We start from the raw sequence: 104,419 nt of genomic DNA, 5'->3' as shown, positions 1-104,419 counted from the left end.
GGAAATCCGTTGCAGTCCGCATCGGCTGTGGCGGTCACGTCTGCCGCCACGATCGCGATCCCGTAGGAGGCCGCGCGGTCGACAGCGAAATCCTGTTGCTCCGTTTCGGTTTCGCACTCCAGACTGACCGACATGCACCGCGCTGTTGCGAAAGCCACCTCATCCAGCGTGTTCTTGGTCCACACGATCCGGCTGCCCTCGATCGTGCCGAATACCAGCGTCAGGAATGCCGGCGCGAGCAGGGCGAACTCGATGGTCGACACCCCTCGCGCGTCGTCGCGAAGTCTTCGTATGAAGCTCATTGCAGCCGCACCGTGGCTTGCTGCGTCACCGATGTGTCGGACAGCAGGCCAGCTGGCAAGACGACGGGATTGAACCCTTGGTCCGCTTCGATCGTCAGATAATAGCCGGCTGTCGATCCCCCGGTAACATCAGGACCGGTGCAGATGTTGCCGCAGGCGGCTGCGACATAGGTTCCATCGGTTTTCAGGCACGCGCACGTGCGGTTCAGGTTCGTGCAGCTGTTGGCCACGCCGTTGCAGGACATGGCAACCGTTATGGCCTGGTTATCGGCAATACTGCGGACATAATTCGGCAGAACACCGAAGTTGACGTTGTCCGCTTCCTCGAAGGACGCAACGGCAGATGCCGCAACGGCTTCGTTGACCTTGCCACGCTCGATGAAGAACATTCCGAAATCAAGCGCCACCATGACGATCATGAAGAACCCGGTGACCCAGAGGGCGAACTCCACAGTGGCCACGCCATCTTCGTTGCGCCGTATGGTCGAAAGAGAGAAACTGCGCATGGGATCTATCCTATCAGCCTGACTCTTGTGTTGTTGCCGCCACCACCGAGGTCTTCCATCATCGTGCAGGCAGAGCCGGTCGCGGCGCCACCGTTGACGCGGATCGTGTTGGCAATGAGAGTCATGCACTTCGTTGTGCTGGTGCTGTTGCCACCAGCCATTTTGACCTGCGCATTGGGCAGATGCAGTGTTCCGGCGAACGAACTCAGGCTTCCGCCCGTCCAGTTTGCATCGTCATCGTTCTCGGTCGTCAGCAGCAGTTCCGAAATGAAACCGCCGGCCTGCGTGTAGTTCGCTGCTTCGAGCTTCGTCTTTGCCCCGCCAGCAAGCTTGATCGTGCCTGCCAGAACGAAGGTGACATTGATGCCCGCCATGTCGAAACCGGAGACGCTCTCGCCTTCGAGAACGCTACCGTAAGTTTCGCCCGTCAACCCCGAGGTGTAGGGCCAGGTGGTGCCCCCGGTGCCGTTTTCGAAATCGCCGTTGATTGTGTAGCGGCCTGCACCGAAAAGCACGGAACCCGCGATCTTCATATCGCCGTTGATGTAATGATTTGGCGTTCGGCCAAAAGCAAGGCGGCTGCCGCCCGCTGTATCGATATCGCCATTGGCGCTGAATTGCCCGTCGCCCATGAAGAACCGCGCGCTGCCGCTGAGAAAGATGGCGCGATTGCCGTTCCCGGGGCCCACGATGATGTCACCATCGCCAATGGCCAGTTCGCTGTTTCCGCTGATGCGGATGCCGTCGGCAACAACGAAATCACCTGCACCAAGGCGCGCAGTGCCGCCGCCCCCGATATCGAGTCCGCCGAAATAGTGGTTGCCGTCTCCGACGAGGAGGTGCTGGCCACCGCCCAGGCTGACGTCCGCATTGATCAGCACATCGCCATCACCCTTGCGGTTGGTGCCCTGGAAGCGGACCTGGCCACTTCCGATCCAGAGCGCACCGTTGCCAAATGTGACGCCGTTCGAACCGCTGTCGAAGCCGCCGTTCACATAGACATCGCTGTCGCCGAAATTGACATTCGAACCACCGCCAATGGAAACGCCCTGGCGCACCCGGATGATCGAGCCGTTCTCGAACGTCACGTTGATTCCGCCTGCGACCTCGAACTTCCTGATATTGTAGACCCCGGCAGGGACGATGTAATTGCCGCTGGTCCCCTGCCGGTAAGCTGAAACCGCGCTGCTGGGGTTCCAGGTGAACTTCCAGTCACTGCCGTTGGGGGTCGACGGGTCGCTCAGCGCCGGCGGGCTGCTGAAATTGCCGAGCAGTGCCATCGCGGCAACGCGATCGGGATTATTCGCCCAAGGGTCTGAAAGAGGGGTCGCCTCGTTGATCCAATCCTTTGGCGGAGGGACGGCGTTGTTCCAGCCCGGCTTGTTGAAACTGCCTGCAAACCGCAGGGTTGCTGCGTCGAGTTCGCCGTGGTTCACGTAGATGTCACTGCTGCCAGAGATGATATCGGCGCCGCGGATCAGCTGGCCCTTGTTCTCGATCTCGCCAATCGCCGCGATCGAGCAGTTCGGTGCGTCGATCGAGGCGCCGCCGGTTACCGAAATGGCCGCCTTTCCACCGTCGAGAGCGAGGTAGCAGGGTGCCGCAAAACTGGTGCCGCCCGAAAGGCTTGCCATGGATTCTGCAGCCACGTCGAAGGAACCCGACAGTCCGAGAACGCTCGCAAGGGTGTAAGGCACCAGTTCGTTTACGGTGACGCGCACGGATTGGTCGCCGGCGTTGGGCAAATCGTTGACGAGCGTTGCGACAACAGTCGCACCGACCAGACCATTTGCAACCGCTACATCGCGAGCCGTTGGGGTCAGGATCGCGGCATCGCTGGTGTTCTGGAAAGCAATCGCCGCGGCCAGCGCGCCCAGGTCAGCAGCACGCTGGTTGATGATGCGCTGCTGGTATCCGCGGTTCAGGTCGACGGCCAGTCCGGCGGACCCGATAAGAACGGGAAGAGCTAGAGTGGCAAGCGTCGTGACGCCGCCCTGCGTACAAGCGATGAGCTTGCCGAGGAACTGTCTGATCTTGTTACTCGCGCGCATTCTGACGCCTTTTCCCGCATGATAGCTAATGCCTTTTCGCCTAACGGCCCTAATAAATCGTTATCGCCTCGAATAAATCGTTATCGCCTCGGGGGTTCGGCTTGTGTGGGAAGGACCTCTGCGAGGATGAGTGTTAAGAATTTCTTCGAATTCTATCGCTAGGCCAGTGCCGCCCCCAGTCAGAGCAGTCGCGGCAGGAGATAGATCGTGAAAAGCAAGCCAACGCTCTTGATTGCCTGCCTTGTCCTCGCAGGCGTAGCGTTCATCTTCGAAGACACCGAGGACACCAGTCGACTGGAAGCTGCAACGCAGGATGTTATTGCAAGCAAATCCGGAGCCGATGAGAATTTCGGGGGTTCCGGGGGCGTCGAGCCAACACCGCGGGCCGCGCTCGCACACTCCAGCGAGGTTCACGACAATGCCAGCGCAGCAGATGCCTCGTGGTATGATGTCGCTGATGCAGATGTCGAACCCGATGAGGCCGAAAGCGTTATCGCTGAAGAGGCCGATGCCGGGAATGAGCCGCTGATCGAGGACTATGATCCCGAGGTCCAAGCACCGGTTGGATCAACCTCAGCCACAACATTTGTTCCGGCACCCACAGTGCGTCGACCCTCGGGGTTCTAGAAGCGGAGCTCCACAGAAGCTTCGCGATGGGGCGGAAACCCGCAGAACTACGTGGGTTTGGGTTATTTGAACACCACTGTGTAGACGAGATGCATTACTAGCTGCGCCAATCGTCCGAACACCAGCTTTCGCAAGCAGCCATGTCGCTTGTAGCGCGCGCGCCATCCCGTAAAGATGCGAGGATGGGGAAGGGAAAGATGCGGCCGCTGGAAATTGCCATTGTCGGTTGCGGGATATCGGGACTGGCTGCGGCGCTGCTGCTGCACCGGCAGGGGCACCAGATCACGCTTTACGAACGCTTCGAGGCGCCGCGACCCGTGGGGTCCGGTCTCATGATCCAGCCTATAGGGCTTGCCGTGCTCGAAGCGCTGGGTCTGGCGGAGCGGGCGGTGCAGAAGGGTGCGCCGGTCGATAAGCTGCTCGGCTTGAACACCGAAGGCGAGCCGGTGCTCGAGGCCGAGTACCGCCACCTTACGATGCCGGGCGCGTTCGGACTTGGTATTCACCGCGCCAGCCTGTTCGGAATCCTCTACGAAGCCGTTGGGTCAGCAGGAATTGCGGTCGCTACCGGGCACGACGTGGAGGGGAGCGCGCCGGATGGCGATAAGCGCCGTCTTGCCTTTGCCGATGGCACCACTTCCCCGCCGCACGATCTTGTGATCGACGCGGCCGGTCTGGGATCGCAGCTGGTGCCCAAACCGCCGCATTACCTGCCCTATGGCGCGCTGTGGGCAACGATTGATTGGCCCGCGACGGGCCCGTTTCGTCCTCGCCTGCTGGAGCAGCGCTATGCGCGGGCGGAGCAGATGGTCGGCCTGCTGTCGGTTGGCGAGGGGCGCGCCGCTTTCTTCTGGTCGCTGAAGGGTGAGCGTTTCGAGCAATGGCAGGATCGCGGCCTGGCCGCATGGCGGGACGAGGTCTGTGCCCTGTGGCCCGAATGCAAGCACCTTGTGGGCCAGTTCACCGATCCGGCGCAGCTTACCTTTGCCCGTTATGCGCACCGCACCACGAAAGAGCCTGTGGGCGAACGGATCGTCCACATCGGTGACGCCTGGCACGCTGCCAGCCCGCAACTGGGGCAGGGCGCCAACATGGCGCTGCTCGATGCCTACGGGCTGGCGATGGCCCTGGGGCAATCGGACGATGTCGCAATCGCCCTTTCCCGGTTTCTGAGCCTGCGTGCGGGCCACGTGAAGCTATACCAGTGGCTTACCCGGTGGTTCACGCCGCCGTTCCAGTCCGATTCGCCTTGGCCTGCGATTTTCCGCGATCATTTCATGGCACCCGGTTCGCGTATCGCTCCCGGTCCGCGGCTGAAGGCCATTACACTGGCCGGGCTGGCAGGGGCACCGCTGCAGAAGCTGGGCCTGGCAGCGCCGGATTACGATTCGCTGTCCGCACTCTCTTCCGACAGCGCATCGAGCACCTGGGCGCGGGCTTCTTCGGTGCCCCAGTCGTAGGCCCCGATCACGCGCCACAATTCGTTACCCTCGGCATCGTAGAGTACGGTCAACGGCAGCACCGGACCGCCCCCGAAGGTGAAAGCCAGTTCGTTGTCGGGATCCAGCCACTGCGGCAGGTTGGGCAGGTCACGCTCTGCAAAGAATGGTTCCACCACGTCCGCCCCGCGCATGTCCTCGCTTACCGTGACCACGCGTACCTGGCCTTCCAGGTCGGCGGCGAGTTCATCGAGCAGCGGCATCTCCACAACGCACGGCGCGCACCAGGTCGCCCAAAGGTTCAGCAGTACCGGTTCGCCCACATCGGACAGCAGCAGTTCCTCGCCAGCAGGGTTGACCACGGTAACCTCGGGAATGGTTTCGCCGGCAAAGCTGGTGTCCATCGAGCCGGTCAGTTCGATAGTTTCGCTTGGGACGGCAACGTCCACGTTTTCTTGCGCCTCATCCTCCGCACCGTTATCGCACGCGCCAAGAGACAGGGCCGCACCGGCGGCAAGGCAGATCAGGAACGGGCGCGAATTGGCCAAGGATACATCCTCCAATGCAATGTGGGGCGGCAGGTTTGCCGAGGGCCCCTCTGCCATAATGCGCGAGATCAATGCGTCGATCCCGTTCGACAAGGCTTTGTGGCGTCAGGATATAGCCGCAAGCAAGGCGCATGTCGCCATGCTGGCCGCCTGCGACATCGTGACTGACGAGGATGCCGAGACGATTATCGGTGGTCTGGAGAAGGTCGCCGCCGAGTACGAGGCCGATGGCGTGCCCGAAGACTGGGACCTCGAAGACATCCACATGACCACGGAATCGCGCCTGGCCGAACTGATCGGCCCGGTTGCCGGGCGTCTGCATACGGCGCGCAGCCGGAATGACCAGGTGGCGACCGATTTCCGCCTGTGGGTGCGCGAGGCGATGGAGGAGGCGATCGCGGGGCTGGAGGCGCTGCAACGCGCGCTGGTGACCCGTGCGGGTGAACATGCCGATTCGATCATGCCCGGCTTCACCCACCTGCAAACAGCGCAGCCGGTGACACTGGGCCATCACCTGATGGCCTATTACGAGATGGCCGCGCGCGATGTCAGCCGCTTCAGCGATGCGCGAGAGCGCCTCAACCAGTGCCCCTTGGGCAGCGCGGCGCTGGCCGGCACCGGCTTCCCGATCGACCGCGAGATGACCGCGCAGGCGCTGGGCTTCGCGGGGCCGACGACCAACAGCCTCGATGCCGTATCGGACCGGGATTTCGCGCTCGATTATCTGACGGCGGCCAGCCAGTGCGCGCTGCACCTGTCGCGGCTGGCGGAAGAATTCGTGATCTGGGCCAGCCAGCCGTTCGGCTTCGTACGCATGCCCGATACGCTTTCCACCGGCTCCTCCATCATGCCGCAGAAGAAGAATCCCGATGCGGCAGAACTGGTGCGCGGCCATGCCGGGCGCATCGTCGGCTGCCAGACGGCGCTGATGGTGACGATGAAGGGCCTGCCGCTTGCCTATTCGAAGGACATGCAGGACGACAAGCCGCCGGTGTTCGAAGCCGCCAGCCTGCTGCGCCTTTCCATCGCCGCCATGGTCGGCATGGTGGCCGATGCGACTTTCCGAACCGACCGTATGCGCCAAGCTGCCGAACTGGGCTATGCCACGGCCACGGACCTGGCAGACTGGCTGGTGCGCGAGGCGGACATTCCTTTCCGGGAGGCGCACCACATCACCGGCGCTGCTGTGAAACTGGCAGAGAGCCAGGGCAAGGCGCTGGACGAACTGACCATGGACGAACTCACTAACATCGACAGCCGCATCGACGAACGCGTGTACAAGGCGCTTTCGGTCGAAGCATCGGTGGCTGCACGCAAGTCTCATGGTGGCACCGCGCCCGACGAGGTTCGCAAACGCGTGGCGCAGGCCCGCGAAGCACTGGGGATGAATTCATGAAGCGCTTTTTGTTGCTGCTGCCGGCACTCGCACTGGGCGCCTGCGCCCAGACTGCCGATCTCGAGCCGGCGGCGGGCGAAACCCTGCCGCCTGCGCCCTATGGGGCTGCAGAACCGCTCGATGCAGAGGAGTTGCTAGAGCTCGATCCGCAGGCTGCGCCCGAACGCAGTGTGGAATTGCGGCGGGAGAGCGAGGAGCGCGAGGACGATCCCTTCGACCTCCCGCCGGAACGTTGATTGGACTGAATTCAAGTGGACCATTTCCAGCTCAGGAACGGCGAACTCCATGCGGAGGATGTGCCGCTGTCGCGCATTGCAGAGGACGTAGGCACGCCTGTCTACGTCTATTCCCGCGCCACGCTTGAACGCCATGCGCGCGTTTTCCGTGAAGGGCTGGAGCCGGTCGTAAAGGCATCGGGAAGGGAACCGCTGGTTGCCTTTGCCGTGAAATCGAACCCCAATGTCGCGGTTCTCAAAGTGCTGGGCCGCCAGGGTTTTGGCGCAGATGTGGTTTCCGGCGGAGAACTGGTGCGCGCGCTGACCGCGGGCATTCCGGCGGACAAGATCGTCTTTTCCGGTGTCGGCAAGACACGGGGCGAATTGCAACTGGGGCTGGAGAAGGCCATCGGCCAGTTCAACATCGAGTCCTCCGAAGAGGGGCGGGAACTTGCCGAACTGGCCGCGGACCAGGGTCTGGAGGCGCAGGCCACCTTGCGCATCAACCCCGATGTCGATGCCAAGACGCACGAGAAGATTTCCACCGGCCGGGCCGAGAACAAGTTCGGCATTCCGCTGGTCCGCGCTCGGGAAGTGTTCGGTGATCTGGCGAGGCTGCCTGGCCTGAACCTGCGCGGCGTGGCGGTACATATCGGCAGCCAGTTGCTTGATCTGGAACCGCTGGAGACCGCCTTTGCCAAGGTTGGCAAGCTGGTGAAGGACCTGCGCGCCGATGGCCATGCAATCACGCATGTCGATCTGGGCGGCGGGCTGGGCGTGCCCTACAAGGCCAGCGAAAAACCGCCCAGCCCCGCAGACTACGGCGCGATGGTCGCGCGCGCCACGGAGGGATGGGATGTTCACCTGACATTCGAGCCTGGGCGCGTGATTGCTGGCAATGCGGGGGTCCTGCTCACCCGCGTGGTGCGCGTGAAGCGTGGCGGCAACGGCCCGCCGTTCGTCATTGTCGATGCGGCGATGAACGATCTCGCCCGACCGGCGATGTACGGTGCCTGGCACGATTTCGACGCAGTATCGCCCACGCGCAACAGGATGGTTGCCAACATCGTCGGCCCGATCTGCGAAACCGGCGACACCTTCGCCACCGATCGCGAGATCGAAGCGCTGCAATCCGGCGAACTGGCCGTGTTCCGCACCGCCGGCGCCTATGGCGCAACCATGGCCAGCAGCTATAACTCGCGCGGTTTCGTGCCCGAGGTGCTTGTGGACGGCGAACAGTTCGCCGTAGTGGCCGACCGCATTCCCGCCGACGCCATCATGGACGCGGAGCGCGTGCCGGACTTTCTGCTCGACTGATGCGCTCGCTGCCTCTCTTCCACCGCATTGCCGGACAGCCGGTGATCGTGCTGGGGGAAGGGGCCATGGCAGAGCCCAAGCGGCGACTGGTCGAGCGGGCCGGTGGCCGCGTTGTGGCCGATATGCAGGTAGGTATCGACGAGGGCGCGCGCCTCGCCTTCATCGCCCACGACGATGAAAAGATGTGCGAGGGCGATGCCATTCGCCTGCGCTGCGCCGGGCTGCTGGTGAACGTGGTCGATCGCCCGGACCTGTGCGATTTCACCACACCCAGCCTGCTGGAACGCGATCCGGTGCTGATCGCTGTCGGCACCAGCGGGGCCTCTGCCGGGCTGGCCAAGCAATTGCGCTTGCGGCTGGAAAGATTGCTTCCTGCCGATCTGGGCGCGTTGGCAGAGAAGCTTTCTGCCATGCGCGCCGCGATCAAGACGCGGTTTCCCGACATGGGCGAACGCCGCCGGGCGCTGGACGAGGCCCTGGGGGAGGGCGGTCCGCTCGACCCGCTTGTCTCTGGCGGGGAGGGGCGCGTGCAGGCGTGGCTCGATGGCGCGGCAGACCAAGGTGCCGATGCGGTCTTCACCTTCACCCTTGCCAGCGACGATCCGGAAGACCTGACCATCCGCCAAGCCCGGCTGCTGGGCAGCGCGGATGCGGTGATAGCCGACCGCGCCGTGCCTGCCGCGATAGTTGATCGCGCACGGGCGGACGCGCAGCGCCTCATCCTCCCCCATTCCGGGCCGTCGCCGCATGGCCTGGTGGTAATTCTCCACCGCGAGTAGAAAGTCAAAACCGCGTTACGACAATCATTTAACTTAAGTCGCGGCGTTTGCACCGCCACACGTTCCTGCAACGAAACAGCGCGGTGCCGTTTCGTTGCAGGAGATGACTTCTCATGAAACTTCCCAGGATCGATCTGGCCAGCCGGCGGCTGGCCGACAACCGCACCTTCCTGGCTTACATGACCGCGCGCACCGCGACGTTCACTCGCAATTGCCGCCCGAAGCCTGTCGGTCTCTATCAACATCATGCACGCTAACGGGGCGCAGGGGTTGCTCGACCAGTACCGCTTCGATGTCGAGAAGGACGAGATCGCAGGCGTGATCAGCCCCGGCGGCAACGAAACTTTCATGCGCGTGGCTGTGGGCCTGGGATGCGAGGAGGCACGTGACCTGGCGCATACCTTCGCGCGCACGCATCCCAGCGACAGGATGCGCCTGGTGGCGCTGGAAGCGCAGGCCGCAATTCTCGACCCGGTAGAGCGCGACCAACTGTGGCGGTGCGCGGAAGACAGCGGCAGCCGGTTGGTCGCCCGCGAGGCGACGCGCAGGAGAATGGTGCTGGAGCGGATTTAGGTCACTCGGTCGAGGCCTGATAGGAACAGGCGACCGCTATCGGGCCGACCGCGAAAGAAGCAGGGTGGCCGAAACGGGGTGGTTTCCCGAAAGTCGGCTTTCAGATGGCAAATCGACAAACCGGACAATCCACCAATTACGTAGGCTGAACCGGTAGGAGACTGTCGGTTTCGCGTTCTAGTTATTCCAAAGCTGACCCTGGGTGGCTGGCCTTTGTCTTCGGAGCGATCTATGGTGCCCCTCGCAAAATCAAGAAATTAGCAGTCAGGGAAGACATGCGCGGAAGCACTGCGACAAAGGCACTTAGCGCGATGTTGCTCGGCAGTCTTTTCTCAACGTCTGCATTCGCACAAGAGGAAGGCACTGACGAGGCCGACAACCAGATCGTTGTTTATGGCCGCGCCCTTGAAGTGATCGGTGTGGCCCAATCCGGATCGCAAGGCACGGTCGGCTATGCCGATTTCGAGGACGTGCCGATCTCTCGCACCGGAGAGCTGGTGGAGAACGTCCCCGGCGTGATCGCCACGCAGCATTCGGGCAGCGGCAAGGCCAACCAGTATTTCCTGCGCGGTTTCAATCTCGACCACGGCACGGATTTCGCGGGCTTCGTCGATGGTGCGCCGATCAACATGCGTACGCATGGACACGGCCAAGGATATCTCGATTTCAACTTTGTTATTCCGGAAACGCTGGAGCGCATCGACTATCGCAAGGGGCCGTATTTTGCCGATGTCGGCGATTTCACCGCAGCGGGTACGGTCGCTTTCACGACGGCTGACGCACTCGATCCCTTTGCCAAGGTGGAAGCGGGGGCATTCGGCTTCCTGCGCGGCGTCGCAGGTGGAAGCACACGCGTTGGCTCCGGTGACCTGCTGATCGCGGCCGAAACACAGTTCTACGACGGTCCGTGGGTGCTGGACGAGGATCTGGAGCGGTTCGCAGGCCTGATCAAATACAGCACGCAAGGGCATGACAGCAGCTTCTCGGTCCAGCTCAACGCTTACGATTCCAAATGGAACTCAACCGACCAGGTGCCGCAACGCGCCATCGACAATGGGCTGATTGACCGCTTCGGCAATATCGACCCCGATCTGGGCGGCAAGACGACCAGGCTGGGCGCGGTGGTGAACGGGACCATTGGATCGACCACCTATAACGCCTTTGCGACATTCTACGATTTTCGGCTGGTCTCCAATTTTACCTACTTCCTCGAAGACCCGGTGGACGGCGACCAGTTCGTGCAGGTTGACCGGCGCTGGGTTCTGGGCGGGTCGGTCGATCACCAATTCGACTTGGGAGCATTTGACCTCACGCTGGGTGCGGACCTGCGGCATGATGCCATTTCCAAGGTCGGCCTGTTCAACAGCGTGGGCGGTGTGGCCACTACGCCCATTCGGACTGACAGCGTCGATGAAACTGGCCTCGGTCTCTATGCCAATGGCGAAGTTACGCTCGCTCCTGGCCTGCGCGCGATCCTTGGTTTGCGCTATGACCATATCTCCTATGATGTTTCCGCCGATCTCGCGGCTAATTCCGGCGATGGTAATGACGGCATCCTCGCTCCCAAGGCATCGCTGGCATGGCAGGTGACCGACGCACTCGAGCTCTATGCCAATTATGGGCAGAGCTTCCATTCCAACGACGTGCGCGGTGCGGCCATTACCATTGATCCGGTAAGTGGCGATCCGGCAGACCGGGTGCCGGTCTTCGCGCGGGCCGAAGGCGCGGAAATCGGCGCGCGCGTGCAGCAAGGCAGTTTCCACGCGTCCCTTGTCGGGTTCTGGCTGAAGCTGGATTCCGAACTTGTCTTCGTGGGCGATGGCGGAGCGACCGAGGCCAATGACGGTTCGCGCCGTTATGGCGTGGAAGCAAACCTGTTCTGGCGTCCGACCGACTGGCTGCTGCTCGATGCCAGCTATGCCCGTACCGATGCCCGTTATGTCGGCCCACCCGCAGGGATGCGCGACATTCCTGGTGCCGTGCCGGAAGTCTTTGCAGGCGGTGTAACGGTCAAGCCGGTGACAGACCTCACTTTGACTGCCCAGCTACGCCATTTCGGCAGCGCTCCGCTGATCGAGGATGGCTCAGTCAAGTCGGATCCGACAACCTTGGTGAACCTCGGCGGATATTGGGACTTCGGTCCGCTAACCTTGGGCGCGGAGGTGTTCAACGTGTTCGACGCCAAAGATGCCGACATTACCTATTTCTACGAATCCCGTCTGGCGGGAGAGGCAGCAGGAATGGAGGACTTGCACATCCATCCGGTGGAGCCTCGCCAGTTGCGGGTCAGCGCTCGCTATCGGTTTTGAGCAACCAGAGTCATTCCTTCACTGGAGCGAAGCTTCATTTCCGATGATGAAAGTCGGCTTTCGGGATGACCAGCGTAGGTTCGCATGGCTTAGTTGAGGCGCACTGTCCTACATAACCTGATGCTTCTTAAATGTCCGGTTTTCGAACCGACGCGACCGCATTGCTACGTCCGCAACGGGGTCGGCAGCCGACTGCCCGGTTTCGGCGTGGGATTCTGCGTTACCGGCCGGGGTTGCAGCCGTTCGCTCGCTAGAGAATTCCGCCCGCCAGGCGGTCTATCGCGCCTTGCAGAATGATCGCCGCTGCGTGGCTGTCGATACGTTCGGCGCGTTTACGGCGGCTGGTATCGGTCGCGATCATGTCTCGCTCGGCTGCCGTGGTTGACCAGCGTTCGTCCCACAGCAGTACCGGCAAGCCAAGGGGGCTTTGCTCACCGGCCAGGTTGCGGGCGAAAGCGCGGCTGGCCTGGGCGCGCGGGCCGGCGCTGCCATCCATGTTCAGCGGCAGGCCGAGAACGATCCCGGCGACGGAGCGCGCCTTGCATATTTCTTCCAGCGCTGCTGCGTCGCGCGTGAACTTTCCCTTGGGCAGGGTCTTGCCCGCCGTCGCGAAACTCCATCCGGCATCGCAAATGGCCGTGCCGATGGTCTTGGTGCCAAGGTCCAGCCCCAGAAGCACGCCGCCCAGCGGCAGCGCATTGCGAAACTCGGCCGCGTCTTCGGTTACGAGGGTCGTGCTTGCTGCCATGCGCGCACCCGGTTGACCACATCCTGTTGCAGGTTCCGCCAGAACAGCGGGATATCGTAGACGTGGTAGTTGTTGCCCGGCAGCACGTACTGCCCCAGGTCGGGCGGATCGCCGATCAGCAGGATGCCGGTATCGGGATCGCAGCGGGCGGGCACGGCACCTGCGATCAGTTCTCCGTTTGCCAGATCGCCATCGGGCACCAGCGTACCCAGGTTGCGTTCCGCGTCGGCGCTGCCGTTTAGGCTGCCGGTGAGCGGGTTGACGCACACGATAGGCGTATCGGTGCGGCTTTGCCCGTCGATACCGGGTGTTTCGTTGTAGAGGCGCAGGTACTGGCCCGGCTCTGCAGGCTCGGCAAAGCTGGCCCAGCTGGCGACGCATCCGGCCTGCTGGGCAGTTGCACAGGCGGGCAGGCCCAGCGCTGGCAGATCGGTTTCGATCGAGATCGGCATGCCGACCGGGTAGGCGACGGCAACCCGCTCCATCAGCGGTGTGCCCTTCAGCCTCTCGGTCAGCAGGCGCACGACGTGATAGCCGCCCTGGCTGTGCCCTGCCAGCACGATGGGCGTGTCCTCCGGAACGGAATCGATGAAGAAGTCGAAGGCCTGCTCGATATCGGCATAGGCGGCATCCAGCGCGCGCCCGGCTTCGGGGGCATCGGTCAGGAACGCGCCGTAGGTCGCCTGGCGATAGCGCGGAACCCAGATTTCGCTGGCCCTGTTGAATGCGCTGGCCATGCCGCGCACCATAAGGCGGGCGCGGTTCTGCGAATCCTCATGATCCAGCGGGGCATTCCACGCATCGTTATCGAGGAAGCTGGTCGGGTGGATGAAGAACACGGCGAAGCGCGGCGTGTCCTGCGCGTCCTCGGGTTCTTCAGGCGCGGCGCGGGTTGAGAGCTCTTCACTGAAGGCCGGTTGCCAGCGGGCCGGATCGTTCACACCCTTGCCCGGACGGCTGAACCACATGGCCGGATCCTGGTAGGCGTTGTCCGCAAGGGCATCCTGCTCGGTAAATTCGACATCGGGCACGAGAGCCATCTGCGTCAGTTCGTCCGCGTACAGGCGCAGGACAAGCAGCACGGCAATCGCCAGCACGATCAGGAAGGCGACAATATAGAGGAACTTACGCAGGGTCGTTCTCCAGGGTAGTGGCATGGCCCGCGGTTTGCCGCGCATTTTCATCCAGCATGGTCTCGTCCTCCGCGTCCTTTGCCCGGGCGCGTTCTTCCAGCGCAACCTTGATCATGGCCAGCATCGGGTCAGCCAGCAACAGGCCGAGGATGCCGAACAGGATACCCATGATCAACTGCATGGCCAGCACCAGCGCCGGAGCGAGGTCCACCGTCTTGCGGGCGATCATCGGGATCACGAAATAGCCGTCGATGTTCTGGACGGCGAGATAGACGACGATGGTGTAGATGCCCATCTGGGCCCCACCCGAAAAGCCTACCAGCACCATCAGGCCGCCCGAAATCAGCGCGCCGACATTGGGGATGAAGGCCAGCAGCCCGGTAAGGATTGCCAGCAGCGCGGCCATGGGGATCTGGTCCCCCGTCACCAGTCCGTAGCCCAGCAGGGCGATGTAGGTGAAGCACCCTTCGAACACCATGCCCACAAGCCTGCCGAACAACAGGCGGCGCATGGTGTAGCCCATCTGGCTGGCGGTGTGATAGAACTGGCCGCGACGCGCCTTCGGCAGCATCCAGGCAACCCCGCGCTCGTAAAGGCGCGGTTCTGCGGCAACATAGATGCCGATGATGACGATCAGCACAAGCGTGGTCAGCCCGCCCAGCAATCCGCCCAGAGCGCGGGTGACGGTGCCGAACCCGCTGGCCGCCTGGCTGGCCATCGACTGCACGGTGTCCATGCTGATCTGGAAACCCTGTTCGCGCATCCAGCCAAAGAGCGAACGGGTCTGTTCTTCCAGGATGGAAGGAAATTCGGCGGCCTGCTGCGAAATCTGCGACCCGGCGAACATCGAGAGCCAGACGAGGAAGGCAACCGTTGCAAGCAGCACCAGTCCGATGCGCCAGCCGCGCGCGATCGGCAGCCAGCGGCCGATCAGCCGCGAACCGCCATCCACCAGCGTCGCGAAGACCATAGCGCCGAAGATCACCAGCAGGCTTTGCGAGATGTAAACGGCCAGCACGACCAGGCCGACCACCAGGGTCCAGGTCAGGGCGCGCCATGCCTCGAACCGCAGTTCCGGCGAGGAGATGCGCGTGGGGCTCGCCCCCATCTTGCCGTCGTCGTTGGGTCCGGCAGGATTGCCCATGACGTTCACTCTCCCCTTATTTCAGGGCGCAAACTGGTCCAGGCGCGCCCGCCGCGCAAGGCCTGGAACCAGCTTATCGGATTCCACGTGGCCTGCCCATCGAGCGAGAAGGTTATGAACTCGGCCCGACCGCCCACGTCTTCCAGAGGGACCGGGCCACCAAGACCGCTGGCGTACACCGGCGCGCGGCTGTCTGCCGAATGGTCGCGGTTATCCCCCATCAGGAACACGTGACCATCGGGCACGGTGATTTCTGCCATATCGTCAAGCGCCTGGTCCATGTGGTCGATGATGAGATAACTCGCGCCGTTGGGAAGCGTTTCCCGATAGGTAGGCGGCTCGTAGACCTGCGTGCCGTCCTCCAGCGTGACGAGGTAGGGCGCGAAAACCGAAAGGCATTCGGTGCCGTAGCTACAGATATCGTCGTTCTCGGCAGGCAAACGCACCGGCGGCTCCACCTCCTGCACGATGGGTTCGCCATTGAGGATGATCTGCCCGTCCACCAGCGCGATGGTATCTCCCGGCAGGGCGACCACACGCTTGATGTAATCCTCTGCCTTGTGTGGCGGCACGGCGATCACGATGTCGCCGTATTCCGGAGTGCCGGGCGCAATGCGCCAGTCGGCGCGCGGGGCGAGGTGGAAGCTGGTGGAGACCCACGACCAGCCATAGGGGTACTTGGACACCACCAGCCGGTCCCCCACCAGCAGGTTTGGGACCATGCTGGCGCTGGGAATGTAGAACGGCTTTGCCACGAAGGTATGGAAGGCCAGCACGGCGAGCAGCATCAGGCCAAGGCCGCGCAGTTCCGCGAACCAGTCGATCGGCTTCTTCGGTTTTTTATCGCTCATGGCGGTGGGGATCAGGCTTTCGGATGGGCTTCGATGATCACGAAGGCCTGTGCCCATGGATGATCGTCAGTAAGAGTAAGATGAATGGAAACGGTATGGCCCGGCGGCGTCATTTCTTCCAGCCGAGCCTTCGCACCGCCGGTTAATGCCAGGGTTGGCGCACCGGACGGGGCGTTCACCACGCCGATATCCTTCATGTAGACACCGCGCTTGAACCCCGTGCCCACTGCCTTGCTGAACGCCTCCTTCGCCGCGAACCGCTTGGCATAGGTGCCTGCTTGCGTGTGCGGACGCCGCGCGGCCTTTGCGTTCTCCACGTCGGTAAAGCTGCGCTGCTTGAACCGCTCACCCCAGCGATCGAGGGAGTTCTGGATGCGCTCGATATTGCACAGGTCGGATCCGAGACCGATGATCATCGTGCCCACCTCATCGAGCATCATCCATCAGTTCGCGCATTTTCAGCACGGCAGGTTCCAGACCGCAGAAGATCGCCTCTCCGATCAGGTAGTGCCCGATATTGAGCTCGGCCAGGTGCGGGATGGCGGCAATCGGCTGCACGTTCTCGTAGGTGAGACCGTGCCCGGCGTGCGGCTCGATCCCGTTCTTGGCCGCCAGCGCGGCCATGTCGGCAACGCGCTTCAGCTCTTTTTCCAGCCGTGCAGAGTCGCCATCCAGCCTGGCGTGGGCATATTCGCCGGTATGGAATTCCACCACCGGCACACCAAGCTGCAGCGCGGCATCAAGCTGGCGTTCCGAAGCCTCGATGAACAGCGATACGCGGATGCCAGCGTCCAGCAGGCGCCCCACGATGGGCGCGATGTGATTGTGCAGGCCAGCAGCGTCGAGCCCGCCTTCCGTAGTGCGCTCCTCGCGCTTTTCCGGGACGATGCAGGCGGCATGCGGCTTGTGCGCAAGGGCGATAGCCAGCATTTCGTCGGTCGCGGCCATTTCCAGGTTCAGCGGCAGGTCGGTCGCGTCCTGGATCCGCCGCAAATCCTCGTCACGGATGTGGCGGCGATCCTCGCGCAGGTGCGCGGTAATCCCGTCACCGCCGCACCGCGCAACGATTTCTGCCGCGCGCACGGGATCGGGATGGTCGCCACCACGCGCGTTGCGGATGGTGGCAACGTGATCGATGTTCACGCCTAGGCGAAGAATATGGGTCATGCTGGCAGCGCCTCTAGTCGAACCTGCCACGCAATTCTAGCTGCAGGCCAATTCAGCCAGGGCATCGTGCATGGCGCCGCTGCCGGTCCAGATTTCCCCGAAGTCGAAATCCGCCTGGTCGGTCGCGAGCGCGATGGCCATGCCGCGATCGGGCAGCATGATGTTGCGCACCTGGTACCGGCCAATGGCCCCACGCCGCTCGACAATGCGCAAAGGCGCGTCACAGCTTGCCAGCGTAGCCTCGAACACCCATTGACCCAGGGCCATGGAACCCGATGACGGATCGCTGCGCCAGAGACGGGCCAGGGCATCCTCGCCCAGCAGCCGTCCGGTCATTAGCGCGCGGTCGAAAGCCAGGATGTCGTCCAGTGGCCCCACCAGCGCGCCCGCGGCTCCGTAGCCCGCGATACGGCCCGCGTCGTCTTCGCTGCGCGAGGCGAAATCGCGCTCGCTGTCGGACGTAAGGAAGCTGGTGTTGATCCAACCCGATTCGAGCCCGATCCCCTGCGCCAGCAGCAGGTCCAAGCTGCTGTCCGTCGATTCTTCAAGCACCGCGCCCAGCACGATGTAGTCGCAGTTGTTGTAGGCCCAGCCGCCATCCGCCGGGGCTTCACCCTGCCGGGTGCAATAGGCGAGGGCATCGCTTTCGTCGGAGTAGAATGCGGGAAAGCCGCTCTCATCGGGGGCCGTATCGTCGGGGTTAGGCAAATCGCTGCGATGGCGCAGCAGGTTTTCCACCGTCAGCCCGCGGCCGCGCAGGGCAGGGATCCAGTGGCCGACGTCGCTACCCAGCGAGATCCGGCCATCTTCCACCTCGCGCATCACCAGAACGGCAATCACCTGCTTCGTGACGGACGCCCACGGCCAGCCTTCGATCGTGCGTGTCGCGGCCCCGTCTGGCTCGGTAGCGCCGTAATAGATGGTGTCGGACTTTCCCGGACGCATGAACGCGGCATCGCCGGTAAAGCCATTGTCGACCAGTGTGGCATAGGCGCGCAGATCGGCGCCCTGCTCGTCAAAGGAGGAGCCGCCCGTCGACGCGCAGCCCGCCGTGATGGCGCAGGCGAGCGATGCGGCAGCAAGGCGCGCAGCAATGCTCACTTGCGACTGCCCGGCTTTGTCACCGGAATGGCGGCCAGTTCGGCAGGCAATTCGTCCTCGGCATAGGTGGGGAAGTCTATGTCGATAAGTGGGAAGAACGGGACTCCCAGATCGACAGAGCCGCTGGAGCGGTCGACCAGCGCCACCTCTGCCAGCACTTCGCCGCCCTCGCGGGCAACGGCGGCAATTGCCTCGCGGCTGGAAAGGCCGGTGGTCACCACGTCCTCCACCATCAGCACTTTCGCACCGGGCTTCAGCGCGAAGCCGCGGCGCAGGTGGAACTCGCCATCCGGGCGTTCGAGGAACATCGCATCGAGATTGAGCGCACGGCCCATCTCATGCCCGATGATGATGCCGCCCATCGCAGGGGAGACCACGGCATCGAGCGAATCGAGGATCTCGCCTGGCAGCTTTTCACCCAGTGCTTCGGCCAGCCGGGCTGCGCGATGGGGGTTCATCAACACGCGGGCGCATTGCAGGTAGTGTCCGCTGTGACGACCGCTGGACAGCTTGAAATGCCCTTCGAGCAGGGCACCGCTGGCGCGGAATTCATCGAGGACCTCGTCCTGTGTCATGGTGCTGGCCAGTCCTTTCGCTTCGGCAATCGCAAGTAATCGGGCACCCTTGGACCAAGGTCCGGATAGGCGTCTGGGAAAAAAGTCCCTAGTTGCGCTTGAGGCATGGGGCAAGCGCGCGTATAGGCGCGGCGTTGGCGGCCCCTGTCGGGGTCTGGGGGCATTCGTGCCCGGGACGAAAAATGGAAAGCATTGAAACCATGAATTTCGGCGCATTCGCCCGCAAGAAACTAAATTTCCTCGCACTTTTCGTGCTGGCAGCCCTTTCCCTGGGTGCCTTGCCCTACGGTGCGATGGCGCAGGAAGGCGCTGCTGACCCCGATGCCGTTGCGGTCGAGGAATCGGCTGCCGAGGCTCCGGCTTTCGACTATTACGGTCCCGAAATGATCAAGGGACAGCCCGTTGGCGCGGAAGAAGATTTTGTCGAATCGATGACCTTCCAGCCGCAGTTCACCGACAACGGCGACTATGCGCTGTGGATGCACGATGCGATCCTGATGCCGATCATCACCGTGATCAGCCTGTTCGTGCTGGGACTGCTGCTGTGGGTCGTGGTGCGCTATAACAAGCGGAGCAACAAGGTTGCCTCGCGCACCAGCCACAACACCCTTATCGAAGTGATCTGGACGGTAATCCCGGTTCTGATCCTGGTAGTCATCGCGGTGCCGTCGATCACGCTGCTGGCGCGCCAGTACCAGTCACCGCCGGAAGACGCGCTTACCATCAAGGCCAATGGCTACCAGTGGTACTGGGGTTACGAATACGTCGACAACGGCGGGTTCGAGGTGGTGTCCAACATGCTGAGCGAGGAAGCAGCGCTGGATGCTGGCGAGCCTCACCAGCTGGCCGTGGACAACCGCATGGTCGTGCCTGTCGGCGTGCCGATCCGCATCCAGACGTTCGGCGCGGACGTGATCCACTCGTTCGGCATTCCCTCGCTGTGGTTCAAGCTGGACGCCGTTCCGGGCCGCATCAACGAGAAGATGCTGACGATCACCGAGCCGGGCATCTATTACGGCCAGTGCATGGAGCTGTGCGGTGCCCGTCACGGGTACATGCCGATCGCCATCGAGGCGCGCCCGCTGGATGAATTCAACGCATGGGTGCAGAGCCAGCCGGGCGGCATGACGCGCGCGCAGATCGAGGCGCAAAACGCCGCGCCTGCTGTGCAGGATGCCGAATCCGCAGAGGATGCCGCCGAAGCCGGTGACACCGAAGCTGTCGAGGAAGCCGAAGCGGCCGAAGCTGCCGCCGAAGCAGCCTGATTGATTTAACTGACGATTATAGCAGACAAGGTTCCATAAAAATGGCCACCACCGCTGAAGGTTTCGACGCCCACCACGAAGACCACGCGCATGATCATGCCGATCACAAGCCGGGGTTCTTCGCTCGCTGGTTCATGTCGACCAACCACAAGGACATCGGCACGCTCTACCTGATCTTCGCGATTATCGCGGGTATCGTGGGTGGCGCGATCTCAGGTGCAATGCGCGTCGAGCTGGCGCAGCCCGGCCTGCAGTACCTCGGTACCTTCGTGGACATGCTGGGCGGCGATGGCACCAGCTTCGACCAGCAGGGCCATATGTGGAACGTGCTGATCACTGCGCACGGCCTGATCATGGTGTTCTTCATGGTCATGCCCGCCATGATCGGCGGTTTCGGCAACTGGTTCGTGCCGCTGATGATCGGCGCGCCGGACATGGCCTTCCCGCGCATGAACAACATCTCGTTCTGGTTGACCGTGGCTGGCTTCTGCTCGCTGCTGTTCTCGATGTTCGTGCCCGGCGGCACGGGCATGGGTGCCGGCGTTGGCTGGACGGTCTATGCGCCGCTCTCCACCTCGGGCTCGGTCGGTCCGGCGGTCGACTTCGCGATCTTTGCACTGCACCTTGCCGGTGCGGGCTCGATCCTTGGTGCCACCAACTTCATCACCACCATCTTCAACATGCGCGCGCCGGGCATGACCCTGCACAAAATGCCGCTGTTCGTGTGGTCGGTGCTGGTCACCGCATTCCTGCTGCTGCTGGCGCTGCCGGTGCTGGCTGCTGCCATCACCATGCTGCTGACGGACCGTAACTTCGGCACCACCTTCTTCGATCCTGCGGGCGGCGGCGATCCGGTGCTCTACCAGCACCTGTTCTGGTTCTTCGGCCACCCCGAAGTCTACATCATGATCCTGCCGGGCTTCGGCATGATCTCGCAGATCGTCGCGACCTTCTCCAAGAAGCCGGTATTCGGTTATCTCGGCATGGCCTACGCCATGGTTGCCATCGGTGTGGTCGGCTTCATCGTCTGGGCGCACCACATGTACACCGTGGGCCTCGACGTGAACACGAAGATGTACTTCACCGCGGCAACCATGGTCATCGCGGTTCCCACCGGCATCAAGATATTCAGCTGGATCGCCACGATGTGGGGCGGCTCGATCGAGTTCAAGTCGCCGATGGTCTGGGCCATGGGCTTCATCTTCCTGTTCACCGTTGGCGGCGTGACCGGCGTCGTGCTGGCCAATGGCGGCATCGACGACAACCTGCACGACACCTATTACGTGGTGGCGCACTTTCACTACGTGCTGTCGCTGGGTGCGGTTACCTCCATGTTCGCGGGCTGGTACTACTGGTTCCCGAAGATGTTCGGCCGTTGGCATTCCGAATTCTTGGCACACCTGCACTTCTGGGTGTTCTTCGTCGGCGTGAACGTGATCTTCTTCCCGATGCACTTCCTGGGTCTCCAGGGCATGGCGCGTCGCTATCCGGATTACACCCCTGCCTTCGCCTACTGGAACGAGATCGCCACCATCGGCTACATGATCATGGCCGTGTCGATCGTGATCTTCTTCGTGAACATCCTGTACGCGATCTTCTTCGGCAAGAAGCCGGAAGCCAACTACTGGGGCGAAGGCGCGACGACGCTGGAATGGAGCCTTTCCAGCCCGCCGCCGTTCCACCAGTTCGAAACGCTGCCGGTAATCGAGGAGCACCACTCGGCTGACGATCATATCAGCCCGAAACCGGCGAACGCCTGATCGGCGGCCCTCGCCTGAATGAAAACGGGAGGGGGCGCGCCGGAGACGGTGCGCCCCTTTCGCATAGAGATTGATAACGTGACCACAACCGCAGCCCCTATCGCGACACAGCTTCCCGCCGACTGGCGCGTTTTCTTCGCTCTGACCAAGCCCAAGGTCATGCGCCTCGTGGTGTTCACGGCGCTGTGCGGCCTGCTGGCCGCGCCGGGGGCAATCCACCCGGTCATCGGCTTCACCGCCATCCTGTGCATCGCGCTTGCTGCTGGCGGGGCCGGGGCGCTGAACCAATGGTGGGAAGCCGACATTGACGCCAAGATGAAGCGGACGGCGCGCCGCCCGCTGCCGTTGGGCAAGCTGCGGCGAGAGGATGCGCGCGATTTCGGCATGCTGCTGTCGGGCACCTCGATCGTGATCATGGGGCTGGCGGTCAACTGGCTTTCCGCCACCGTGCTGGCATTCAGCATTTTCTTCTACGTGGTGATCTATACCATGTGGCTGAAGCCCAACACGCCGCAGAACATTGTCATTGGCGGCGCTGCCGGCGCATTTCCGCCGCTGATCGGCTGGATTGCGGTGACCAATGAAATTACCGCCATGCCGCTGCTGCTGTTCGCCATCATCTTCATGTGGACCCCGCCGCATTTCTGGGCGCTCGCCCTGTGGGTGAAGATCGATTACGCCGAAGCCGGGATCCCGATGATGCCCGTGGCACGGGGAGAGACGACGACCCGCCGCCAGATCCTTGTCTACTCCGCGCTGCTGCTGCCGCTCAGCGTGCTGCCGTGGTGGATCGGCGGGACCGGCGCTGCCTATGGTCTGTCGGCCATTGCCCTTTCGGGCCTCTTCCTTGCCCTGTCGGTGCCGGTGGGCCTGCGCACGAGCGTGGAGGGCGATACCATGCGCCCGGAAAAGCGCTTGTTCGCATATTCCATTCTCTACCTTTTCGCCCTCTTCGGGGCGCTCGTGATAGATCGCGTGGTGTTCGCATGACTCCGGACGAGAAAGAGGAATTCGATCGCCGCCGCAGGCAGCGCAACATCGTTGTCGGACTGATCCTAGCCGGCTTCGTAGTGCTGTTCTACATGATCACAATCGTGCAGATGAGCGACTGATGGCAACGATAACTCTGGAAGACCGCAACAAGCGGACAATGTTATTCGGCTTCGGCATGGCCCTGGCGATGCTGGGCATGGGCTACGCCGCCGTGCCGCTTTACAATCTTTTCTGCCGCGTCACGGGCTTTGGCGGCACCACGCAGGTCGCGAGCGAATCCGATGCTGCCCTTGCCGAACAGTTCGCCGCCAGCGCCGGGGGCGTTAGCTATTCGATCCGCTTCGACGCCAACACCGCGCGCAATATGCCGTGGGAGTTCAAGCCGGTCCAGGTGACCGACACCGTGGCCATCGGCCAGCGCGACATGGCCTTCTATACCGCGCGCAACAACTCCGACGCGCCGATAACCGGCACCGCCACCTTCAATGTGGAGCCTGAACAGGCTGGCCGCTACTTCAACAAGATCCAGTGTTTCTGTTTTACCGAACAAACGCTGCAGCCGGGTGAAGAGATCCGCATGCCGGTGCTCTACTACGTCGATCCCGCAGCGCTGGACGATCCCAACATGAAAGGTGTGGAGCAGATCACCCTTTCGTATACTTTCCACCGCGCAGACCAGGATCCGAGCTAGCCTCTGGACCCGACAGCCACCACGCATTACAGGCGCATCAAACCCAAGGATCAGGACTAACATCATGGCCGGTGCCAAGAACCACGATTATCACATCCTAGACCCCGACATCTGGCCGTTCATCGGCTCCATGTCGGCACTGACTTTCACCACCGGCATGGTCATGTACATGCACGCTGACGAAGCAGCCTTCCCTGAAGGGTTGTGGCGCATCGTGCTCGGGCTCGGCATCGCCGGCCTGATCGCCACGTTCTTCGGCTGGTTCTCCAAGATCGTGAACGAAGCGCAGCGCGGCGATCACACCCCGGTGGTGCAGCTGCACATGCGTTATGGCATGATCCTGTTCATCGCTTCGGAAGTGATGTTCTTCGTCGGCTGGTTCTGGAGCTGGTTCGATTTCGCCCTGTTCCCGGCTCCGCTGGCCTACGATGCCGCGGCGGGCCTCTGGTCAAGCATGGTGGGCCAGGACGGCGCTGCGGCGCTGGCAACCTTCCCGCCCGAAGGCGTCCACGTCCTCGATGCGTTCGACCTGCCGCTGCTCAACACGCTGATTCTGCTGTGTTCGGGCACCACGGTTACCTGGGCGCACCACTGCCTGATCAACGGTGATCGCGACGGGCTGAAGAAGGGCCTGTGGCTGACCATTGCTCTGGGTGTGCTGTTCTCCTGCATCCAGGCCTACGAATACAGCCACGCGACTTTCCCGTTCGGCGGCACCAACTACAGCTCGGCCTTCTACATGGCGACCGGCTTCCACGGCTTCCACGTGCTCGTCGGCACGATCTTCCTGATCGTGTGCCTGCGTCGTACCTACCTTGGTCACTTCACGCCGCGCCAGCATTTCGGTTTCGAAGCCGCTGCCTGGTATTGGCACTTCGTCGATGTGGTGTGGCTGTTCCTCTTCATCACCGTCTACGTCTGGGGTGGCTGGGGCGCCGAAGTCCACTAAGCCAACGTGACGGACGACACCCAAACAACAATAGGGCGGCCCGCCATGCGCGAGGCCGCCCTTTTCGGTTCCTGCCCGCGCTGCGGTGCGCGAACCCTGTTCGACGGATGGATCAAGTTCGCCGACAAGTGTCCGTCGTGCGGACTGGCCTACTCGCGCTTCAATGTCGGCGACGGTCCGGCAGCGTTCCTGACGCTGGGTGTGGGCACGATCATTGTCGTGTTGGCACTGTGGCTGCAACTTAGCGTTGAGCCGCCCTGGTGGGTCCATGCAATTCTGTGGGTGCCGCTAACCGTGATCGGCGTTATCGCAGGCCTTCGTATCACGAAGGCATGGCTGCTGGTGACCGAATACCAACGCCGCGCCGAAGAGCACCGCCACGACGGGAGCGACCTATCGTGAACATCGGACGCGTGCCGATCATACCGACGATTCTCGTGATCGCCGCCGCTGCCGTGATGGTGGCGCTGGGCGTGTGGCAGCTTGGCCGGATGGACGAGAAGGAAGCGCTGATCGCCCAGTACGAGGCGAACGAAAATTTGCCTGTCCTGCGCGGGTTCGAGGCTTTTCCGCCAGGTCCTGATCCGAACGAAGTTGCGCACCTTGATGACAGTCTTTTCCGCACGGTCGAAATCGCCTGTGCCAATCCGAGCGACTGGAAAGGCGTGGCAGGGCGCAACGCAAACGACCAGACGGGCTATGTTCACATGTTCGCATGCGACGAAGCTGCCTCGGATGACGGTACGGGTGCCGTCCTGTTCGCCACGATAGGTTGGTCTCGCTCTCCGCAGCAGCCCGAATGGAATGGTGGTACGGTGACCGGCATCCTGTCGACTGCCGGCAACGACTTCGAGGTCGTCGCCAGCGAACCGAGGGCTGGTCTTGAGCCGCTCGCCAAGCCGGACCCGAGCGATCTGCCCAACAATCACCTCGCCTATGCAGGCCAGTGGTTCTTCTTCGCGCTTACCGCGCTGGTGATCTATTTCCTCGCTTTGCGTCGGCGCTGGAGGGAAGGCGGGACCAAGCGGAGATGACAGCGCGCCAACCACTGCTTGCTTGCCCGGCGTGCGCCATGCCTTTAACGGCGCGGTCGCGATGAAATACATTTCCACCCGTGGCAGCGCCCCTGCGCTCGATTTCGAAGGCGTGACGCTGGCTGGCCTCGCCAGTGACGGCGGCCTCTATGTGCCCGAAAGCTGGCCGCAGTTTTCCGAGCACGAGATCGCGGAAATGTCCGGCCTGTCCTATGTCGAACTCGCCGTCCGCGTGATGACGCCGTTCGTCGAAGGCTCGCTGACGGTGGAGGAGCTGCGCGACCTGTGCACCCGCGCCTACGGCCGTTTCTCGCACCAGGCTGTTACCCCGCTGGTGCAGATGGACCAGCAGCAGTGGATCCTCGAATTGTTCCACGGCCCCACGCTGGCGTTCAAGGACGTGGCGCTGCAATTGCTGGGCCGCCTGTTCGAGCATTTCCTTGCCAAGAGCGACGATCACCTCACCATCGTTGGCGCCACCAGCGGCGATACCGGCAGTGCGGCCATCGATGCCGTGGCGGGCCGTGAGCGCGTCGACATCTTCATGCTCCACCCCAAGGGCCGCGTCAGCGATGTGCAGCGCCGCCAGATGACGACGGTGCGCGCGCCCAACGTCCACAACCTCGCCATCGAGGGAAGTTTCGACGATGCGCAGGCCATGGTGAAGCGCATGTTCAACGACGATGCCATGGCTGCATCGCGCGGCGGCAAGTATCGCATCAGCGCCGTTAACTCCATCAATTGGGCGCGGCTGATGGCGCAGGTGGTCTACTACTTCGCCGCTGCGCTGCAGATGGGTGCGCCGCGCCGAAAGGTCGCCTTCAGCGTGCCGACCGGCAATTTCGGGGACGTTTTTGCCGGGTACGTGGCCGCGAAGATGGGCTTGCCGATCGAACGGCTGATCGTGGCCACCAACGTAAACGACATTCTCCACCGGGCGCTGACCGCAGGCGATTATTCGGCAGGGGGCGTCACACCCACGGCTTCGCCCAGCATGGATATTCAGGTCAGTTCCAATTTCGAGCGGCTGCTGTTCGACCTGGGCGGGCGCGACGGCGCGGCCATGGCGGAACAGATGCGCGGTTTCGAGACAACCAGGGCCATGCAGCTTACCAACGCGCAGCGCGCAGGGGCGGCGGGACTTTTCAGCAGTGCTCGCGTGGATCAGGCGCAAATGGCGCAGGCGATGACCTGGGCGAACGAAAAGTGCGGCTACGTGCTCGACCCTCACACCGCTATCGGTTTTCACGCCGCACGCCATGCCGGGCTCGATGCATCTACGCCGGTTATCACACTGGCGACCGCGCATCCGGCCAAATTCCCCGATGCCGTGGAACGCTCGACAGGTTTGCGCCCGTACCTGCCGATGCGCGTGGGTGACCTGTTCGAACGGACCGAAGCGTTCGAGGAACTGCCCGGAACCTATGATGCCGTGGCGCAATATGTGTCCCGGCACGCGGTGCCTTCCGCCTGATGGCAGAGCTGGCTCGCGATCCGGTGCTGATGGTCGGCGAAGGCTGGCCAGATTATGGCCTCGTCGACTCGGGGCACGGCCGCAAGCTGGAGCGATATGGAAATCGCCGTTTCATCCGGCCCGAGCCGCAGGCCATGTGGTCTCCGCGCCTTGCCGACTGGAAGGCAGACGGCGAATTCGTGCCCGGCAGCGACGAGGACGGCGGGGGGCGCTGGCAGTTCGAGCGCGACGTGCCGCAAGGCGTCTGGCAGCTTGGCTGGGAAGAGGTCAGTTTCACGGCCCAGTGCACGCCTTTCCGCCACCTGGGGTTCTTTCCCGACATGGCCCCGGTCTGGCACTGGATGCGTGAACGGCTGGCAGGCCGCGACGATGCGCAGACTCTCAACCTGTTCGGCTATACCGGCGTCGGTTCACTGGCGCTGAGCAAGTGTGGCCCGGTAGCCCATGTCGATGCCAGCAAGAAGTCCGTGGCACAGGCGCGTGATAACGCCGCCCTGTCCGGCATGGATGACCGCCCGATCCGCTGGCTGATCGACGATGCGGTGAAGTTCACCGCGCGCGAAGTGCGGCGGGAACGGCGTTACGACGGCATCATTCTCGACCCGCCGAAATTCGGCCGCGGGCCAAAGGGCGAAACCTGGCGCATCGAGGACGGATTGCCGGGCCTGATCGCCGATTGCCGGCAGCTACTCGATGCCGACAGCCGCTTCCTGTTCCTGACGGTCTATGCCGTGCGCATGAGTTCGCTGGCCCTAGGGGGCCTGCTGGCAGAAGCCTTTGCAGGCCTGCCGGGCACGGTGGAGCACGGCGACCTGGCGGTGCAGGAAGATGGCCCCGAAGGCCGCCTGCTGCCCACCGCGATTTTCGCGCGGTGGCGCAACGACTGACCTAGTTCATGGTGCGCAGGTCGGAGAGAAAGCTTTCGATCCGCGCGGCGTTATAACCAACATCGCCAACGCCTACACGGCTGACAGAGCGCATGTCGACGCGGGTTGAGCCATCGGCCACCGGGGTAACCTCCACGATCACGTCATCGTAAAAGCGCACGTAGCCCGCAGTTGCGGTGGCTTCCAGCAGGCCCGCTGCAGGATCGGCGGCGGCGATCTCCCACCCGCGCGCCTCTGCCAGCGCGCGGGCATTGGCCAGCACTTCGGCAGGCGCTTTGTCGATCACGACCGGCTCGATATCGCCGTAGGCTTCCTCGTGGTAAGCGCGCCATTCTTCCTGCGTGAAGGGGCCGGTGCTGACGGGAGTATCGACATCCAGCGTGGTGAACTGCGGCGGATCGTTCAGGTCCGTGGTGATGTCATGGATTGGCGGCTTACCTTCGGCCGGAATCAGCAGGAGCGCGTAGATCGTTGCCAGCAATCCTGCCGAAAGCACCGTGCCGAGCGCCAGTTTGACCACGTGGCCGGTCTTGCGCCACATGGCGAAGCCGAGCGCCAGAATGCCGATAACCGTCAGCGCCCGCGACGGATTCAGTGCCAGGTAGAAGGGACCGAAGCCAGCCATCTTCCCGATAATGTCATACCGGGCCAGCGTGGCTGCCACGACGACGACGACAATCAGGATCAGCGCACCGCCCAGTACGAAATTGCCAATCCACTTCATGGTCTTGCCAGTCTTGCTGTCCTTTGCTGGCGCGGCAGTTTCGTTCGCTTCGACCATCGGGATTTCCTTTTCCTGTTTTTCCAGTGACTCACCCTAATTCGCCAGCAGCGTCAACTGCGACGAAAGACCCGTTCGGGGATGTCGTTGCCCGCGCAAGGTTCCTTGCCAATCGGGCCGGGGCCTGCAATCACGCGCGCCATCATGGCAGACAGCCTTCATCTCGAACTCATCGACTTCGTCCACATGGTCCACACCGGGATCTATTCGGAAGAGACCGGCAAGCCGCAGCCGCTGCGCTTCAGCGTACGGGCCAAGCTGAAAGAGCAGCCGCACTACGATCCGGAAACGTCGCTGAGTTGCAGCAAGAATTACATGGATCTGAAATTCGCCTGCTCCGATGCGCTGGGGGACCGGCATTACAAACTGATCGAAGCCGTGGCAGACCACGTGTGCGAGACCCTGTTCCTGCAGGATGCGCGCGTCGAGGAGGTCAGCGTCAAGATCGTCAAGCTCGCGCTCAGCGAGGCAGACGAACAGATCGGCATCACCCTGGTGCGGGAAAGGCGCTGATGCCGTTGATCCGCATCGAAGCGCGCCAACTGCCCGATTCGCCGCTGGATGCGGCGGCGGCCTTTCACGCCCGCATACTGCCCGAAGCGCGTCACGCGGCGGGCAAGGACTTGGTGCTTTTGTTCGATCCTGCCGATCACACGCACCTGCACTGGCGCCGGGCGGCGGTGGAGGAACTTGCGCGCGAGGCCACGCCATGCCGCGTTAACGGCGTGCAGGGAGGAGCTGGCAGCGACATTGCCGCTATGTGTGAGTACCTTGACGGCGCCCCGGGCGTAACCGGGCAATTGTTCGCCCTCCATGGCAATTCCGGAGAGAACGCCTAGGTTCAAGACAGTATGAGTTGTTCGCAGCCCCTGATCGACGCATTCCAGCGGCGCATTTCCTACCTGCGGCTGTCGGTTACGGACAGGTGCGACCTGCGCTGCACCTATTGCATGCCCGAACGCATGACATTCCTGCCCAAGAAGGACGTGTTGAGCCTGGAAGAGCTGCACCGGCTCGGGCTAGCCTTCATAGAGCGCGGCATCAACAAGATCCGCCTGACCGGCGGCGAACCGCTGGTGCGGCGCGATGTCATCGAACTGGTGAAGGCCCTCGGCCGCAGGCTGGGCCATGGATTGGACGAACTCACGCTTACCACCAACGGCACGCGCCTCGCGGAGTTTGCGCAGCCGTTGTTCGAAGCGGGGGTTCGGCGCGTGAACGTCTCGCTCGATACGATGGACGGTCAACAGTTCGAAACCCTCTCCCGCCGCGACCAGCTTGGGGACGTGCTGGGCGGCATAACCGAGGCGAAGCGTGCGGGGTTGCAGGTCAAGATCAACACGGTCGCGCTGAAGGGGTTGAACGAGAGCGAGATTCCCTTCCTTGTCGAATGGGCGGGCACCCACGGCCACGACATGACCCTGATCGAGGTCATGCCGCTGGGGGAAGTGGATGGCGAGCGTGTCGATCACTACCTGCCGTTGCCTGCCGTGCGCGACGAACTGTCACAGCGCTTCACCCTCACTGATATTGCCGACAACACGGGCGGCCCCGCGCGTTATGTGCGGGTAGAGGAAACCGGGGGCAGGCTGGGGTTCATCACGCCGCTCACCAACAATTTTTGCGCTACCTGCAATCGCATCCGGGTGACGGCGACCGGGCAGCTTTACGCCTGTCTTGGCGGGGCGGAGAAGGTTGATCTGCGCGCTGCGCTTCGCTCAGATGCGCCCGACGCCGATCTCGCTGCTGCATTGGACGAAGCGATGCGAATCAAGCCGGAACGGCATCATTTCGCCATCTCCGAAGGCGCCGCGCCAGCGCAGCCGCGGCACATGTCTGTCACGGGCGGCTGATGGCTGTGACCGTGGTCTTCATCGGCAAGATGGCCGACCTTGCGGGGCAGGGGGAGCGCGAAGTCGCCGGGCCGCTGGAATGGGTCGATCTTGCCGAGGTGCTGGGTGAGGATCTTGCAGCCGCACTGGGCAAAGATCGTACGAAGATTGCCGTGAATGGCACGGTATTGGCCGACAAGCGAAGTCTTCGCGCGCAGGACGGCGACGAGGTTGCCCTGCTTCCTCCCGTGTCGGGCGGCTGACATGGTGCGCGATGTCCAGCTTCTGGAGAAGGGCTTCTCGCCCGGCAAGGCGCTGGGCCTGTTCGCCAAGGACCATCCCCTTTCGGGCGGCATTGCCAGCTTTGTCGGCAAGGTTCGCCCGGACGGCGATGTGAAGGTCCTGGAACTCGTCAGCTACGAACGCCTCACGTTGCCCGGAATGGAAACGCTGGCCGATACGGTCGAGGGACGATGGCCGCTTGACGGTCTCTTGATCCACCATCGCACCGGGTACTTGCGCCCCGGCGCCGCCATCGTGCTGGTTGCCGCTGCCGCCCGTCATCGCCGCGATGCCTTCGAGGCGGTGGATTTTGCCATGGACCATCTGAAATCACGCAGCTGGTTCTGGAAGCGTGAGAAGCGCAGCGACGGCTGGCACTGGATAGAGCCACGCGAACAGGATCACGAAGACGCCAGTCGCTGGGACATTTGATCCCGGTCAAAGCGAACCGGCCCGACTCGTTGCATAGCCTTCCCGACACAGGAAGGATTGCATCATGGTTGAACAACTTACCCGCGAAAAGATTGCCCAGCAGGCGGATATCCGCATCGAAGCGCCGCGTGTCGTACCGCCGACAGATCGCACTTTCGAACTGCCCACCGGGCTCTATGTCGCCACCGTAGCGCTGTTTCTCGGCTTCATCGGCACGCTGGCGCTCGGCTTCGGCAATCCGGAGATGGTCATCCCCTTCATCATCTTCGCCTTCTTCGTGGTCGCCGGTTTCGGTGTGCCGGCGCTCTGGACCCGGCTCGCCCCGGCAACCAAAAGCAAGCCCAAGACCTGGGCCCGGTTCCGGCAGGAAGGCATCATGACCCCTTATGGCCGTGCCAGCGCGCGTGATGCCACGGTGCAGGTGCTGATCCTGCCGGCGCTGATCTTTGCATGGGGCCTCATCTGCATAACCATTGCCGCGCTGGTCTGAAGCGCGAAAACAGCTCCCTACTGGCGCGCGGGTGAGATCGATTCGATCCCGCGCGTCTTTCTTGTCTCACAACCTGGACCGTCTTTCGGGCGGGGCAGCCCGTCGGGACCAAGCCTATCCGGTCAGCATGTCCAGCAACGAGCGGATTACGGCGTCCTCTTGCGCGACAAGCGCATCGACCTGGTTGCGCACCTCTGCAATCGATTCGGTGGCCTGCGCGGATGTGGCTGCCTCTACGTAGATGCGGTCGAGATCTGCGAGAGCGATCATGGCCTGGCTGCGTTGCGCTTCGAGGTCGGCGATGGCGACTTGCGCGCGTGCCCAAGCCTCGCTGCCACGAGCGGCGCCCACGGCGGAACTCGTAATCCTGCGCGCCTGCGACTCTGCCGCTCCGAATCGCTGATGCGCAGCCCGCGCTGCGGCGGCCAGTTCGTCCAGCGAAGCGAGGGTTGAGGCAGGCGGGGCCGGTAGCGGTGGAGCGGGCTCAACCTCCATCGAACCGCTGACCCGCTCCACATCGCGAATGGCGAGCGAAGGATATTCACCTTCTGGTGCAGCACATGCGGCCAGCAGCACAAAAGCGGCGACGGGAAAGAGACGGGAGACTTGCACCATAGGCTGCTTTCCCTACATTCGGCACGGAAAGCTTTCCAGCACGCATTTTGGTCGTAGATTCGGCCATGTGATGGTTGACAGCTATCGGCGCTTCGCCTAACGGCAGCGCTCTTTCCGGTGCCCTGTGGGCGCCTTTTTTGTCATTGCCGAGAAATGGTCCGGGATTCACTCGGGTCGGGATGCGGCAGAAGACACCAGATAAACGGATTTGAGCACCATGTTCGCAGTAGTGCGCACGGGCGGCAAGCAGTATCGCGTCGCCGAAGGAGACAAGATCGCAGTCGAGAAGCTGGCGGGTGACGCTGGCGAAACGATTGTGCTGGACGATGTTCTGCTGGCCGGCGAAGGTGCCGACCTGGCCGACGCTTCGAAGGTTACGGTTTCGGCGGAAGTGATCGCCCAGGCCAAGTCCGAGAAGGTGACGGTTTTCAAGAAGCGTCGTCGTCACAACTACCGTCGCAAGAACGGCCACCGCCAGCAGATGACCTTGCTGCGCATCACTGCCGTCGGTGAAGGCAAGTCCGCGCCCAAGAAGGCTGCCGCCAAGAAGGAAGAAGCCCCGAGGGCTGAAGCCTCCGCGGAAGAAGCCAAGGCGACCGAAACCAAGGCTCCGGCGAAGAAGGCGACTCCGAAGAAGGAAGCTGCCGCCGACAAGAAGCCGGCTGCAAAGAAGGCTGCGCCTAAGAAGGCTGCGGCAACCAAGAAGAGCGCCGACAAGTCGGCCGACGAAAAGTAAGGATCCGGAACCATGGCACATAAAAAAGCAGGCGGTTCATCGCGTAACGGTCGCGACTCAGCAGGTCGTCGCCTTGGTGTGAAGAAGTTCGGCAGCCAGGAAGTGATTCCGGGCAACATTATCGTGCGTCAGCGCGGTACGAAGTTCTATCCTGGCGTCAACGTCGGCATGGGCAAGGATCACACGCTGTTCGCTCTCGAAGCGGGCAAGGTCCGTTTCCACGACGGCAAGCTTGGCCGCAAATACGTATCGGTAGACGCGATGGCGGAAGCCGCCGAATAACCGGATGATTCGCTAAAAGGGTCATCCACCGGGATGGCCCTTTTCGAGCCGCACAGGACTCGAAAAATCGGAAGGAGATGGGGCCGCCCCGTCTCCTTTTTTGATTCTCCTTCCTCACTGGCCTGATCCGACTCGCGGTCAGACCCGAATTTGAAACACCGGTGGCCCACTGGAGGCGGGCACTCGGTAATGGGGAGAATACCAATGTTCATGCGTACCGAGCGGCTGTTTTTGCGGCCAACATTTCCTGAAGACTGGCGTGAAATCCATCGCGGTATCGCCGATTTCCGCGTCGTCAGCATGCTATCGCGCGCGCCGTGGCCCTATGGCGAGGAAGATGCGAAGGCTTTCTGCCGTCGCCCGCTTCCGCAAGGTGCCATGAAATTCTCGGTAACGCTTCCCGAACTCCACGGAGCTCCGATCATCGGACAAGTCGGGCTGGAGCGCGATGAGAACGGCCACGAACTGGGATACTGGATCGGCCGCCGGTGGCAGCGGCGCGGCTACGCGACCGAGGCAGTGCGGGGCCTGATGTCGATGGCACGGGCGTTCGGGATTACGCAGATCACCGCCGGGCATTTCCTGGACAATCCCGCCAGCAGCAAAGTGCTGAAGGCGAACGGCTTTGTCGAGACGGGAGAAGTCAGCCCCACTCCGTGCGCTGCGCGTGGTGGCGAGGTTTTTCTGGGACGGCGGTATGTCTGCAATCTCTTCGAGGAGGTCAGCATGCCGGACGAGAAGGCAGCCTGACAAGATTCCTCCCTGTCGCCAGGCGACGGGGAGGACAGGCCTTACTCTGCGGGTTCTGCCAGAGAGTCTTCGCCGTCATACTGGGTGATCAGGTGGCGGTCATCATGGTCCCACGGATGGAAACCGGGACGGAAATAGCCCAGCCACTTGAGGAAGATCTTGCGCAGGATGCCCGGCTTGCCAAACAGGTAGCTGACAAGCCCCCAGCGCGCCCGCCATCCCTCGATACCGTCCTGGCGCAACAGTTCGAGTGCGTCGTTGGAGCGATTGCGCAGGAAACGGACGGTTACCAGCACCATCAGCAGCGAACGCACCCGCCAGCGCTTGAACGCTGGCCAGTCACGGGTGGCGTGAATCCACGTGTCGTAGGCCACGCCCTTGTGCTCGATTTCTTCCACCGCGTGCCACAGCCACAGATGCGGATCGCCCATTCCGGCGGTGGCCAGCGAACCGGGGTTCTTCAGGAACTGGTGAGCGAACATGGCAGTGAAATGCTCAAGCGCACAGGTGATGCCAAGCTGCACGATCGGCGGCGTCGCCAGCGTATCGTCGACCAGCCTGTTCACCCGCGCGGTGATTTCGGTGATGTCGTATCCGGCATCCTCTATTGCGCGATTGAAGGCGATGTGTTCGCGCGAGTGGTTCACTTCCTGCCGAATGAAATCGCGGATTTCGGCGGCGAGTTGGGGCGGCACCCCGTCGCGGTGCGCCTTGACCGCCTCGATAAACATCGCCTCTCCACGCGGGAAACTGCAAGACAGCGCGGCGAACCACGCCGATGCGACCGGATCTGTGCCGCGTTCCCGCTTCTGCCCGCGGGCGAAACGCATGTCTCTCACCGTGAGCGAGGTTCCTTGCCGGGGGGATTCTTGCCAGTGGGGTTGTGCAGTCATATCACGTACCTGTTCGACAATTGCTTGTCGTCAATCTAGGGAAACTTACACTAGTGTCAATAAAGAAGCGTCTGAGCCCTGAAGAGAGCCGCGCCGCCGCACTGGAAGCTGCGCGCGCGCTGCTGATCGAGACGGGTCCGCAAAGCGTGACGCTGAAAGCCGTGGCGGGCCGCATCGGGCGCACACACGCCAATCTGTTGCACCACTTCGGTTCAGCTTCGGGTTTGCAGAAGGAACTGGCGCGCCACCTCGCGCAAACCGTCTGCGACTCGATTGGCGAGGCAGTGCGCGCCACCCGTGCCGGTATCGGTTCGCCCCGCGAAGTGGTGGATCTGACCTTCGATGCCTTTGGCCGAGAAGGTGGCGGCGCGCTGGCCAGCTGGATGCTCGCATCGGGTAACGAGGATGCGCTAAATCCCATCATCGACACCATTCACGCGCTGGTGGACGACCTGCATCCTGAAGAGGTCGCCCACGGTTCCGAACGCTCGATGCACGAAACCACTTTCTCGCTCGTGCTGCTGGCATTGGGGGATGCCTTGTTGGGAGAGCAACTGGCAGATTCCCTTGGGGTAGAGCGCACGACCGCACGTGACCGCGCCGAATCGATGATGATAGCCGCGTTCGAAAGGAACGGGGTCGACGTCTAGGCCTCGCCGCTTTCCCCTAGGTCGAGCCATGAGGGCACAAGGTCGCTCGGGATATCTGCGACACGCAGGTGATCGACGGCGAGGCCGAGGTCTTCGTGCAGCGCCTTGCGCCGCTTTTCCTCGGAGCGTTCGAGCGGCACGACCACGAGGCGGCGGTTGACTTTCTGTCGCCAGTTCATCCGTGCGGTGTTTTCCTGCCCGATGTAACACCCCTTGTTGAAGCTGACGCCGTTCAGTTCGACGGCGTTGGTCTCCAGCCACAGAATGTCTCCCAGTTCCCGCGCGCCTTCCGGCATGCCGTGAGCAAGCCGTACAGCGCGCCATGCCTCGTCCGCTCCGCTTTCGGTCTCGTCCGCCGGGGCCAGCCAGCGGTAGCCCAGCGCGGGGAGGCGTGGATCCAGCGATGCGCCGTCGCGCGGTGCTTCCTGCCAGTGCACTGCCAGGGTGTCTTCCACACCGATCGCCAGCTTGCGCCGCAGGCGATAAAGGGAGAGGCGTTTCGCCAAATCTTCGGCAACCTCGGCCTCGCAATCGAGCAGGATGTCCGCGCCATCGCGCCAGACGATCATGTCGAACATGGTCTTGCCCTGTGCGGTCAGCAGCGCGGCATAGACCGGAAGCTCGCCCTTCACGTCGTTCGTCAGCAATCCCTGCAGGAAGGCAGCGGGGTCTTCCGCTTCGTCGGTGGCGGATACGCGCACGAGGGCGCGGCGGGTCAGGCGGGTCGAACTCATGGGTGACAGATAGGCCCGGCTCCGCGATAGGCAATGCAATGGCGCGCACATACGATCAGGTCGTTTTCTCCGGCGGAGGCATCCGGTGCTTCTGGCACGGCGGTTTCCTCAGCAAGGTGGGCGATTTCGAACGATTGCGGCCAGAGCGCATCAGCAGCGTTTCGGGCGGTGCCCTGAGTGCGGCCTGCTGGATAGCCGGGCGGGAGGATGACTTGCTGGCGGTGATGGAGGAAGCGTTCTCCGTCAACGATTCGAATGTCGCGGCAGGCAAATCCAATTTCACCCCTCATCAGGAGATCTATCGCGAGGTGGTGGATGTGACCCTGGACAGGGAGGCGATCGAGAGAGTCGCGGATGGGCCGGAATACGAGGTGGCGCTCAGCGTACCTCCCGAACAGTTCACACCGCACCTTTCGGCCATTTTCTATGGCCTGATTTACAAGCTGGACCAGTCCGTCCGCTCTACCCCGCACCTTGTCTGGCCACGGGCCGCCGGGCTCGAGGAAGTACGCGTCGACGGTCGACAGGCGGCGCGCGATGGCAAGCTGGTCGATCTGATCTGCGCCGCCGCGACGATCCCCCCTGTTTTCGATGTGCCCCAATGGCAGGATTGCCGTGTGCTTGATGGGGGGATGCTGGACAAGGCGCCGCTGCCGCTGGAAAGCGAGGGCGAAACGCTGGTGCTGCTCACGTCGCGCTATCGCCATTGCCCGGAGGAGCCCGGCAGGACCTACGTAATGCCCAGCTGCGAAGTTGCCGCCGACAAGATCGACTTCTCCGATGCCAGCAAGGTCACCCGAACCTGGGATCAGGGTGTATGCGACGGCACGGCATGGCTGGCGAAGCAGTCTGCAGGCGATTAAGGCGGCTGGCATGACCGATTCCCTGACGATCCGCCGCCCGGATGACTGGCATGTTCACCTGCGCGATGGCGCCATGCTGGAAGCCGTGGTGGGCCATACCGCCCGCCAGTTCGCCCGCGCCATCGTGATGCCGAACCTTTCCCCGCCAGTAACCACCGTTGCAGCGGCCGAGGCCTATCGCGACCGGATCGTTGCCGCATTGCCCGGGGAAGCGGACTTCACCCCGCTGATGACCTGCTACCTCACCAACAACACCGATCCCGAAGAGGTGCGTCGCGGGTTCGAGGCGGGAGTGTTCACGGCCTGCAAGCTGTACCCGGCTGGCGCGACAACCAACTCCGACAGCGGGGTGACCGACATCGGAAATATCCGTGACGTGCTGGAAACGATGGCCGAGATCGGCATGGTGCTGTGCGTTCACGGCGAAGTGACCCATGCCGACATCGATATCTTCGACCGGGAGGCGGTTTTCATCGAGCGCGTGCTGGCGCCGCTGCTGAACGATCTGCCGCAGCTGAAAGTGGTGTTCGAGCACCTGACCAGCGAAGAGGGCGTGCAGTTCGTGGAAAGCGCTGGCGCAAACGTGGCGGCCACCATCACGCCGCAGCACCTGCACATCAATCGCAATGCCATGCTGGTGGGCGGCATGCGGCCGCACGCGTACTGCCTACCGGTCGCCAAGCGCGAGAAGCACCGGCTGGCGCTGCGCCGTGCAGCCACATCGGGCAGCGCGAAGTTCTTTCTCGGCACCGACAGCGCGCCCCACGCGCGCGAGGCCAAGGAAAGCGCCTGTGGCTGTGCGGGCATCTTCAATGCCCCCTTCGCGCTGGAGAGCTATCTCGCGGTGTTCGAAGAAGAAAATGCCATCGACGCTTTCGAAGGTTTCGCATCCGAACATGGACCGGCCTTTTACGGCCTCCCGCTAAACGAAGGACGAGTGACGCTGGAACGCGCGGATTGCGACGTTCCTGAAGCGGTCGAGGCAGACGATACCCAGCTTGTCCCGTTCCATGCCGGAGAGACCCTGCGCTGGCGCTTCGTCGCTTGATCAGGGCGTGACGCCGCGGGCCATCCTTGCGCGGCGCGAACGGCGTGCGCCCCGCAGCATGTCCCAACTGAACAGCGCTACCGCGGCCCAGATCAGCACGAAACAGACCAGCTGTGCCGGCTTCATCTGCTGCTGGAACAGCGTGATCCCTAGGATGAAGATAATGGTCGGAGAGATGAACTGCAGGAAGCCGACCGTGGTGTAGGGCAGGGCGCGTGCAGCGGTCGCGAATAGCAGCAGTGGGACCGCCGTCATCACGCCGCCGAACATGATGGCCAGCGTTTCCAGCGTGTCGCGCCCCAGCGCCACACCGCCGCCGCTGAACTCGGTCCATGCGAGGAATGCGGCCATGAATGGCAGCAGGATGATCGTTTCGCAGGTCAGCCCCAGCAGCGGACCTGCTGCCACCGTCTTGCGCAGAAGGCCGTAGACACCGAAGGTGGTGGCGACCGTCAGGCTTACCCAAAGGGTGGTCAGTGCGCCGCCCAGCAGTGCAGTTACGCCGATCCCTGCGAGGACTACCGCGCCGGTCTGCGGGCGGCTCAGGCGCTCCTTGAGCAGCACGAATCCCAGCAGCATCATGACCAGTGGCAAGATGTAGTATCCCAGGCTCGCCGCGTAGACCTGCTCGTTCTGGATCGCCCAGACATAGGTGAACCAGTTGACCGCAATAAGCGCCGAACTGGCTGCCAGCGTGCGCATGACGCGCGGGGTCGACAGCGTGCGGTAAAGGTCCGCCAGCATTCCCGATCGGATGATGAAGAACAGGCAGATCGGCAGCGTGAATACAGTGCGCCAGGCAACGTATTCCAGCGCCGGCACGTCTTTCACCAGCAGCAGGTAGACCGGCATCGATCCCCAGATGGCATGGGTGCATAACGCGAGAATCAGGGCGCGCCGCTGGCTGGTATGCTGTTCTGCCATCGCGGCTCCCTAGGGCCGGAAAGGGCAGGACGCCACGTCTTTGATCGCCTCAAATTGCGGAAAACAATCCAGCGGCGCAAAATTCATACGTTGCTTGATATTAAGCTGAAGGGCGGTATTGACGCGTCCCTATAACGAAAAATTGTTTTTACAAACAATGAGATCGATGCTGCCTTCCCCTGTTGGGCAGCAATCGTAGCGCGGCCCTTCGGGTCGTGTTTTTAGGGGGGTCGCGCCAGGGCGCTCGGATCTTCGGGTCCGGGCGCCCTGAAAGTATGGGCCGTATGTGCCTCAGGCTTCGCGGAAGCCCACGCCCACGCTGGCCCGCGGTTGATCCACTTCGGTGCTGGTGACCGGGTAGGCGCAATAATCGGCTGCGTAGTAGGCCGCCGGGCGATGGTTGCCCGAAAAGCCGATACCGCCGAATGGCGCGGCGCTGGATGCACCATTGGTCGGGCGGTTCCAGTTGACGATGCCGGCCCGGATATTTGCCCAGAAGCGGTTATACTGCTGCGGCTCACCGCCGATCAGCGACGCCGAAAGGCCGAAGCGAGTGTTGTTCGCCTCCGCGATCGCCTCGTCGAAGTCGTCCACTTTGACGACCTGCAACAGCGGCCCGAACAGTTCCACGTCGGGGCGTTCCTTCATGCCTGTCACATCGATGATGGCGGGGGAGAGGAACGGCCTGTCGTCCACCGGGCGGCGCATGTGGCTGACGGCCTTCCCGCCGTTCGAAAGCAGGTAGAGGAAGCTTTCGGTAAGCTGGTCTGCCGTGTTGTTGTCGATCACGCAGCCCATGAACGGTTGCGGTTCGGCAAAGGGTTCGTCCACGATAATGCGATTGGCTAGCGTTTTTACCGCGCTCACCGCCTCATCATACATGGAACTCTTCACGATCAGGCGGCGACCTGCGGTGCAGCGCTGTCCGGCGGTGGTGAAAGCGGACTGGATGATCAGCGCAGCCGCATCTTCCATCTTGGGCGTATCCCATAGCACGATGGGGTTGTTGCCGCCCATTTCCAGCGCCACGATCTTGCCCGGATCGGTGGCCAGCTTGCGGTTGATGGCAATGCCGACCTGGGCAGAGCCGGTGAACAGCACGCCGTCCACGCCCCGGTGCGCGACAAGTGCCTTGCCCTCGTCGGGGCCGCCGATCAGGCACTGCACGAGATCCTCCGGTATCCCGGCCTTGGCGAAATAGCTAACCAGTTTCTGGCCGACCGCGGGGGTCTTTTCGGATGGTTTGAAGACAATGGCATTGCCCGCGATAAGCGCCGGGATGATGTGGCCATTGGGAAGGTGGGCGGGAAAATTGTAAGGGCCCAGCACCGCCATGACGCCGTGCGGCTTGTGCCGCAGCGCGGCAGACCCCTGCAGCGCGCTGTCCAGCTTGCGCTGCCCGGTACGCTCCGAATAGGCGCGGATCGAGATATCGACCTTGCCGATGACTGCCGCGACTTCCGTGCGGGCTTCCCAGATCGGCTTGCCCGTCTCGCGGGCGATCAGTTCGGCAAAGGCTTCCTGATCCTTTTCCACCTGGATCGCGAAGCGGCGCACCAGTTCGATGCGCCGTGACAGCGGTTCGGACGCCCACGCCGGCCACGCGCGCCGTGCGCGGTCCACCAGTTCATCGACATCACCGTGCTTCGACCGCCACAGTTCGGCACCGGTGGCAGGTTCATAGGAAATGAGTTCGGCGGTCTGGCTCAAGGCGGGGTGCCTTTCGTTAAAATGATCGTGGTGCGCGGCTTACCCAATATGCCGGAAGCGCGCAAAGTGGCGGTTAACTCGTACAGTTAAAACCCCGTAGGGCTAACTGGTTTCAAGCGGAACCGGAATTGTGCGCAAACGCGGGTTGGAATCTTGGCAGGAAAGCGCCTCAGCCGCAGTCGCCAAGGCGACGGCCCGTCACGTCGAAGGTCATTGTCATGGGACCCATCCCCATGTCGCCGCGCATCGACATTGTCATGTCATAGGTCGATGCGGTGTAGGTACCGTCCATCGTCATATCCATGGTGCCCTGTTCGCTCTGGCATTGCGCCACCGCATGAATCTCGCCTGCCGACATTTCGAACTCGCTATAGCGACATTCGCCGTTCGTTTCGTCGAAGATACGCTCTGGCGAATTGTCGAGATCTTCCTGTGTCACGCAGTTCTGCGCGGTCATGCCTTCGCCGCCCATCATGCCGCGTATCATCTCGCCAGCCTGTGGCGGCATTCCGGGCGGCAACTGGATATCGTCGAGACGGCTGTTGGTTTCCCAATTGCCCGGTTCGATGGCCCAGGCCGATGTGGCGACGGCGACCGTGGCGAGACCCAGAACGGCAAGCTTGCGCATGATTTTCCCCCTGTTGGATGCAGCGATGCGCTCCAGCATATCATTTGCACTGGCGTTGCGCCAATCAGCTTGCGTGCGCTGGGGGTGCCGGCGGCTCGCCCAGCGCCTGGCCCATCCGACGAATGCGCGCGACTTTATCGTGAAGGGGTGCCCAGTCGTCGCGCTCGTCTATCGCGGACCACAGGCTTTCCACCTCGTCGATCAGCATGGATTCAGGAGCTCCCTCGCTCCAGAAATCGTGGCTACTATCAAGCGGCTCATAGCCCTCCAACGCCTCCACCAGGCCCCTTTGGGCATCGCGGCCGCCGCGATGGCGGAAGAAGAAATCGTCGGGACCCGTCCGGCGCTCCCGCATCGTTTTCTCGGCAGCTTCGATGACGCCCGCGTCGGCCTCCAGGCCGCGCGACTTCACGCCCAGGCGCCAGCAGAACCGTCTGGCCATTGCGTGGTGATAGAGAGGGCCGAACCGCTCCAGCGCGGCGATCAGGGGCTGTGCTTCCACCAGGGGCCGCAGCGCGATGGCAAACTGGCCCAGGTTCCAGCGGATCGCCTCCGGCTGGCGACCGAAGGCGTAAAGGCCGCTGTGGTCGAAATATGCAGCGGTGAACCCCGGATCCCACTGCCGCAGCCACCGCCATGGACCGTAATCGAAGCTTTCGCCGGAAATGTTCATGTTGTCGGTGTTGAGCACACCGTGGACGAATCCTGCCACCATGTAGCTGGCGGCAAGGTCTGCCATGCGCTCTGTCACCTGGTGCATCAGCCGGATGGCCGGTTCGTCGCGCCCCGGTGCATCCTCCGGCGGGGGAGGGCCGGGATAGGTGGTCAGGCAATAGTCCACCAGGCGTTCGAGATGATCCTTCTCGTCAAGAGCCATGAGGCGCTGGAAACTGCCAATGCGGATATGGCCGTGGCTGAGGCGCACCATGACGGCGGACCGCGTGGGCGAGGGTTCGTCGCCCCGCTCCAGCGCTTCGCCGGTTTCAATGATGGAGAAAGTCTTGGACGTGTTGACCCCCAGTGCTTCCAGCATCTCGGTAGCAAGGATCTCCCGCACGCCGCCTTTCAGCGTCAGCCGTCCGTCGGCCGTGCGGCTATAGGGTGTCGTGCCGCTGCCCTTTGTACCCAGGTCGAGGAGGCGGCCACCCCCGTCGCGCATCTGGGCGAAGAGGAAGCCGCGCCCATCGCCGATTTCCGGATTGTACACGCGGAACTGGTGGCCGTGATATCGCAGCGCCAGCGGCTGGGGCAGATTGTCCGGAAGCGGATCGAACCTGCCGAAATGGCGCACCCAATCCTCGTCCGACAATGAGGCAAGGCCGACCGCCTTGTCCCACCTGTCATTGCGGAAGCGCAGAGTGGCCAGCGGAAACCGTGCCGCTGCAACGGGATCGGCGAGGAAATCCGCCACCGCCTCGATTCGTGTGTCGGGAGTGTACTTGGCCGGTTGCGGTTCGTGTCGCATCCATCCATTAGTGGGCCTTCGACACCGCGCCCGCAAGGTGCGCGCATACAAGGGGCTTGAATTGAGCGACGCCGCCTATTCGACGGGCACGTGGGAAAGCAGCGACGGACTGGTGCTGCATTATCGGGACTATCCCGGGCGGGACGATCGCCCGCCGATAGTCTGCATCTCCGGCCTGACTCGCAACGCCCGCGATTTCGAGCCTCTGGCGGAAACCTTCTCCGGCGAGTGGCGGGTGATTGCGCCAGACCTGCGCGGACGCGGGCAGAGTGACTATGCCAAGGATCCTGCCAGCTACACCCCCGCAAACTACGTGGAGGACGTGACCGCCCTGATCGAGCAAGCAGGGCTGGACGAAGTCGTTCTGGTGGGAACGTCGCTGGGCGGGATCATCACCATGCTGCTGGCGCAGTCGGGCGTGAACATCGCCGGTGCCGTCATCAACGATGTCGGTCCGGCTATCGAGGAAGCGGGGTTGCAGCGTATCAGGGATTACGTGGGCCAGGGGCGCAGCTACCCCACTTGGATGCACGCCGCATGGGCCATGCGCGACAGTTCCCAGCATATCTATCCCGAATACGGGATCGAGGACTGGCTACGCCATACCAAGCGGCTGATGTGCGTTTCGGGAAATGGCCGCATCGCTTACGACTACGACATGAAGATCGCCATGCCCTTTGCACAGCCGGGAGCGGGCATAGAGGTAGATTTGTGGCCCGCGCTCAGGTCGCTGGGGAGCAAACCGCTGCTGGCCCTGCGCGGTGAGCTGTCTGATCTGCTTTCGGAGGCCACTTTCCGGCGCATGGGTGAAGAGGTCGAAGGGATGGAAACGGTCACCGTTCCCGGCGTCGGCCATGCCCCCACATTAGAAGAACCCGCCGCGCTGGAAGCCATCGCACGGCTGCTGGGCAAGGTGGCGAGGGCATGAGCAAGACGCCGAAAATCCTGCACCTGCATTCCACCTTCGATGCCGGCGGCAAGGAACTGCGCAATGTCCGCCTCATCAACGAATGGGGCAAGGACGTGGACCACGCGATTGTCTCGGGTGACCTGGAAAGGCGCGGGGCTGCGCAGATGCTGGGCAAGAAGGCGCGCGTGTCGTGGCCAAAATTCCCTGCCCTGGGCGGCAAACCCACTCCGGGACGGCTGGCGGCACTGGCGAAAGCGATGGCGGGCTACGACCTTGTCTGCACCTACAACTGGGGCGCGATCGACGCGGTAATGGCGCACACCGTATTCGCCGACGCCTTCAAGCTGCCGCCGCTGGTGCATCATGAGGATGGCTTCAACGAGGACGAGGCGAACCGCCTGAAGAAGCGGCGCAACTGGTATCGCAAGATCGCGCTAGGACGCACGGCGGCGCTGGTGGTGCCATCCGCCACCCTCGAGGATATCGCTCTGAACGTCTGGAGCCAGCCGCGCACCCGCGTGCGGCGTATTCCCAACGGCATCGATACCCGTGCGTTCGCCGCGCCGCCCAAGCGCGATATCCTTCCCGGTCTCATCAAGCACAAGGGCGAGTTCTGGCTCGGGACGATGGCGGGTCTTCGCACGGTGAAGCAGCTCGACATGCTGGTGCGGGCGATGGAATGGATGCCGCCCGAATGGCAGCTGGTGATCGCGGGGGAGGGGCCGGAGCGCGACGCCCTGCTGGCAGAGGCGGAGCGCCGCGGCGTGGAAGACCGCGTGCACCTGCCCGGTTTCGTAGCGGAACCGGCGAAGCTGGTGGGACTGTTCGACATGTTTGCATTGTCCAGCCATTCCGAACAGTTTCCGATCTCCGTGGTCGAAGCGATGGCTGCCGGACTGCCCGTCGTCGCGCCGCGCGTGGGCGACATCGGCTCCATGGTGGCAAGCGACAATGGCCCCGCACTTGTCGATGCAGGCGACGAGGACGCGCTGAGAAAGTCGCTGACGCGGCTGGCAAACGATCCCGCCCTGCGCAAACGCATGGGGCAGGCGAACCGGCAGAAGGCGCGCGAGGAGTTCGACGAGCGGCGCATGATCGAACGTTATCGCGCGCTTTACTGGGGGCTAATGCAGAAATATCCGCGAGGCCAGTGACTTGGCGCAGGTTGGCCCTTCATGGGGCGTTCACCCCGGCGGGGACACTCTCGCCTCTTCGATTGAAAAGCCTGTGCCATCCGTTAAAGAGCGCGGCTTGATATCAAATCCAGCATGATCGACAGATAGTGGCCAAAGAACCGACCAACCCCAATTTGCCAGCCCGTTCAAAGTCGCAGGGGCGCGCCGACGCAGAGCAGGATATGCTCATGCGCGAGGTGGACGAGGCCGTTCGCCAGGACGAAGTGGGCAATTTCGCCAAGAAATTTGGTGTGCCACTGGCAATCGCCTTCGTGGTGGTCATGGCGGCCTTTGCCGGGTTCCTGTGGTGGCAGCACGAGCGGGAAAGTGACCTGGAGAGGCAATCCGAAGAGCTGGTGCTGGCAATCGACAAGCTGGATGCAGGCAACAGCGACGCAGCCGATCAGGAACTGGCTGCACTGGCAGATGGCGAAGGCGGCGCAGCGGCCATGGCCGCAATGCTGCGCGCCGGGATCGCGATGGAACGCGGCGATACGCAGGAAGCGGGCACGCTCTACGATGGAATCGCCAGCGATGGCGACCTGCCCGAGGAAATCCGCAACATCGCCACCATCCGCAGCGTGACGGCGCGATATGACGAGATGGACCCACAGGAAGTGATCGACCGCGTGGGGCCGCTCGCGGTGCCTGACAGTCCCTATTACGGCAGCGCCGGCGAACTGGTGGCGCACGCCTACCTGGATCAGAACAAGACCGACGAGGCCGGCGCCCTGCTGGTGGCCCTGTCGGGCAATGAAGATGTGCCTCAATCCATTCGCAGCCGCACGCGGCAGCTTGCCGGGTTGCTGGGCTTCGATGCCATCGAGGATGTCGATGCCACCCTGGCCGAACTGACTGGCCAGGCACCGGAAGATACCTCGGTCGAGCTGGTCGAATAGAAGCGAGTATGAAAACGATGATGAACCTGCGCCGCCCGAACCGTACATGGGCGACCCGAATCGCCGCTCCGCTGATGGCCCTAGCTCTGGCTGGCTGTGCCGGCGGTCTGTTTGGCGGCGGAAAGGACGATGACGAAACGCCCACGAACGGCAACCGTATTCCGATCCTTTCGCGCATCGCGACCGATATCTCCGCCGACCCGGCGCTGGCCAATGTGACGGTCGTCGTGCCGACCGCAACCACCAACGAAACCTGGCCGCAGGCTGGTGGCAACGCGGCCAAGGTGGCAGGTCATGTGACACTGTCGAACAATCCCGCGCGGGCGTGGACCGCCAGCATTTCCGGTACGACGAAGACGCGCCGCCTTGCGGCCTCGCCGGTCGTAGGTGCGGGAAAGCTGTTCGTGGTCGATACCCAGGCGGAAATTCACGCTTTCGACGCGCAAACGGGTGCGCGCCGGTGGCGGCACCAGATCGAGGTGACCGGCGACCTGGAGGATGCGACCTTCGGCGGCGGTGCTGCCTATAACGAAGGCCGCGTCTACGCGACGAACGGCGTGGGCGACGTGGTTGCCCTGGATGCGGAGACCGGTGCGGAAATCTGGCGCGTGAAGCCCGCCGGTCCGCTGCGCGGCGGACCGACAATCGCGTTCAACGAAGTGTTCGTGATGACGCAGGATAACCAGGTTTTCGCGCTGCGCACGGAAGACGGCGCAATCGTGTGGCAGCGTGCCGCTGCCTCCGGTCAGTCCGGCGTGTTCGGCGTGGCTGCTCCTGCCGCCGCGCAGGGCACCGTTGTCGCCGGGTTCTCCACCGGCGAACTGGTTGCCTACCGTTACGAAAACGGGCGCGAACTGTGGTCCGACGCGCTGGCGCGCACTTCCATCAGCACGCAGGTCGGCACGCTGACCGACGTCGACGCCGATCCCATCATCGACCAGGGCCGCGTCTATGCGCTTGGTCAGGGCGGTCGCATGGCGGCCTATGAACTGCTGACGGGCCAACGCATCTGGGAACTAACGCTGGCAGGGATTTCCACGCCAACGGTTATCGGCGAATGGGTGTTTACGCTGACCGACGAGGCGCAGCTTCTCGCCATCCAGCGGGGAACCGGTCGTATCCGCTGGATCACCCAGCTTGACCGCTGGCGCGACGCGGAAGATCGCGAAGGGCCGATCTTCTGGACCGGTCCGGTGCTGGCCAGCGGACGTCTGTGGGTTGCCAGCAGTCGCGGCTATGTGAAGAGCCTGGATGTGATGACCGGAGAGGTGTTTGATTTCACCCGCCTGGACGATGGCGTTTCGCTGCCTCCGGTCGTGGCGAACAACATGCTCTATATCCTCGACGACAAGGGCAGGATCCACGCCTACCGCTGACGCCAGGGGCATTTGTCCCGCCGCGGGACGTCCCGGTTGAAAATGGTCCGGGTGTTACCCGCCCTTTAACCCTTCGCGCCTATCAGGGCGGGGATGAACGCGCAGACGCACAAGTCGCGGCCACCGGTTAGCGATGTATCCCCGTGGGTGGGCCTTGTAGGGCTCGTCACGCTGCTAGCCTGTATCGTATTCGCACGCGGTTGGCCCGAAATCTGCGAAATGATGGGCTGGGCGAACGAGCGCGGACGCCTGTCGGGTCCCAATGCCGCGCTGGCGACAATGGTGCTCACGGGCCTGGCGATGGCGGCATGGTCGCTGCTGGTCGAAAAGGTCCACCGCAATACCTCCACCGGCATCGACTGGTCGCGAAGGCGATCGGTGTCCGAGGTGGTCGACATCTCGATCACCAAGCTTGCGGGGCTTTGGGCCACCTGGTTCATCATTGGCGCGTTCTACATGCTTGGCCGGTGGTACTGGGAGGGGAACTACCTCTTCGCGATGCAGGTGATCGGCTGGGCCGTGGTGCCCATGTTCGTCCTTTCCGTCCCCTACATGATCTGGATCGACCGGGTGATGGTGAACCCGAAGGATCACTGCTGGCACTTTGGGGCCATGCTTGTCGGACGCGAGGCGTGGGACGGCGAGCAGGTGAAGAAGCACTGGCGCGCCTGGATCATCAAGGGGTTCTTCAGCGCGTTCATGATCGGCATCCTGCCTCCGGGCTTCGCTGCCGTGGTGGAGGCCAACGGTGCCGATATCGTACACGATCCGGTGCGGCTGGGCGTGACGCTGTTCGAGCTGCTGTTCGTGATCGACGTGCAGATCGGCACGGTCGGCTACCTGCTTACGCTGCGCCCGCTCGACGCGCATATCCGCAGCGGCAATCCCTTCTTCGCGGGCTGGGTAGCGGCGCTGCTGTGCTATCCCCCGTTCGTCTATGGCATCATGGGCAACGGAGGGGTGATCCAGTACGAATACAACACTGCCGACTGGGCCTTCTGGTTCGCGGGCAACGCTCCGATGCTTTACTTGTGGGCCGCTTTGCTGGTCTTCCTGACGGGGATTTACGCCTGGGCGACGGTCGCTTTTGGCATCCGCTTCTCGAACCTTACCTACCGCGGTGTCATCACCAACGGGCCTTATCGCTATACGCGGCATCCGGCCTACCTGTCGAAAAACGCCTTCTGGTGGTTCTGCTACATGCCCTTCCTGGTCACATCGGATTCGCTGACGGACGCCATCCGCAACACGGTTTTCCTCGCCTGCGTGAGCGGCATATATTACTGGCGCGCGCGGACGGAAGAGGCACACCTGCTGGCCGAGGATGAGAAGTACCGCGCCTATTACGACTGGATGGAAGAGAATGGCGTCATCACTTCGCGCCTGTCGCGCTTCTTCCGCGCGGCCAACCCGCGCAAGCCGGATGCCGCCCCGCAGCCCGCCGAATAGCGTCTAGCCGCCCGCATTTCCCACGACAAAGCAAGCAGCCGCCACCAGCGCGCCTGTCCAGCGGTTGGAGCGGAAACGATCGAGCGGATTGGCGGGATCGCCGCCGTCCAGCGTCACCACTTGCCAGCCAAGGTGCAGCGCCGCGGGAGCAAGCGCCAGCAGCGCCACCCAGTCTCCGCGCAATTGCCAGAAGGCGAAGGCCCACAGGGCGACGGCAGCCGCGTAGAATACCGCCACACCGGGCTTTACCTGCTTGCCGAGGCGAAGGGCAGAGGACTTGATCCCCACCAGCGCATCATCTTCCCGGTCCTGCATGGCATATATCGTATCGTATCCCATGCACCAGAAGAACGCGCCGGCATACAGGGCCAGGGGCACGCCCAGCATGTCGCCCCGCAAGGCAAACCAGCCCACCAGCGCGCCCCAGGTGAACACCAGCCCCAGCCACGCCTGTGGCCACCATGTGATACGCTTCATGAAGGGATAGGCTGCCACCAGCGCAAGGCTACCGAGGGCCACCAGCTGGGCTTGCCAACGCAGTTGCAACAGCACCACCAGCCCGAGGCCGCACAGCACCAGCAGCCACGCCCATGCGGCCCGTGGGCTGACCCTTCCGCTGGCGATGGGTCGGCTGGCCGTTCGGGCAACGCTCTTGTCCAGATCGCGGTCGACGATGTCGTTGTAGACGCAACCGGCAGAGCGCATGGCGATGCTCCCCAGCAGGAACCATGCGACCAGCTGCCATTGCAGACCCGCACCTGCCAGCCACGTGCCCCACGCACAGGGCCAGAACAGCAGCCACCACCCGATCGGCCTGTCGAACCGCGCCAGCAGCGCATAGTCGCGCATGGGCTGGGGCAGGCGCTCGGCAAGCGAGCGGTGTTCGCTGTCTGGCGTGATGGTCTCGGCGGACATGAGGCGGCCATACCCTGCAGGCCACCCCGGCGAAAGCCGTGATCTTTCGCCAATCCGAACGAGATCCCGGCTTTCGCCGGGATGAGGATTGTGGCTAAAGGCGAAACCATGCCCGCTACACCCGCATGGCCGCCCAAGTCCGCCCCGCGCCTGTTCGTGGAGAATGCCCTGTCTGCTGGGGACTCGCTTAGCATCGACGGGCAGCAGGGACATTACCTGGCCAAGGTGATGCGCGTATCCACGGGCGATGCCGTGATACTGTGCGATGACCGTACCGGCGAGTGGCTTGCCACGGTCGAGAACGTCGGTAAGCGCTCCGTCACCCTGTCGGTGACCGAAAAACTGCGCGAGCGCGAAGCTGTGCCCGATTTCTGGCTGTGCCCGGCACTCCTGAAGAAAGACCGGTTCGACATGGTGCTGGAAAAGGCCACGGAACTGGGCGTTGCCGCCATCCACCCCGTCATCACGCGCCGGTGCGTGGCAGACAAACTGAACCCGGAGCGCGCGCGTGCGATCGTCACCGAAGCGGCAGAGCAGTGCGCGCGCACCGCGCTGCCTTCGCTGGCTGCGCCGCAGAAGCTCGATGCGCTGCTGCGCGAATGGCCCGCAGATCGCCTGATGTTCTTCGCCGACGAGGAGGGCGGACGGCCAGCCGCAGAAGCCTTCACTTTCACGAAGTATCCCGAGCGCGGGGAGGGCGCGCACAAGGCCGCGATCCTTACCGGGCCCGAGGGCGGTTTCGACGATGCCGAACGCGCGGCCATCCGCGCTCATCCGCAGGCGCGGCCCATCTCGCTGGGTCCGCGGATACTGCGAGGGGAAACCGCCGCGCTTGCCGCCACCGCGCTATGGATGGGGCTGGCCGGCGATTGGGATGGCGATGGCTGACAGGGCCCGCCCACACAAATTGCTGGTGGCCAATCGCCATTGTTCCGCTAGAGGCTTGCACCCATGAGCACGCGCAAGGCATCAGAGGGCCAGGAGCCCGTGATCGAAAGCCGCGACCAGCTGGTCGCCCCGATGCAGGCTGGCGAAAAGCCCCGCGAGCAGTGGCGAATCGGCACGGAACACGAGAAGCTCGTTTTCAGGACTGCCGATTTCCGCGCTCCGACCTATGCCGAGGACGGCGGCATTCGCGACATCCTGATGTCGATGCGCCAGTTCGGGTGGGAGCCGGTGGAAGAGCGCGGGCCGGACGGCACCGTCAACACCATTGCCATGAGCGGCAGCGACGGCACGATCAGCCTGGAGCCTGCCGGCCAGCTAGAGCTGTCGGGCGCGCCGCTGGAAACGCTGCACCAGACCTGCGCCGAAACCGGCCGCCACCTCGACCAGTGCAAGCTGGTGGGCGAGGCGTGCGGCGTGGGTTTCCTGGGCCTCGGCATGTGGCCGGACAAGGCGCGCGAGGACCTGCCGATCATGCCCAAGCAGCGCTACGAAATCATGCGCAACCACATGCCGCGCGTCGGCAACTTGGGCCTCGACATGATGCTGCGCACCTGCACGATCCAGGTGAATCTCGATTATTCCAGCGAAGCCGACATGGCGAAGAAATTCCGCACTGGCCTGGCGCTGCAACCGCTGGCCACCGCGCTGTTCGCCAATTCGCCTTTTACAGAGGGCAAGCCCAACGGCTTCCTATCATACCGCAGCCACATCTGGTCGGACACCGATCCGCACCGCACCGGGATGCTGCCTTTCGTGTTCGACGATGATTTCGGCTACGAACGCTACGTCGACTACATGCTCGATGTGCCGATGTACTTCGTCTACCGGGACGGCACCTACATCAATGCCGCCGGGCAAAGCTTTCGCGACTTCATGAAGGGCGAACTGCCCGCGCTTCCGGGCGAACTGCCGACGCCGAGCGACTGGTGGGACCACCTCTCCACCGCCTTCCCGGAGGTGCGCCTGAAAAGCTTCCTCGAAATGCGCGGTGCCGACGGCGGTCCGTGGAACCGCATCTGCGCTCTTCCCGCCCTGTGGGTCGGCCTGCTCTACGATGATGCGGCGCTCGATGCAGCGTGGGACCTGGTGAAGGGCTGGACGATGGAAGAGCGCGAGCATCTGCGCAACGCAGTGCCCGCGCAGGCGCTCGATGCGCCGCTGCCGCGTGGCGGCACCCTGCGCGATCTGGCGCGGCACGTGCTCGACATCGCGCACGACGGACTGGTGGCGCGTGGCCGCCAGAACTCCATGGGCGACAACGAAAGCGGTTTCCTCGCCCCGCTCAAGGACATCGTCGCCAGCGGCAAGGTGCCCGCCCAGCGCCTGCTCGACCTGTACCAGGGCGAATGGAATGGCGACATCTCGCGGGTCTACGAACAGGCCTTTTGACGTCGTCCCGCTCACCTCATGCGTAGCTTACCACTTCGAATTCGATCCCGTCCCAGTCGAAGAAATAGAAAGTTCGCGGGCCGGGCTCGTATTTTCCGTGGCTGAACGTCTTGAGCCCGGCGTCCAGCACCACCCGTTCGGCAACTGCCAGGTCGGCAACCTCGATGCCGACATGGTTCAAAGGCTTGCCCTTTTGCTGGCCCGAGTAATCCGCGCCGTCGGCCCACAGCGCGAGGTAGGTATCTTCGCCGCCGACATGGGCAAACTCGCCTCGCACGCCGTGTATATCGCGAATGCGCACGTGCCAGCCGCACAGCTTTTCGAAGAGGGCAATCGAGCTGTCGAGGTCGGATACGGTCAGGTTGACGTGTTCGATTCGGGCTTGAGACATGATGCGATATTCTCCTGGCAAACAGTTGTTTCGCAACGATTTGGCCGCGTCCCTTGCAGAACGCGCCGAATCACTGCTTGCCCATTGATGCAACCTCAAGTTAAGTTGAGGTCAAGCTTTTGTGGAAATCGGGGATAGCGGGGATAAATCTTGCAGGCGCAATTCATCAGCATCGGCCAGTTGGCCAAGCGCACCGGCGTCGCCGTTTCGGCGTTGCGATTCTATGAGGAGAAGGGGTTACTCAATCCCCTGCGCAGCGGCGGCAACCAGCGGCGCTACCTGCGCAGCGATATCCGCCGCGTCAGCTTTGTGCTGATCGCGCAGAAACTGGGCCTTGGCCTGGCGGAGATCGAAGAACACCTCGCCGGACTACCTGAAGGGCGCAACCCCACACTAGAGGACTGGCGCAAGATCAGCCGCGCCATGCGCGAACAGATCGACGCAAAAGTTACCCTTCTCAACCGCACGCGCAACCAGCTGGACCAGTGCATCGGCTGCGGCTGCCTCAGCCTGACGAAGTGCCAGCTCTACAACAAGGATGACAAGCTAGGCCTGAAAGGACCGGGGCCGCGGGCGGTTCTGGATTAGGGATATGCGCTGTTATCTTGTTCATATTCACGGAAGACTGAATTGGCTTGTCGAACAACCTGCATTCAGGTTTCCGCAAATCGACGCAAGACCTGCAGGTTTCTTCTGTCACCGCTATGTGCTTGCATCGAACGTCAGGTTCGCGTCCGAAAGAGCTTTCGGCATGGTGAGGACAAACCTAGATCGGCAGACTTGCTGGTTGTCCGACGACGAAGCCGAACTGGAACTTGAAGCTGAAAAGGTTGAGCCGGAAAACATCTTAAAGGCATTTGTACCCCCGAACCGCGGCCACACATTTTACCGAGGCGGATGAAAGTTCGACGCGATTCGATTACTCCGCCGCCATCGCTTCCGCTTCGCCCAGATCCACGCTGACCAGCCGGGAGACGCCGCGTTCCACCATCGTCACGCCGAACAGGCGGTGCATGCGGCTCATGGTCACGGCGTTGTGGGTGACGATCAGGTAGCGGGTCTTCGTGTCCCGGTTCATCGCGTCCAGCAAGTCGCAGAAGCGCTCGATATTGGCATCGTCCAGCGGGGCGTCGACCTCGTCCAGCACGCAGATGGGGGCGGGGTTCGTCAGGAACAGGGCGAAGATCAGCGCGGTGGCCGTCAGCGCCTGCTCGCCGCCTGACAGCAGGCTGAGGGACTGGAGCCGCTTGCCCGGCGGCTGGGCGTAGATTTCCAGCCCGGCCTCCAGCGGATCGTCGCTGTCCACCAGTGCCAGGTGCGCCTGACCGCCGTCGAACAGGCGGGCGAACAGCTTGCGGAAATGGCCGTCCACTTCCTCGAACGCCTTGCGCAGGCGCTCGCGCCCCTCGCGGTTGAGATTGCCGATGGAGCCGCGCAGGCGCGCCACCGCCTCGGCCAGTTCGGCCTGCTCGGCAGCGCTCGCGCCGTGTTCGGCCTCGATCCGCTCGAGCTCGTCGGCGGCGACAAGATTGACCGGGCCGATCCGTTCGCGGCTGGCGGTGAGGCGGTCCATTTCCTCGCTCTCGGCGGCGGACTGCTTCACGCTCTCTTCGTCGAATTCGAGTTTCTGCGGCAGCAGCGGAGGCGGCGACTGGAAGCGTTCGCCCGATAGCCGTGCCATCTCCTCGCGGCGCTGTTCCTCGTTCTCGGCGCGCGTCGCCAGCGTGGCGCGGTTCTCACGAGCAGAGGAAAGGGCTTCGTTGACCTCGTTCAGCCGGGCATCGGCAGCGCGGGCCTGTTCCTCGGTCTCCCGCACGGCGGCCTCGGCCTTGGCCAGTTCCTCGCCCAGCCGCGCGCGAACCGCCTCGCCGCCCTCGATCTCCTTCATCAGCCCGGCGGGTTTGGCGGCGATGACAGCGCGCTCCTCGGCGATTTCCTCGAAGCGGGCTTCCATGCCGGCGAGGCGATTTGCCGCGTCTCCGGCGCGGGCCTGCCACGCGGCCATGTCCTTGCGCTGCGTCGCCACGCGTTCGCGCGACACCGCCAGCGCCTGATCGTGCGAGGCGAGCGCGGCGGCGGCAGACTGCGCGGCTTCGCGCGCGGCCTCATTCTTGGCGCGGGCGGCTTCGAGCGCAACGCGGCCGCTTTCGGGGTCGGGCAGTTCGGCTTTTTTCGCCCTGGCGGCTTCCAGGTCGGCCAGCGCCGCAGCCTTTTGCTCATCCAGGTCCTTGCCGCTTTCCGCCAGTTCCGCGCGCCGGGCGGCGAGCCGTTCGCGCCGTGCCTCTGCCTGATCCTGCGCGCGAAGGGCTTGCCGCTCGGCCTCGGCCGCTTCGTTGATGCCGCGTTCCTGCGCCACGAGATCGCGTTGCAGGTCTGACAGTTCCCTTTGCGCCGCGTCCTGCGCGCTGGACGCCGCTTCGACCGCTTCGCGCAGCGCGGGCAGTTCGCCTTCCAGCGCGGCGAAGCGGTTGTCCGCTTCCAGCCGTGCCGCTTCGGCAGCGCCCTCGCCGCGGGCGACGAAGCCGTCCCAGCGGCGCAGGAAGCCGTCTTTCGTCACCAGCCATTCGCCGGGCTTGAGGTCGCGCGCGTCGTCGCTTTCGACAACGTGCACCAGCGCGAGGCGGGCGGCGAGTTCCTGCGGGCAATCGCGCACGTGAGCGGCAAGGCTGTCTGCCACCGGAGCAGGGGGCGTGGAGCCGGTCCAGTAGCGACCTTCCGCCTTCGCCTCGGGCGAGCCGAGCGGTGCCTTGGCATCGCGGCCAAGCGCGGCGGCAAGCGCGCGTTCGTAGCCCGGCTCGGCAGACACGCGATCGAGCGCAGCGGGCAGGCCGTGGCCGCCCTTCTTCTGCCGCTCACGCGCTTCACGGTCCCGCTTCAGCGCCTGCCATTCCCGCTCGACGCCTGCGAGTTCGGCGCGGGCGGTGGAAAGCTGCGATGCGGCCTCGTCGCGCACGGTGGCGAGTTCGTCCTTGCGGGAGCGGGCGGTTTCCAGCCCCTCGCGAAGTTCAGCGAGGCGGGCGGCGGCATCTTCGGCAGACTTTTTTGCGGCGATAACGTCTTCGTCGGGGTCGCTCTCGCCCAGCAAGGCGGCGCGCTGGTCTTCCAGCCGCCGTGCTTCGGCATCCAGCCTGTCAACGCGCGATTGCGCCTGCGAGATCTCCGCTTCGGCAACGCGCCATTCGGCCTCCACGCCAGCATGGTCCGCCGTTGCCTTGGCCAAGGCGAGTTCGGCCTTGCGTCCCTCGCTCTCCGCCTTGTCGACGGCCTTAGCGATATCGGGGCGCTTCGCCTCGTCTGCCAGCAGTGCCTTGGCCCCCTTGTCGAGCGCTGATTCGAGGTCTTTCAGGGCATTGGCGGCATCGCGCGTCATGCGATCTGCGTCGACCCGGTCTTCCTCAAGGCGCGATTTCTGCCGGTCGAGATCCTTCAGACGCTGCTCGGCAGCTTCAAGCTGGCTGGCAAGAGCGGCCATGCGGTGCCCGTGGGCGCTGGCATCGTCTCGCCGGTCCGCCAGCTCATCGCGCAGTTCGTGCAGCGATTGAGCCAGTGCGGCCTGCACCTTCTGGGCGTCTTTCGCGGCGGTCTGGGCATCGGCAACCGCCTCGTCCGCGCCTTTCGCCTGCTTGCGCGCAGCCTCCGCTGCAGCGGCGGCATCGCGCCAACGGGCGAAGACTAGTCGCGCCTCGGCCACGCGGATCTGGTCCGACAGCACCTTGTAGCGTTCGGCCTGCTTCGCTTGCCGCCTGAGCGACCCGATCTGCGAATCGAGGCCTGCCATCAGGTCTTCCAGCCGCTCGAGATTCTTCTCGGTCGAGCGCAGCTTGCTCTCGGCATCGCGGCGCCGCACGTGCAGGCCAGCGATCCCGGCTGCCTCTTCCAGCATCATCCGCCGTTCGGTGGGCTTTGCCGCGATGACCTGCGCGATCTTGCCCTGGCTGACGAGGGCGGGGGAATGCGCGCCGGTGGCAGCATCGGCGAACAGCAGTCCGATATCCTTGGCGCGCACGTCGTCGCCGTTCAGCCGATAGGCGCTGCCCGCGCCGCGTTCGATGCGGCGGGTCACGTCCAGCGGTTCGCCCCTGTCGTCCACCGCGTGGAGGACGACTTCGGCGAAATCCCGCGGCGGCCGGGTGGAGGTGCCAGCGAAGATCACATCTTCCATGCCGCCCGACCGCATGGATTTGGGCGAGTTTTCACCCATTACCCAGCGGATGGCTTCCAGCACGTTGGACTTGCCGCAGCCATTGGGGCCGACGACACCGGTAAGGCCGGGTTCTATGCGCAGTTCGGCGGGCTCTACGAAGCTCTTGAAGCCGCTAAGTCTAAGCTTGCGAAACTCCATAGGCGCCCGCCGCTAACCCTCAGCCTTCCGCCGGGCGCGCGCCAGCGGTTTGCAAAGCGGCTTCGATCCCGGGCCAGCGATTTTCATCGAGCTTGCGACCGTTCAGGATGAAGGTGGGCGTGCCGGTCACGTCCAGTTCTTCAGACTGCTTGTCCGAACGCTCCGCGATGGCCAGTACGGCTTCGTTATCGGCGAGGCAGGACGCGGCCTGGTCTCGGCTGATGCCCCGCGCGGCGAAGAAATCAAGGAACCCGGCGGCCTCGGCAATCGCGATATACCGCTGGTTTTCCGGAACCTCGCCCAGATTGGCGAGCTGCGACTGGGCATTCTGCATGTCGCCCATGACCTGCGGAAAGTTCTTCCATACCTGGTCGGCAAGCGGGTGGAAACTTTCGGGCGCGGAACAACGGGCCAGCGCGGCCAGCGTCAGGTCAAAGGCGTTGTGAACCTGGTTACGCAGCTCGAACGAGACGACACCGGTGGAAACGTACTTTTCCTTCAACGCGTCCGCCCCGGTCTGGGCGAAGTTGGCACAGGCGCCACAGGTCAGCGAGCCGTATTCGATCAGCTTGACCGGAGCATCGGGATTGCCGAGCAGGTATCCGTCGCTGTCGGTTACCTGGACAACGTCGGTCCATGCCTGGCCTTCGGGTGCGGCGATATGTTCGATCGGTTCGCTGGAGGTCAGTTCACCGTCAGCATCGTCGCCGCAGGCGGACAGCGCCAAAGCCAGCGGCGCGGCGAGAGCGGCAAGAGCGATGCGGCGCAAATTGGTCATGTTCAAAAGCTTTCCGTTTTGATCGTGTCCGGCCCGATCGGGTAATCCCGCAGTTTAGAACCGGCTGGTTGGTATTTGAAAAGCGCCGTTTCCCGCGAATCGGCGCTTTTGCACAGGCTTGTCCCCTGTTCGCTCTGCCTTATTCGCTATTCTGGCGCGCGGCCAGTAGCACCTGGCGCAGCGGCTGCCAGGCATGCACCCCGTCCAGCAGGGTGCCGTTGAGTACGAAGCTGGGCGTGCCCGGCACATTGTATTCGCTGGCATTGGCGCGGGACATCTCGGCGATTTCCTGGGCGCGGCCCTCGTCGTTCAGGCAGGCGGTAACCTGGCTGGCGGACAGCCCCCGGCTTTCCATAAGGTCGTCGAAACCAAGGTCGGCAGCGATGGCGCGCATGCGACTGCTGATCGTGCCGCTTTGCCAGCGCTGAATCTGCGCCTCGTTCAAGCCTTGGGCGGTTTCCATCCAGCTATCCTGGGTGGTCAGCACGGCGCGGTGATTGTCGAAGAACTGGGCGGGCTCACCGCACTCGGTCAACAGGGCTGCCGCAAGGTCTATCGGATTGCGGATAAGATGCCGCACTTCCAGCGCGGCATAACCTTCGTGCACATAGAGATAGCGCAGCTCGGCCTCCGCCTCGCGCTCGAACTCGGCGCAGTGGGAGCACGAATAACTGACGAATTCGATGATTTGCAGCGGCGCTTCAGGATCGCCCACCCGATAGCCCTGGTCGGTCTCCACGATCTCTGCATTCCAGTTCTGCGCCATGGCAGGTGCTGCCGAAAGCGCGAGAGACATTGCAATCGCCGCCAATGCAGCGGCCGCCGTACGTTTCATTCCTGTTCGTCCTCTTCCTTGCGCGCCACGCTGCGCGCCAGTGACTCCAGCACCGCCCTGAGTTCAGGATCGCCGACATCGCGCAGGGAATCGCCCAGTTCCATCGGAATGGGCTTGAGCGAGGGTGGTGCAGCGCGCTTCTCTTGAGCAGCAGGTGGCTTAACCGCGCCTTGCCGGATCTTGATGCGGGCGATGGCGCGATAGCCAAAGAAACGATTTACCCGCTCTATGATCTCCGGCGTCACATGCTGCAGCAGCGTGGCATGACCGGGCAGGGCGACCAGTTCCAGGATGCCTTCGCTCTTCTCTCCGGGCGGAAAGCGGATGCTTTCGGGCGAACAGACCTTGGCATGGGTAGGGCCGACAATCTCGGGCCAGCGGGTAACAACGCTGGATTGCACGAAGCCATAGCGCCGAAAGGCGGCGCGCCCGATCTGCGGTACCAGTTCGGACACCGGCCGCGCCGGGCCGCCGCGCGGGCGCTGGTAGGGCTTTGCACCCTTTCCGGCAGTCTTCCCCGATTTCGGTGGTGTGTCGCGTTTCATGGCTGGCGCTCCCATGCCATAGCCGCGACGTGTCCGCCACCGTTTCAGACAAGCTTCTCGCCTGGTATGACAGTCACGCCCGCGCCCTGCCGTGGCGGGCGCCACCGGGTGCGCCCCGCCCGGACCCGTACCGCGTCTGGCTTTCCGAGGTGATGCTGCAGCAAACGACTGTTGCCGCTGTTATCCCCTTTTTCGAGAAATTCACGGCGACGTGGCCAAGCGTCGGGGCGCTGGCTGCCGCGCCGGAAGAGGATGTCATGGCCGCCTGGGCCGGGCTGGGCTATTATTCGCGCGCCCGCAACCTGGTGAAATGTGCCCGCGTAATTGCGGAGCAGGGCGGATTTCCCGAAACCGAGGCCGAGCTGCGTAAGCTGCCAGGGCTAGGCGCCTATACGGCGGCAGCCGTTGCGGCGATTGCGTTTGGCCAGCGTGCGGTGGTGGTGGATGCCAATGTGGAGCGGGTCGTGTCCCGCCTGTTCGCCATCCGCGATCCGCTGCCGGGGTCGCGCCCGGCCATCCGCGCGGCGACCGAGACGATCACGCCGGATGAACGTGCGGGCGATTTCGCGCAGGCCATGATGGACCTTGGCGCGAGCCTTTGCACGGCGCGCGATGCAAAGTGCCTGCTATGCCCGCTCAGTGCCGAATGTCGGGCCCGGTCGGAGGGTAACCCGCTGGAATTACCGGTCAAGGCGAAGAAGAAAGCCCGGCCCAGCCGGACAGGCACGGCGTTCTGGATCGAGCGAGACGAAAAGGTGTGGCTTGTTAAGCGGCCCGGCACCGGCATGCTGGGCGGCATGCGCGCCTTGCCCGACGATGGCTGGTCGGCCCGCGGCGATGGTCACGGCGAGGCGCCGGTATCAGGTGCGTGGAAGGCCGGCGGCGTGGTGCGACACGGCTTTACCCACTTCGATATCGAGCTTGGCGTGGCGGTTCACGCGGGAGAACGCCCGACGCCCAACGGCGAAGGCGAATGGTGGCCGGTCCACGCTATCGAGGACGCGGGCCTGCCCACGCTGTTCGCCAAGGCGGCGCGGCTGGTACTGGCAAAGCGGGACTAGAAAAACCCGCCGCCCAAGGTCAGCCGGATCGCGGCGATCAGCAGCACGATCAGGCAGAAATTCCGGCCCGAATTGCTGCTGGAAAGCTGCCCGATCACCACACCCGCCACGACAAAGGGCAGGGCAAACCAGTTCGCCCAGCCCAAGAACGGGATCTGTGCCGGGATAACGATGACCAGCGACAGCAGGCCGATGAGAATCGAGATGATGTTCAGCATGTGTTATAGATAGATAACACAGCGCCTGCGTGCAAGGTTGCGGCATCCGTTTTCGCTGCCTAAGCCTTGCGCCACGCCAAATCCCCTGGATGCCAACCCCTTGCCTGAGGTCGCCGGCCCGATGCTGAACCAGTCCGTCTCCCAATCCGTTTCCCGCCGCACGATGCTCCGCTCCTCCGCCATGATTGGTGTTGGCGCGGCCGCCGCTACGCTTCCCTTTAGCGGGCCTGCTTTCGCGCGCGAATCCGCAGCGGTCCGCTGGCCCACGGTGGCCAATCTCGTGCGCGGCTATGTCGAACGGGACATCGTGCCGTGCATGGTGGCGCGCATCGGCCTTGGCCAGGGTGAAGCGGATACCATTGCCGCAGGTACGCGCACGTTCGGCGGGAGCGGCGGGGTGGACGAGGACACCTTGTTCCGCATCTATTCGATGACCAAGCCAATCACCGGCCTGGCGACCGTGATGCTGATCGACGACGGCCTTCTGGAACTCGACCAGCCGCTGGCCGACGTGCTGCCTGCATTCGCCAACATGCAGGTGCAGCGCCAGTATGACGGTCCGATCACGCGCGACAACCTGGAGCCGGCCGTGCGGCCCATCACGATCCGCCACCTGCTGACCCATACTGCGGGTCTTGGTTACACCATCGTGCAGAACGGTCCGATCAATGCCGCCTACCGTGCCAACGGCATCGTTCCCGGCAAGGTCAGCAACATGGCCCTTGCGCAGGAGATTTTCGGAGGCGCGCCCGCCCCTTCGCTCGCCGATTTCGCGGACGGGCTGGCGGAACTGCCGCTTGTCTATCAACCGGGTACGCGCTGGAGCTATTCCGTAGGTCTTGACCTGCTGGGCAGGGTGATCGAGGTGGCAAGCGGGCAGGATTTTGCGAGCTTCCTGGAGGACCGCATTTTCACGCCCTGCGGCATGACCTCCACCGGCTTTCGCGTGAAGCGGGAGGACGTTCAGCGGTTTACCGGCAATTATTTCCTGCTGGGCGGCATTCCGGTGCCGATCGACCTGCCTTCCAGTTCGGTCTACCTGGACGAACCGGCCTTTCCCTTTGGCGGTGCGGGGCTTGTGTCGAGCGCGCGCGATTACGACCGCTTCCTGCAGATGCTGGCGGGGCGCGGAGTGATCGAAGATACGCAGGTCACCAGCGCGGCTGCTGTCGATCTGGCTACGTCCGACCTGTTTCCCGAAACCCTGGCATCCAATGGCCGGTTCCAGCGTAACGGGCGCTCTTTCGGCTTTGGCGCGGGAGGTCTGGTCGGGACGGGCGAGACCGAAGGGCTGTTCGGTTGGTTCGGCGCGGCTGGCACGGTGGGTCTCGTCAACAAGCGATGGGGCCTGCGCCATACCCTGATGACCCAGTACATGCCGGTCGATGCCTACGATGTGCAGGGCGATTTCCCGCTGGCCGTAGCGAACGACATGGCAAGGCTTGCCCGTAACTGGCCGCGTTCCGTTGACTGAACCGCTCGCCTTTACAGGTCATGACCTCGACCGCGACGATCACGCCCGTGCCGATCCCGCGCAACTGGCGCAGCTTCGCGCGCGGGACGATGCGCGCTTGCTGGCGCTAGACGGCGTGATGCCGCGCTTCGAGAACGGTGCGCTGCTGACCACCAACCTCTCGGGGACCGGCGAGAATGCGGAGCTTGTCTACCTGGGCCTGCGACAGGGTGCGCCGCTGTTCGTGGCCGTTCCGCCGCAGGGTGATATGCGCCAAGCCGTCACCATGCGCGAGACGATGATGGCATTGATGCAGTTGCCATCGGCAGAGCTGGCCCTGTTCGGCGGCGCACGTTCGATAGCCGACTGGCACGCCCGGCACCGCTTCTGTGCCAAGTGCGGCGGCAACACGCAGATTGCCAAGGGCGGCTGGCAGCGCAGTTGCTTATCGTGCGAGGCGCAGCATTTCCCCCGCGTCGATCCCGTCGCGATCATGCTGGTCGAGCACGAGGGGGCGCTACTGGTCGGGCGCGGGCGCGGCTGGCCGGAACGCAGCTATTCAGCGCTTGCCGGTTTCCTAGAACCGGGCGAGAGCATCGAGGAAGGCGTAAAGCGCGAAGTCTGGGAAGAGGTCGGCGTGCGCGTGCGCGATGTCAGCTACATCGCCAGCCAGCCCTGGCCGTTCCCCAGCCAGTTGATGATCGGTTGCCACTCCTTTGCCGAAGGACGCGATCTGTTGATCGACGAGACCGAGATCGAGGACGCGCGCTGGTTCACGCGGGATGAAGTGGCGGATGCCATGGCCAACCCGACGGATGCTCACAGCTTCCTTCCCCCGCCGCGCACGGCCATCGCCCACTACCTGTTGAACCACTGGCTGGAGAACATGGCATGAGCATGCCGGTGGTCGTCGATATCTGGTCCGACGTGATGTGCCCGTGGTGCGTGGTCGGCTGGCGCAGTTTTTCCGAAGGCGTGCGCCTTGCCGGAGACGCAGTCGAAGTAACGGTGCGCTGGATGCCATTCGAACTCAACCCGCAGATGCCGCCCAAAGGCAGGTTGCAGTCCGAACAGCTCGCCAGAACCTACAACCGCAGCGAGGAGCAGATTGCAGCCATGCGATCCGAACTGGAGGGCGCGGCGGAGCGGGTCGGCTTTCCCATTAGCTGGCAAGGCGAGGGCGAAGCACCGCCTGCGATGATGTGGAACACCTTCGACTGTCACAAGCTGCTGCGCTGGGCCCTGGCCAGTCACGGGCCGGAGAAGCAGACGCGGTTGAAGGAGGCGATGTTCGCCGCCCATTTCCAGCAGCGCCGTAACATGGCTGACCGCGAGGTGTTGGCGGATATCTGCGAGGGCGTCGGCCTTGACCGCAAGGCAGCACGCGAGGCGCTGGAGGACGAGGCGCTCGAACTTGCCGTACGCGCGGAAGAGGAACGCGGGGTCAGCGGCGGGATTGCCGCCGTTCCGACCTTTATCGTCAACCACAAGTACATGCTGCAAGGCGCGCAGGAGCCGGAAAGCTTCGCCCAAGCTCTGTCGCAGATCGTCGCAAAGGAAAATGCGGGCTAGGCGCTGTGGCATTTTTGAGCGCGCTGCATATTATGGTCGAGCAAAAGAAAACCTCGCCGTCGCTTCAATGCGCCGACGAGGTCTTACATTATCTAAGGGCCGCTCAGCGGCTTGCCTGATCAGGAGTCGTTGCGTTCGTCCTGGATCGCGGCGCGGGTCTTCGGGCCCTTTTTGGCATCCTGCGCCGGATTGTCGCTGCCCACTTCGGGCTCGCGGTTGTCGGGGTCGGTTGCGCGGTTGATCTCGTCTCGCGTGCCGACGCGGGTGTTCACTTCACCTCCCGATCGGCTACCTTGCGATGGCGTGGCACCATCCTGCATGCTGTCGATCAGATCGTTATCGGGGTGACGGCTCTGGCGTTCGGGCATTTGCATTCTCCTTTTCCGATCAACGGGAAAGGCCGGGGCAATGTTCCGAGCCAGCCAACCGGAGACGCGCAAACGTGCGTCAAATGCGACCAAGCCGCTTCAGGCGTTGCTGGGGCTGTAATTGATGGATGCACCGAGGGTCGAACGCTTGCGCACAGTGGCGCGCGGTTCGACGAGGTAATCGCCACCTTCGCGCTCCCGCATCTCGAACGCCCCGCCATTGCGAGACACGCTGCACGCCTTGTGCAGTCGAGCCATCAGCTTCTCGTCGGGTCGGATATGCTGTTCCTTGGAATTCATGACGCAGTAACCAGTTGCACTAACCTTGGTTCCTGCCCTTATTAGAACGATATGCTGCGGCGCACAATACGGGAGTTGCATATCCCCGGTGCTGCGCCAATCTGGGCCACTGCCTCAGATCAGCCCAAGGCGCTGCAACTTGCCCGCCAGCTTGCCGGGCAGGATCTCCCCGATTTCCTCGCCCTCCGCCAGATCACGGGGTGGCTCGCCCTTGAGGTAGCGCCAGCCCTGGTGCGCCCGCTTGGGCCGGGGCATGACCCGGACAAGTTCCGGCTCCAGTTCGATCAGCCAGCGGCCGTTATCGGTCTGCGAGAAACCGAGTATTTTCGACCGGGCGACGATATTGTGCTGGTGGATCCAGAACAGCGATCCGCCGATGCACTGTTCCCACTTCGTTGGACGATAGCGGGTGGTGACATGCGGACTGCGCCGACCGGCATACCAGCTCTCGATATCGGTGAAGTTGGCCGCTCCGAAGGCAATCTTGGTCAGGTGAAGCGGCATTGCTCCCAAGATAGGATGGGCGGCGGGGGACTCAAGGCTCGCCCCGGTCGCGGCCCGATGCGGCATGCTTCAGCAGGGTGCGCGTATCGGTGATGAACCGCTGGACCATTTCGGCCATGCCCTCCGCCGCTTCGCGATAGGCAAGGGGATCTTCCTCTATTTGCGCCGGTTGCCACGCCAGCGTGTAGGACATCAGCCGGATGCGCAGGGTTTTCAGGCGGTCCAGCACCTCGTCGTGCAGCGAATGATTTCCCTGCCCCTTGAGGTCGTCCTTCAGGGCCAGCATCAGGTTGCCGAACTCGATGGCAAAACGCTGGCGCAGCGCAAGGATCTCCGCAGCGTCCGGAAGCCGATCCGAGAGCGTGGCTGAAACCATGAGGCGATAGGTCTCTTCCAACCGGTCCAGCGCTTCATGCACGGACATGAGCAGTTCTCCGTTTAAAGGAAGAATTTGTATTTCAGTGGGATTGGGATGCCGGAATTATTATCGGTTTCTTTCAAAACCGCTGGCTATTCTTGAATTATACCAGAATGTCCATTGCGTTCAAAGGCATAATTCAATCATGATTAATGCCGCATTCTCCAAAGTCATTCGCTTTGCTGACGTTCTATCCCGATGACGTTTCACAAGCGCACTCGGGGTCGAACCCGAACTGTGGCCCGTGTTGGCGTTACATGGAAACGAGACCGCTCGCGACGGCCAGGCCGAGGAAGGCAAAGAAGCCCATGGAATCGGTGATCATGGTCACGAAGACGCTGCTCGCCACGGCCGGATCCTGGTCCAGCCGTTCGAATGTGACCGGAACCAGAACGCCTGCCATGCCGGAAACGATGATGTTGATGACCATGGCCACGGCAATCACCGCGCCCAGCTGCGGGCTGAAGATCAGCGCCGTGGCCAGGCCGATCAGCACCGCGATGGTGGCCCCGTTCATCAGGGCCACTTTCAGTTCGCGCAGCACGAGGCGCGAGGTGTTGGACTTGGTCAGCTGGTTCATGGCGATGGCGCGCACGGTTACGGCCATGGTCTGCGTACCCGCATTCCCGCCGATGCTGGCGACGATCGGCATAAGAACGGCCAGCGCCACCAGTTGCTCGATCGCCGCCCCGAAATAGGCGATGATGGCAGAGGCGACCACGGCGGTACCAAGGTTCGCCACCAGCCAGCGCACGCGCGCCGAATAGGCATCGCGCAGCGGCTCGTTAATGTCGCCTTCGCCAGCACCCGAGAGCAGCAGTGTATCCTCGCCAGCTTCCTCGGAAATGATGTGCACGATGTCATCGACGGTCAGCTGGCCGACCAGCCGCCCGTTCTCGTCCACCACCGCAGCAGAGATCAGCGCGTATTTCTGGAAACGCAGCGCGACCTCTTCCTGGTCCATCTCCACCGGAATCAGCGTCTGGTCGCGCTTCATCACGTCGGTGATCTTCACCGACCGCGGCGTGCGCAGAATCCACGAAAGCTGGCAGGTGCCCAGCGGGTGGAACCGGTGATCCACCACGAACACTTCCCAGAATTCGGTGGTCAGTCCTTCTTCGGAGCGCAGGTAATCGATGAGGTCGCCCACGGTCATGGAATCCGGTACCGCGATCAGCTCCCGCTGCATCAGGCGACCCGCGGTTTCCTCTGGGTAAGCGAGGGCGGTCTCGATAACCGCGCGGTCGCCCGCTTCCACTTCGGCCAGGATGGCGCGCTGGTCACCCTCGTCGAGGTCTTCGATCAGCTGGACGGCATCGTCGGTATCCAGCTGCCCGACGATTTCCGCTACGGCTTCTGGCGGAAGATCCTCCAGCATGTCCTCGCGGACGTAGTCGTTCAGCTCGGCCACGACTTCGCCGCTCATCAGGTCGGTGATGGCACCGGCCAGTTCGCGTCGGTCGTCCCGCTCCAACAGTTCGAAAAGGTCGGCGATGTCGGCGGGGTGCAGCGGTTCTACGAGGTCGTAGGTGCTATCCTCGTTGTCATCGCGCAGGCTCTCGCGAACCTGGCGCACGAACTCTGGCTTCAGCCGGTTTTCCTCGTCGAACTGCCGGCCTTCGCCCTGGACCCTGTCCTCGGGCGTGGCGGCTTCGGCATCATGTTCGTGAAGGTCGGTATCGGCCATGTCTCGCGGTCTATGCCCTGTGGCCGCAAAAGCAAGGCGCAGCAACACGGTAGCCGTGACTTTCGCGCAGCGATCCTCTAACGCGCCCCCAACTTTGCAAGGAGACACTGGAATGGCCGAAGAGAAACTGACTTTCACCCTCGATTGCGGCGATGGCAAGGGCGGCGACGTCGTGATCAAGCTGCGCGGTGACGTGGCCCCCAATCACGTAGCCCGCATTACCGAACTGGCGAAGGAAGGCTTCTACGACGGCGTGGTCTTCCACCGCGTGATCCCCGGCTTCATGGCGCAGGGCGGTGATCCCACCGGCACCGGCATGAGCGGTTCGGACAAGCCCGACCTGAAGCAGGAATTCAACAACGTACCCCACGTTCGCGGCGTCTGCTCGATGGCGCGCACGCAGGACCCGAACAGCGCGAACTCGCAGTTCTTCATCGTGTTCGACGATGCCCGCTTCCTCGATAACCAGTACACCGTCTGGGGCGAGGTCGAGAGCGGCATGGAACATGTCGACGCGCTGCCGACCGGCGAGCCGCCCGCCAACCCGGGCAAGATCGTCAAGGCCACCGTCGCCTGATGCAACAAGGGGCGCCCGCTGAGGCGCCCCTTTTCATTTCCGGTCCTTGAATGGCACCGGCTAGAGACCGGCGTCTCTTACCCAGTCGTGGAAAATACGCACGGGCCGCGCTTCCAGGTCTGCCGGACGACAGACGAACCAGTACGAATAGGGGCTCGCGATCTCCTTGTCGAACAGGCGGGCCAGGCGCGGATCGTTGATGCGGTTAAGGTGATCGTCGTGCATTACGGCAATGCCCATGCCCTGTGCCGCCGCCTCCAGGATAAGCTGGCCTGAATCGTAGTGATCGATAGCGGCCGGTTGCAGCTTCTCCAGCCCCAGCGCCGCTTTCCACGCATCGAAGCTCATCACCATGTCCGTGTGCAGCAGGAACGTCTGCCGCGAAAGCGCCTCGATACCTGGGTTTTCGCCCAGTTCGGCGACCAGATCGGTGTTGGCGATGGCGTGCACGGTATTTTGGTCCAGCTGGATCGAATACAGCGAACGATCGGGCATGTGGGTAAGGGTGATGGCGGCATCCAGCGTATCGCCCACCCTGTCGACCAGATGCGGCCCGGTGTCGATATCCAGATGCAGGCGCGGATGAACCTTGCGCAGTTCGTTCAGGCGCGGGAACAGCCGCTGCGTGCCGAACAGCGGCATCACGCCCAGCCGCAGGCGCATCAGTTGAAGGCTTTCACTTTGCGACTCCACTGCCGCCGCCAGCGATTCCAGGTGCGGGGCGACGGCATCGTAAAAGACTCGGCCCTCGTCGGTCAGCCGCATGGTCTGGCCAGAGCGTGAAAACAGCTTGCGCCCGGTGAAGCTTTCCAGGTTGCTGATTCGCCGGGACAAAGCCGACGGACTCAACCCCAGTTCACTGGCGGCAGAGCGCGCCGACCCCAGCCGGACCACGCGAATGAACGCTTCCAAGGCGCGAAGTGGGGGCAGGCGGCGCATTTATGCAATCTCGATAGAAAACCGGCCTCTGTCGAGACCGAATTTGCAGTGGGGGGCAAGTTTTTGCCGCACTGCACCAAAAAAGTGTGCAGGACGAGGAACTTGTCACTCTGATGGCTGTCAGGCGTCTTCCAGGCTCTCTTCCCGGACCGGCGCATGAAGCCGCAGGCGGGTGACGTGCGTTTCATCCCCGGCGGTGACTTCGATCCGCCAGCCGCTGGGATGGTCCAGGATCGTGCCGGGTTGCGGCACTTCCTCTGCCAGCACGAAGGCAAGGCCGCCCAGCGTGTCGACTGCCTCCTCCACCTCGGCCAGGGCCGGATCGCCGACAACCTTGGCGACATCGTCCAGCTCTACGCTGGCATCGGCATCCCAGACCCCGACATCCACGGCGACGACCTGCTCGATCGGGGCCTCGTCGTGCTCGTCCTCGATCTCGCCGACGATTTCCTCGACCAGGTCCTCGATGGTGATAATGCCGTCGGTGCCGGAAAACTCGTCTACCACGATGGCCAGGTGTACGCGCCGCTGGCGCATGTCGGCCAGCACGTCCAGCGCACCGCGGGCCTGCGGCACGTAGAGCGGCTGGCGCATCAGCACGGTCCAGTCGGAAGGCGGCTCCTTACCGCTGGCGAGATAGGCGAACACGTCCTTCAGGTGCATCATGCCGATCACGTCGTCCAGCTGGTCTCGATAGACGGGCATGCGCGAGATGCCGTGTTCGGCAAACAGGTCGACCATCTCCTTCCACGGCACGGTCGCCTCGACTGCGATGATCTCCTTGCGCGGAATTGCCACGTCGTCGGCATCGTGCTCGCTGAAATGCAGCAGGTTGCGCAGCATGGTCAGTTCGACGGAGGAAAGGTCCCCCTTCGAAGGATGATCGCGGCCATTCGCAGCCTCGTCCTCGTGCTCGTCGATTGCTTCTTCCAGCTGCGCGCGCAGGCTGGTGTCGCCCTGGTCGTCAAACAGTCCGCGGATGGCATTCCATAGCCCCCCCGAACTACTGGCGCCGCTGCTACTCTCCGATTCTCCGGTCTGGGAATCGTCAGGTCTGTCACTATCGGGCATTGCCCTGTTACTTTCTCCGTTCAGGAACTGGTTTCGCTATATGGGTTGGCTATCCCCATTAGTGCAAGCGCATTCACTTCCAGCGCTTCCATTTTCTCCGCATCCTCGTCCGAAATTTCGTGATCGTGGCCAGCCAGATGGAGCAGGCCGTGAAGGATCAGGTGCGCGGCGTGATGCTCCAGCGCCACGCCTTTGGCCTCGGCTTCGCGGGCGCAGGTTTCGTGGGCGAGGGCGATGTCGCCCAGCATTTCAGGCGGCCCCTCGTCAGGGTCGAGATGGACGAGATCGCCGCGCTCCAGCATTGGAAAGCTGAGCACGTTGGTGGGCTTGTCGCGCTGGCGCCACTCGCGGTTGAGTTCGTGCACGTGCGCGTCGCTGGTGAACAGCAGGCTGGTGACAAGGCGCGGGTTGGCGAGTTCTGGCGCTACCTGCTGCGCGGCTTCGGCTACACGATCGGCCAGGGCCTCCCAGTCGCCTGCCGGCCACTCTTCGATGTCGATTTCGAGTTCCAAGGGATCAGTCGGCGTGACCGCGCCCTTCCGCCGGGCCTTCGTAGGCTTCCACGATGCGGCCCACGATGGGGTGGCGCACCACGTCGGCGGCGGTGAACCGGGTTACACCGATGCCTTCCAGCCCCTCGACGCGCTCCACTGCATCGGCAAGGCCGCTCATGCGATCACCGCCGGGAATGTCGACCTGGCGCGGGTCGCCGCAAATCACCATGCGGCTGTTCTGGCCGAAACGGGTGAGAAACATTTTCATCTGCTCGCGCGTGGTGTTCTGCGCCTCGTCCAGGATGACGAAGGCATCGGCCAGCGTGCGACCGCGCATGAAGGCGATGGGTGCGATTTCGATCTCTCCGCTGGCAAGCCGGCGATCCACTTGCTCGGGCGGCATGCAATCGTAAAGCGCGTCGTAAAGCGGGCGAAGGTAGGGATCGACCTTGTCTTTCATGTCTCCCGGCAGAAAGCCCAGCTTCTCGCCAGCCTCGACCGCGGGGCGCGAAAGGATCAGGCGCTGCACGCTGCCGGTGATCAGCTGACTGATTGCTTGCGCGACGGCCAGATAGGTCTTGCCCGTGCCCGCTGGCCCCAATGCGAAGATCATGTCGCGACTGTTCAGCTGGCGCATGTAGTCCGCCTGCATATTGCTGCGCGGCGTGATCGTCTTCCTGCGGGTACGGATCATGATCGGCGGACCCTTGGCCGCGCCGGTGACAATGCCATCGAGCAGTGGCTGGTCCGCCATGGTGATCAGCGCGTCGATCGCGCCGGCATCGATATCCTCACCCGTCAGCAGCTTCTCGTGCAGTTTGACAAGCACATCGCGGGCGCGGGCGACATCGTCCTCCGTACCCTCGATGGAAACCGTGTCGCCGCGCGCGGCGATGTAGACGCCCAGGCGGTTTTCGATCTGTACGAGATTGGCGTCGAATTCCCCGAACAATGCGCCAAGCGTGGTCTGGTCATCGAACGAAACCTCCACCCTGGCACGCCTTGAGGCGTCGCGTCGTTGTTCGGGATGGGCGATCGTGGCGGCATTGTCGCCGGCGTCACGGGGAGGTTTGCGTGCCATGCGGCTCTTGGCGATTCCTTTCGATTGGCTACGGGCAAAGATAGGCTTCACCCGCGCGCTGGCAAGCTGGACAGGTCAAGATGGCGGTGGAAAGTCACCGTTACGCAACAACAGGCTAGGCGACCGCGTGCTCCAGCAGCCGCCCCTGGAGGGAGCTGGGACCGGCGTGGACCAGTTCGGCGCGCACGGTGTCGCCGATCTGCAATTCGCTGTCGAAGAACACCGACTGCAGCCACGGCGACTTGCCCAGCCACTGGCCCGGCTTGCGGCCCTTGCGCTCGATCAGCACGTCGCAGGTCTTGCCAACGCTCGCCTTGTTAAAGGCATACTGGTCGCGGTTCAGGTGCGCCTGCAGGCGCTGGAGCCGTTCGTCCATCACCTCCATCGCCACGTGATCGGGCATGCTGGCGGCGGGCGTTCCGGGGCGGGGGGAGTACTTGAAGCTGAAGGCCTGCGCGTAGCCCACCGCATCGACGATATCGAGCGTCTGTGCGAACTCCGCCTCGGTCTCACCCGGGAAGCCGACGATGAAATCGCCCGATAGCGCAATGTCCGGCCGCGCCGCGCGAAAGCGTTCGAGCAGCTTGAGATAGCTCTCGGCCGTGTGTGAGCGGTTCATCGCCTTCAGGACGCGGTCGCTGCCGCTTTGCACCGGCAGGTGCAGGTAGGGCATCAGCTTGTCGACTTCGCCATGCGCGGCGATCAGGCCGTCGGTCACGTCATTCGGGTGGCTGGTGGTGTAGCGGATGCGCTGCAGGTCGGGCAGCCCGGCCAGTTCCCGGATCAGGCCGTCGAGGCCAACCGCATGACCCTTCGCGTCCTCGCCGCTCCAGGCATTCACGTTCTGCCCCAGCAGGGTGATCTCGCGCGCTCCGGCGTCCACCAGTTTCGCAGCTTCATCAACCAGGTCACTGAACGGGCGCGAAATCTCCGCGCCCCGCGTGTAGGGTACCACGCAATAGGTGCAGAACTTGTCGCACCCTTCCTGCACGGTGAGAAAAGCCGTGGGCGACACCTTCTGGCGTTTGGGAAGCGCTGCGAACTTGGCATCTTCCGGCATGTCCGTATCGGTGGAGCGTTCGCCCTTTACCGCACGATCGAGCATGTCGCCCAGCCGGTGGTAGGCCTGCGGGCCCACCACCATGCCCACGGCAGGCGCGCGCTTCATGATCTCCTCGCCCTCTGCCTGCGCCACGCAGCCCGCGACGGCGATCAGCGGTTCCTTCCCTGCTTCGGCACCGGATTTCACCAGCCTGCCGATGTCGGAATAGACCTTCTCCGTCGCTTTCTCGCGGATGTGGCAGGTGTTCAGCACCACCATGTCCGCCGCCTCGCCTTCGGGCGCGGGAGTGATGCCCTTGGCCTCCAGCAGTTCGGCCATGCGCTCGCCATCGTAGACGTTCATCTGGCAGCCGAAGCTTTTGACCCTGTAGGTCTTGGGGGTGTCGGTAGGTTTCATGATGCGCGCGCTCTTAGGCGAAGTGCGGGCTCGGTTCAATTGCCCCGCTAATTCACGACCGACCCGATGGCATGATGGGCCGCCGCAGTGATGGCCTTGCGGTTGGCAAGATCGTCGCCGCTGACGGGCGGCAGGAAATGCACGTCGAGCCGCACGGGCCTTAACCGCGCGAGCACGCGCTTGAAATTGTCCAGTCCCGGCTCCTCGCCCACCCAGCTGACTTCCGGCGCATCGTCGTAGACCAGTGCGACCGGTTGCACCGTCGCGCCTTCCGGCAGCGGCTCCAGCGCGCCGAGCAGGCTGGACTTGAAGGGAATGATCGCGGTGCCGTCGCTCGTCGTTCCTTCGGGAAACAGCGTCAGGGTTCCGTCATTGGCCAGTGCCTCGCGGATCTGGTCGGCTTGGTTGCCGACGTCCGACCGGCGATGGCGAGCGATGAAGACGGTGTCGTTCATGCTGCACAGCCATTTCAGGAAACCGAATTGCGCAAGCCCGTCGTGCGCGATGAAGGCGCTGTTGGCAGCGTGGGACAACGCCAAGATATCCAGCCAGCTCACGTGGTTCGAAAGGAGCAGCGCGCCCGGCTGCCGCTTGCCGTGGCGACGCAGGTCGAGGCCGGCGGCCATGCCCACCCCGGACAGGAAAACACGCGGCCACAAACGGCGCAGACCCAGCACTTTCCAGAGGTAGTGCAGGGGAACGCATACCACCAGCAAGACCAGCATGATGGATATGCGCAAGGCGATCAGCAACCAGCCCAGCGGCGATATGGCGGTCGCCGCAGGTGGGGCCACAGCGGGTGCCATGCCGTGCGGTCTCAGCTCTTGTTGTCGCGGTCGATCCGCACGCCGTAAAGTTCCATGCGGTGATCGACCAGGCGATAGCCCAGCTTCTCTGCGATCTGCTTTTGCAGAGCCTCGAGTTCAGGATCGACGAATTCCACGACCTTGCCGCTTTCCACATCGATCAGGTGATCGTGGTGCGCTTCCGGCGCGGCTTCGTAACGGGCGCGCCCATCGCCGAAGTCGTGGCGATCGAGGATACCTGCCTCCTCGAACAGGCGCACGGTGCGGTATACGGTGGCGATGGAGATCTTGGGATCGACCGCGCTGGCCCGCTCGTGCACCTTTTCCACGTCCGGGTGATCGGTGCTCTCCGACAGCACCTTCGCGATTACGCGCCGCTGGTCGGTAATCCGCAGGCCGCGTTCGGCGCAAAGGGCTTCAAGGTCGATCTGCTGATGCAAGGCAAGTCCCGCCAAAAAAATGAAAACACCCCGAAGCCATAAAGGCCCGGGGCGTTTCACTCAAGCGCGACAGTTGCGCCGACTTCAGGGGATTAGCTGGCCTTCTTGCGACCGCGCTTCTGGCCGGGCTTGCGGCCGAGGCCGATCTTCTTCGCCAGCTCGCGGCGCTTTTCCGCATAATCCGGTGCGACCATCGGGTAGTCGGCAGGCAGATTCCAGCGCTCGCGATATTCTTCCGGCGTCATGCCGTGATCGGTCATCAGGTGACGCTTGAGCATCTTCATCTTCTTGCCGTCTTCCAGGCAAACGAGATGATCGTTCTTTACCGAAGCGCGCACGGAAACGGCAGGCTCGGGGCGTTCTTCGACGACTTCTTCGTTGCCGAGACCGGAAAGCGCGCCATAGACGGTTTCGATCAGTTTCGGCAGGCTTTCACCATCGACATTATTGTTGGCGACGTGGGCGGTAACGATGTCTGCTGTCAAAGTGATCAGCATTTCATTCGCGCCGTTTTCGGAAACTTCCATGTGTACCTCTGTATTGCGGGACCCGTTATTCAACCTTCCTCTTGCCGGGAAGGATGCGGGGCATTTACGCCTTCACAGAGTATTCACAAGGGTTTCGGTAGATAAATTCCGGAAAAAAAGGTCGCGAATAGGAAATCGTATTAAGATTGCGCTTACTTAAGTGCTTTCTTCAAATATCTTTCGCAAAAGTAATGGCATCCAATGGTCCGCCTACAGCGCCGCGGTAATAGCCGCGACGATGGCCGATTTTTTCGAAACCAAATCGACGATAAAGATGCTCGGCCGGATTTCCGTCGCGCATTTCAAGAAAAATGCGTGCGGCATTTCTGGCTCGGGCGCGATCAATGACTTCGGCAAGCAACTGTTTTCCTACGCCATTCCCGCGACACGACGGACGCACGGCGATAAGCAGTATTTCTTCCTCGTCGAGTACCTGGCGAGTGAGAGCAAAGCCGCTCACTTTTTCGGGCTCGCCATCGGTCGTGCCGTCTGCATTGATCAGCGTGAAGAATACGTTCCGCAAGGTGAGCGAATCCGCCACCTGGCGGCGTGTCCATGCCTCGCCATACTGCGAATCGAAGGCGTCTTCCATGACGGCCATGATGGCATCCAGCGCGTCAGTCACAGGTCGCGCCCTCGTACCCTGGGCATCGGCACCTTCGCATCGGGGCCGCGGCCATAGATCGGGGTGAGGTCGGGGGACAGGTAGGCATCGTCCAGCAGGCAGGCGTAATTGGCATCTGGCAGCAGTTCCAGCGCCAGCACCTCCCCGTCCAGCAGGTCTGCCACTGCCTGCGCCCTGTTACCCGCGATCACCCGGTGCCGGGCGGCCTGCGCAGCCTGTTCAGGGGGAAGCGAGCGCACTTCGTCCTGCGCGGTTCCCTCGGCAGCGAAGTTCTGCACGAAATATTCGCCGTGCCCGCCGTTCATGCAAACGGTGACTGCGCCGGACTGCACCTCGCTGCCGCGCGCACGCACGAGGTAGAGCGTCGGATAACCCAGTACAGGCACACCCCAGGCAAGGCCAAGGGCGCGGGCGGCGGCAAGTCCGATCCGAACTCCGGTAAAGCTTCCAGGACCAAGCGAGACCACGATGCGGTCTGCACGCCCTCTGCCAGGCAATTCGGCGATCATGGGCACCAGCCGCTCGGCATGGCCGCGTCCGATGGTCTCGCACCGGCCATCGACCAGTGCGGAACCATCGAACAGGGCCGCAGAGCAGGCCTCTGTCGCACATTCTATCGCAAGCGTTCTCACCCACCCCGGTTAGGGGGCGTTTGCGATCAGATCAATTGGTTGAAACGGTCAAAATCGGGGCGCGGGCTGCGCTCGAAGATGGTCGTGCGGTCGCCATAGCCGATGGAACACAGCCAGTCGGCACGGTAGCGCGGCTGGTCGGCGAAGAATTCCTTCGTCGTCGCATCCTGGTCAAAACCCGACATCGGGCCGCAATCGAGGCCCAGCGACCGTGCCGCCAGCATGAGGTAGGCACCTTGCAGGGCAGAATTGCGGAACGCGTGTTCGCGGCGGCCTTCCTCGTCGCCTTCGAACCAGCTCTTCGCATCCGTATGCGGGAACAGCCACGGCAGGTGCTCGTGGAAGTCGAGGTCGTAACCGATGATGACGCAGACGGGAGCGGTCAGGATTTTATCCTGATTGCCCTCGCTGGCGCACTTTGCCAGGCGTTCCTTCGATTGTTTCGACTTGCACCACACGAAACGGCCCGGCTGCTGGTTGGCCGAAGTCGGCCCCATTTTCGCAAGCTCGTAAATGGCGTGGATCTGCTCCTCGGTGACTTCGCGGTCCTGCCAGCCATTCATGCTGCGCGCTTCGCGGAAAATCAGGTCGAGGTCGGAATCGGAAAGCGTGTCGGTCATGGGGGGATTATCTCCGGTGGATTGGTTTCACCCAGCCAACGCGAGAGGCGCGCAATCGTTCAATCGCAGCGCAATCAGGCCGCGCGCACTTCCTGCACTTCGGGGACGTAGTGCTTCAGCAATCCCTCGATCCCGTGCTTCAACGTGGCAGTGGAACTGGGGCAGCCCGAACAGGCGCCCTGCATTGCCAGGTACACCACGCCGGAACGGAAACCGCGATAGCGGATGTCGCCGCCATCGTTGGCAACGGCGGGGCGCACACGCGTCTCGATCAGTTCCTTGATCTGCGCGACGATCTCTTCCGTCCCCTCGTCATCGCCGAGATCGGCTTCCTCGTCCTCCGGCGGCACGGAAATGCCGCTGGCATCACCGCCAGTGAACAATGGCGCCTGCGACACGAAATGGTCCAGCAGCACGGCCACGACCTGCGGCTTCAGGTCGGCCCAGGCGACGCCCGGCGCGGCGGTGACGGAAACGAAGTCGCTGCCGAAAAACACGCCGGTCACTTCGCCTGTGTCGAACAGAGCCTGCGCCAGCGGACTGGCCTCGGCCTCTTCCGGCGTGGCGAAATCGCGGGTGCCGGACGGCATCACCTGCTGGCCCGGAAGGAACTTCAGCGTGGCAGGATTGGGCGTTGTTTCGGTTTCGATGAACATGCTGTGCGATGTAGGCGCGGGGCGGGGCACCCGCAAGGGCGGGAACCGCTTGGGTGGCGCAAGGCTTTCTTCACGACTATTCACCCTTGCTTCATCGCTTCATGGCCTAAGGGACAGCATGACATTTCTCTCGCGCGCCGCGCTTTCTTTTCTTCCGCTAGTCCTGCTTGCCCCAACGCCTGCCTTTGCGCAGTTCCAGGCCAATTGCACGATTGCGGCAACCCAGGCGGACGCGCCGGAATATGCAGAGCCGGACGATCCGTGGATCTATCGCGGCACCGACATCCCCATCGACGAACAGTGGCTGTTCGGGGAATTGCCCAACGGCGTGCGTTACGCGGTGCGGCAGAACGGGGTTCCGCCCTGCCAGATGAGCCTGCGTGTCGCCATCGATGCCGGTTCGATCAACGAGCGCGAGGAAGAGCGCGGCTTTGCCCACCTGGTGGAGCACCTGGTGTTTCGCGAGTCGGTCTATTTCGGATCGGGCGAGGCCATCCCGCACTTCCAGCGGCAGGGCGCGGCGCTGGGCAATGATACCAACGCCACCACCAGCCCGACGCAAACGGTCTACAAGCTGGACCTTCCCAATGCGACGCGTGCCAGCATGGACGATGCCGTGCGCCTGTTCACCGGCATGGTGACACAGCCCACGCTCTCGGCCGACAATGTCGCGACCGACGTGCCAATCGTGCTTTCCGAACGGCGGGAACGGGCCGGTCCTGCGCGCCGCGTGCAGGAGGCGACGGCGCAGACGCTGTTCGCCGGACAGCGGCTTGCCAACCGCAGCCCCATCGGCACGGTGGAGACGCTGGAAGGGGCCTCTGCCGAAGCGGTGCAGGCTTTCCACCAGCGCTGGTATCGTCCGGAAAACGCCACCGTCGTGCTGGTTAGTGATGCCGATGTGAACGTGCTCGCCAGCATGGTTGAAAAATATTTCGCCGACTGGGAAGTGCCGGGCGAACCCGTGCCCGCGCCTGACTTTGGTGATCCCGTCGCGCCCGCTGGTGCCGATCCCGACAATCCGGTCGGCGAGGTGGAAATCATCGTCGAACCCGGCCAGACCCGCGCTCTGACCTTTGCCGTTATGCGACCGTGGGTGCAGGTGGTCGACAACCTCGAATACAACCGCCGCAACCTGTTATCGCAGGTCGCTTCTGCCGTGCTGAACCGGCGGCTGGAGACCCGCGCACGGGCAGGGGGCAGCTACCTGCTCGCTTCCGTCGGGCGGGACAAGATCAGCCGCACGGTGGATGGCACCTTCGTTTCGATCACTCCCTTGGGTGAGAACTGGGAGGCGGCGCTGGCCGATGTGCGCGGCGTGATCGCCGATGCGCTGGACCATCCCCCCAGCCAGGCGGAGATCGACCAGGCTGTCGCCCTGTTCGATGTCGCCTTCGTGGACATGGTGGAACAGTCGCGTATCCAGGCCGGATCGCAGCTGGCAGACCAGATTACGCAGGCCGTCGACATTCGCGAGGCTGTTGCCAGTCCGGAGACCTTCCTCGAAGTCTTCCGCTCCATCAGCGAACGCTTCACGCCGGAGCAGGTGCAGGAGGCCACGCAGGGCCTGTTCGATGGCGAGGTCATCCGCGCCATCATGCTGACGCCCGATCCGCTGGATGCGGACAAGGCTGAACTGCGCGCCGCACTGCAATCGCCCGCCGTGGCGCTGGCCGATGCGCGTGACGATGCCGAACCCATCGACTTTGCCGACCTGCCGCAAATCGGGGAGCCCACGCTTCCCTCCTTGCGCGAACCGCTGGGCGTGCTGGACGTGGAAAAGCTGGAATTCGACAACGGTGTGCGCGCGCTGCTGTTCGGTCGCAACAACGAGCCGGGCCGCGTCACCGTGCGTGTCCGCTTCGGCGCAGGCTGGCGCGGGTTCGACGATGACGAGGCGGCCTATGCCCACCTTGCTCCCATCGCACTGGTCAATTCGGGCGTCGGCCCGCTGGATCAGAACGACCTTGACCGCGCTGCGGCAGGCAGCAAGCTTGGCTTCGATTTCCGGATCGAGGACGGCGCCTTCGTGTTCGAAGGGCTGACCCGGCAGGAAGACCTGGCGAACCAGCTCTATCTGTTCGCTGCCAAGCTGCAGATGCCGGGCTGGGATCCGGCACCGTTCGAGCGGGCCAAGGCCAGCGCGCTGCTGGGTTACGAATCGTACAACCGCGATCCCAACGGGGTGCTGAACCGCGATCTGGACTGGCTGCTGCGTGACCGTGATCCGCGTTTTGCAACCCCGACGCCGGACCAGATCGAGGCCGCTACTGCCGAAGGGTTCCGCCGCACTTGGTCGCGCCTCCTCGCGCAAGGACCGGTCGAGGTGGCCGTGTTTGGCGACATTGACCGCGCCGCAACCGTGGAGGCACTGTCCCGCACCTTCGGCGCGCTCGATCCGCGCATGCCGCTGAGCGAGGACATCGCCAGCCGCCCGCTGGAGTTTCCCGAAATTGGTAGTGGCCCCGTTCGGTTGACCCACCAGGGCGATTCCGACCAGGCCGCTGCCGTCATCGCCTGGCCCACGGCGGGCGGGTCTGCCGGACTGGTGCAGAGCCGCAAGCTCGATCTCCTTACCCAGGTCTTTTCCAACCGCCTGATGGACGGTCTGCGAGAGCGCGCGGGGGCGGCCTATTCGCCCTTCGTCACCTCCAGCTGGCCGCTCGACACGCAGTCGGGTGGGCTTATCTTCGCCCTCGCGCAGATCGACCCCGCGCTTGTCCCGGCATTTTATGAAGAGGCGGAGACGATTGTCGCCGACCTTGCCGAAAACGGACCGACGGCGGACGAACTGGCCCGCGTGGTGGAACCGGTTCGCCAGCGCATAGAGCGCGCCAGCACCGGCCATACCTTCTGGCTCAACCAGCTGGAAGGCGCTGCCTTCGATCGCAACCGGGCGATTTACCTGCAGTCGCTCTACAGCGACTATTCCGACGCGACCCCGCAGGAACTGCAGGCACTGGCTCAGCGATATCTGGCGGCACGTCCGGGGCTGCGTATCTCGGTGCTGCCCGAAAACGGTGGCGCGTCTGGCGGGGAGGCAATGTCGGGCCGCTGACACGCCAAAGTTCGCATTCGCCCGTTTCGCATGTAACCTTTGCGCCCCGCCAAGCCTGACTGTAGGAGCCGTGGCTCCCCGACACTTTTGGACTTTTCGGCCCGGCGGGGAGCGGGCGACATGAACGAGTGGATACGTGGCAGACAATTGGACACCCGATAGCTGGAAGCAGGACCGTTTCACCGCGAAGCACCTGCCAAAGTACGAAGACGCGGACGCCCTGGCAGAGGCCGTGGGCACGCTGGCCGGGTTTCCGCCGCTGGTGTTTGCCGGTGAAGCCCGCAATCTGAAGGCCGACCTGGCGCAGGTTGCTGCGGGGGAGGCTTTTCTGGTGCAGGGCGGCGACTGCGCGGAAAGCTTCGCCGAATTCACGCCCAATAATATCCGCGATACCTTCCGCGTGATCCTGCAGATGGCCGCGGTGCTGACTTTCGCCAGCAAGATGCCGGTCGTGAAGGTCGGGCGCATGGCGGGCCAGTTCGCCAAGCCGCGCAGTTCCGATTACGAAACGCAGGGCGACATCACGCTGCCCAGCTATTTCGGCGACAACGTGAACGGTATCGACTTCTCGCCCGAATCGCGCCGTAACGATCCGCAGCGCATGGTCCGCGCCTATTCACAGGCGGCGGCGACGCTGAACCTCCTGCGCGCCTTTGCGGGCGGTGGTTACGCCAACTTGCGCGAAGTCCACCGCTGGACGCTGGATTTCATGGACCGCAGCCCGTGGGCCGGTCAGTTCAAGCAGATCGCCGACCGCATTGGTGAGGCGCTGGACTTCATCGAGGCCTGCGGAATCGATATCGAAGAGCAGCAATCGCTCAAGACCGCGACCTTCTACACCAGCCACGAGGCGCTGCTGCTGCCTTACGAGCAGGCGATGACGCGGCAGGATTCGCTGACCGGCGACTGGTACGATACCTCCGCCCACATGCTGTGGATCGGGGACCGCACCCGCTTCATGGACAGCGCGCACGTGGAATTCCTGCGCGGGGTCAACAATCCAATCGGCGTGAAATGCGGCCCCTCGCTGGAGCCCGATGCGCTGCTGCAGATGCTGAACGTGCTCAACCCCGCGCGCGAACCGGGACGGATCACGCTGATCAGTCGGTTCGGCGCGGGCAAGGTCGAGGACGGCCTGCCGCCGCTGGTGCGCGCCATCCAGCGCGAAGGCCACCCGGTGGTGTGGAGCTGCGATCCGATGCACGGCAATGTCGTGAAGTCCGAAAGCGGCTTCAAGACGCGGCCTTTCGACCGCATCCTGTCCGAAGTGCGTGGCTTTTTCGCGGTTCACCGCGCCGAAGGCACCCACGCTGGCGGCATCCATGTCGAAATGACCGGGCAGGACGTGACAGAGTGCACTGGCGGCGCGGTGGCCATTACCGATGCTGGCCTCGCCGATCGCTATCATACCCATTGCGATCCGCGACTGAACGCCGCGCAGGCGCTGGAACTGTCGTTCATGCTGGCCGAGATGATCAATCTCGAACTTGGCGAAGCGCGCGAAGCGGCAGAGTAGGCTTTCCTGTCCCCTTCCGGGGATAATACCTGGCCTGCTTTGCGCTGGCCGTTAACTAACCGCGGCTATGCTAAACCTTGATTTTTCAGGGAGTTTGCCAGGTGCAAGTGTGGCGCGCGCTGCGGGATCCGGTGTTGGCGGGAGTGGTCTGGGCCATGTTGGCGCTCGGATCGCTGGTGCTGCGCGATATGCTGGGCGGCGTCATCGTGGTCTGGGCACCGGCGGGCGCCATGGTCGCTGCCTTCTACGGGGTGAGGCAGCAGCACTGGATCCGCCTGGCACTCGTCCTGCTGCCGATGCAGGCGGCAACGTCTTACCTGATCGGCACGCCCCTCCTGCTCGCGACAGCCTTTGCCATTTCAAGCGTCGTTCAATCCGCGCTGATCGCGATGGTCAGCGTACGCGTGCTTGGCGGACGCGCCCGGTTGCCGCGCCGATTCCAGCAGATATGTGGCCTTTTCGCCGCCGCCATGGCGGGATGCCTGGCGGGCGCGCTGATAGCCATCCCGTTTCGCGCGGAGCAGACGTTTGCCCAGTTCGCCTGGTGGTACCTTGCCAATGTGCTGGGCGTGGTGATTTTCGCCCCGGTCCTGCTGATGGTGCTGCGCAACCTGACTTCGCGCGGAAGCGGGGTGGATGACGGGACGGTGGAGCGCTCGCTTTACACCCTGTTGCTTGGCTGCGCGCTGCTGTCGCTGCTTGCTCTGCAGGTCCACGAGGTCACGCTGATGCCGCTGCTGGTTGCAGCGATGGTTATTGCCGCGGTCCGCTATGGCCAGATGGCCAGCCTGCTGGTCGTGCTAGTCTATGCCGCGGTCGCCACGGCGCTGAGCGTCGTGTCCGGATCGCCGATGCCCTATCTCGGCGTCAGCGCGGCGGAGGCGACCCTGGTCTTCCAGACGTGGATGGTGACCATGCTGGCCACGGCCCTGCCGGTTGCTGCCACGCTGATGCACCGGCAGCAGCTGCAGCGTGAGCTGATCGCCCGCAACCGGGAAATGCGCGAGAGCCTGATGCTGTTCAACCTGGCGGAGGAAACCGCGCGTATCGGCCGCTGGCGTCTCGATCTGGCAGGGGGCAGGCAGGATTATTCGCCAAACATGCTGGAAATGCTGGGCCTGCCGCGATCGCTTGCCCCCGATCCGGGCGATGTAAGGCATCGCATGCCGCCCGGCGGCGAGGAGCTTTTCGAGCATATCGAACGAAACCGGGAAACGCTCGATACCTATCGCTTCACGTTCTGCATCAGGCCGGCCAACCAGCTGAAACGCGTGCTGCAAATGTCCGTGCGCAACGAATTCGACCGGCGCGGCGAGCGGTCGGCGGTGTTTGGCGTGGCGATGGACGTGACCGAGCAGGTCCGCCGCGAGGAAGCGCTCGACACCGCGCGCAACCGCGCGATGAAGCTGGCGACGGAGGCGCAGAAGCTGGCCAATACCGATTCGCTTACCGGATTGCCGAATCGGCGCCATACCTTGGCCCGGCTCGACAACATGGTGGTGGTAGCGGAAAACTACGGCGGACCGCTGGCCGCGATCCTGTTCGATATCGACCATTTCAAAGCCGTGAATGACACCCATGGCCACCAGACGGGCGACGAGGTCATCCAGAAAGTGGCACAAATTGCGCGCAGCAAGGCGCGGAAAGGCGATGTGGTGGGCCGCATCGGCGGGGAGGAATTCGTCTGGCTGATCGCGGGCACGCCGGAGCATGCCGTTAGTCAGCTTGCCGAGCGTCTGTGTGAGGCGGTGGGCCAGGGCTTTGCCGGAACACGCCTGCCCCGGGTCACCATCAGTGCGGGCCTTGCGTACTTTCGCCAAGGTGACACGGGCGACTGCCTGCTGGGCCGCGCCGACGCCGCGCTGTACGAGGCCAAGGGAGCCGGACGCAACCAGGTGAGGCGCGCTGCCTAGGCACTTTGTCCCGATTTTTTCTGTGCCTTGCGGGTGTTAATCGGAAACCCGATTTGGCATTCGTTCGTAGGACACAGGAAAAAGCCCCCCGGGAGACGGCCTTGCCCCAGACCAGTATCCGCAAAGGTTCCAGCACGCCCCCGGGCGCGCTCGCAGACCGTTTCGTGGCCACCCGCAGCCTGATGGAAGGGTTGCTGGCGCCGCTGAGCGAGGCTGATGCCACGATCCAGTCTATGGAAGATGCATCCCCTGCGAAGTGGCACGCGGCCCACACCACGTGGTTCTGGGAGACCTTCCTGCTGCGCGATCACCTGCCCGACTACCGCCTGTATGACGAGGCTTTTCCGTTCCTGTTCAATTCCTATTACGAGACCGAGGGAGAGCGCATCGCGCGCGGCAACCGCGGCCTTGTCACCCGGCCGACTTTGGCCGACGTGCTGGAATGGCGCGCTCATGTGAACGCGGCGATGGAGCCGCTGCTGGATGACGAGCGCTGCCTTGACCTGATCGAACTGGGTCTCGCACACGAACAACAGCACATCGAACTGCTGCTGACCGACATTAAGCATGCGTTTTCCAAAAACCCGCTCGGGCCCGCAATGTGGGACAGGCCGGGTCCGGCAGCGCCGGCACAGGCGGACGGTTGGATCGAGCATCCCGGCGGCATCGCCCGTGTCGGCCACCAGTCGGAAGGTTTCGGGTTCGACAACGAAGGCCCGGCGCACCGCACATTGCTGGAGCCGTTCGCCATGTCGCGCCGCCTCGTTACCAACGGGGAGTGGGACCAGTTCATCGCCGACGGTGGCTATGGGGACCATCGGCTCTGGCTGTCCGATGCCTGGGACTGGCTGAACCGCTGCAACATTACCGCGCCGCTCTACTGGCGCGGCGAGGGCGCGGGGGGCGAGCATTTCACGCACGCAGGCTGGCAGGAACGCGATCCGGATGCGCCGGTGTCGCACATTTCCTATTTCGAAGCCGATGCTTTCGCCTCCTGGGCGGGGTGCCGCCTGCCCACGGAATTCGAGTGGGAAGCCATCGCCCGCGGACAGGACGCACCCGAGACGGGCCAGCGCTTCGATGCCAGCGCGGGCAACCAGCTGGACGCTGCCGTGCCGCCGACGCCTGTTGGCACGGCAGAGCTGTTCGGCGATGTATGGCAGTTCACGCGCTCGGCCTATCTTCCTTATCCGCGGTTCCAACCCGCGGAAGGCGCGGTGGGCGAATACAACGGCAAGTTCATGGCCGGCCAGTGGGTGCTAAAAGGTGCCAGTTGCGCCACCGTGCGCGGCCATTCGCGGGCCAGCTACCGCAATTTCTTCTATCCCCAGCAGCGCTGGCAATTCACCGGCCTGCGGCTGGCAAAGGATATCTGATGGCAAATTCCGAAGGCATCCAGCTCGTCGATCTCGACGAGGACGGGGTCGACCGCGCCTTTCGTGCCGACGTGCTGGCAGGCCTCGGCCAGCCGCAAAAGGCGATTCCGGCGCGCTGGCTCTACGACGATGCGGGTTCGCAGTTGTTCGAGGACATCACGCAGGTCCCCGAGTATTACCCGACCCGTTCGGAAAAAGAGATTTTGGAGAACCGCGGCCAGGAATTTGCCGACGCTGTCGGTTCGGGCCGCGCGGTGGTGGAGTTCGGCTCGGGCTCCTCGGTGAAGACGCCCTTGCTGCTCGAGGCCATCGATCCGGGAGCCTATGTGCCGCTGGATATTGCGGGCGATTTCCTGCGCGCCGCCGCAGCCGACCTGTCTGCCAAGTTCCCGGGCCTGCCGGTCTATCCGGTCGAAGCGGACTTCACGAAGAAAGTGCAGCTGCCGGCCGAGGTGGCCGATATGCCCAAGCTCGGCTTCTTTCCCGGCTCCACCATCGGCAACATGGTGCCGCGTAGCGCGGTCGACCTGCTGCGCTCCATGCGGGAAACGCTGGGCACCGATGCCATGCTGCTGATCGGCATGGACCTGATCAAGGACAAGGATGTGCTCGAAGCCGCCTACGACGATGCACGCGGCGTGACGGCGGAATTCAATCTCAACCTCCTGCGCCGCATCAACCGGGAGCTGGATGGCACCATCCCGGTGCAGAAATTTCATCACGAGGCACGCTGGAACGACACCTTCGCCCGTATCGAGATGCACGCCGTGGCGGAGGAGGATGTGACTTTCAGCGTGGCAGACAGAAGTTTCTCCATGCGGGCAGGCGAGACCATCCATACCGAGAACAGCCACAAGTTCGACGCGCGCAGTTCGAACACGCTGTTGCTGGCGGGCCACTGGACGCCGATCGCACGCTGGACCGATGCGCAGGGGCGCTTTTCCGTGATTCTGGCCGAAGCCACGATCAAGCGCGCCGCGCCCTAGAAACGGCCTTCGCAAATTCGGGCATCGCGCCCTATATTGCCCGCCATGGACCCCGCCGCCATCTTCGACCAGATCGCCATGATGATCCGCGAGATACCCAAGTCGGGTCTGCTGATGGCGGCTATCGCCGCGATGGCGGCAGGCGTGTTGGGTTCGATGCTGATATCGCGGGTGCCGGCATTGGGGCGTTTGTTGCGCTTTGCCAGCACGCTTTCGCTGATGGCGATCTTGGTGCTGGTGGTGCTGCAACTTTCGCGGCTGGACCCGCGCTTTTCCATGGCCGTGCCCGAACTGGGAATGCCCGAGCAGGTGGTGCAGGGCGGGGAAACTCGCGTAGCCCTGTCGCGTGACGGGCATTACTGGCTGGACGCAGAGGTTAACGGCCAGCGCTTTCCCTTCATGGTCGATACCGGTGCCACGCTGACCGCGGTAAGCGAACGAACCGCGCAGATCGCGGGGCTCGAGCCGCGCGACGGCGGGCTGCCGATCCGCCTGCAGACGGCTAACGGCGCGGTGGCTGCGCACCTGACGAACATCGAGTCGCTGCGCTTTGGCAATGTCGCTGCCAACGGCCTCGACGCGGTGATCGCGCCGGGGCTGGGTGATACCAACGTGATCGGCATGAACCTGTTATCGCGCCTCGCCAGCGTACGGATCGAGCAGGGCGAGCTGATCCTGGTGCCCAACAATCCGCAGGAACCGCTGCCCCCGCGCGACTGATCCGATTTACCGGCGATAAGTTGGCTTTTGCAATTCCCGCAAGGGTGGGGCAGGGCGGCTGCCTATGATGCGCCGCGCACTACAGAACACCGGCTGGCTGATGGGCGCGCGCGGCATCAACGCGGTGCTCAGCCTCGTCTATTTGGCGCTTGCCACCCGCGCGCTGGGACTGGAAGGGTTCGGCCAGTTCGTCATCGCCTTCACCTTCGCGCAACTGGTTGTAGGTTTTACCAGCTTCCAGACATGGCAGGCCGTCGTCCGCTGGGGACAGACGGCGGAAGATCGCGGCACCGCCACCGGGTTTGCTCTCGCGCTGGACGCGCTGACCATCGTCACGGGCACCGTGGCGGCGGCGCTGATCCTCTGGCTGGCGGGCGACTGGCTACCCATCGCGCCGGACCTGCGCATGCCGACCTTCCTGTTCACCCTCGTTTCGCTGCTCGCCATCCGCTCCACGCCGACCGGGCTGCTGCGCGTGCATGACAAATATGCCCGCGCTGCTGCGGCGGATTCGACCACCAGCGTCATGCGCGCTGCCGGGGCCGGCGTGGTTGCGGTATTCGCACCGAATATTACCGCCTTCCTCGTCGTCTGGGGCATCGCCGAAATTGCGACCGCCGCAATGTACTGGTGGATGGCGGGCCAGACGGAGCGGATAGACTGGCGGCGCTTCAGCCTGTCGCGCCTTCCCCGCGAAGCCGGGGCTGAACAGGACGGTAAGGCGTGGAGCTTCGTCATCGGCACATCGCTTTCCGGCATGCTGACCATTGCCAGCCGCCAGTTGCTGGTGCTGCTGGTCGGCGCTTTCGGCGGCGCGGCGCTGGCGGGCATCTACCGCGTGGCCGCGCAACTGGGCGAGGGACTGCTAAAACTGGCGCAGGCGCTGCTTCGCGCGGTCTATCCCGAGTTGGTGCGCGATCCCGAGAATGCGCGCTTGCTGGCAGCAAAGATGACCCGCATCGCAATCGTTACCGGCGCGGTCGTTATCGGCTTCGGCCTTGTCGCAGGCGAATGGATCATCATTGCCATTGCGGGCAGCGCATTCCTGGCTGCGTACTGGCCGATGATCATCCTTGCCGCCGCCGCCGCGCTGGAACTGTCCGGTGCCAGCCTCGAGGCGCTGCTGCTGGCGCATGGCAGGGCGATCACCAATTTCCTGCTGCGCGGCATTCCCACGGCCATCGGCCTGCTGGCGCTGCCATGGCTGGTCGACGCGCTGGGCGCAGCGGGCGCTGCACTGGTCGTGCTGGGAACAAGCGTTCTGACCGTGACCGGGCTGGTGTTCGTCAGCCGCCGCCCGCGGGATTGATCGCGGTCTCTGATACGGTTGCGGGTGGGAAAAGTGGCTGGGGTGGCAGGGATCGAACCTGCGAATGCCGGTACCAAAAACCGGTGCCTTACCACTTGGCTACACCCCAGCAGGAGCGCGCTCATATAGCGGGCGGATCGCAGCGCGCAACCCGCCCCTTTTGGCTATGGCCTTAGTCGCCGATACGCTTGCGCACCGGATCGAACAGGCTCTTGTCCTCGATCTTGCCGAAATCGGCGGCGCTGTGGCGTTCGGGCATGGCCTTGGAATTGACCAGTCGACCGCGAATGGCAGCGGGACGCGCGTCGATTTCCTTCACCCAGCGGCCGACGTTTTCGTATTCGTGCAGCGATAGGAACCTGTCAGATCCGCTGTAGGCACCGTGGTACAGCGCGCTGAGCCAGGGATAGGTTGCGATGTCGGCAATGGTCAGATCGTCGCCCGCCAGGAAGCGGATCTCGCCCAGCCGATTGTTTGCCACGTCGAAGATGCGCTTGGTTTCCATCGCATAGCGGTCGATGGGATACTTGTACTTCTCCGGCGCGTATTCGTAGAAATGGCCGAAGCCGCCGCCGATGAACGGGGCGGTGCCCAGTTGCCAGCTTAGCCAGCTCAGCGTTTCAGCGCGGGCCGGGTTGATCTTAGGCAGCAGGTAGTCGAACTTTTCTGCCAGGTGCTGCAGGATCGCGCCGCTTTCGAATACGCGGAAAGCTTCGTCGCCGGACCGGTCGAGCAAGGCGGGGATTTTCGAATTCGGGTTGAGATCGACGAAGCCCGAGCCGAACTGGTCGCCTTCCGAGATGTCTATCTTCCACGCATCGTATTCCGCACCGGCATAGCCGCGTTCGAGCAGCTCCTCGAACATGATCGTCACCTTGATGCCGTTGGGCGTACCCAGCGAATAGAGCTGGAACGGATGCTCGCCCACCGGCAGCTCCTTCTCCTCCCGCGCGCCGGCGGTGGGGCGGTTGATACCGGAAAACTTGCCTCCGTTCTCGGATGGCTGCCAGACTGCGGGCGGGGTGTAGGTATCGGACATGGACTAGGCTCTCCAGAAACGGGTCGTCGGCGCGCAAGATGGGTTGCGGGCTGCGGTGCTGCAAGCAAGCATAGGTTTACCCCGCCGGCAGCCGTCCTTGCTGCGGTTTTGCATTTGCGCTTGTCTTGTGCGCATACTGCACGCCTGGGTCGCATCAGGTCGCAAGATACAGGGGGTATCTTTGGCGAACATGCAGCCTGACGGCAGACTCATCCTGGCGCAGTCGGGCAGCTTGCGGCTGTTCACGCTGTTCATCCTCTACGTCGCGCAAGGCGTGCCGATCGGGCTATTCTGGTTTGCGATCCCGGCATGGATGGCGACCAACGGGGCCGACGCGTCGGATATTGGTTACGTGCTTGGGCTGACGGCACTGCCGTGGACGCTGAAGCTGGTGAACGGATTCATCATGGACCGGTACACTTTTCTGCCCATGGGCCGCCGCCGCGCGTGGATCGCGGGGGCGCAATGCGTGATGATCGCGCTGCTGATCGCCTGCGCCGTGATGCGGCCAGATGTCGACGACATCCTCCTGCTGGGCATCGCCGGGTTCGTGGTGAACATGGCGACCACGTTCCAGGATGTCGCGGTGGACGGGCTTGCTGTCGACATCATGGAAGAGGAAGAGCGGGCGCGGGCCAGCGGCATGATGTTCGGGGGCCAGTCTATCGGCATTGCCATGGCCACGGGCCTGACGGGCGTGGCCATAGCCAATTTCGGCCCGTCTGCCGCCTATGCCCTGGCGGCCTGCTTCATCGCCCTGATCACCGCACACATCCTGCTGCTGCGCGAGCGCGACGGGGAACGGCGCCTGCCGTGGAGCGAGGGGCGGACCCATCCGCGCAACGCGGAAATCCACCTGGGCGCGTGGTGGCCCATCATCACCAACACGGCAAAGTCGCTGCTCCTGCCCGTCAGCCTGCTGTGGCTGCCCATCCTGCTGGTGCGCGGATTTCACATGGGCATGTTCACCGCCATCACGCCGGTGCTGGGCGCGGGCGAAGTGGGGTGGGACGAAGCCGCCATCACCGGCGCCGTCGGCACGGCCCAGCTTGTCGCGGGCATCCTGGGCCTGAGCCTGGGTGGCTGGGTCGGAGACCGCTTCGGCGCGAAGAAGGCGACGATAGGGTACTTCATTATCTTCATGGCGCTTTCCACCCTGATGCTGGCCGCGCAGTCGATCTGGAGCGATCCTTCGCTCTATTATGTTTTCGTGTTCGGCTGGGTCGTGTTCGACATCCTGCTGACCGTGGCGGCGCTGCCGATCTCGATGCGGCTGTGCCATCCCAGCGTCGCAGCGACCCAGTTCACGCTCTACATGGCGTGCAGCAATTTCGGCATCAGCATCGGTGCGTGGGTTTTCGGCCTGTCGGGCAGCCTGGGAGGACTGCCCGGCATGTTCATCATCGTTCTGGGCCTGCACGGCATCGGCCTGCTGCTGATGCTGGTGGTGAAATTCCCCCGCCGTGCCGGGGCGCCGCGGGAAATCGTGGCCGAGGTGGCAGAAGCACCGGGACCGCGGGCTCCCGTCAGCTAAGCGCTAAATTTCATCGTGCGGAACCGCGCGCCATATCAGTCCGTTAAGCGCGGACCATGGCAACGCGCCCGTCCAACCTCATCCACGTGGATGACAGCCTTCCCGGCATCACTCGCAAGGGGGCTGGGAAGGGCTGGGCCTATTACGATCCCGACGGCAAGCTGATTACCGATCCGGCGGAGAAAAAGCGCCTGAACGCCATCGCCCTGCCGCCCGCCTATGTCGATGCGTGGTTCTGCCCGGCGCCCAACGGCCATATCCTTGCCACCGGCTTCGATGCCAAGGGCCGCAAGCAATACCGCTATCACCCTGAGTTTCGCAGCTGGCGCGAGAGCGAGAAGTTCGACGGGTGCGTGGCTTTCGGCAAGCGCCTGCCCCTTTTGCGCAAGCGGGTGGAGGAGGACATGCGGATGCGTGACCTGCACCGCGACCGCGCAACGGCCAGCGTGGTGCGCCTGCTGGACCTTGGCGCTATCCGCGTGGGCAATACGAACTACGCGCGCGAGAACCGCAGTTTCGGGGCGACAACCCTGCGTCGACGCCATGCGGAGCTTACCGGGCGCACCTTGCGCCTGCGCTATACCGGCAAAGGCGGCAAGAAGCGCGAGGTGGAACTGTCCGATACGGCGCTGGCCACGTGCGTGCGCAAGATGCAGGACCTGCCCGGCCAGCACCTGTTCTGCTGGATAGATGCAGAAAACGTGGCGCACGATGTCACTTCGGGCGACGTCAACGCTTACCTTTCGGAAACGATGGGCGCGGCGTTCTCTGCAAAGAATTTCCGCACATGGCATGCCAGCGTGATGGCATTGCGGCTGCTTGGAGAAGCCAGGGAGGTGCTGACGATCAAGTCAGTGCTGGAACGGGTGGCCGAATACCTTGGAAACACGCCGGCGGTAACGCGAAAAAGCTATGTCCACCCCGCCGTGATCGACCTGATCGCCCGGCAGGAGGAATGGCGCGAAAGTATGCGCCTGCCGCGCCGCACCCAGTACCAGAACCGCTGGGAACGCGCGCTGATCGAATTGCTGGAAGCCTCGCCCGGGGCGGAGGAACTGCTGGCTGCGGCCTAGGCCGGTCGCGTCCGTGTCACCTAAGAGTCTTCAAGGCGTAACACTGTTACTGTTCAGATGCGGGCATGACCCGCATCGCCATTTTCGCCAGCGCTGCAGCGCTGATCGCCTTGCCGACCTCCGCCTTTGCCGGAGACCTTTCGGGCACGGTGAACGATTCCACCGCGCGTCCCGTGGCCGGTGCGCAGGTCGTCATCCCAGAGCTGGGTCTTTCCACCGTGACCGATGCCCAGGGCACCTATCGTTTCGAAGGACTGGAAGCAGGCGAACACCGCGTGGCCGTGGAACTGGCGAATGACGAGCGCCAGTTTGCCAGCGCGCAGGTGCCGGAAACGGGCGAGGCAAAGCGCAACATTTTCCTTTATTCCAGCGCTGCACTCGATCAGGCCCGCATCGGTATCAACCCGGTGGAGGCCATGCTGGCCGAGGCTCTGATGGCGCGGGCGTGGGAAGATGCCCGCCGGATGACGGCACAGGCGGAAACGCAGGGGGCCATGGCGCTGCCTGACCTTATCGGCTGACAGCCCCCGTCACGCACATCCGTGGGTTTCACGCCCCTGCAACGCCGGTGTAAAAGCGCCTGCGGATCGCGCCAAGCGCGCGTGACTCCGGCTTTGTGCTGGGCTAGATGCTTGCGCCTGTTACCAATCGAAGGATGTTCCGAATGCGCCGCGCTATCATCGCCCTCTCGCTCGCCACCGCCCCTGTTGCCCTGCTGGCCGCCTGCACCGCCGCCACCGAGCAGGCCGAGGTGGGAGGCTATGACATGGCCGCCAGCCGCGCCAGCATTGCCGACGTGGAGATGGCGCCCGACACCAGCTACCTCACCGCGGAAGAGCGGCAGGTGGTGAACCTGCTGATCGAGGCGAGCGGCTACATGGACGAGATCTATCTGCGCCAGCGCGGCGGTGACCTGCCGACCGTGCGCGAGGAGATCGCGCAGAGCGGTAATGCCGAGATTCTCGACATGTTCGACCGCAATTTCGGCCCGTGGGATGCGGTGGACGACAACCACCCCTTCTACGGCGAGACCGAATGGCCCGAAGGCGCAGGCTTCTACCCGGCAGACCTGACGCGCGAGGAATTCGATGCCTACCTGGAGGCAAACCCCGAGCAGCGTGAGGCGCTGATGAGCCCCTACACCGTGGTTAAGCGCGAAGGCGATGGCTTCGTTGCGGTGCCCTATTCCGAGGAGTACGCCGAATTCCTGCAGCCCGCAGCCGAGCTGCTCCGCGAAGCTGCCGAAATCACCACCAACCCCAGCCTCAAGCGCTTTCTTTCCCTGCGCGCCGAGAGTTTCCTGACCGACGACTATTTCGAAAGTGAAATGGCGTGGATGGATCTGACGGATACCCCCATCGAAGTCGCCATCGGCCCCTACGAGGTCTACACCGACCGCCTGTACGGGACCAAGACCGCGTTCGAGAGCTTCGTGACACTGAAGAACCCAGAAGAAAGCGCCGCGCTCGATCGCTATGTCGGCTACCTGCGCGACATGGAAGGCAACCTTCCTATCGATCCGCAATACCACAATTTCGCGCGCGGTTTCGAAAGCCCCATTGCCGTGGCCGACCAGATCCACGGCGGCGGTGACAACGTGCCCGGCGTGCAAACCATCGCCTTCAACCTGCCCAACGACGAGCGCGTGCGCGAGGCCAAGGGCGCGAAGAAGGTGATCCTCTCCAACGTGCTGGGCGCAAAGTTCGACCGTATCCTGGACCCCATTGCCGACGTTGTGCTGTCGCAGGAACAGGCCGCGCTGGTCAGCCGCAAGTACATGCAGCTCTTCACGCTGTTCCACGAACTCAGCCACTCGCTGGGGCCGGGCACGATCACCGTCGATGGCCAGCAGACCACGGTGAACGAGCAGCTGCGCGAGCAGTATTCGGCGCTGGAGGAAAGCAAGGCCGATGTGATGGGCATCTACAACCTCCTCTACATGATGGAGCGCGGCGAACTGCCCGAAAGCGAAAAGAGCGAACTGCTGGCTACCTATGTCGCGGGCTTGTTCCGCTCCATGCGCTTCGGCATCGAGGAAGCCCACGGCAAAGGCGCGGCGGCGCAGTACGGCTTCCTGCTGGATTACGGCTCCTTCGCCTGGGACGAGAGCCAGGGCCACTACGTGATCGATGAAGCCAAGCTGGTGAGTGGCCTGACCGAACTGCTGCGCACTGAGTTGATGCTGCAGGCCCGGGGAGACTACGTGGGCACCAAGGCGTTCTTCGATCGCTACGCGCGGCTGGACGAGCACGCCGAAGCGGCGATTGCCGGAATGGACGACATTCCGGTCGATATCCGCCCCATCTATCCCGACAGCGTGTAGGGCTGGCGGAACATCGGCGCTGTCGCGGGTGTTGGTGAGCTAAAGGGCGCGGGGTTCGCGCCACTCACCGATACCTATGGAGCGTTCCGATGAAAGCCTACACCCTCACCGAATACGGCGATGCCGACAAGGCGCAGATGCGCGAGGTGGAGCGGCCCACGCCCGGCCTTGGCGAAGTGCTGGTGCGGGTAAAGGCTGCCGGTCTCAACCCCGTCGATTACAAGATCCGCGAGGGCGCGCTGAAGCCGATCCTGCGGCTGAAGCTGCCGATCACGATGGGCAACGAACTGGCAGGCGTTGTCGAAGCGAACGGCAGGGCCGCCACGCGCTTTCCGCCAGGCACCCGCGTCTTCGCCCGCGTGGGCAAGGAACGGCTGGGCGCCTTTGCCGAATATGCCGTGGTGCGGGAGGAATTCCTGACCCCGATTCCCGAAAGCATCGACTTCGAAACCGCCGCCGCCATTCCGCTGGCGGGACTTACCGCGTTGCAGGCATTGCGCGACGAACTGGAAATCGGGCCGGGCTTCCGTGTGCTGATCACCGGCGGCGCAGGCGGCGTGGGTACCTTCGCCATCCAGATCGCCAAGTACCTTGGCGCGGAAGTCGTCACTACCGCATCCGAGCGCGGGCGCGAACTGGTGAAGGACATGGGCGCGGACGTGGTGATCGATTACGAGCACGAGAAGTTCGAGGACGTAATCGATCCCGTAGATGGCGTGTTCGACCTGATCGGCGATGACACCCTTTCGCGCTGTTTCAAGGTGGTGAAGGAAGGCGGGCGTGTGGTCTCCATCGCCGGCACCCCCGAACCGCGCACTGCCACGAGCGATCTTGGCGGCCGCTACGGTCTTGCCGCCGTGTTCTGGGCCATGAGCCGCGACCTGCGCAAGCAGGCCCGGAAGGCAGGCGCTGACTATCGCTACATTTTCATGCACCCCAGCGGCAGCGAACTCGCCTACCTCGCCGAAATGGCAACTGGCGGCGACCTGAAGCCGGTGATCGACAGCCGCTATCCCTTCGACGACATAGAAAAGGCAATGGCCGAACTGGAAGAAGGCCACGCCAAGGGCAAGATCGTGGTGACAATGGAGGGGTGAGTCGAGTGGACGCAGGATAGCGCGCGGTTTCCCTGTGTCAGTGCTGCCGAGATCGGACTTTCTGCTTACGGTCCGATTGTGGACACGAAGAAATGGCTAGACGCAATCGTCGAAGCTGGGCGGACCACAACGGGCTAAGAAGTCATCGAAAGCCCTCTCAGCTTCACCCTCGTCTACCGATTTTGAGCCATCGTAGATTTCTGCAGCATCGCCTTCGCAGGTGTACTTTCGATCCCGTTTCGCCAACGGGAAAACAAACGCCGTGATGATCCCTTAACGGCAATAAGTGAACCTAGTGTGTTTAGTAAACTATACACCACTTCCGACAATTATGTTGGACACCTTGCAGGCGATGCGATAGATGCGAGCCATGGATGAAAATCTGGTCGGAAACCTCGACGCCGCCATCCTGTGCGTGATCGCCTTTGTCCTGTTCTTCGCCGGGCTGGTCTACCACCTGCGCCGTGAAGACAAGCGAGAAGGGTACCCGCTGGAGATGGAGGGCCCCGACGGGCGTATCCACCGGGCCGAGGGTTTTCCGGCGGTTCCCTCCCCCAAGATATTCAACCGGCCCCACGGTCGCGGTACGGTACAGGTTCCCCGTGTCGAAGAGCCCGAGAATGTCCGGCCCGCTGACCAGCTACCCCCGATTGGCTTTCCCATGCTGCCCGGCGCCGATCCGCTGATGGAAGGCGTGGGTGCGGCAGCGTGGACTCGGCTGCGCGAGGAAAAGCCCGACCTTGACGTGGAGGGCGATCCCAAGCTCATCCCGCTGAACGACTACCAGGAATATTACATTCCATCCGGCGATCCCGATCCGCGCGGCTGGGACCTCTATTCCGCCGATGAACGCAAGGTCGGCAAGGTCCACGATCTGTGGTTCAACCGCGCCGAGTTTTTCCTGCGCTATTACGAAGTTTCTATCGACGGAGCCGAAGGGCGCCGCCTCGTTCCGGCGTTCTTTGCCGAGGCCTTGCCGGAAGATCGTATCGTGCGCGCGACGACCCTTGCCGAAAGTGACCTGCGCCGCGTGCCGGTGCGCGCGGCCGACGATTGCATAACCATGCGCGAAGAAGACCGTTTGAACGGCTTCTTCGCTGGCGGACTGCGATTCTCCGGCCGGCAGGGCCAGATCCACGATCCCGCATGACCGCCCCGGCGCCCCGAAACCAGCCCATCGATATCGAGCTAGGCCTGCCGGGCCCGTTGCCCGAAGGGGAGCGCGTGCTGTGGCACGGCAAGCCCGCTCGCTCGGCACTGTCGCGCTATCTCTTTCGCTGGCCCATGCTGGCGACCTATCTCGCGCTGGTAGCGCTGCTGCCCCTGCTGGCTACGGTGCAGCAGGGGGCAGGCTTGATGCAGATCGCCTTGAGCCCGCTGCTGGTGCTGCCGTTTGCCGCGGTCATCCTCGCCTTCGTGCAGCTCGGGTCATGGCTTCTCGCAACCACCAGCACTTATATTATCACCGATCGCCGCGTGATCCTGCAGGTGGGCGTGGCGCTGACGCGAACGGTCAACATCCCGCTGCGGCAGATTGCCCATGTGGGCGAGCGGGATCGCCGCGGCAGCCGCGATATCGCCCTGACCTTGCGCCGCCCCAACAAGATTGCCTGGCTGGCGCTGTGGCCGCACGCGCTGGCCACGCAGTGGAAGCAGCCCGTGCCCCTGCTTCGCGCTCTTCCTGCAGATTCGCCCGCAGGACAGATACTGGTCGACGCACTGATGCGGGCCGCGCCCGGGATCCGCCATCCTTCGCAATCCCCGGTGAAGGACAAGGCACGTGCCCAGACGCCTGTAGGGGCTGAAGCCCGTGTCTGAGATAAGAGTGCCGCGCGGCGCCCTGATCGGCGCGGCGCTGCTCGTGGGGTTTACCGTCACCACCATACCGCTTGCCCGCCACTACGAAGTCGGCCGGCTGGAGACCGCCGCCCTTGTCGATGCGCCGGAGAGCAGGATGCTGGTGTTCACCCCGCTGCCCGGCGGGGAGATGCTGGTATCGGACGAGCAGGGGCATCAGCTGACCCGGCTCGTGGTAGAAGGTGATACATTCGCGATGACCGCGGTCCGCGCGCTGGCGATGCAGCAGCCGCTGCGCGATGAAGCAAGCGAGTACCACCTGCTGGTTCAACGCGATGCTGGCGGTCACCTCGAACTGGCCGATCCCGAGACCGGTCGCGCGGTGAAGCTGGAGGGGTTTGGCCGGGCGAGCGTCGATGCTTTCGCGGGCTATCTCGATCGGAGCCACGGCTAGCGGCCTGCCAGCGGCCTGCTAGCGACAAGGCCCAGCCGGCACTCCTACTCGCCGTCGCTTTCGCCCTGCACCAGTCCTGCTGGATCGGGCGGCGGTGCCTGGATTTCGGCCATGCGCGCGTTGCGTGTTTCGTAAGCGGTCTCTCGCACGATGGCATCACGCGATATGCCTGTGGCATGGAGTGCCTCGTAACCCGCCGCCATCGGTGCCCCGCCCAGCGGGCGTGACATGCCGTTGTGGCACGTGGCGCAGTCCACCTTGGCCACATCGCCCAGTGGCCCCAGCTTGTTCGCCGGGAAGATGTCCTGCAATCCTACGAGATAGTCGTTGTTCAGCCGCTGGACCATGCGAATGCCATACCAGGCGTTTATGCGGGCGGGTGTGCTTTGCGACCAGTCGGCAAAAGCGCGGCTGTTGTGGCAGAACGTGCAGTTGACGCCCATTCCATCTGACATCTGCATCATCAAAATGTAGATGTCTTCAAGCTTGCTGAGATCGGCCACCTCGCCCGATACCGCGCGCGCCTGGGCGCCGGTGATCGTCTTGTCATCCAGCAGGTAATCCTCGAACGGGCGGCGGGGGAAGAAATCGCGCATGTTTTCGGCAGTGCGGTTCCACGGGGGCGGCATGCCCACGATCCCGCCCATCGGCGGCTTAGGCTCGGCACCCCTTAACCACACTTTCGACGGGATGTTCTGGCCCCTGTGACAGGTGTAACAGGTAACGCCCGTTTGGCCGACATGGCGAGAGTTGCTGTTAATGTCGCGAACCATCTGCAGCATCGTTCGGGCGACCTGCTTGGTGTAGATGGCATCGGATGCGAACCCTTCGGTCAGGTCATGACAATAGCCGCACCCTTGCTCGGGGGCGACCCATTCGGTGATCGATGCCATCAGGTGGTCGAAGCGGGCGGAATCAAGGCCGCCCAGCACTTGCAGGTTCTGGTAGACGGCCGATGCCGGTTGTCCGCTCGGTTCGAAAGCCGGTATCTCCGGCGGTATCAGGTTGAGCGGGTCGGTGCGCGTGCGTTCCGAGGTGAAAGTGTTCATCGCTATCCCGCGCCAGCCCCATTCGCGCGATTCGATCGGATCCCACGGCGCATCCCACTTGGGCACCACGATGAGGAACAGCAGGGTCACTGCCGCCGCAGCCAAGGCCACGATGCCCACTATACTTGTGCGTGATTTCTCGGGTGCCGGCTTCATGGTGCGCCCTCCATCGCCGGGGGCGGCGGCGGCAGCGTATCGACGGCGGTCTGCGAACTGTCGGCTGCGGCGCGTACCTGCTCGGCGATCTCGGGTGGCAGCACCATGTCGGGGTAGGTCTGCGGATAGTCGGGAGCCAGGCCCCACTTGACGCCCCACAGGTACCAGTTGTCTACCACCGTTCCTGTAAGGAGAATGCCGATGGCACCGGTGAAGGTTGTCAGCACGGCGAACCAGTAGGCCCAGCGGTGCACCGATTCGAACGTGGCGTTGAAACCCATGCACCAGCGCCAGAACAGCGCCCCACGTTCGGCCGCAGTGCCGCGATCCATGATCTCCTCGGTCTCCCGCTCCCCGCCGAAGCGCGAAGTTGCGAGGATTGTGCCGCCGTGCATCGCGAACAACAGGACCGAGCCGTAGAGGAACGCGATCGAGAAGCAGTGGAACGGGTTGTAGTAGAAGTTGCCGTAAAGGACGGAAAAAGATGCCGTCCAGTTCAGATGCGGAATGATGCCGAACGGCGGTGCCTCGTGCCACGATCCCATCAGCATTGGCCTGATAAAGCCCAGCGAAAGGTAGAGGAAGATCGCGGAGGCAAAAGCCCAGGCGACATGCGTGTTCATTCCCAGCGCCTTGGCCCGCAGGTAGATGCGCCCCCACCACAGCAGGATGGACGCGGTGAGGAAAAAGCCCGCCATTATCCACCAGCCCCCTTCCTCCAGCGGGACGAAGGGCGAAAAACCCCACTTCGCATCCGGCGGGTCAAGCCGGTGCCAGGCTATCCCCTCGATGAAGGCAACGGGGTTCCATTTTACCTGGGCGAGGAAATTGAGGCCGATGATCTCGATGGCGATGAAGCCGCAGATGAGCGAGGCGATACCGCAGAAGCCGAGATAGGTTGGGCCTATCTGCGGATCGCCGATCTTGCCGATCCAGCGGCTAAGAAATGGTTTGCCGATGCGCGGAAACTCGTGGCCACGCAGCGGAATGCCCTCGTCGTGAGGCCCGTGAATCTGGATCTGGGAATAGAGGCTGTGAAAGGAGGCCATCAGTGGAGTCCGTCCAGACCCATGTCGTTCCAGAACGGCAGTTGCAGGTACCAGTCGTACCAGTAAGGCCAGCCGTCGATCCAGAACGGCCCGCTGATAAGAATGCACACCGCGCTCCACAGGCCGGCGTTGATGGCGGCAAACCAGCCAAGGCGATGGATGCCGAGCGGACCGATGGAATAGAGGATGGTGTCGCGGAAATACTGGTTTTCGTGCTGGCCGTGCTTCACTTCCTCCCCGTCCGGAGGATTCACGGCCGAAAGTATGACCCCTCCGTGCATCGCCAGGATCAGCGTGGTGCCGAAGAAGCAGGTCACGGCGATCATGTGCGCCGGATTGTAGTGAAAATGCAGGGTCTGATAACCGACGTTCGAAACCCAATCGAGGTGGCTGAAGATGCCATAGGGAAAGGCGTGTCCCCACGCGCCCAGCATCACCGGGCGGATCACCTCAAGGCTGATGTAGGCGAAGATCGCGGCGGAGAACGCGATGGGGATGTGGAAACCAATGCCAAGCTTGCGGGCTATTTCGACCTGTCGCAGCGCCCATGAACAGAAGGCACCCACGGCGCATATGGTAATCACCTGCCAGAGCCCGCCTTCCTTCAGCGGCGCGAAACCCAGACCGTATTCGATGGCGGGCGGGGCGATGTCGATCTGCCAGATGTTCCAGGTCGGCCCGATGGCTGCGCCGTAGATGATGAGGAGCGTCCCCACGAGCGCGAATATCGCTGTCGTGACGCCGAAGAACCCGACATAGAAAGGCCCAACCCAGAAATCGAACAAGCTGCCGCCGACGAGGGTGCCCCCGGCCACCCGGTACTTGCGTTCGAAGCTGAGCATGGACATGCGGACACCCCAACTGTGCCGTTAGACTTACACTACAACTTGTCTAGCTTGCCTAACACTCCCGGAAAGCGGTGTCCAGTTTGTGTTGGCAATTCAAACATCCTGCTGGAGCGCGTGGCGCGGTACCCGCCATGCGCAGCGACACATTTGGCGGATTCTGCTGCAGGGCACCGTTCACTGTGTTCCAGGCCCGCCCGCGCGGCGGTCTGGCCTCGCCGCCAGCGGATCGCTAAGGGGCGGCGCATGGCCATCCCGCTTCCTATCGACAACGCGCCCATCCGCGTCGCCGCACTCTATCGCTTTGCCACGTTCGAGGATCCCGCCGCGCTGCGCGGGCCGTTGCTGGCGGCCTGCCGGGCGGGCGGCGTGCGGGGCACGCTGCTGCTGGCGAAGGAGGGGATCAACGGCACCATCGCGGGCACGCCTGCGGGCATCGACGCGGTGCTCGGTCACATTCGCGCGCTGCCGGATTGTGCCGATATCGAAGTGAAGTTCTCCGGCGCTGTCGCCATGCCGTTCCACCGCACCAAGGTGCGGCTAAAGCAGGAGATTGTGACGATGGGGCAGGGCGATCTCGACCCTGCGCACAACGCGGGCACCTACGTCGATCCGCAGGACTGGAACGACCTGATCGCCGACCCGGACACGATCGTGATCGACACGCGCAACGACTACGAAGTGGCGGTGGGCCAGTTCGAAGGCGCGATCGATCCAAAGACTCCCAGCTTCCGCGACTTCCCCGAGTGGTTCCGCGCCGAGCGCGCGCGGTTGCTGGGGGAGGGCAAGCAGCCCAAGGTGGCGATGTACTGCACCGGCGGCATCCGCTGCGAGAAGTCCACTGCCTTCCTGAAGGCCGAAGGGGTGGAGGAGGTCTACCACCTGAACGGCGGCATCCTGAAATACCTCGAAACGGTGCCGGAAGACCTCAGCATGTGGCGCGGCGAGTGCTTCGTGTTCGACCAGCGCGTGACCGTGGGCCATGGCCTCGCGCTGGGCAGCTACGGCCTGTGCTTCGCCTGCCGTCGCCCGGTCAGCGCACAGGACATGCAATCCGAACACTACGAGGAAGGCGTCAGCTGCCCCGCCTGTTGGGATGAACGCACCGACGAACAGCGCGAGGCCTATCGCGAGCGGCAGCGGCAGGAAGAGCTTGCTATGGCACAGGGGCGTGCCCACGTCGGGGCGGTACTGCCCAGCCAGCTTGTGAAGGACGATGACCCGGAGCCAGACGACCATTCCTGACCGCATCCTCTACAGCTTCCGCCGCTGCCCCTACGCCATGCGCGCCCGCCTGGCGCTGGTGGTGAGCGGGACGCAGTGCGAACTGCGCGAGGTGAAGCTGTCGGACAAGCCCGATGCCATGCTGGAAGCCTCGCCCAAGGGCACGGTACCGGTGCTGGTGTTGCCCGATGGACCGGTGATCGAGGAAAGCATCGAAGTGATGCGCTGGGCGCTTGCCCGGAACGATCCCGAAGGCTGGCTGGAGCGTGATGATCCGGAACTCATCGCCGAATGCGACGGTCCCTTCAAGCATGCGCTCGACCATTACAAATACCCCAACCGCTACGGCGATTGTGACCCGCTGCCGCACCGCGCGCGTGGTCTGGAATTCCTGCAAAAGCTGGACGCGCGGCTGGCCAAAGGCGGCCAGCTATGCGGAGAGCGGCGCGGTATTGCGGACGCGGCGATCTTCCCCTTCATCCGTCAATTCGCCAACCATGATCGCGAGTGGTTCGATGCGGCCGACCTGCCGAACCTGCACCCATGGCTGGAACGGCATCTGCAGTCGCCGCTGTTCAAGACTGTGATGCAGCGGGAAAAGCCGTGGAAGCCGGGGCAGGAGCCGGTGGCGCTGGCGCTCTAGTCCAGCTTCATCACCCAGCCGTGCGTATCTTCCACGGTGCCGCGCTGGATGCCGACCAGCTTCTCGCGAAGTGTGCTGGTCAACTGGCCCGGCCCGCCGCTGCCGATGGTGAATTCACCGTCGCGCCCGGCAACCTTGCCCACCGCCGTCACGACCGCAGCCGTACCGCAGGCGAAAGTCTCCACCAGCTTGCCGCTTTGCGCATCGTCGCGCCACTGGTCGATGGAATACATTTCCTCGGCCACGTCGAGGCCCTGTTCGCGCGCCAGGGTCATGATGGAATCGCGGGTAATGCCGGGCAGGATCGTGCCGCCCAGCGGGGGTGTGATCATGCGCCCGTCGTCGAACACGAAGAACAGGTTCATACCGCCCAGTTCCTCGATCCACTTGCGTTCGGCAGCATCGAGGAACACCGTCTGGTCGTGCCCCTTAGCAAAAGCCTCTCCTGTGGGGACGAGGCTGGCAGCGTAGTTGCCGCCGCACTTGGCAGCGCCCGTTCCGCCGGGGGCGGCGCGGGTATATTCGCTGATCCACACGGACACCGCCGGTGCGCCTGACTTGAAGTAATTGCCAGCGGGCGAGAGGATCACGATGAACTTGTATTTCGTCGCCGGACGCACGCCCAGGAAGTGCTCGTTGGCGAACATGAAGGGACGGATGTAGAGCGAACCGCCTTCGACGCCGGGGAACCAGTCGGCATCCTTCTTCACGATCTGCTTCACCGACTCGATGAACAGGTCCTCGGGCAATTCCGGCATGGCGAGGCGCTTGGCACTGGCGTTGAAACGCTTGGCGTTCGCCTCGGGCCGGAACAACGCCATCGTGCCGTCAGTCAGCTTGTAGGCCTTCAACCCCTCGAAGATTTCCTGCGCATAGTGCAGCACGCTCGCCGCTGGGTGGAGCGGGATCGGCTCGCATGGGCCGAGTGTGGCACTGTGCCAGCCTTCACCTTCGTCATAGTCGATCATCACCATGTGATCGGTGAACACCTTGCCAAAACCGGGATCTGCAATGGCCTGCGCACGGGTGGCGCCGGGGACGGGTGCGGGGTGCTGGATATGCTCGAATTTCATGGGCTAGCCGATTAGGCAAGGGCGCGGGGAGAGGCAAGAGCTTCGCGTCTTCCACCGGAAAGCTTACGTCCCGCATGTCCGCAGTATCCGCATGTGGGGCACCAAATTGGTGGCTTTGCACTCTGGCTAGATCATCACTATGCGTCACCACCTCTCGTAGTGCATCGCACGACGAGCGAGAGTATGAACCGCCTGGAGGCAATAAGTGTCCGTCGAGGGTATCATCACTGGTCACGAAGAACGGTTCGACTGGCCCGAATTTGCGGGCTTGGCGCAACCCTACATTCTGGCCAGCGTCCCGCGGACGGGCAGCACGTATCTCAGTCATCTGTTATGGCGTACCGGCTGCCTTGGCGCGCCACTTGAGTATCTCAATTTCCAGCCCAGCGGACCGCAGGGCGCCGTCAGCACCTCGCCCGAAGGCCAGATAAAGCTCTGGAAAATGGTGCTGGCACGGCGGACTTCGCCCAATGGTGTCTTCGGCGTGAAGGCATTCCCCCTCCAGATGGAGGAACTCGCCCGCACCAACCCGGCACTTCTTGCCTCGGCGATGCGCTTTCTGTTGCGAGCGGGGCCTGCAAGCAAAGTCGTCCAACTCCGCCGACGGGACGAAGATGCCCACGCCATCTCGCTGGCACGGGCAAGCCTTTCGGGCATATGGAGAGCCGAGCAGGAAGCCGGCCCGGGCGAGGCTCCCGAGTATTCCGAGGCAGTTGTGCTTCGTGCCAGGCATGAGCTGGCTATCCAGGAAAAAGCCTGGCAACAAATGTACCGTGAGACCGGCATAACTCCGCTGGTGCTATGGTACGAAGATGTCGTCGAAAATCCCGATGAGGCGGTAGCGCAAACTGCCGACTATCTCGGGGTGACGCTCGATCCAGCACAGCAAGTGGACGTCCCGCATATCAGGCAGCAGGATCAGACCGGCGCAAATTACTGGCGTGCGCGCCATGCAGATGGCGGCTCTATCGACTAGCTGCCAACGACGTGCGTAGCCTTTTCCAGAGATACGCTCGCCTTCGTATCGAACCGTCGCGCTCTTTGTTGCGAGATTAAAACGTTAGCCCAGTTTGTTTGGTCGATCGCTTTCCACTCATAAACAGACGGTTGGCACAGGGGGCGGTCCTGAAAACCGACTGGCAGCAATACCATGATTGGAGATGAAAGCGGACTTTCCGCTAACGACCCGATTGCGGACATTGTGGACTTGGAGATCAAAGCCCATAAGCTGATCGATGTTACTCGGAACAAAGGGCTGCGCATGAGAATAGGTCGAGGATCTGCAGCAGCTCTGTGCATCTCGGCAGTGTTTACTGTTTCGTGTTCGGAACAAGAGGTTCCCAGTCTGACCGCTGGGTTTCAGCAGATTTCGATGCGCTCATCGCTCTATGCGGAAGCGCCGAAGGTCGTCGCTTCGCCTAAGCCGACTTTTCCCAACGAACACGCCAGCGCAGTCTCTTCTGAGATTGACGTCAGTTATGATGTAACCTTTGAATACTTCGAGACGGTATCCTTGGCCGACAAACCGTACGAAATCTACGAGGTGGTTGGTGTGCCTGATACTTTTGTGGGCGTCCCACTAGCTGGCAGAGAGCTAATCCTGGTCACCCTTTGAGCAGAGAAACTTCAGTCCGCTTTCCACCCCTAATCAGACGTTCGATAACGGGGACGACACGCCCAAAAGCGGACTGGCCGCTTTGCCACTCTTGGGGCCAAAAGCCGCATGTCAGCTAGCGACCCGATTGCGGACGTTGAACGAATTTGCGAGCCTATGAC

Annotated in this window: 113 protein-coding genes and 1 tRNA gene (1 of these 114 cut by a window edge); 64 read left to right on the top strand and 50 right to left on the bottom strand. The window is 63.3% G+C overall.

The features are described from left to right. The 3 genes from D2V07_RS03665 to D2V07_RS03655 form a co-directional block, all read right to left on the bottom strand. On the bottom strand, positions 1-302 hold a 302-nt coding region (locus D2V07_RS03665), incomplete at its 3' end, for a TadE/TadG family type IV pilus assembly protein (RefSeq protein ID WP_147366897.1). Then, positions 299-808, bottom strand: coding sequence for a TadE/TadG family type IV pilus assembly protein (locus D2V07_RS03660; protein WP_119584765.1), 510 nt, complete (start codon positions 806-808; stop codon positions 299-301). The genes D2V07_RS03665 and D2V07_RS03660, both read right to left, overlap by 4 nt. Before the next feature lie 5 nt (positions 809-813). Next, positions 814-2,859: a pilus assembly protein TadG-related protein gene (locus tag D2V07_RS03655; protein WP_119584763.1), complete on the bottom strand. Its 2,046-nt coding sequence runs from the start codon at positions 2,857-2,859 to the stop codon at positions 814-816. Between the two features lie 207 nt (positions 2,860-3,066). On the opposite strand from D2V07_RS03655, the gene D2V07_RS03650 reads away from it, so the two are divergent. Together D2V07_RS03650 and D2V07_RS03645 are read left to right on the top strand one after the other, a co-directional pair. Further along, positions 3,067-3,486, top strand: a complete 420-nt coding sequence (locus D2V07_RS03650) for a hypothetical protein (RefSeq protein WP_147366896.1) — start codon at positions 3,067-3,069, stop codon at positions 3,484-3,486. 182 nt (positions 3,487-3,668) lie between these two features. Next, positions 3,669-4,946, top strand: a complete 1,278-nt coding sequence (locus D2V07_RS03645; protein ID WP_233548227.1) for an FAD-dependent oxidoreductase — start codon at positions 3,669-3,671, stop codon at positions 4,944-4,946. Here the strand turns inward: D2V07_RS03645 and D2V07_RS03640 are convergent. Next, entirely contained in the window at positions 4,868-5,473 is a 606-nt protein-coding gene (locus D2V07_RS03640; RefSeq protein ID WP_233548226.1) for a TlpA family protein disulfide reductase, read from the bottom strand. The two genes, D2V07_RS03645 and D2V07_RS03640, sit on opposite strands and share 79 nt — an antisense overlap. 19 nt (positions 5,474-5,492) lie before the next feature. Here D2V07_RS03640 and argH point away from each other — a divergent pair, with 19 nt between their 5' ends. The 7 genes from argH to D2V07_RS03610 all read left to right on the top strand — a co-directional run bounded on the left by argH (position 5,493) and on the right by D2V07_RS03610 (position 12,062). Continuing rightward, entirely contained in the window at positions 5,493-6,869 is a 1,377-nt protein-coding gene (gene argH, locus D2V07_RS03635) for an argininosuccinate lyase (protein ID WP_119584759.1), read from the top strand. Next, a complete protein-coding gene (locus tag D2V07_RS03630; RefSeq protein ID WP_119584757.1) occupies positions 6,866-7,105 on the top strand; it encodes a hypothetical protein in 240 nt (79 codons plus the stop codon). The genes argH and D2V07_RS03630 overlap by 4 nt, the downstream gene beginning before the upstream one ends. A 15-nt stretch (positions 7,106-7,120) precedes the next feature. Further along, positions 7,121-8,401 (top strand): diaminopimelate decarboxylase, encoded by a 1,281-nt coding sequence (lysA, locus tag D2V07_RS03625; RefSeq protein WP_119584754.1) that lies wholly within the window; start codon positions 7,121-7,123, stop codon positions 8,399-8,401. After that, positions 8,401-9,180 carry a precorrin-2 dehydrogenase/sirohydrochlorin ferrochelatase family protein gene (locus D2V07_RS03620; protein ID WP_119584752.1) on the top strand — a complete coding sequence of 260 codons (780 nt, stop codon included), beginning with the start codon at positions 8,401-8,403 and terminating at the stop codon, positions 9,178-9,180. Before lysA ends, D2V07_RS03620 begins: the two co-directional genes overlap by 1 nt. A 113-nt stretch (positions 9,181-9,293) precedes the next feature. Further along, positions 9,294-9,437, top strand: coding sequence for a hypothetical protein (locus D2V07_RS18510; RefSeq protein ID WP_158586759.1), 144 nt, complete (start codon positions 9,294-9,296; stop codon positions 9,435-9,437). After that, positions 9,427-9,753, top strand: coding sequence for a hypothetical protein (locus D2V07_RS03615; RefSeq protein WP_119584750.1), 327 nt, complete (start codon positions 9,427-9,429; stop codon positions 9,751-9,753). The genes D2V07_RS18510 and D2V07_RS03615 overlap by 11 nt, the downstream gene beginning before the upstream one ends. A 275-nt stretch (positions 9,754-10,028) precedes the next feature. Beyond that, positions 10,029-12,062 carry a TonB-dependent receptor gene (locus D2V07_RS03610; protein ID WP_119584748.1) on the top strand — a complete coding sequence of 678 codons (2,034 nt, stop codon included), beginning with the start codon at positions 10,029-10,031 and terminating at the stop codon, positions 12,060-12,062. A 250-nt stretch (positions 12,063-12,312) separates the two neighbouring features. Here D2V07_RS03610 and ruvX read toward each other — a convergent pair whose 3' ends face one another. The 8 genes from ruvX to pyrE are packed head-to-tail and all read right to left on the bottom strand — an operon-like array spanning position 12,313 to position 18,781. Beyond that, positions 12,313-12,810 (bottom strand): Holliday junction resolvase RuvX, encoded by a 498-nt coding sequence (gene ruvX / locus D2V07_RS03605; RefSeq protein ID WP_119584746.1) that lies wholly within the window; start codon positions 12,808-12,810, stop codon positions 12,313-12,315. Next, positions 12,786-13,988, bottom strand: a complete 1,203-nt coding sequence (locus D2V07_RS03600) for a DUF3089 domain-containing protein (protein WP_233548225.1) — start codon at positions 13,986-13,988, stop codon at positions 12,786-12,788. Before D2V07_RS03600 ends, ruvX begins: the two co-directional genes overlap by 25 nt. Continuing rightward, a complete protein-coding gene (locus D2V07_RS03595) occupies positions 13,936-15,087 on the bottom strand; it encodes an AI-2E family transporter (protein WP_119584744.1) in 1,152 nt (383 codons plus the stop codon). Before D2V07_RS03595 ends, D2V07_RS03600 begins: the two co-directional genes overlap by 53 nt. A gap of 5 nt (positions 15,088-15,092) precedes the next feature. Further along, complete coding sequence (lepB, locus tag D2V07_RS03590; protein WP_199698715.1) at positions 15,093-15,938, bottom strand: signal peptidase I; 846 nt, start codon at positions 15,936-15,938, stop codon at positions 15,093-15,095. An 11-nt stretch (positions 15,939-15,949) separates the two neighbouring features. After that, entirely contained in the window at positions 15,950-16,354 is a 405-nt protein-coding gene (gene acpS / locus D2V07_RS03585) for a holo-ACP synthase (protein WP_119584905.1), read from the bottom strand. Positions 16,355-16,364: 10 nt separating this feature from the next. After that, positions 16,365-17,105 carry a pyridoxine 5'-phosphate synthase gene (locus tag D2V07_RS03580; protein WP_119584740.1) on the bottom strand — a complete coding sequence of 247 codons (741 nt, stop codon included), beginning with the start codon at positions 17,103-17,105 and terminating at the stop codon, positions 16,365-16,367. 36 nt (positions 17,106-17,141) lie between these two features. Beyond that, a complete protein-coding gene (locus D2V07_RS03575; RefSeq protein ID WP_119584738.1) occupies positions 17,142-18,206 on the bottom strand; it encodes a serine hydrolase domain-containing protein in 1,065 nt (354 codons plus the stop codon). Continuing rightward, the gene (gene pyrE / locus D2V07_RS03570) at positions 18,203-18,781 is read right to left on the bottom strand and encodes an orotate phosphoribosyltransferase (RefSeq protein ID WP_119584736.1); all 579 of its coding nucleotides are present in this window, start codon (positions 18,779-18,781) and stop codon (positions 18,203-18,205) included. Before pyrE ends, D2V07_RS03575 begins: the two co-directional genes overlap by 4 nt. A 182-nt stretch (positions 18,782-18,963) precedes the next feature. On the opposite strand from pyrE, the gene coxB reads away from it, so the two are divergent. From coxB to D2V07_RS03525, 10 genes are all read left to right on the top strand, one after another. Continuing rightward, a complete protein-coding gene (gene coxB, locus D2V07_RS03565; protein ID WP_233548224.1) occupies positions 18,964-20,046 on the top strand; it encodes a cytochrome c oxidase subunit II in 1,083 nt (360 codons plus the stop codon). A gap of 41 nt (positions 20,047-20,087) precedes the next feature. Next, positions 20,088-21,806 (top strand): cytochrome c oxidase subunit I, encoded by a 1,719-nt coding sequence (gene ctaD, locus D2V07_RS03560; protein ID WP_119584734.1) that lies wholly within the window; start codon positions 20,088-20,090, stop codon positions 21,804-21,806. Positions 21,807-21,884: 78 nt separating this feature from the next. Beyond that, positions 21,885-22,796, top strand: a complete 912-nt coding sequence (locus D2V07_RS03555) for a heme o synthase (protein ID WP_233548223.1) — start codon at positions 21,885-21,887, stop codon at positions 22,794-22,796. Next, the gene (locus D2V07_RS18965; RefSeq protein WP_267899734.1) at positions 22,793-22,918 is read left to right on the top strand and encodes a hypothetical protein; all 126 of its coding nucleotides are present in this window, start codon (positions 22,793-22,795) and stop codon (positions 22,916-22,918) included. The genes D2V07_RS03555 and D2V07_RS18965 overlap by 4 nt, the downstream gene beginning before the upstream one ends. Continuing rightward, positions 22,918-23,490 (top strand): cytochrome c oxidase assembly protein, encoded by a 573-nt coding sequence (locus D2V07_RS03550; RefSeq protein ID WP_119584730.1) that lies wholly within the window; start codon positions 22,918-22,920, stop codon positions 23,488-23,490. Before D2V07_RS18965 ends, D2V07_RS03550 begins: the two co-directional genes overlap by 1 nt. Positions 23,491-23,554: 64 nt before the next feature. Next, the gene (locus D2V07_RS03545; RefSeq protein ID WP_119584728.1) at positions 23,555-24,439 is read left to right on the top strand and encodes a cytochrome c oxidase subunit 3; all 885 of its coding nucleotides are present in this window, start codon (positions 23,555-23,557) and stop codon (positions 24,437-24,439) included. Between the two features lie 45 nt (positions 24,440-24,484). After that, the gene (locus tag D2V07_RS03540; RefSeq protein WP_199698714.1) at positions 24,485-24,841 is read left to right on the top strand and encodes a DUF983 domain-containing protein; all 357 of its coding nucleotides are present in this window, start codon (positions 24,485-24,487) and stop codon (positions 24,839-24,841) included. Continuing rightward, complete coding sequence (locus tag D2V07_RS03535; protein WP_233548222.1) at positions 24,838-25,473, top strand: SURF1 family cytochrome oxidase biogenesis protein; 636 nt, start codon at positions 24,838-24,840, stop codon at positions 25,471-25,473. Before D2V07_RS03540 ends, D2V07_RS03535 begins: the two co-directional genes overlap by 4 nt. A 61-nt stretch (positions 25,474-25,534) precedes the next feature. After that, entirely contained in the window at positions 25,535-26,947 is a 1,413-nt protein-coding gene (gene thrC / locus D2V07_RS03530; RefSeq protein ID WP_119584722.1) for a threonine synthase, read from the top strand. Next, positions 26,947-27,834: a class I SAM-dependent methyltransferase gene (locus D2V07_RS03525; RefSeq protein WP_119584720.1), complete on the top strand. Its 888-nt coding sequence runs from the start codon at positions 26,947-26,949 to the stop codon at positions 27,832-27,834. The genes thrC and D2V07_RS03525 overlap by 1 nt, the downstream gene beginning before the upstream one ends. Position 27,835: 1 nt before the next feature. Here D2V07_RS03525 and D2V07_RS03520 read toward each other — a convergent pair whose 3' ends face one another. Further along, positions 27,836-28,615 (bottom strand): DUF1499 domain-containing protein, encoded by a 780-nt coding sequence (locus D2V07_RS03520; RefSeq protein WP_119584718.1) that lies wholly within the window; start codon positions 28,613-28,615, stop codon positions 27,836-27,838. 144 nt (positions 28,616-28,759) lie between these two features. Here D2V07_RS03520 and D2V07_RS03515 point away from each other — a divergent pair, with 144 nt between their 5' ends. The 6 genes from D2V07_RS03515 (at position 28,760) to D2V07_RS03490 (ending at position 31,651) form a co-directional block, all read left to right on the top strand. Further along, entirely contained in the window at positions 28,760-29,128 is a 369-nt protein-coding gene (locus tag D2V07_RS03515; protein WP_119584716.1) for a dihydroneopterin aldolase, read from the top strand. Beyond that, positions 29,128-29,454 carry a Rossmann fold domain-containing protein gene (locus tag D2V07_RS03510; RefSeq protein WP_119584714.1) on the top strand — a complete coding sequence of 109 codons (327 nt, stop codon included), beginning with the start codon at positions 29,128-29,130 and terminating at the stop codon, positions 29,452-29,454. The genes D2V07_RS03515 and D2V07_RS03510 overlap by 1 nt, the downstream gene beginning before the upstream one ends. A 12-nt stretch (positions 29,455-29,466) precedes the next feature. Then, positions 29,467-30,468 (top strand): GTP 3',8-cyclase MoaA, encoded by a 1,002-nt coding sequence (gene moaA / locus D2V07_RS03505; RefSeq protein WP_119584712.1) that lies wholly within the window; start codon positions 29,467-29,469, stop codon positions 30,466-30,468. Beyond that, the gene (locus D2V07_RS03500) at positions 30,468-30,710 is read left to right on the top strand and encodes a MoaD/ThiS family protein (protein ID WP_119584710.1); all 243 of its coding nucleotides are present in this window, start codon (positions 30,468-30,470) and stop codon (positions 30,708-30,710) included. Before moaA ends, D2V07_RS03500 begins: the two co-directional genes overlap by 1 nt. Before the next feature lies 1 nt (position 30,711). Continuing rightward, on the top strand, positions 30,712-31,161 hold the full coding sequence (locus tag D2V07_RS03495) for a molybdenum cofactor biosynthesis protein MoaE (RefSeq protein WP_119584708.1): 450 nt from the start codon (positions 30,712-30,714) through the stop codon (positions 31,159-31,161). Positions 31,162-31,225: 64 nt separating this feature from the next. Further along, on the top strand, positions 31,226-31,651 hold the full coding sequence (locus tag D2V07_RS03490) for a hypothetical protein (RefSeq protein WP_119584706.1): 426 nt from the start codon (positions 31,226-31,228) through the stop codon (positions 31,649-31,651). 114 nt (positions 31,652-31,765) lie between these two features. On the opposite strand, the gene D2V07_RS03485 is transcribed toward D2V07_RS03490, so the two are convergent. After that, positions 31,766-32,266: a hypothetical protein gene (locus tag D2V07_RS03485; protein ID WP_119584704.1), complete on the bottom strand. Its 501-nt coding sequence runs from the start codon at positions 32,264-32,266 to the stop codon at positions 31,766-31,768. 217 nt (positions 32,267-32,483) lie between these two features. Between D2V07_RS03485 and rplU the strand changes: the two genes are divergently transcribed. The 3 genes from rplU (at position 32,484) to D2V07_RS03470 (ending at position 34,034) form a co-directional block, all read left to right on the top strand. Continuing rightward, positions 32,484-33,002, top strand: a complete 519-nt coding sequence (rplU, locus tag D2V07_RS03480) for a 50S ribosomal protein L21 (protein WP_119584701.1) — start codon at positions 32,484-32,486, stop codon at positions 33,000-33,002. Between the two features lie 12 nt (positions 33,003-33,014). Further along, positions 33,015-33,284: a 50S ribosomal protein L27 gene (gene rpmA / locus D2V07_RS03475; protein WP_119584699.1), complete on the top strand. Its 270-nt coding sequence runs from the start codon at positions 33,015-33,017 to the stop codon at positions 33,282-33,284. 204 nt (positions 33,285-33,488) lie between these two features. Continuing rightward, positions 33,489-34,034 (top strand): GNAT family N-acetyltransferase, encoded by a 546-nt coding sequence (locus D2V07_RS03470; RefSeq protein ID WP_158586758.1) that lies wholly within the window; start codon positions 33,489-33,491, stop codon positions 34,032-34,034. A gap of 41 nt (positions 34,035-34,075) precedes the next feature. Here D2V07_RS03470 and D2V07_RS03465 read toward each other — a convergent pair whose 3' ends face one another. Next, positions 34,076-34,864, bottom strand: a complete 789-nt coding sequence (locus tag D2V07_RS03465) for a metal-dependent hydrolase (RefSeq protein ID WP_233548230.1) — start codon at positions 34,862-34,864, stop codon at positions 34,076-34,078. Positions 34,865-34,980: 116 nt separating this feature from the next. On the opposite strand from D2V07_RS03465, the gene D2V07_RS03460 reads away from it, so the two are divergent. Next, entirely contained in the window at positions 34,981-35,577 is a 597-nt protein-coding gene (locus D2V07_RS03460; RefSeq protein WP_119584693.1) for a TetR family transcriptional regulator, read from the top strand. Here the strand turns inward: D2V07_RS03460 and ygfZ are convergent. Further along, positions 35,574-36,311 (bottom strand): CAF17-like 4Fe-4S cluster assembly/insertion protein YgfZ, encoded by a 738-nt coding sequence (ygfZ, locus tag D2V07_RS03455; protein ID WP_119584691.1) that lies wholly within the window; start codon positions 36,309-36,311, stop codon positions 35,574-35,576. The two genes, D2V07_RS03460 and ygfZ, sit on opposite strands and share 4 nt — an antisense overlap. A gap of 38 nt (positions 36,312-36,349) precedes the next feature. On the opposite strand from ygfZ, the gene D2V07_RS03450 reads away from it, so the two are divergent. Then, a complete protein-coding gene (locus D2V07_RS03450; RefSeq protein ID WP_119584689.1) occupies positions 36,350-37,174 on the top strand; it encodes a patatin-like phospholipase family protein in 825 nt (274 codons plus the stop codon). A gap of 10 nt (positions 37,175-37,184) precedes the next feature. After that, complete coding sequence (gene pyrC / locus D2V07_RS03445; RefSeq protein WP_119584687.1) at positions 37,185-38,222, top strand: dihydroorotase; 1,038 nt, start codon at positions 37,185-37,187, stop codon at positions 38,220-38,222. Here the strand turns inward: pyrC and rarD are convergent, their stop codons facing one another. The 4 genes from rarD to D2V07_RS03425 form a co-directional block, all read right to left on the bottom strand. Continuing rightward, the gene (rarD, locus tag D2V07_RS03440; RefSeq protein ID WP_119584685.1) at positions 38,223-39,146 is read right to left on the bottom strand and encodes an EamA family transporter RarD; all 924 of its coding nucleotides are present in this window, start codon (positions 39,144-39,146) and stop codon (positions 38,223-38,225) included. It abuts the gene before it with no gap. A gap of 291 nt (positions 39,147-39,437) precedes the next feature. Further along, the gene (gene astD / locus D2V07_RS03435; RefSeq protein ID WP_119584683.1) at positions 39,438-40,856 is read right to left on the bottom strand and encodes a succinylglutamate-semialdehyde dehydrogenase; all 1,419 of its coding nucleotides are present in this window, start codon (positions 40,854-40,856) and stop codon (positions 39,438-39,440) included. A 169-nt stretch (positions 40,857-41,025) separates the two neighbouring features. Beyond that, positions 41,026-41,484, bottom strand: a complete 459-nt coding sequence (locus D2V07_RS03430; protein WP_158586757.1) for a DUF3617 domain-containing protein — start codon at positions 41,482-41,484, stop codon at positions 41,026-41,028. Positions 41,485-41,548: 64 nt separating this feature from the next. Continuing rightward, positions 41,549-42,949, bottom strand: coding sequence for a protein adenylyltransferase SelO family protein (locus tag D2V07_RS03425; RefSeq protein WP_119584679.1), 1,401 nt, complete (start codon positions 42,947-42,949; stop codon positions 41,549-41,551). Between the two features lie 10 nt (positions 42,950-42,959). Between D2V07_RS03425 and D2V07_RS03420 the strand changes: the two genes are divergently transcribed. From D2V07_RS03420 to D2V07_RS03400, 5 genes are all read left to right on the top strand, one after another. Continuing rightward, a complete protein-coding gene (locus D2V07_RS03420) occupies positions 42,960-43,877 on the top strand; it encodes an alpha/beta fold hydrolase (RefSeq protein WP_407641576.1) in 918 nt (305 codons plus the stop codon). Next, positions 43,874-45,013: a glycosyltransferase gene (locus D2V07_RS03415; protein WP_119584678.1), complete on the top strand. Its 1,140-nt coding sequence runs from the start codon at positions 43,874-43,876 to the stop codon at positions 45,011-45,013. The genes D2V07_RS03420 and D2V07_RS03415 overlap by 4 nt, the downstream gene beginning before the upstream one ends. Before the next feature lie 128 nt (positions 45,014-45,141). Next, positions 45,142-45,933 carry a tetratricopeptide repeat protein gene (locus tag D2V07_RS03410; RefSeq protein WP_119584676.1) on the top strand — a complete coding sequence of 264 codons (792 nt, stop codon included), beginning with the start codon at positions 45,142-45,144 and terminating at the stop codon, positions 45,931-45,933. A gap of 8 nt (positions 45,934-45,941) precedes the next feature. Then, positions 45,942-47,309: an outer membrane protein assembly factor BamB family protein gene (locus D2V07_RS03405; RefSeq protein WP_119584674.1), complete on the top strand. Its 1,368-nt coding sequence runs from the start codon at positions 45,942-45,944 to the stop codon at positions 47,307-47,309. A gap of 93 nt (positions 47,310-47,402) precedes the next feature. After that, positions 47,403-48,758, top strand: a complete 1,356-nt coding sequence (locus tag D2V07_RS03400) for a methyltransferase family protein (RefSeq protein WP_119584672.1) — start codon at positions 47,403-47,405, stop codon at positions 48,756-48,758. 3 nt (positions 48,759-48,761) lie between these two features. Here D2V07_RS03400 and ubiA read toward each other — a convergent pair whose 3' ends face one another. Beyond that, the gene (gene ubiA, locus D2V07_RS03395) at positions 48,762-49,673 is read right to left on the bottom strand and encodes a 4-hydroxybenzoate octaprenyltransferase (RefSeq protein ID WP_119584670.1); all 912 of its coding nucleotides are present in this window, start codon (positions 49,671-49,673) and stop codon (positions 48,762-48,764) included. Positions 49,674-49,781: 108 nt separating this feature from the next. Here ubiA and D2V07_RS03390 point away from each other — a divergent pair, with 108 nt between their 5' ends. Both D2V07_RS03390 and D2V07_RS03385 read left to right on the top strand, forming a co-directional pair. Beyond that, positions 49,782-50,561 carry a 16S rRNA (uracil(1498)-N(3))-methyltransferase gene (locus D2V07_RS03390; protein ID WP_119584899.1) on the top strand — a complete coding sequence of 260 codons (780 nt, stop codon included), beginning with the start codon at positions 49,782-49,784 and terminating at the stop codon, positions 50,559-50,561. Positions 50,562-50,624: 63 nt separating this feature from the next. Continuing rightward, a complete protein-coding gene (locus tag D2V07_RS03385) occupies positions 50,625-52,010 on the top strand; it encodes a glutamate--cysteine ligase (RefSeq protein ID WP_119584668.1) in 1,386 nt (461 codons plus the stop codon). A gap of 16 nt (positions 52,011-52,026) precedes the next feature. On the opposite strand, the gene D2V07_RS03380 is transcribed toward D2V07_RS03385, so the two are convergent. Then, complete coding sequence (locus D2V07_RS03380; protein WP_119584666.1) at positions 52,027-52,401, bottom strand: VOC family protein; 375 nt, start codon at positions 52,399-52,401, stop codon at positions 52,027-52,029. A 147-nt stretch (positions 52,402-52,548) separates the two neighbouring features. Here D2V07_RS03380 and soxR point away from each other — a divergent pair, with 147 nt between their 5' ends. Then, entirely contained in the window at positions 52,549-52,989 is a 441-nt protein-coding gene (gene soxR, locus D2V07_RS03375; protein ID WP_119584664.1) for a redox-sensitive transcriptional activator SoxR, read from the top strand. Positions 52,990-53,320: 331 nt separating this feature from the next. On the opposite strand, the gene smc is transcribed toward soxR, so the two are convergent. The 4 genes from smc to D2V07_RS03355 all read right to left on the bottom strand — a co-directional run bounded on the left by smc (position 53,321) and on the right by D2V07_RS03355 (position 58,901). Continuing rightward, the gene (gene smc / locus D2V07_RS03370) at positions 53,321-56,743 is read right to left on the bottom strand and encodes a chromosome segregation protein SMC (RefSeq protein ID WP_119584662.1); all 3,423 of its coding nucleotides are present in this window, start codon (positions 56,741-56,743) and stop codon (positions 53,321-53,323) included. A 19-nt stretch (positions 56,744-56,762) separates the two neighbouring features. Continuing rightward, positions 56,763-57,521 carry a thioredoxin domain-containing protein gene (locus D2V07_RS03365; RefSeq protein WP_119584660.1) on the bottom strand — a complete coding sequence of 253 codons (759 nt, stop codon included), beginning with the start codon at positions 57,519-57,521 and terminating at the stop codon, positions 56,763-56,765. Between the two features lie 139 nt (positions 57,522-57,660). Continuing rightward, entirely contained in the window at positions 57,661-58,356 is a 696-nt protein-coding gene (locus D2V07_RS03360; protein ID WP_119584658.1) for a DsbA family protein, read from the bottom strand. Beyond that, positions 58,353-58,901 (bottom strand): DUF721 domain-containing protein, encoded by a 549-nt coding sequence (locus D2V07_RS03355; protein WP_119584897.1) that lies wholly within the window; start codon positions 58,899-58,901, stop codon positions 58,353-58,355. Before D2V07_RS03355 ends, D2V07_RS03360 begins: the two co-directional genes overlap by 4 nt. Before the next feature lie 29 nt (positions 58,902-58,930). On the opposite strand from D2V07_RS03355, the gene mutY reads away from it, so the two are divergent. Then, entirely contained in the window at positions 58,931-59,962 is a 1,032-nt protein-coding gene (gene mutY / locus D2V07_RS03350; RefSeq protein ID WP_119584656.1) for an A/G-specific adenine glycosylase, read from the top strand. Here the strand turns inward: mutY and D2V07_RS03345 are convergent. Further along, positions 59,959-60,180 carry a hypothetical protein gene (locus D2V07_RS03345; protein ID WP_119584654.1) on the bottom strand — a complete coding sequence of 74 codons (222 nt, stop codon included), beginning with the start codon at positions 60,178-60,180 and terminating at the stop codon, positions 59,959-59,961. The genes mutY and D2V07_RS03345 overlap by 4 nt on opposite strands. 121 nt (positions 60,181-60,301) lie before the next feature. Between D2V07_RS03345 and D2V07_RS03340 the strand changes: the two genes are divergently transcribed. From D2V07_RS03340 to D2V07_RS03330, 3 genes are read left to right on the top strand one after another with little or no spacing between them, the layout of a single operon-like run. Then, the gene (locus D2V07_RS03340) at positions 60,302-61,654 is read left to right on the top strand and encodes a serine hydrolase domain-containing protein (protein ID WP_119584652.1); all 1,353 of its coding nucleotides are present in this window, start codon (positions 60,302-60,304) and stop codon (positions 61,652-61,654) included. Beyond that, entirely contained in the window at positions 61,647-62,528 is an 882-nt protein-coding gene (gene nudC, locus D2V07_RS03335; protein WP_119584650.1) for an NAD(+) diphosphatase, read from the top strand. The genes D2V07_RS03340 and nudC overlap by 8 nt, the downstream gene beginning before the upstream one ends. Continuing rightward, complete coding sequence (locus tag D2V07_RS03330; protein ID WP_119584648.1) at positions 62,525-63,205, top strand: DsbA family oxidoreductase; 681 nt, start codon at positions 62,525-62,527, stop codon at positions 63,203-63,205. The genes nudC and D2V07_RS03330 overlap by 4 nt, the downstream gene beginning before the upstream one ends. 119 nt (positions 63,206-63,324) lie before the next feature. On the opposite strand, the gene D2V07_RS03325 is transcribed toward D2V07_RS03330, so the two are convergent. From D2V07_RS03325 to mgtE, 5 genes are all read right to left on the bottom strand, one after another. Further along, positions 63,325-63,573 carry a hypothetical protein gene (locus D2V07_RS03325; protein ID WP_119584646.1) on the bottom strand — a complete coding sequence of 83 codons (249 nt, stop codon included), beginning with the start codon at positions 63,571-63,573 and terminating at the stop codon, positions 63,325-63,327. Positions 63,574-63,672: 99 nt separating this feature from the next. Further along, a complete protein-coding gene (locus tag D2V07_RS03320; RefSeq protein WP_119584644.1) occupies positions 63,673-63,873 on the bottom strand; it encodes a hypothetical protein in 201 nt (66 codons plus the stop codon). Between the two features lie 114 nt (positions 63,874-63,987). Continuing rightward, positions 63,988-64,377 (bottom strand): DUF1489 family protein, encoded by a 390-nt coding sequence (locus D2V07_RS03315; RefSeq protein ID WP_119584642.1) that lies wholly within the window; start codon positions 64,375-64,377, stop codon positions 63,988-63,990. A gap of 31 nt (positions 64,378-64,408) precedes the next feature. Then, positions 64,409-64,801 (bottom strand): hypothetical protein, encoded by a 393-nt coding sequence (locus D2V07_RS03310; protein WP_119584640.1) that lies wholly within the window; start codon positions 64,799-64,801, stop codon positions 64,409-64,411. A 247-nt stretch (positions 64,802-65,048) separates the two neighbouring features. Then, entirely contained in the window at positions 65,049-66,482 is a 1,434-nt protein-coding gene (gene mgtE / locus D2V07_RS03305) for a magnesium transporter (RefSeq protein ID WP_119584638.1), read from the bottom strand. Positions 66,483-66,594: 112 nt separating this feature from the next. Here mgtE and D2V07_RS03300 point away from each other — a divergent pair, with 112 nt between their 5' ends. Beyond that, positions 66,595-67,059: a peptidylprolyl isomerase gene (locus tag D2V07_RS03300; protein WP_119584636.1), complete on the top strand. Its 465-nt coding sequence runs from the start codon at positions 66,595-66,597 to the stop codon at positions 67,057-67,059. A gap of 60 nt (positions 67,060-67,119) precedes the next feature. Here D2V07_RS03300 and D2V07_RS03295 read toward each other — a convergent pair whose 3' ends face one another. From D2V07_RS03295 to D2V07_RS03240, 12 genes are all read right to left on the bottom strand, one after another. Beyond that, on the bottom strand, positions 67,120-67,998 hold the full coding sequence (locus D2V07_RS03295; protein WP_119584634.1) for a LysR family transcriptional regulator: 879 nt from the start codon (positions 67,996-67,998) through the stop codon (positions 67,120-67,122). 120 nt (positions 67,999-68,118) lie between these two features. Further along, complete coding sequence (locus D2V07_RS03290) at positions 68,119-69,069, bottom strand: hemolysin family protein (protein WP_119584632.1); 951 nt, start codon at positions 69,067-69,069, stop codon at positions 68,119-68,121. Positions 69,070-69,089: 20 nt separating this feature from the next. Beyond that, entirely contained in the window at positions 69,090-69,581 is a 492-nt protein-coding gene (ybeY, locus tag D2V07_RS03285) for an rRNA maturation RNase YbeY (protein ID WP_119584630.1), read from the bottom strand. Between the two features lie 4 nt (positions 69,582-69,585). Beyond that, positions 69,586-70,644: a PhoH family protein gene (locus D2V07_RS03280; protein ID WP_119584628.1), complete on the bottom strand. Its 1,059-nt coding sequence runs from the start codon at positions 70,642-70,644 to the stop codon at positions 69,586-69,588. Positions 70,645-70,759: 115 nt separating this feature from the next. Continuing rightward, a complete protein-coding gene (gene miaB, locus D2V07_RS03275; protein WP_119584626.1) occupies positions 70,760-72,103 on the bottom strand; it encodes a tRNA (N6-isopentenyl adenosine(37)-C2)-methylthiotransferase MiaB in 1,344 nt (447 codons plus the stop codon). Positions 72,104-72,150: 47 nt separating this feature from the next. Next, on the bottom strand, positions 72,151-72,909 hold the full coding sequence (locus D2V07_RS03270) for a lysophospholipid acyltransferase family protein (protein ID WP_119584624.1): 759 nt from the start codon (positions 72,907-72,909) through the stop codon (positions 72,151-72,153). Positions 72,910-72,920: 11 nt separating this feature from the next. After that, a complete protein-coding gene (locus tag D2V07_RS03265; RefSeq protein ID WP_119584622.1) occupies positions 72,921-73,349 on the bottom strand; it encodes a Fur family transcriptional regulator in 429 nt (142 codons plus the stop codon). 92 nt (positions 73,350-73,441) lie between these two features. After that, positions 73,442-73,876 (bottom strand): MucR family transcriptional regulator, encoded by a 435-nt coding sequence (locus D2V07_RS03260; RefSeq protein WP_119584620.1) that lies wholly within the window; start codon positions 73,874-73,876, stop codon positions 73,442-73,444. Between the two features lie 169 nt (positions 73,877-74,045). After that, complete coding sequence (gene rimI / locus D2V07_RS03255) at positions 74,046-74,501, bottom strand: ribosomal protein S18-alanine N-acetyltransferase (RefSeq protein WP_119584618.1); 456 nt, start codon at positions 74,499-74,501, stop codon at positions 74,046-74,048. Then, a complete protein-coding gene (tsaB, locus tag D2V07_RS03250; protein WP_119584616.1) occupies positions 74,498-75,133 on the bottom strand; it encodes a tRNA (adenosine(37)-N6)-threonylcarbamoyltransferase complex dimerization subunit type 1 TsaB in 636 nt (211 codons plus the stop codon). The genes rimI and tsaB overlap by 4 nt, the downstream gene beginning before the upstream one ends. A 26-nt stretch (positions 75,134-75,159) precedes the next feature. Beyond that, positions 75,160-75,753 (bottom strand): malonic semialdehyde reductase, encoded by a 594-nt coding sequence (locus D2V07_RS03245; RefSeq protein ID WP_119584614.1) that lies wholly within the window; start codon positions 75,751-75,753, stop codon positions 75,160-75,162. Between the two features lie 74 nt (positions 75,754-75,827). Further along, positions 75,828-76,409 carry a NifU family protein gene (locus D2V07_RS03240; RefSeq protein WP_119584612.1) on the bottom strand — a complete coding sequence of 194 codons (582 nt, stop codon included), beginning with the start codon at positions 76,407-76,409 and terminating at the stop codon, positions 75,828-75,830. 118 nt (positions 76,410-76,527) lie between these two features. Between D2V07_RS03240 and D2V07_RS03235 the strand changes: the two genes are divergently transcribed. The 7 genes from D2V07_RS03235 (at position 76,528) to D2V07_RS03205 (ending at position 87,287) form a co-directional block, all read left to right on the top strand. Then, positions 76,528-79,467, top strand: coding sequence for a M16 family metallopeptidase (locus D2V07_RS03235; RefSeq protein WP_119584610.1), 2,940 nt, complete (start codon positions 76,528-76,530; stop codon positions 79,465-79,467). 136 nt (positions 79,468-79,603) lie between these two features. Next, a complete protein-coding gene (locus tag D2V07_RS03230) occupies positions 79,604-80,983 on the top strand; it encodes a class II 3-deoxy-7-phosphoheptulonate synthase (protein ID WP_119584608.1) in 1,380 nt (459 codons plus the stop codon). Between the two features lie 101 nt (positions 80,984-81,084). Continuing rightward, positions 81,085-82,896, top strand: a complete 1,812-nt coding sequence (locus tag D2V07_RS03225; protein ID WP_147366895.1) for a sensor domain-containing diguanylate cyclase — start codon at positions 81,085-81,087, stop codon at positions 82,894-82,896. A gap of 101 nt (positions 82,897-82,997) precedes the next feature. Further along, positions 82,998-84,272 carry an ergothioneine biosynthesis protein EgtB gene (egtB, locus tag D2V07_RS03220; RefSeq protein ID WP_233548220.1) on the top strand — a complete coding sequence of 425 codons (1,275 nt, stop codon included), beginning with the start codon at positions 82,998-83,000 and terminating at the stop codon, positions 84,270-84,272. Next, entirely contained in the window at positions 84,272-85,258 is a 987-nt protein-coding gene (gene egtD, locus D2V07_RS03215; protein WP_119584604.1) for an L-histidine N(alpha)-methyltransferase, read from the top strand. Before egtB ends, egtD begins: the two co-directional genes overlap by 1 nt. Before the next feature lie 45 nt (positions 85,259-85,303). Continuing rightward, entirely contained in the window at positions 85,304-85,978 is a 675-nt protein-coding gene (locus D2V07_RS03210) for a retropepsin-like aspartic protease family protein (RefSeq protein WP_119584602.1), read from the top strand. A gap of 64 nt (positions 85,979-86,042) precedes the next feature. After that, positions 86,043-87,287, top strand: a complete 1,245-nt coding sequence (locus D2V07_RS03205) for a lipopolysaccharide biosynthesis protein (RefSeq protein WP_119584600.1) — start codon at positions 86,043-86,045, stop codon at positions 87,285-87,287. A 34-nt stretch (positions 87,288-87,321) separates the two neighbouring features. Here D2V07_RS03205 and D2V07_RS03200 read toward each other — a convergent pair. Further along, a tRNA-Gln gene (locus D2V07_RS03200) sits at positions 87,322-87,396 on the bottom strand. A 63-nt stretch (positions 87,397-87,459) separates the two neighbouring features. Beyond that, positions 87,460-88,326 carry a glutathione-dependent disulfide-bond oxidoreductase gene (gene yghU / locus D2V07_RS03195; RefSeq protein ID WP_119584598.1) on the bottom strand — a complete coding sequence of 289 codons (867 nt, stop codon included), beginning with the start codon at positions 88,324-88,326 and terminating at the stop codon, positions 87,460-87,462. Positions 88,327-88,516: 190 nt separating this feature from the next. On the opposite strand from yghU, the gene D2V07_RS03190 reads away from it, so the two are divergent. The 8 genes from D2V07_RS03190 to puhC all read left to right on the top strand — a co-directional run bounded on the left by D2V07_RS03190 (position 88,517) and on the right by puhC (position 96,604). Then, a complete protein-coding gene (locus D2V07_RS03190; protein ID WP_119584596.1) occupies positions 88,517-89,860 on the top strand; it encodes an MFS transporter in 1,344 nt (447 codons plus the stop codon). Positions 89,861-89,916: 56 nt separating this feature from the next. Next, a complete protein-coding gene (locus D2V07_RS03185) occupies positions 89,917-90,933 on the top strand; it encodes a DNA topoisomerase IB (RefSeq protein WP_119584593.1) in 1,017 nt (338 codons plus the stop codon). A gap of 65 nt (positions 90,934-90,998) precedes the next feature. After that, entirely contained in the window at positions 90,999-91,454 is a 456-nt protein-coding gene (locus D2V07_RS03180) for a carboxypeptidase regulatory-like domain-containing protein (protein ID WP_119584591.1), read from the top strand. A 143-nt stretch (positions 91,455-91,597) separates the two neighbouring features. Next, on the top strand, positions 91,598-93,256 hold the full coding sequence (locus tag D2V07_RS03175) for a dipeptidyl-peptidase 3 family protein (RefSeq protein WP_119584589.1): 1,659 nt from the start codon (positions 91,598-91,600) through the stop codon (positions 93,254-93,256). An 89-nt stretch (positions 93,257-93,345) separates the two neighbouring features. After that, complete coding sequence (locus D2V07_RS03170) at positions 93,346-94,353, top strand: NADP-dependent oxidoreductase (protein ID WP_119584587.1); 1,008 nt, start codon at positions 93,346-93,348, stop codon at positions 94,351-94,353. A gap of 370 nt (positions 94,354-94,723) precedes the next feature. Next, positions 94,724-95,503: a photosynthetic reaction center subunit H gene (gene puhA / locus D2V07_RS03165; RefSeq protein WP_158586756.1), complete on the top strand. Its 780-nt coding sequence runs from the start codon at positions 94,724-94,726 to the stop codon at positions 95,501-95,503. Next, positions 95,500-96,171: a photosynthetic complex putative assembly protein PuhB gene (gene puhB / locus D2V07_RS03160; protein ID WP_119584583.1), complete on the top strand. Its 672-nt coding sequence runs from the start codon at positions 95,500-95,502 to the stop codon at positions 96,169-96,171. The genes puhA and puhB overlap by 4 nt, the downstream gene beginning before the upstream one ends. Next, positions 96,164-96,604 carry a photosynthetic complex assembly protein PuhC gene (puhC, locus tag D2V07_RS03155; RefSeq protein WP_147366893.1) on the top strand — a complete coding sequence of 147 codons (441 nt, stop codon included), beginning with the start codon at positions 96,164-96,166 and terminating at the stop codon, positions 96,602-96,604. Before puhB ends, puhC begins: the two co-directional genes overlap by 8 nt. Before the next feature lie 44 nt (positions 96,605-96,648). Here puhC and pufC read toward each other — a convergent pair whose 3' ends face one another. Genes pufC through pufL form a run of 3 tightly spaced genes read right to left on the bottom strand, consistent with a single transcriptional unit; the run spans position 96,649 to position 99,706 of the window. Beyond that, the gene (gene pufC / locus D2V07_RS03150) at positions 96,649-97,809 is read right to left on the bottom strand and encodes a photosynthetic reaction center cytochrome PufC (protein ID WP_119584579.1); all 1,161 of its coding nucleotides are present in this window, start codon (positions 97,807-97,809) and stop codon (positions 96,649-96,651) included. Then, positions 97,806-98,858 carry a photosynthetic reaction center subunit M gene (pufM, locus tag D2V07_RS03145; protein ID WP_233548219.1) on the bottom strand — a complete coding sequence of 351 codons (1,053 nt, stop codon included), beginning with the start codon at positions 98,856-98,858 and terminating at the stop codon, positions 97,806-97,808. Before pufM ends, pufC begins: the two co-directional genes overlap by 4 nt. After that, positions 98,858-99,706, bottom strand: coding sequence for a photosynthetic reaction center subunit L (gene pufL / locus D2V07_RS03140; protein ID WP_119584577.1), 849 nt, complete (start codon positions 99,704-99,706; stop codon positions 98,858-98,860). Before pufL ends, pufM begins: the two co-directional genes overlap by 1 nt. 243 nt (positions 99,707-99,949) lie before the next feature. On the opposite strand from pufL, the gene trhO reads away from it, so the two are divergent. Together trhO and D2V07_RS03130 are read left to right on the top strand one after the other, a co-directional pair. Beyond that, positions 99,950-100,948 carry an oxygen-dependent tRNA uridine(34) hydroxylase TrhO gene (gene trhO, locus D2V07_RS03135; protein ID WP_119584575.1) on the top strand — a complete coding sequence of 333 codons (999 nt, stop codon included), beginning with the start codon at positions 99,950-99,952 and terminating at the stop codon, positions 100,946-100,948. Continuing rightward, on the top strand, positions 100,920-101,570 hold the full coding sequence (locus tag D2V07_RS03130) for a glutathione S-transferase (protein ID WP_119584573.1): 651 nt from the start codon (positions 100,920-100,922) through the stop codon (positions 101,568-101,570). Before trhO ends, D2V07_RS03130 begins: the two co-directional genes overlap by 29 nt. Here the strand turns inward: D2V07_RS03130 and D2V07_RS03125 are convergent. Then, entirely contained in the window at positions 101,567-102,643 is a 1,077-nt protein-coding gene (locus D2V07_RS03125) for a branched-chain amino acid aminotransferase (protein WP_119584571.1), read from the bottom strand. The two genes, D2V07_RS03130 and D2V07_RS03125, sit on opposite strands and share 4 nt — an antisense overlap. Positions 102,644-102,848: 205 nt before the next feature. Here D2V07_RS03125 and D2V07_RS03120 point away from each other — a divergent pair, with 205 nt between their 5' ends. From D2V07_RS03120 to D2V07_RS03110, 3 genes are all read left to right on the top strand, one after another. Further along, on the top strand, positions 102,849-103,619 hold the full coding sequence (locus tag D2V07_RS03120) for a Stf0 family sulfotransferase (protein WP_119584569.1): 771 nt from the start codon (positions 102,849-102,851) through the stop codon (positions 103,617-103,619). 174 nt (positions 103,620-103,793) lie between these two features. Next, complete coding sequence (locus tag D2V07_RS03115) at positions 103,794-104,258, top strand: hypothetical protein (protein WP_147366892.1); 465 nt, start codon at positions 103,794-103,796, stop codon at positions 104,256-104,258. Positions 104,259-104,414: 156 nt separating this feature from the next. After that, positions 104,415-104,419 carry the start of a hypothetical protein gene (locus D2V07_RS03110; protein WP_147366891.1) on the top strand. It continues 232 nt past the right edge of the window, so 5 of the gene's 237 nt are visible here — the first part of the coding sequence; the start codon lies at positions 104,415-104,417; its stop codon lies off the right edge, out of view.

It is taken from the genome of Aurantiacibacter zhengii, assembly GCF_003584125.1.
In the GTDB taxonomy this organism is placed as follows: Bacteria; Pseudomonadota; Alphaproteobacteria; order Sphingomonadales; family Sphingomonadaceae; genus Alteraurantiacibacter; species Alteraurantiacibacter zhengii.
Note: the sequence above shows the minus strand (reverse complement) of the source record. Positions and strands in the feature narration are given on the sequence as shown.

Coding starts and splice junctions, on each gene's coding strand:
- D2V07_RS03660 (WP_119584765.1), bottom strand. CDS start 808: ATGCGCAGTTTCTCTCTTTCGACCATACGGCGCAACGAAGATGGCGTG.
- D2V07_RS03655 (WP_119584763.1), bottom strand. CDS start 2,859: ATGCGCGCGAGTAACAAGATCAGACAGTTCCTCGGCAAGCTCATCGCT.
- D2V07_RS03645 (WP_233548227.1), top strand. CDS start 3,669: ATGGGGAAGGGAAAGATGCGGCCGCTGGAAATTGCCATTGTCGGTTGC.
- argH (WP_119584759.1), top strand. CDS start 5,493: ATGTGGGGCGGCAGGTTTGCCGAGGGCCCCTCTGCCATAATGCGCGAG.
- D2V07_RS03630 (WP_119584757.1), top strand. CDS start 6,866: ATGAAGCGCTTTTTGTTGCTGCTGCCGGCACTCGCACTGGGCGCCTGC.
- D2V07_RS03620 (WP_119584752.1), top strand. CDS start 8,401: ATGCGCTCGCTGCCTCTCTTCCACCGCATTGCCGGACAGCCGGTGATC.
- D2V07_RS18510 (WP_158586759.1), top strand. CDS start 9,294: ATGAAACTTCCCAGGATCGATCTGGCCAGCCGGCGGCTGGCCGACAAC.
- D2V07_RS03615 (WP_119584750.1), top strand. CDS start 9,427: ATGCACGCTAACGGGGCGCAGGGGTTGCTCGACCAGTACCGCTTCGAT.
- D2V07_RS03610 (WP_119584748.1), top strand. CDS start 10,029: ATGCGCGGAAGCACTGCGACAAAGGCACTTAGCGCGATGTTGCTCGGC.
- ruvX (WP_119584746.1), bottom strand. CDS start 12,810: ATGGCAGCAAGCACGACCCTCGTAACCGAAGACGCGGCCGAGTTTCGC.
- D2V07_RS03600 (WP_233548225.1), bottom strand. CDS start 13,988: ATGCGCGGCAAACCGCGGGCCATGCCACTACCCTGGAGAACGACCCTG.
- D2V07_RS03595 (WP_119584744.1), bottom strand. CDS start 15,087: ATGGGCAATCCTGCCGGACCCAACGACGACGGCAAGATGGGGGCGAGC.
- lepB (WP_199698715.1), bottom strand. CDS start 15,938: ATGAGCGATAAAAAACCGAAGAAGCCGATCGACTGGTTCGCGGAACTG.
- acpS (WP_119584905.1), bottom strand. CDS start 16,354: ATGATCATCGGTCTCGGATCCGACCTGTGCAATATCGAGCGCATCCAG.
- D2V07_RS03580 (WP_119584740.1), bottom strand. CDS start 17,105: ATGACCCATATTCTTCGCCTAGGCGTGAACATCGATCACGTTGCCACC.
- pyrE (WP_119584736.1), bottom strand. CDS start 18,781: ATGACACAGGACGAGGTCCTCGATGAATTCCGCGCCAGCGGTGCCCTG.
- coxB (WP_233548224.1), top strand. CDS start 18,964: ATGGAAAGCATTGAAACCATGAATTTCGGCGCATTCGCCCGCAAGAAA.
- ctaD (WP_119584734.1), top strand. CDS start 20,088: ATGGCCACCACCGCTGAAGGTTTCGACGCCCACCACGAAGACCACGCG.
- D2V07_RS18965 (WP_267899734.1), top strand. CDS start 22,793: ATGACTCCGGACGAGAAAGAGGAATTCGATCGCCGCCGCAGGCAGCGC.
- D2V07_RS03550 (WP_119584730.1), top strand. CDS start 22,918: ATGGCAACGATAACTCTGGAAGACCGCAACAAGCGGACAATGTTATTC.
- D2V07_RS03545 (WP_119584728.1), top strand. CDS start 23,555: ATGGCCGGTGCCAAGAACCACGATTATCACATCCTAGACCCCGACATC.
- D2V07_RS03540 (WP_199698714.1), top strand. CDS start 24,485: ATGCGCGAGGCCGCCCTTTTCGGTTCCTGCCCGCGCTGCGGTGCGCGA.
- thrC (WP_119584722.1), top strand. CDS start 25,535: ATGAAATACATTTCCACCCGTGGCAGCGCCCCTGCGCTCGATTTCGAA.
- D2V07_RS03525 (WP_119584720.1), top strand. CDS start 26,947: ATGGCAGAGCTGGCTCGCGATCCGGTGCTGATGGTCGGCGAAGGCTGG.
- D2V07_RS03520 (WP_119584718.1), bottom strand. CDS start 28,615: ATGGTCGAAGCGAACGAAACTGCCGCGCCAGCAAAGGACAGCAAGACT.
- D2V07_RS03515 (WP_119584716.1), top strand. CDS start 28,760: ATGGCAGACAGCCTTCATCTCGAACTCATCGACTTCGTCCACATGGTC.
- D2V07_RS03510 (WP_119584714.1), top strand. CDS start 29,128: ATGCCGTTGATCCGCATCGAAGCGCGCCAACTGCCCGATTCGCCGCTG.
- moaA (WP_119584712.1), top strand. CDS start 29,467: ATGAGTTGTTCGCAGCCCCTGATCGACGCATTCCAGCGGCGCATTTCC.
- D2V07_RS03500 (WP_119584710.1), top strand. CDS start 30,468: ATGGCTGTGACCGTGGTCTTCATCGGCAAGATGGCCGACCTTGCGGGG.
- D2V07_RS03495 (WP_119584708.1), top strand. CDS start 30,712: ATGGTGCGCGATGTCCAGCTTCTGGAGAAGGGCTTCTCGCCCGGCAAG.
- D2V07_RS03490 (WP_119584706.1), top strand. CDS start 31,226: ATGGTTGAACAACTTACCCGCGAAAAGATTGCCCAGCAGGCGGATATC.
- D2V07_RS03485 (WP_119584704.1), bottom strand. CDS start 32,266: ATGGTGCAAGTCTCCCGTCTCTTTCCCGTCGCCGCTTTTGTGCTGCTG.
- rplU (WP_119584701.1), top strand. CDS start 32,484: ATGTTCGCAGTAGTGCGCACGGGCGGCAAGCAGTATCGCGTCGCCGAA.
- rpmA (WP_119584699.1), top strand. CDS start 33,015: ATGGCACATAAAAAAGCAGGCGGTTCATCGCGTAACGGTCGCGACTCA.
- D2V07_RS03470 (WP_158586758.1), top strand. CDS start 33,489: ATGTTCATGCGTACCGAGCGGCTGTTTTTGCGGCCAACATTTCCTGAA.
- D2V07_RS03465 (WP_233548230.1), bottom strand. CDS start 34,864: ATGCGTTTCGCCCGCGGGCAGAAGCGGGAACGCGGCACAGATCCGGTC.
- ygfZ (WP_119584691.1), bottom strand. CDS start 36,311: ATGAGTTCGACCCGCCTGACCCGCCGCGCCCTCGTGCGCGTATCCGCC.
- D2V07_RS03450 (WP_119584689.1), top strand. CDS start 36,350: ATGGCGCGCACATACGATCAGGTCGTTTTCTCCGGCGGAGGCATCCGG.
- pyrC (WP_119584687.1), top strand. CDS start 37,185: ATGACCGATTCCCTGACGATCCGCCGCCCGGATGACTGGCATGTTCAC.
- rarD (WP_119584685.1), bottom strand. CDS start 39,146: ATGGCAGAACAGCATACCAGCCAGCGGCGCGCCCTGATTCTCGCGTTA.
- D2V07_RS03430 (WP_158586757.1), bottom strand. CDS start 41,484: ATGCGCAAGCTTGCCGTTCTGGGTCTCGCCACGGTCGCCGTCGCCACA.
- D2V07_RS03425 (WP_119584679.1), bottom strand. CDS start 42,949: ATGCGACACGAACCGCAACCGGCCAAGTACACTCCCGACACACGAATC.
- D2V07_RS03415 (WP_119584678.1), top strand. CDS start 43,874: ATGAGCAAGACGCCGAAAATCCTGCACCTGCATTCCACCTTCGATGCC.
- D2V07_RS03405 (WP_119584674.1), top strand. CDS start 45,942: ATGAAAACGATGATGAACCTGCGCCGCCCGAACCGTACATGGGCGACC.
- D2V07_RS03400 (WP_119584672.1), top strand. CDS start 47,403: ATGAACGCGCAGACGCACAAGTCGCGGCCACCGGTTAGCGATGTATCC.
- ubiA (WP_119584670.1), bottom strand. CDS start 49,673: ATGTCCGCCGAGACCATCACGCCAGACAGCGAACACCGCTCGCTTGCC.
- D2V07_RS03390 (WP_119584899.1), top strand. CDS start 49,782: ATGCCCGCTACACCCGCATGGCCGCCCAAGTCCGCCCCGCGCCTGTTC.
- D2V07_RS03385 (WP_119584668.1), top strand. CDS start 50,625: ATGAGCACGCGCAAGGCATCAGAGGGCCAGGAGCCCGTGATCGAAAGC.
- D2V07_RS03380 (WP_119584666.1), bottom strand. CDS start 52,401: ATGTCTCAAGCCCGAATCGAACACGTCAACCTGACCGTATCCGACCTC.
- smc (WP_119584662.1), bottom strand. CDS start 56,743: ATGGAGTTTCGCAAGCTTAGACTTAGCGGCTTCAAGAGCTTCGTAGAG.
- D2V07_RS03365 (WP_119584660.1), bottom strand. CDS start 57,521: ATGACCAATTTGCGCCGCATCGCTCTTGCCGCTCTCGCCGCGCCGCTG.
- D2V07_RS03360 (WP_119584658.1), bottom strand. CDS start 58,356: ATGAAACGTACGGCGGCCGCTGCATTGGCGGCGATTGCAATGTCTCTC.
- D2V07_RS03355 (WP_119584897.1), bottom strand. CDS start 58,901: ATGAAACGCGACACACCACCGAAATCGGGGAAGACTGCCGGAAAGGGT.
- D2V07_RS03345 (WP_119584654.1), bottom strand. CDS start 60,180: ATGCTGAACATCATCTCGATTCTCATCGGCCTGCTGTCGCTGGTCATC.
- D2V07_RS03340 (WP_119584652.1), top strand. CDS start 60,302: ATGCTGAACCAGTCCGTCTCCCAATCCGTTTCCCGCCGCACGATGCTC.
- D2V07_RS03330 (WP_119584648.1), top strand. CDS start 62,525: ATGAGCATGCCGGTGGTCGTCGATATCTGGTCCGACGTGATGTGCCCG.
- D2V07_RS03325 (WP_119584646.1), bottom strand. CDS start 63,573: ATGCCCGAACGCCAGAGCCGTCACCCCGATAACGATCTGATCGACAGC.
- D2V07_RS03320 (WP_119584644.1), bottom strand. CDS start 63,873: ATGAATTCCAAGGAACAGCATATCCGACCCGACGAGAAGCTGATGGCT.
- D2V07_RS03315 (WP_119584642.1), bottom strand. CDS start 64,377: ATGCCGCTTCACCTGACCAAGATTGCCTTCGGAGCGGCCAACTTCACC.
- D2V07_RS03310 (WP_119584640.1), bottom strand. CDS start 64,801: ATGTCCGTGCATGAAGCGCTGGACCGGTTGGAAGAGACCTATCGCCTC.
- mgtE (WP_119584638.1), bottom strand. CDS start 66,482: ATGGCCGATACCGACCTTCACGAACATGATGCCGAAGCCGCCACGCCC.
- D2V07_RS03300 (WP_119584636.1), top strand. CDS start 66,595: ATGGCCGAAGAGAAACTGACTTTCACCCTCGATTGCGGCGATGGCAAG.
- D2V07_RS03295 (WP_119584634.1), bottom strand. CDS start 67,998: ATGCGCCGCCTGCCCCCACTTCGCGCCTTGGAAGCGTTCATTCGCGTG.
- D2V07_RS03290 (WP_119584632.1), bottom strand. CDS start 69,069: ATGCCCGATAGTGACAGACCTGACGATTCCCAGACCGGAGAATCGGAG.
- D2V07_RS03280 (WP_119584628.1), bottom strand. CDS start 70,644: ATGGCACGCAAACCTCCCCGTGACGCCGGCGACAATGCCGCCACGATC.
- miaB (WP_119584626.1), bottom strand. CDS start 72,103: ATGAAACCTACCGACACCCCCAAGACCTACAGGGTCAAAAGCTTCGGC.
- D2V07_RS03270 (WP_119584624.1), bottom strand. CDS start 72,909: ATGGCACCCGCTGTGGCCCCACCTGCGGCGACCGCCATATCGCCGCTG.
- D2V07_RS03260 (WP_119584620.1), bottom strand. CDS start 73,876: ATGGAAGTTTCCGAAAACGGCGCGAATGAAATGCTGATCACTTTGACA.
- D2V07_RS03245 (WP_119584614.1), bottom strand. CDS start 75,753: ATGACCGACACGCTTTCCGATTCCGACCTCGACCTGATTTTCCGCGAA.
- D2V07_RS03240 (WP_119584612.1), bottom strand. CDS start 76,409: ATGTTCATCGAAACCGAAACAACGCCCAATCCTGCCACGCTGAAGTTC.
- D2V07_RS03235 (WP_119584610.1), top strand. CDS start 76,528: ATGACATTTCTCTCGCGCGCCGCGCTTTCTTTTCTTCCGCTAGTCCTG.
- egtD (WP_119584604.1), top strand. CDS start 84,272: ATGGCAAATTCCGAAGGCATCCAGCTCGTCGATCTCGACGAGGACGGG.
- D2V07_RS03210 (WP_119584602.1), top strand. CDS start 85,304: ATGGACCCCGCCGCCATCTTCGACCAGATCGCCATGATGATCCGCGAG.
- D2V07_RS03205 (WP_119584600.1), top strand. CDS start 86,043: ATGATGCGCCGCGCACTACAGAACACCGGCTGGCTGATGGGCGCGCGC.
- yghU (WP_119584598.1), bottom strand. CDS start 88,326: ATGTCCGATACCTACACCCCGCCCGCAGTCTGGCAGCCATCCGAGAAC.
- D2V07_RS03190 (WP_119584596.1), top strand. CDS start 88,517: ATGCAGCCTGACGGCAGACTCATCCTGGCGCAGTCGGGCAGCTTGCGG.
- D2V07_RS03185 (WP_119584593.1), top strand. CDS start 89,917: ATGGCAACGCGCCCGTCCAACCTCATCCACGTGGATGACAGCCTTCCC.
- D2V07_RS03180 (WP_119584591.1), top strand. CDS start 90,999: ATGACCCGCATCGCCATTTTCGCCAGCGCTGCAGCGCTGATCGCCTTG.
- D2V07_RS03175 (WP_119584589.1), top strand. CDS start 91,598: ATGCGCCGCGCTATCATCGCCCTCTCGCTCGCCACCGCCCCTGTTGCC.
- D2V07_RS03170 (WP_119584587.1), top strand. CDS start 93,346: ATGAAAGCCTACACCCTCACCGAATACGGCGATGCCGACAAGGCGCAG.
- puhA (WP_158586756.1), top strand. CDS start 94,724: ATGGATGAAAATCTGGTCGGAAACCTCGACGCCGCCATCCTGTGCGTG.
- puhB (WP_119584583.1), top strand. CDS start 95,500: ATGACCGCCCCGGCGCCCCGAAACCAGCCCATCGATATCGAGCTAGGC.
- pufC (WP_119584579.1), bottom strand. CDS start 97,809: ATGAAGCCGGCACCCGAGAAATCACGCACAAGTATAGTGGGCATCGTG.
- pufM (WP_233548219.1), bottom strand. CDS start 98,858: ATGGCCTCCTTTCACAGCCTCTATTCCCAGATCCAGATTCACGGGCCT.
- pufL (WP_119584577.1), bottom strand. CDS start 99,706: ATGTCCATGCTCAGCTTCGAACGCAAGTACCGGGTGGCCGGGGGCACC.
- trhO (WP_119584575.1), top strand. CDS start 99,950: ATGGCCATCCCGCTTCCTATCGACAACGCGCCCATCCGCGTCGCCGCA.
- D2V07_RS03130 (WP_119584573.1), top strand. CDS start 100,920: ATGACCCGGAGCCAGACGACCATTCCTGACCGCATCCTCTACAGCTTC.
- D2V07_RS03125 (WP_119584571.1), bottom strand. CDS start 102,643: ATGAAATTCGAGCATATCCAGCACCCCGCACCCGTCCCCGGCGCCACC.
- D2V07_RS03115 (WP_147366892.1), top strand. CDS start 103,794: ATGATTGGAGATGAAAGCGGACTTTCCGCTAACGACCCGATTGCGGAC.